The following is a 95,571-nucleotide window of genomic DNA, read 5'->3' as shown; positions in this document are numbered from 1 at the left end:
GCGATGTACCTGCTCGGCCGCCGCGTCTTTCCGCGCTATGCGGTGATCGCCACGCTGCTCGCCGGCATCGCAGTGGCCGCCGGCAACGGCACGCTGCACCTGGAGGCCGCGCAGCTGCGCCTGGCGCAGCCGCAACTGGTGTGGCCGACGCTGTCGTGGCAGGCCGTCTTCGGCATCGCGTTGCCGCTGTTCGTGGTGACGATGACCTCGCAGAACCTGCCCGGCGTGGCGGTGATCCGCGCCTCCGGCTATGCGGTGCCGATCTCGCCGACCATCGGTTGGATCGGCACGATCAACGCGGTGCTGGCGCCGTTCGGCGCCTACAGCCTGAACCTGGCGGCGATCACCGCGGCGATCTGCATGGGCCGCGAAGCACAGGAAGATCCGCAGCGGCGCTACATGGCCTCGGTGTTCGCGGGGATCTTCTATCTCTTGATCGGCGTGTTCGGCGCCACCGTGGCCGCGTTGTTCGCCGCCTTTCCCCGGGAGCTGGTGATGGCGATCGCCGGCATCGCGCTGTTCGGCACCATCGGCAACAGCCTGGCCTCGGCGCTGCGCGAGGAACACGAGCGCGAGCCGGCGCTGATCGCGTTCCTGGTCACCGCCTCGGGCCTGTCGCTGTTCGGCATCGGCGCGGCGTTGTGGGGCCTGCTGGCCGGCGCGGCGACCCTGGCGCTGTGGCGGCGCAGCCGCTGAGGCCGCGCCGCCGCACGGAACTCAGCGCGGGTCGCGCAGCTGCAGCAGCCAGTGGCTGGACACGCCGGTGGGATTGGGCAGCGGCTCGAAGTCGAACTGGCGGTACACCGCGACGGCGCTGTCCACGCGCAGCGGCAGGGTGACGTAGGCCGCGCGCCCCTGCCGCAGCAGGGTGTGGATGCGCTGGGTCTCTGCCAACAGCGCATCGCTGGCGTACAAGTGGTCCAGGTCGCAGCCGATCAACTCGGCGACCTCGCGCTCGTACAGCGCGGCGAACGCTTCGTTGACGAAGGCCAGGCGGCTGGGCCGCTGGCCATCGCCGCGTTCGACGATCGCCACCGGCTCGCGCAGCCGCGACAGCGAGGCCTCCAGCAGCGCGAAGTCCTGCTGGAAGCGCTTGCGCTCCATCAGCTCGATCAGCACCCGCAGGCTGCGCGCCGACTCCAGGCTGATCGGCGACCAGGGCTGCGCGCGGCCGCGCACGGTTTCCTGCCACAGGTCGAAGCTCTTGCGCGGCGACAGCCGCGACCCGGCGATGTCCTGCAGCTTGGCCAGCTGCGGATTGCCCGCCCAGTTGACCGTGCGCACCTGTTCGCGGCGGGTCCACAGCAGCGCGCTGCGCGCCTGCGGCATCAGCGGCACGAAGATGAAGCCGGCCGCCAATGGCGCCAGATCGGCCAGTGCCGGGAAGGTCTGGCCGATCTGGTCCGAGTGCAGCGCGCCGACCGCATCGTGGCGCAGCGCCTCGTGGTGGGTGTCCTCGATCTGCTCGCGGATCCGCGCCAGATCCTCGGTCGACGGCGACATGCCATGGCGGGTGACGTGGTCGCCGTGGAACACCGCCACGCCGTCGGCATCGACCACGTCGAGCAGGTCCGAGGCCATCTCGTCGAGCATCGGTGCAGTCAGCATCTCGGCGTCGTTGAAGTTGGTGATCAGCTTCTCGCGCACGGTCAGCAGCACCGACTCGATGCGCGCGCGCGCCACCGCAGTGAGCGCGCCGATGCGCCCGGCCAGCGCCCGGCTCACCGCGTCGGCGACATCGCGCATCTCGTGGTTGCAGAAGTACGGGCGGTAGTGATGGCAGGCGATCAGCCCCCACAGCACGTCGTTGACCACGATCGAGGTCACCAGGGTGGCGGTGACGCCCATGTTGGCCAGGTATTCCAGATGCACCGGCGAGACGCTGCGCAGGCTCACGTCGCTCAGGTCCACCGGCGCGCGCAGGCGCGGGTGCAGGATGGGCTGGATCGGCGAGGGCACGTAGCCGACGTTGGCGATCTGGCGCACACGGTTGCGCAGGTACAGCGCGCGCGCCTGCGCCGGGATGTCGCTGGCCGGGTAATGCAGGCCGAGATAGGGCTCCAGCTCCGCCGCGCGCGCCTCGGCGACCACGTCGCCGTTCCAGTCGTCGTCGAAGCGGTAGATCATCACCCGGTCGTAGCCGATCAGGCCGCGCAGGCTCTTGGCGGCGCGCTGGCAGGCGTCCTCGATGCTGTGATCGGTCTCCAGCCGGCGCAGCAACGGCAGCGCTTCGCGCAGGGTGGCGTCGGCCAGCGGCGCGTCGCGCGGCTCCAGTTCCAGCAGCCATTGCTCCGGGTACAGATGCCAAGCGCCGACCCAGCGCTGCGCCGCGGTCGCCCCCTTGAGGCCGACTTCGACATAGGCCAGGTCGCTGCGCTCGGCCGCGTCCGGCAGCAGACGCGTGCGTGGGTCCTCCAGCGCCAGCAGGGCGCTGTAGGGCTGTCCGAGCAGTTCGTCCAGCGGCCGGCCGAACAGGTCGGCGGCGCTGGCGCTGGCCTGGACGATGCGCCCGTCGCCCGGCTCGATCACCAGCAGCACGCCGTGCGGCTGCACCGAGCCGGGAATGTGGATCGGTTCGCGCGCGCACGCGTCCATGTCCAAGGGCACGACGGTGTCGCTCATGCGGCGATCTCCAGGGCGAAATGGGTGTGGAAGTGCGCGAACATGGCGCAGGCGCCGTCGACCGCGGCCTGCCGCAGCGGCGCGGTCGGCAAGGCCCGCTCCAGGCGCTGCTGGAAATGCCGCCAGGCGGCCGGGTCGGCATGGCCGAGTTCGAAATAGGACAGCGCCGGTGCGACCGCGGGCAGGGTCTGCCGCAGTTGCCGGGCGATCACCCGCCCGCCCAGGCGCGAGCCCTCGACCACGTACAGCATGCCCCAGCGGTGGGCGTCGGCCGGGGCCGGCGGCACCGGTTGCAGCGCCGGCGGCGACGCCTGCAAGGCCTGCAGGTCCTGCGCTAGCAGCGGGGCGCGTGGCTGGTAGTGCCAGTGCGCATCGCCGCAGTCGCGCAGCCAGGCCGCCTCGCGGCGCTCCCAGCCGGCCAGCGCCGCGTGATGCAGGCGCAGCGCCTGCACGTAGGCGGGCAGCGACAGCGCCGCGCCCATCAGCGCGCGCAGCGCCGGCAGGTCTTCGACCGCCTGGTGCTGGTGCGCGGTGGCCTCGCGCAGCAGGCGCGAAGCGGTCAACGGCAGGGCGGTTCCGTCGGGAGGAGACATCATGCGGGCGACTGGCAACAGCAGCCGGCCGGCCGCGACGAAGTGGGGACACAGCGTAACAATCGCGACCGTGCGGTTCCAGGCGAGCCTGCGCGCACCGCGGCGCCGGTCGCACCGCAAGCTGAGCCGTTCATGCCGGCGGCGGCGCCGGCGCCGCCCTTCAGCCGCCGGCCGCCGCCGCGGCCGGCACCCGCGCGCGGCGCCAGGCCACGATCCAGCCACCGCCCAGCAGCAGCGCCGCCAGCAGCCACGGCACCCCGGGGAAATGCAGCAGCGCGTGCGGGCCGATGAAGGCGGCGAACACCCATGCGTAGAGCAGCGGCCCGATCACCCCGGCCAGGCTGACCAGACTCATCAGCGCGCCCTGGATGCGGCCCTGCGCGTCGGCGCCGACGTGGCGGGTGACGATGGCCTGCGCCGCCGGCCCGGCCACCGCCCACAGCGCACTGATCGGCACGCCGAGCAGGAACAGCGCGCCGCTGCCGGCCACGCTGTAGATGGCGAACCCGATCACACCGCAGCCCAGCCCGAACAACAGCGCGCCGCGCTCGCCGAAGCGGCGCACCACCCGCGCCACCAGCACGGCGTTGACCACGATGCTGCACACGCCGACCAGGGCCAGCACCCAGCTGACCTGCTTCGGCCCCCAGCCGAAGCGGTAGTCGGCGAACAGCACGAAGATGCTCGGGTAGACGTAGTGCGCCAGGTTCGCCAGGAAGATCACCGCGGCCAGCGCGAACACCTGCGGATAGCGCTGCAGCAGGCGCAGCGCGCCGAACGGATTGGCGTGCGCCCAGTCCATCCGCGCGGTGCGCCGTTCCGGCGCCAGCGATTCGGGCAGCACCCACAGGCCATAGAGGAAGTTGAGCAGGGCCAGCCCGGCGGCGAACCAGAACGGCGCGCGCAGGTGCAGGCTGCCGAGCCAGCCGCCCAGCAGCGGGCCGACCACGAAGCCCACGCCGAACGCGGCGCCGATGATGCCGTAGGCCTGGGCGCGCTTGTCGGGCGGGGTGATGTCGGCGATGTAGGCGTTGGCCGAGGTGAAGCTGGCCGAGAACACGCCCGAGACCATGCGCGCCAGCAGCAGTACCGGCAGGCTCTGCGCCAGCGCCATCACCATGAAGTCCACGCCCAGCCCCAGGCACGAGGCCAGGATTACCGGGCGCCGGCCGTAGCGGTCGGACAATGCGCCCTGCAGCGGCGAGCTGACGAACTGCAGCGCGGCGAACAGGAAACCGAACCAGCCGACCCACCTGGCCGCTGCGGCGAAATCGCCGCCGGTGAAGTCGCGCACCAGCGTGGGCAGCACCGGAATGATGACGCCGAAGGACAGCACGTCGATCAGCAGGGTGACGAAGATGAAGGCGACCGCGGCGCGGCGCGCGCGGACGGCGGGAATCGGAGCGTGCACGGCAGGTCTCCTGGCGGACGCGGCAGTGTAATCGGCGCCCTGCGGGTGCGGGAGGTGCTGGGTTGGAACGGGTGTGGTGACTGCGAGACGTGGTGGCTCGATTGGTCGTCGCAGGGGCGGGTTCGGCCGCGATCGGCGGAGGTCGTGGCGTCGGGACTGAAGTCCCTCCCACAACGGGAGCCAGGCTGGGTCGATTGTGCGTCGGGTTGAAGCCCCTTCTGCGCTAGCGCGGCGGCTCAACTGGATGGCGCGGGAGCGGGTTCAATTGCGGCCGGCGGAGGTCATCGCGTCGGGACTGAAGTCCCTCCCACAATGGGGTCCAGGCTGGGTCGATTGTGCGCCGGGTTGGAGCCCCTTCTGCGCTAGCGCGGCGGTTCGACTGGAGGTCGCAAGAGCGGGTTCGGCTGCGGCCGGCGGAGGTCATCGCGTCGGGACTGAAGTCCCTCCCACAATGGGGTCCGGGCTGGGTCGATTGCGCGCCGGGCTGAAGCCCCTCCTACAACAGGGCCGGGCTGAGCCGAAGGCGTCGGCACCAAGTCCGGCGCCACCGTGCGACACCCCTCTCCCCCCGGGAGAGGGGCCGGGAGTGAGGGTGCGGCGGAGGCGATATCGCCAGCCACGCCGGCGCGGTCGGTGCCGAGCCATGGCCGACACCCGCCCATCCAGGGCGGTTCATCCGGTGCGGCCGTCTACTGTCGACTACAACGCCGCGACAGAGATGGTCTGCTGCAGCACGTGCTGGGCGCCCGGTGCCAGTTCGATCACCTCGGGTCCGGCGTTGGCCGCTTCCAGGCACACGAACTGGCGCCAGTGCGGGCCAACATCAGCCATCTTCTGCGCGCCGGCCTCGCCCGGATTCCACGCCACCAGGGTGCGGCTGCCGGTGGTCGCGATCTCGATGCGGCGCTGCAGGCCCGGGTCCAGCAGGGTGTAGCGGCCGCCGGCGCCGGTATAGATGCGGTCGCTGCGGCCGGGATCGCGCGGATCCTGCAGGCTCCAGTCGCCGTGCTGACGATGCGGCGTGGCGTAGCCTTCGAACTTGTCCAGGTAGTCCAGGCCGTCCAGGCCCTGCACCCGCACCTGGGTGGCGTCGGCGACGCGGAAGTAGTTGTGCAGCGCCTGGGTGAAGCGGGCCGGCGCGGTGCCGACGTTGTCGGTGACCAGGCGCTGCTCCAGCGTGGCGCCGATGCGCAGTTGCATGCGCAGGCGCAGCGGCAGGTCGTCGAAGTCGGGCGGCGCCAGGGTCAGGACCAGGCTGCCGTCGGCCTCGCGCCGCGCGTCCTGCAACTGCCACGGCACGGTGCGCACGAAGCCGTGCGCGGGCACGGCCTCGCTCTGGCCCTGGCGGCCGAAGTACGGCCAGCACACCGGGGTGCCGCCGCGGATCGGGGTCGGCGTGGGCTGCGCGCTCGGCGACAGCCACAGCGCGTCGGTGCCGCCCTTGGGCACGAACGACAGCACCTGGCCGCCGAACAGGCTGATCGCGGCGGTGGACTGCGGGGTCTCCACCAGCAGCGAGGGGTAGCCGTGGAAGTCGCCTGTGCTCAGGCCGGGGACGTCGGACATGGGATGGATGCTCCGTGGCGCGGGGGATTGGACGAAGGCCGGGTACGCCGCCGGCAGCTGGAACGCGGTGGGCGGCGCGCCGCCGAACGGCGGCGTTGCGGGCGCGGCCGTGGGTGCCGGGGTCGTTGCGGGTGCGGGTGCGGATGCAGGCGACGATGCCGGTGCAGACGGTTGCTGCGGCGGCGACGGCGTGGCCGGTGGCGAGACGGGCGCCGCGGGTGCGCCACCGGCCTCGCGGCGCAGCGCGTCGAGGATGCGTTGCCCGGCGCGGCCGTCGGCCGGCTGCAGGCCCAGGCGCTGCTGCTCGGCCTGGATCGCGCGGCGGGTGGCGGTGCCGATGGCGCCGTCGGCCTGGCCGATGGCATGGCCGCGGGCCAGCAGCAGGGTCTGCAGTTCGCGCCGTTCCGGCCGGCCCAGGCCGGGGTCGTCGGTGGGCCAGGCGACGACCAGCCCGGGCTTGCCGCGCAACCGGTCGGACAGCAGCGCGATCGCCAGCGCATAGCTCTCGGCAGCGTTGTAGGCGTAGATCGCGTCGTAGTTGCGGAACACCAGGAACGCCGGGCCGTGCACGCCGGCCGGGATCAGCACCGCCGCCGGCGTCTGCGCCGCCAGCGCCGGCAGCGCGCCGCCATCGGCCGCGGTCAGACCGCGCGCGCGCCAGTCGGACAGCGACCGACGCTGGGTGCGCCCGGCCAGCGCCGGGTCGAAGCCGGCCGGCAGCTTCACTTCCAGCCCCCAGGGCTGACCGGTCTGCCAGCCGGCCAGCTTGAGATAGTTGGCGGTGGAGGCCAGCGCATCGGGAATGCTGGCGACCAGGTCGCGGCGGCCATCGCCATCGCCGTCCACGGCGACGCGGGCGTAGGTGCTGGGCATGAACTGGGTATGGCCGAAGGCGCCGGCCCAGGAGCCGGTCAGGCCCTCGGGCCGCAGGTCGCCGGCCTGCAACAGCTTCAGCAGCGCGAACAGTTCGCTGCGGAAGAACGGCTGGCGGCGGCCTTCGCAGGACAGGGTCAGCAGCGACACCAACAGCGGGCGCTTGCCGGAGATGCGGCCGTAGTCGCTCTCCACGCCCCATACCGCGACCACCGTCTCCGGGTCCACACCGTACTGCTGCGCCACTTGGGAGAGCAGGTCGCGGTGCGCGGCCAGCATGGCGCGGCCGTCGTCGATGCGCTGGCTGTCGACCAGGCCGGCCAGGTAGTCCCAGATCGGCGTGGTGAACTCGGGCTGGGCGTCGAGCAGCGGCAGCACGCTCGGGTCCGGCTGCAGGTCGGCGGTGAAGCGGTCGAACGACGGTTCGACCACGCCCGCCTTCGCCGCGGCCGTGCGCAGCCCGGCCACGCAGGTGGCGAAGGCCGGATCCGGCGCGGACGGCGTCGCCGCGGGCGGGGTCTGCGCGAGCGCGCACGGGGCCGCCAGCAGCAGGAGCCAAGCCAAACGCATCATCGCAACTTCCTCGCCTACGGCAGGGCCGACATCATAAACAACCACCGCGTGTGCGCTCTGCTCACGCGCGCTGGCGGCAGACGGCGCGCGACCGGCAGCGCGTCCTGATCATGGCGTGGCTGGCAGATCGTGCGCCGCGGCGCCGGGGCCGGGATACGCACGGCGTTCGGGCATCGGTGGCATGCGGCGCGAAGCGCAAGAAGGACCGACCCCTCGCCACGAACGACGGTGCTGGGGCGTGCGCGCCACCGGCGCCGCACGCGCCGGTTCAGTCCAGCGCGTCGAGGTAGTACCAGCGCCCGTCCTCGCGCACGAAGCGGCTGTGCTCGGTCATGCGCACCGCGCTGCCGCCGCCGATGCGGTAGCGCGCCAGGAAGGCGACCTCGGCGCTGTCGGCGCCGGTCTGCAACACGCGCTGCACGGTGAGGCCGAGCCAGACCGTGCGCGGGTCCACGTCCACCTGCGGCGGGCAGGTCGACGGATGCCAGCTCGCGCGCAGGTAGTCGGCGTCGCAGCGCACGTAGGCGCTGTAGCGCGAACGCATCAGGGATTCGGCATCCGGCGCGGCGGCGCCGGCGTGGTACGGCCCGCAGCACTGCGCGTAGTCGCGCGGACGGCCGCAGGGGCAGGGATCGGCAAGGCGCGGGGCGGACGGCGGCATGTGCCGATTGTGCCGGCTGCGGCACCGATGCGCACGCCGCGCGCGCGCCATGGCCGGCGGCGGCTATGCTTGCGGCCCCTTGCGCGGAGCGCCGGCGTGCTCGAGTCGATCCCCACCGAACTGCCCTGGCTGCTGTGTCTCGCCTTCGTCGCCGGGCTGGTGGACGCGGCGGTGGGCGGCGGCGGCCTGATCCAGTTGCCGGGGCTGTTCGCGACCTTGCCGCAACAGGCGCCGGCGGTGGTGCTGGGCACCAACAAGTTCAGCGCCATGGCCGGTACCGGCACCGCCGCCTGGCGCTACGCGCGCCACGTGCGCCTGCCGTGGCGGCCGGTGCTGTACGCGACCGCGACCGCGTTCGTGTTCGCCTTCCTCGGCGCCACCGCGGTGAGCCTGCTGCCGAAACAGGCGGTGCGGCCGCTGATCCTGGTGCTGCTGATCGCGATGCTGGGCTACACGCTGGTCAAGAAGGACTTCGGCGCGCTGCACCGCCCGCGCCACGTCGGCCGCCGCGAACTGGCGATCGCGCTGGCGATCGGCGCGGCGATCGGGTTCTACGACGGCTTCTTCGGCCCGGGCACCGGCAGCTTCCTGATCTTCCTGTTCATCCGCTTCTTCGGCCTGGATTTCCTGCGCGCCTCGGCCGCGTCGAAGGTGGTGAACCTGGCCACCAACCTGGCGGCGCTGTGCTTCTTCGTGCCCAGCGGCAAGATCCTGCTGGCCGCGGCGGTGCCGATGGCCGTGGCCAACGTGGCCGGCGCGGTGACCGGCACGCGGCTGGCGCTGCGCGGCGGCACGCCGCTGATCCGGCGGTTGTTCCTGGTACTGGTGGTGGTGCTGATCGCCAAGATGGGCTGGGACCTGCTGCACTGAGCGCGGCAGCGGCGCCGCGCAGTTGCCGCATGCCTGCGCGCCCGACGATGCGGCCGCGCGCGCGCCGGTCGGCCCGCGGGCCGCCAGCACCGCTCAGCGGCCGCGGCGTTTGGCGGTCGCGGGAGGCGTCTTGGATGCCGCAGCCTTGGCCGGTTTCGCAGGTTTGCGGCCTGCGGCGGCGTTCGCGGTCTTCGCCGACGCCGACCGCGCGGCCGGCCGCGTTGCCGTGGACGGACGCGCCGCGGCCGCGGCGGACTTGCGTGGCGCCTTCGCCGACGCGGCCTTGGCCGCAGGCGTCGCGACGGCAGTGCGGGCGCGTTTGCCGGGCGTCGCTGGCGACGTCTTGAGCGTGGTCGGTGGCTTCGCGCCGTTGCCGCGACCATCGCGCGCCTTGCCGGACGCGCGCGCCGACGCGGCAGCGGCGTCTGCGACGGTCTCGGCGGTTGCGTCCGCGGCGTCGGCGGCCGACGGCGGCAGCTCGGCAGCTGCCTGCTCCGCTGGCGCGGCCGACTCCGCCACAGGCGTCGCCGCCTCGTTGCGGCTGCGCTCGGGCAGCTTCAGCCGGTGCGCCTGCTCGTCGTATTCGATCAGCAGCACGCCGGAGTTGTGGCGGCCGCTGATCTCGACGAAGCAGGCGCCGCCGATGAACGGCTCCAGGGTCATCACCGACTTCAGCGGCGTGGCCACCACCATCTGGAAACCGAAGTTCTCGAAGATGTTCATCGCCAGCGCGGTGAACTCGTTGTCGGCCTTGTCGAAGGCCTCGTCCAGCACCACCGCGGCGTAGCGCGGCAGCTCGCCGTCCTCGCCGCCGAGCTGGTAGCGCAGCGCCGCGGCCAGGCAGGTGGTGGCCAGCTTCTGCCGCTGGCCGCCGGACTTGCCGGCGCCGCTGCGGTAGATCTCCACCTGCGCGCGGCTGTCCGCGTCCAGTTCCACGCCGACGAACTCCACGTGCTGGCGCACGTCCAGCACCTGCTCGCGCCAGCGCCGCAGCTCCGGCTCCTGTGCGCCGAGCCGCTGCACCAGCCCGCGCAGGGTGGCGAACTGCGCCTCGGCCAGCGCGCGGTCCTCGGTCTGCTGGTGGCCGAGCACGGCGCGCAGCTGCTGCTGGAACTCCTGCACCTCGAGCAGGCGCCGGTCGCTGACCTCGATGGTCAGCAGGGTGCCGCGGTTGAACGGCACCTGCTCGAGGCTGGCGTTGACCTCGTCCATGCGCTGCTTGATCGCCTTGTGCGCTTCGGCGGTGTAGCGCTGCAGGGCCAGCAGGTTGTTCTTGCTCTGGGTCTGCAGCAGGTCGAAGAAGCGGCCTTCGTGGCGCGGCAGGCCGTCGCTCTCCAGGCGCTGCAGGCGCGCCAGGAAGTCGTCGGCGCTGGCCAGGCTGACGGTGAAGTCGCCGCTGTCCTCCGGCCACTGCTGGCAGTAGCGGCGGAAGCAGTCCAGCACCTGCTGGCTCAGCCGCGCGTCCTGCGCCTGGCTCTGCGCCAGTTGTTCGCCGAGGCCGCGTTCGACGCTGCGCAGATGCGCTTCCAGGTTGTCCAGGCTCAGCGGCGGCAGCGCAGCCAGCCGTGCGTCCAGCCCCGCCACCTGCGCCGGGCCGATCACGGTGGTGGCCACGCGCGCGGCGCAGGTCTCGCGCTGCGCCTCCAGGCGGGCGCGCTCGCGGCTCAGCTGGGCGCGCTCCAGGCGCACGTCCTCGTAGGTGCGGCGGGCCTGGTCGCGGCGCGCGCGGGCGGTGGCGATCTGCTCGCCTAGCGCACGCAACGCGGTGTCGCCCTCGCGCAACTGCAGCAGTTGCTCGGCGATGTCGCTCAGGCGCTGCAGCTTGGGCGCCACGTCGATCTCGTCCCACTCGCGCTCGGCCAGGGTGTGCGCGGCCAGTTGCCGGCCTTGGTCCTGCTCGCGCTGCTTGCGCAGGGCGGCGACGTCGGCATCGCAGGCGGCGATGCGCTGCGCCAGGGTCTGGCCCTCGCGCTCGTAGACCTTGAGCTTGTCGCGGTTGTCGTAGCCGAGCAGCCAGCGCTTGCGGTCGCCGACGGCGTGGCGATCGTCCTTCTCGTAGCGGTCGCCCGGGTGCTTGACCTGGCCTTCGCGGGTGATCGCGCGCTCGGCGTCGCGCAGCTGCGCCACGGTGTCCACGCAGGCGTAGTCGAAGCGCCGGGCCAGCTCCTGGCGCAGCCACGGCGCATACGCATGGTCGCGCAGCTCCAGCTTGCGCAGCAGCGACTTGGCATCGGGCTCGCGGTGTTGCAGCGGCGCGTTGTGGCGGACCCGGAAATACACCAGGCGGGTGCCGAGCTGGGTCTTGTTGACCCAGTCGGCGACGCTGGCGTAGTGGCGCTCGTCGACCAGCAGCGATTGCGCGAAGCCGTGCAGCACGCGCTCGATCGCGCCGCGCCAGGCGGCCTGGTCGGCCTCCACCTGCACCAGCTCGCCGACGAACGGCAGCGCGGCTTCGGACAGGCCGGTCTCGGCGCACAGCCGCGCGCGCAGCGCCTGCATCGGCGCAGGAATGCTCGAGGGCGCCTTCAGCAGCGCCTCGATCTCGGTGCGGATGAGCGCGAAGCGGCGTTCGTCCTCGCGGCGCTCGGCCATGCGCTCGGCAATCGCCTCGTCCAGGCTGCTGGCCTCGCCGGCGACACCGTCGCGCAGCGCGCGCGCCTGCGCCACCTGCTCGGCGAAGCCGCTGGCGCTGCCGGCCAGGCCCATGCCGAGCTGGCGGCAGGCCTGCTCGACCTGGCTGCGGCGGCGCATGCGCTCGTCGCGCTCGCGCTCGACACGGGCGTGTTCGCGCTCCAGCGCCTCGACCCGCTCGCCGCCCTGCGCGCGTTGTTCGCTTTCCAGTTCGGCCAGGGTCTGTTCGAGGTTGTCCAGCGCTTCGCGGCGCTGCCCTTCCTCGCCGGCCAGGCCGCGGTCCTGGGTGTCCAGTTCCTGCAGGCGCGCGTCGAGCAGGGCCAGGCGGCGCTGCTCGCGGTAGCCGTCGATGCCCAGCTGCAGTTCGCGCAGCTCGCCGACGCTATGGCGCAACGCCAGCAATTCGGCGTGGTAGTCGCGCGCCGGGGTCAGGGTCTCCACCTGGCGCCGCGCGGTCACCACCGCGTGGTGCGCGCCGTCGAGTTCGGCGAAGTCCTCGACCAGGCGGTCGGCGGCCTCGAAGGTGCGCGGCTCGTCGAGCATGAAGCTGCGCAGGAAGGCATTGAGGTCGCCCAGGTTCTTCGCCGACTGGGTCTTGTGCAGCAGCCGCAGCGCCATCTCGTTGCCGATGCCGAGCAGGTGGCGGAAGCGCTCGGCGTAGCCGGCGAAGCTGTCGAAGTGGTGCACGTCCTCGCCCAGGCGCAGCTTGAGCCGGCGCAGGTCCAGGTCGAAGCCGTCCAGCTCGGCGGCCACGTCGAAGCCGCGCGGCACCACCATGTAGTGCTTGCGCACGTCGGCCGCGGCGGTGCCGCTGCCGGCGATCCAGAACAGCCGCACCAGGCTCACCGCCTGGCCCTGCGCGTTGCGGTACTCCAGCGCCAGCGCCGACCAGGTCGCGCCCTTGCGCAGGTACTGGGTGGCGATCTCGCCGGAGGCGCTGTCCTGCTGGTCGGCCCAGGCGCCGCGCACGTAGGAGACCAGGCTGCGGTCGCGGCCGCTGCGCTCGGCCTCGCGCGCGGCGGCGTTGAAGTCGACGATGCTCGGCGGCGTCAGCAGCGCCGACATCGCATCGAGCAGGGTCGACTTGCCCGAACCGGAGCGGCCGACGAACAGGAAGCCCTTCTCGGCGATCGGCACGTCGGTCAGGCCGTTGAAGGTGCCCCAGTTGTGCACCTGCAGGCGGCGCATACGGTACTGCTGCGCGCGCTGCTCGGCCAGGGTCTCGGCGAACAGGGACGGGGCGACGGGGACGGTGGACGAAGCGGACAGGGACGTCATCGGGAACTCATCGGAAAACGGGAACGGCCGCCATGGCGGCCAGCGCACGCGGCCAGGCCGGCGCTAGACGAACGCCACGCGCGGCCGCAGGCCGCTCATGGCGCCGCCTCGGTCGCGCCCTCGCGCAGGCCGCGGTAGGCCGCCGCCAGCGCCTGCACGTCCTCGGCCGAGAACAGCAGCTTCAGCGCCGGCGACACCTCGTAGCGGTCCTCGCTGCCGCGCAGCTTGGACAGCAGGTGGTTGTCGCGCATCTTGGCGATCGCCGCCAGCACGCGCCGGGCGAAACCGGCGCGGTCGGTAGAGACGTTCTTCTCGTACACCGACAGCACTTCCAGCAGCTGCGCCTCGTCGACCACCGCGCGCTCGCCGCGGGTGTCGGCCTCGGCCAGTTGCTGGCGCAGGAACAGCAGCAACACCGATTCGATGAAGGTCAGCGGCGCGGTGCGCAGCAGCGCCGGGGTCTCCAGCTCGCCGGTGTCGGCCTGGCGCGCGAACGCCACGCCGCCGTCGCGGTCCAGCACCAGTTCCAGGAACAGCTCGCTCAGCACGCGGCGGATCGCCGCCTCGTGGCGCAGCAGCGCCGGCCACAGCGGGCCGTGCCGGTAGGCGTCGACACTGGGACCGGACAGCAGCTGGCACAGCGCGCGCCGCGCCTCCAGCGGCAGGCTGCCGCTGTCGCCGGCGAACAGCGCGGTGCCGGCCGCGGCCGCCGCAGTCGCTGCGGCCGCGGCGGCATCGCCGGCATCGGCCTGATGGCCGTGGAATTCGTCAGACCAGCTCATTGCGTTTTTCCTTGGTGAACCACACCAGCGGGATGCGCGCGCGCCGCACCTGGCCGTCGCCGCCCTCCCATTGCACCGCTTCCCATTCGCCGTCGACGACCACGCCATGGCGGGTGCCCAGCGCCAGGTAGCCGATCACGCTGCCCAGGCCCTGCGCCGCCGGGCGCTGCCGCAACGCCTCGCCGATGCTCAGCTGCGGCTGCCGGCCGAGCAGGTCGTGCAGGTCGTTGCGCAGGCCGCGCAGGTCGATCTCCGACTGCGCGACCAGGTCGCCGACGCTGTCCAGCGAGATCGTCGCCGCCTCGGCCGCCTGCACCCGCCCGTCCACCTGCTGGCTGCGCGGGTCGTGCAGGCGCCACTGCGACAGCGAGCGCAGCCGCGCGCTGCTCAGCGGCAGCACGTAGCCGGTGGCGGCGGTGGCATGCAGGTGGTCGCGCAACTGCAGCGCCTCGCCCTGCGCCTGCTTCAGCAACTGGTTGAGCCGGCGCTGTTCCAGGTAGCCGCGGCTCTGCACGAAACCGCGCAGGCTGCGCGCGAAATGCTGCATCACCTCGTGCACCTGGCCGCCGCGTTCGAGCAGGGTGCCGGTGAGTCCACGCAGGAAGGCGCGCTCGTGGCGGTCCAGGCGGCGGGCGAAGCCGCGCGCCAGCAACGCCTCCAGCGCCGCGTCCAGCTGCACGCTCTGTTCGGCGTCGTTGAGCAGGCTCCAGAACGCCTGGAAACTGCGCCCGGCCTCGCTCTCGCCGATCACGTCGATGCCGGCGAACAGCTTCTCCAGCACGTCGCCGCGCGCGCCCTCGTCGTCGATGATGCGCTCGCGGAACTCGCGGTTGAGCCGTTCGAAATCGTCGCGGACGCGGCGGAAGTCCTCGGTCAGATCGTCGGACAGGCGGATGATGTCGCGGGTGCGCTCCAGCGCGCGCTTGCCGTCCAGCGCGGCCAGCTTGCCGGCGGCCACGCGCTCGATCTCCGCGTCCAGGCGCTCGCGCTCGGCGCGCAGCGCGGCCAGGCGCGCGTCCGGATCGGTCTCGGTCTGCCCGGCCAGTTGCACCAGCTGCTGGATCACCAGCGACAGCCGGCTCTCGGTGGCCACGCTGGCGCTGTCGCGCACCCCGGCGATGAAGCGGATCGCCTGCGCCGCCTGCCGCGACAGTTCGTATTCTTCCTGCGCATCGCCTTCGGGCAGGCGCCGTTCCAGCCAGCCCTGCGCCAGCCAGTGCGCCACGTAGGCCTGCGCGGTGCGCGGCAGTTCGCGCGAGAGCTGGTCGTCCTTCAGCGCATCGAGCTGGCGCTGCAGGCGCTCGTGCAGCACGTCGGCCGGCAGGCGCCGCTGGGCGTCGCCGAGCAGGGTCTGCAGCAGGCCGATCAGCTCCGGGGCATGGTCGGCGGCCAGCAACTTCCACAACGGCTGTTCGCGCAACTGGCGATAGCCGGCGATCCGGACATGCGGCTTCATGCAGGAACCGACCGCCACCGCATCGGCAAGACTCAGCGCGCCCGCTCGATGAAGCGCAGGAACTCGGCGCGGGTGCGCGCATCCTCGCGGAAGGTGCCGAGCATCTTCGAGGTGACCATGCTGACGCCGCGCTTGTGGATGCCGCGGGTGGTCATGCACTCGTGCGCGCCTTCCACCACCACGCCCACGCCCAGCGGCTGCAGCACGTCCTGGATGCACTGGGCGATCTGCGCGGTCATCTTCTCCTGCACCTGGAAGCGCCGCGCATAGGCCTCGACCACGCGCGCCAGCTTGCTGATGCCCACCACCTTGCCGCGCGGCAGGTAGCCGACGTGGACCTTGCCGATGATCGGCGCCATGTGGTGTTCGCAGTGGCTTTCGTATTCGATGTCGCGCAGCACGATCAGTTCGTCGTAGCCGGCCACTTCCTCGAAGGTGCGCAGCAGGTACTCGCGCGGGTCGGCGCGGTAGCCGCTGAACCAGTCGCCATAGGCCTCGGCCACCCGCCGCGGGGTGTCCAGCAGGCCCTCGCGGGTGGGGTCTTCGCCGGCCCAGCGCAACAGGGTGCGCACCGCGTCTTCGGCCTGCGCCTGGGTCACCTGGGAGGAGGGGGTGTTGTCTGAATCGGCCATGGGGGAACGCCCGTAAGGGGGCTGCATGGTACCCGAGTCGCCTGGCAGCCGCCGCATGTGCGGCCCCGCCGCGGCGGGGCGACCCGGCCCACGCGGGGTGCGCCGTTCAGCGTCCCCCAGGTCCGCGCCTGGGCGGCGCGCGCACCGCCGGGGCCGCAATCGCGCCGGTCAGCGCCGGCGCGCGTGCATCTCGCCTTCGTGGTCCAGCCAGTTGCTGCCCTTGTTGGTCAGGAAGAACACGTACACCAGCAGCGACACCGCGATCACCGCCGTGGCGTACCAGACGAAGGTGGTGACGTGGCCGGTCTTCAGCGAGGCCTGGTACAGCAGCGGCGCGGTGCCGCCGAAGGCCGAATTGGCCAGCGCGTAGCCCAGGCCCACGCCCAGCGCGCGGATGTGGGTGGGGAACAGTTCGGCCTTCACCACCGCGTTGATCGAGGTGTAGCAGGTGAGGATGACGAAGCCGCCGGTGAGGATCGCGAACGCGCTCAGCCAGTCGCTCTGCCGCGGCAGCTCCAGCACCAGGAACCAGGTGTAGAGCACGCCGCCGACGCCGAAGATCACCAGCAGGGTCTTGCGCCCGATCAGGTCCGACAGCCAGCCGCCCACCGGTTGCATCAGCATCAGCACGATCAGCGCGGCCAGGTTGATGAGGGTGCCGGCCATGACGTCGTCGCCGGCGAAGGCGGTCTGGATCATCTTCGGCCCGGTCACCGAGTAGGTGTAGAACGCCACGGTGCCGCCGGCGGTGATCAGGAAGCACAGCAGCAGCGGGCGCCACTGGTGCACGAACAGCTCGCGCAGCGAACCGGCGGCCTTGGCCCCGCCCTGCTTGGCGGCGGCGATCGATTCGGCGGTCAGCGATTCGTCCATGGTCCGCCGCAGCCAGAACACCACCAGCGCGCCGATACCGCCCAAGCCGAAGGCCACGCGCCAGCCCCATTCGGAGACCTGGCCCTTGTCGAAGAAGTGCAGCATCACCAGCAGCACCGCCTGCGCCAGCACGTGGCCGCCGACCAGGGTGACGTAGTGGAACGAGGACAGGAAGCCGCGCCGCCCCGGCACCGCCGCCTCGGACATGTACGTGGCGCTGGTGCCGTACTCGCCGCCGGTAGCGAAGCCCTGCAGCAGCCGCGCCAGCACCAGCACCACCGCCGCGGCGGCGCCGATGCTGGCGACCGTCGGCGTCACCGCGATCAGGAACGAGCACGCCGCCATCACCGACACCGACACCGTCAGCGCCAGGCGCCGACCGTAGCGGTCGGCGAAGCGGCCGAAGTACCAGGCGCCGATCGGGCGCATCAGGAAGGTCACCGCGAAGATCGCCCACACGTACAGCGTGGCGTTCTTGTCCTCCTTGGAGAAGAACTGCGATTCGAAGTAGGTGGCGAACACCGAGTAGACGTAGACGTCGTACCACTCCACCAGGTTGCCCGCCGAGCCCTTGAGCGTGTTGGACACCGAGCGGCGCAGGCTGCCCGGTGCGGCGGCGGAGGACGGAGCGGTGGATGCACTCATGCGGTGGGCCTCTTGGATGGACGGCGCGGAGTATAGGCAGGCGCTTGCGAGGATGCTGTCGCGACGGCGGCCACGCCAAGCACAGGCGCACCATCGCGCTCGTTGCGCCGGCGGCGCGGCGTAGGGAGGGCCGGACCTGCCCGCACGACCGAAACGGCAGACCCGTCGCTTGCCTGACGCGGGCATGTCGCAGGTGTCGGCGATGCGCCCGACACGCGGTGCGCGCCTGCTTGCGCGCACCGCGCCAGACGCTCCCGACGCGCCGCGCCACTGCGGTCAGCGGATTCCAGGCCACACGCGGGCAGATGCGCGGGCGGACGCGACAAGGTCGCCTGGAAGCGGATCGGGTCGGCGGCACCGGTCATGCAGGGACCATAGCACCGGGCACCGGCAAGGCCATGCTGCACCTGCACGGGCGCCGCGGCAGCGCCGGTGAGGAAGCGGACAGCGACGGGCGGTGCCGCGGGTCAGGCGTGCGCCGCGCGCGGGCCGGTCGCCGCCGCGCAAGCCACCATTGCCGCCGTAGACCGGTTGCGCGTCACGTTCCGCGCCTTCGGCATCGTGCCGTTCGGCGCCATGCCTTCAGTTCGTCCGCGCGTCGCCGTTATCCCTGCGGGTTCCGGAACGGCAGATGCCGGATCGGTCTGGTGGACACCGGCAACCCGCCGACCCATCCGCCGGCACCCACCGTCGATCCTTCTCCTTCCCCCGCCCCCATTCCTCCATGCACGTCCTCTCGCATCTGCGCATCGGCCAGCGCCTGGCGCTCGGCTTTCTCACCCTCATCGTGCTGATGGTTCTGCTCACCGTCGTCGGCATCCAGCGCGTGCACAGCATCGACCGGCGCCTGACCGCGATCAATCAGGTCAACAGCGTCAAGCAGCGCTACGCGATCAACTTCCGCGGCAGCGTGCACGACCGCGCCATCGCCCTGCGCGACGTGGTGTTGCTGGACGACCCGGCCAGCCGGCAGGCGACCGAGCGGACCATCGACACGCTGGCCGCCGACTACGCGCGTGCCGCGCAGCCGCTCGACGCCCTGCTCGCCGCCTCCAGCGATGCGCAGGAGAAGGCCATCCTGCAGCGCATCCAGGGCATCGAAGCGCGCACCATGCCACTGATCGCGCAGGTGCGGCGCCTGCGCGACGCCGGCGACACCGTGCAGGCGCAGGCGCTGCTGCTGCAGCAGGCGCGCCCGGCCTTCGTCGACTGGCTGGCCAGCATCAACGCCTTCATCGACCTGCAGGAAGCCAAGAACCGCCAGGCCGCCAGGGAGGCGATGGCCACCGCGCGCGGCTTCGCCCTGCTGATGATCGGCTGCACCGTGCTGGCGCTGCTGCTGGGCACGCTGATCGCCCTGCTGCTCACCCGCCGCGTGGTCCGCCCGCTGCGGCAGGCGCTGGGCCTGGCCGAGCGCATCGGCGCCGGCGACCTGAGCAGCCCCGACACCGCCACCACCCATGACGAGGCCGGGCAGTTGCTGCGCGCCATGCAGCAGATGCAGCGGCGCCTGCACGAGGTGATTTCCGCACAGCGCGAGATGGCCGCGCGCCACGACGCCGGCGCCATCAGCTACCGCATGGACGCGCAGCGCTTCCCCGGCGAGTACGGGCGCATGGTCGCCGACACCAATGCCCTGGTGGATGCGCACGTGCAGACCCAGCTGCGCATCACCCAGGTGATGGGCCGCTACGCCATCGGCGACCTCAGCCAGGACATCGCCCACTACCCCGGCGAGAAGGCCGCGATCACCGCGGCGATGCGGCAGGTCAAGCAGAACCTGCATGCGATCAACGTGCAGATCCAGACCCTGGCCGAAGCCGCCTGCGCCGGCGACTTCGCCCACCGCGGCCAGCCGCAGCAGTTCGAGCACGCCTTCCGCACCATGGTCGAGAACCTCGACACCATGATGGCCACCGCCGACGCCAACCTGGCCAAGTTCTCCATGCTGCTGCGCTGCATCGCCGACGGCGACCTCACCGTGCGCATGCACGGCAACTTCCACGGCGTGTTCGCCGCTATGCGCGACGACGCCAACAGCACCGTGCACCGCCTCACCGACATCGTCGCGCACATCCAGCGCACCACCAACAGCATCGGCTTCGCCGCCGAGGACATCGCCAGCGGCAACCAGGAGCTGGCCAAGCGCAGCGAGCAGCAGGCGGCCAGCCTGGAGCAGACCGCGGCCTCGATGGAGGAACTGACCGCCACGGTGAAGCAGAACGCCGAGCACGCCCAGCGCGCCAACCAGTTGGCGCTGGGCGCGGCCGGCGTAGCCGGCGAAGGCCGCGACGCGGTCGGCCAGGTGGTGGAGACCATGGACGGTATCCAGGCCGCCTCCAAGCGCATCGCCGACATCATCGCGGTGATCGACGGCATCGCCTTCCAGACCAACATCCTCGCCCTCAACGCCGCGGTGGAAGCCGCGCGCGCCGGCGAGCAGGGCAAGGGCTTCGCGGTGGTGGCCGCGGAGGTCGGCACGCTGGCGCACCGCTCCGCCGGCGCCGCCAAGGAGATCAAGACCCTGATCGACGACTCGGTGCAGCGCGTGGCCCACGGCGCCACCCTGGTGCACCGGGCCGGCGCCACCATGGAGCAGGTGGTGGCCAGCGTGCAGCACGTCACCGACCTCATGGGCCAGATCTCCGCCGCCTCGCGCGAGCAGGCCAACGGCATCGCGCAGGTCAACCAGACCATCGCGCGCATGGACGAGACCACCCAGCAGAACGTGGCGCTGGTGGAGGAGGCCAGCACCGCGGCGCGTTCGCTGGAGGAGCAGTCGGCGCAGCTGACCCAGGCGGTGGAAGTGTTCAAGGTCGGCGCCTACGTCTGATCGCACGGTGCGGGGGGCGCCGCCTCATCCCCGCCGGGTGCGTGCCGCGGCCGGCCGGCGGTGGCCGCGGGCCGGCCGGCCCACCAGCGCGTGAACGGCAGGTGTCGGCCGATGCCGATCATCGCATCGGCTGCCATGGCTGGCGCCGGCGCAAGCGGTACGATGGCGGCTTCCCACGTTTGCCCCCTCCCCGGAACCGCATGATGGCTGGCCTCCCCGACGCCGCCGCGACGGCATGAGCCGCGCGTCGCACCGCGCGCCCGTCGCCGCCGAAACCCGCAGCGAACGCTGGCAGCGCTGGATCGCCTGGCTGCTCAGCGCGCTGCTGCACGTGCTGATGGCGCTCGCCCTGCTGTACGCGGCCAAGCCCACCATGTCCACGCCGCAGGGCGCGGCCGGCGGCAGCCGGATCCGCGTGGATTTCCTCGGCGAAAGCGACAAACCGGTGCGGCCGGTCCCTCCGAAGCCGACCCCGCCGCCGGCGTCCGCCGCGCCCAAGCGCACCCGCGCCACCACCACCGTGCAATCCACCCTGGTCGCGCAGTCCGACGACCCGGTGCCGCCGCCCGATCGCGCCGACACCCCGAAAGCGGCGGACACGCCCGCACCGGCCCCGGTGCCGCAGCCGCGTCCGGCACCACCGGCGCCCACCCCGCCCGCGGACGCCCCGGCGCCGAGCCCGGCGCAAACCGCCGACAGCAACCCGCCGCCGCCGACCGAGCGGCGCCCGCAGACCTGGACCGGGCGCCCGCCCGGCGCGCTCGACACCGACACCGCCCCGGACAACAGCGGCCTGGCCGCCGGCCCCGGCAGCCGCGGCAACCGCCACGACATGGACGCCTCCCAGCCCAGCCTGGAGGTCGGCGGCTACCTGGTCTATTACGACCTGGGCAGCGAGAGCCAGCTGCGCGCCTGGCAGCAGCAGGGCATGAAGGAGCTTTTCATCCTGCTACCCGGCACCGCGTACCGCATGGTCTGCCCGCTGGAGATCGCCCTGACCCGCGGCTCCGGCAAGTGCCGCGCGCTGCCGCCGGACTCGCCGGAACTGAAGGACATCGGCGACGCCCGCCAGGTCATCACCATGCTGCAGGTCTACCACCAGGGCGAACTGGTCTGGCGCGGGCCGGGGCCGTATCGCTGAGCCAGCGTGCGCTGGCCATCGATGACCAGGAGTGACCGGCGGTCGGCCCTGCCCTCAGCACGTGCACGCGCCCCCACGCGAAGCGCCGACTGTAGGAGCGGTTTCAACCGCGACGAGCGAAGCCGCTGCCGCATCCGGGTTCGGTGCAGTCGGGACTGAAGTCCCTCCCACAAGGGATACTCGCCTGCGGCGCTGCCGCCAGCACTTGCACGAGCGGCAAGGGTTTCGCCCCTGTGGGAGCGGCTTCAGCCGCGACGGGCGAAGCCATCGGCACATCCGGGCTTAGTGCAGTCGGGACTGAAGTCCCTCCCACAACGGATTGCCCGCCTGCGGCGCTGCCGCCAGCACTTGCAAGAGCGGCAAGGGTTTCGCTCCTGGGGGAGCGGCTTCAGCCGCGACGGGCGAAGCCATCGGCACATCCGGGCTTAGTGCAGTCGGGACTGAAGTCCCTCCCACAACGGATTGCCCGCCTGCGGCGCTGCCGCCAGCACTTGCACGAGCGGCAAGGGCTTCGCTCCTGTGGGAGCGGCTTCAGTCGCGACGAGCGAAGTCATCGGCGCATCCGGGTTCGGTGCAGTCGGGGCTGAAGTCCCTCCCACAAGGGATTGCGCGCCTGCGGCGCTGCCGCCAGCACTTGCACGAGCGGCAAGGGCTTCGCTCCTGTGGGAGCGGCTTCAGCCGCGACGAGCGAAGTCATCGGCGCATCCGGGTTCGGTGCAGTCGGGACTGAAGTCCCTCCCACAAGGGATTGCCCGCCTGCGGCGCTGCCGCCAGCACTTGCACGAGCGGCAAGGGTTTCGCTCCTGTGGGAGCGGCTTCAGCCGCGACGAGCGAAGTCATCGGCGCATCCGGGTTCGGTGCAGTCGGGACTGAAGTCCCTCCCACAAGGGATTGCGCGCCTGCGGCGCTGCCGCCAGCGCTTGCACGGGCGGCAAGAGTTTCGCCCCTGTGGGAGCGGCTTCAGCCGCGACGAGCGGAGCCATAGGCGCATCCGGACTCATGCAGTCGAAACTGAAGTCCCTCCCCGAAAGGCGCACCGTGACCCGCACGACATCGATGTGTCCTGCTCCTGTCCTGGCACCGCCCACTTCGCCCACGGCAGCGGACAGCGATCGACATAACACCACACGATTATTTCGTGCCGCGCCCTGATTATCTTAAAACCATGATTATTTACTCCTGAAAATTCCGCTTCAGAAACGTAGACAAATGCCTGTGTCGAGCACCTGGCCCGCCGAAACCACCGAATTCGGCTGAATTCCATCAAATCCATGCAGATTTCTCATTCTTTCCTTTTCACCACTGTGGCCCGCCGCACGTCGCGGCACCGACGCATCGCCGATTTTCCCAGCGCGCCATGGCGCGCAATGCCGTCACGTGCGATGCGAATCAATACCGTGGATAAACATTCTCTCGCTGTGTCGCGAAAATAATGCGGACGACATAGTAGCGTCTGCGCCCTCCCCCACCCCCGGGCGACCGGGAATCACTGCGAGGATGTTTCCATGGCCACACAGCGGAATCGGCTGGCGCTGCGCGCACTTTCCCTCATCGGCGTCGCGGGCGCGTTGTTGCCCCTGGCCGCCACGGCGGCGCCGGCGCGCGGCACCGTGCTCAACAGCAATGTCCTGACCAGCTACACCCGCCAGGCGATCGGCACCCTGCTGGCCAACGACCAATCCCCCGACCAGGCCAAGTGCGACGTGCGCGTGGCCGAGTTCACCTACGCCACCATCGGCGTCGATGGCGAACCCACCACCGCCTCGGCGGCGCTGCTGGTGCCGGGCGGCAGCCAGTGCCCCGGTCCGTTCCCGCTGGTGAGCTACAGCCAGGGCACCGAGTCGCAGCGCCGCGCCGAACAGGCCAAGGAGATCCGCGACGCCAAGGGCGACCAGACCATGGTCACCCACCTCGCCACCCAGGGCTATGTGGTGGTGAGCAGCGACTACCTGGGCATCGGCCGGTCCACCTATGCGTTCCACCCCTACCTGCACGCCGCCTCCGAGGCCAGCGCCACCATCGACGCCCTGCGCGCCGCGCGCCAGGTGCTGCAGCGGCTCAACACCCCGCTGTCGGGCAAGGTCATGCTGACCGGCTACTCGCAGGGCGGGCATGCCGCCATGGCGACCCAGCGCGAGATCGAAGCGCACTTGTCCAACGAGTTCAACCTGGTCGCCAGCGCACCGATCTCCGGCCCCTACGCGCTCAGCCAGACCTTCCGCGACAGCTGGAGCGGCCGCAACGCCGTGGGCGAGAACACCTTCGGCATCGTGCTGGCCAGCTACGCCATCGTCGGCATGCAGCGCACCTACCACAACCTCTACCTCGACCCGGCGCAGGTGTTCCAGGATCCGTGGGCCAAGCAGGTGGAGGCGCTGTTCCCCGGCAAGCAGAGCCTGACCGACCTGGTGCTCGGCGACACCCTGCCGGGCGTGGACAAGATCCGCCAGTACTTCCAGCCCGGCTTCTACAAGGACTTCGCCAGCAACGCCAACGACCCGTTCCTGCGCGACCTGGAGCGCAATGACCTGCTCGACTGGGCGCCGCGCACTCCGACCCTGCTGTGCGGCTCGGACAACGACGCCACCGTGCCGCTGAAGAACGCCACCACCGCCGTCGCCGCGTTCAAGGCCCGTGGCAGCCACCAGGCGACCGTACTCGACCTGGGCACCGGCAAGCCCAGCGACAACAGCGCGCTGGAACACCTGTTCACCGAAGAAGCCTGCACCATCGCCGTGCGCCAGCAACTGTTCGACAAACTTCGCTGAGGTCGCGGCGGACGACCACGCAGGCGCATTCCCCTCCCCCGGCGCCTGCGATCGTCCGTCCCGCTGGCTGCCACGCCTGGGCGCAGGCGTGGCGGCTTTTTTCTGCGCGGTAGGGTCTGCACACCCTGCCGGTGTCCGGCAGCGAAGTTAGCGACGGTGACGACTGCGCGTTATGCGTAGCTAGTCCACTGCGGCTACGCGGAGGCTGGCGACAGCTGGCTCGGGCATCCGGACGACTGCAGAGCGGCGAGGCGAGGCCAGCCCCCGCATGCGCAGGCTGTCGCAGAGTCCCACACGCCAGGCCATCATCCCGCGCCGACGCCGGCTCCACGCGACAAGATCGACGGGTGCTTTCGCCGGCTGCATGGAAGGCGACGACGGGCGGCAGGCAGACGCGTGAGCGAGCGCTGGGTACACACCGCACTACGGATCAGCACGGCCGGCCTGGCCGCCAGTCACGAGACCGACTCCCTGCCCATAGAGCGAACTGTGTCTCGATTTGTAGACGGTGCATTTCGCAGTACAGACATCGGGCACGCACAGGACTATGGTCGGTTCCGTGACGGGGGTCGCATGGGACGCAAACGGGGAAAGACAGGATTCGACACGCTGACGGCGTTGCCGTGGCCGTTCGGGCTCGCGGCCGGCATCGCTGGATTCCTCGCTGTGCGCGACGGCATTCCCTGGTGGTTCTCCCGCCACGACGGTGCGTTGTCGCAAGCCATCGCCCAGCAATCGGAAGGCGCATTCGCTCCCCTGGCGTGGATCCTGCTGCTGCTCTGCTGGATGGCAGCGTTCGCCTCGTTCCTCAAGGCGCGGCACCGCCGCCACTTGCTTGACACCCGCACCACCCTAGAAAGCCTGGCCGCCGGCGGCTGGCGCCAGTTCGAACGCCTGGTCGGCGAAGCCTTCCGCCGCCAGGGCTACGCGGTAGAAGAAACCGGCCTCGGCGGCGCCGACGGCGGTATCGACCTGATCCTGCGCAAGGAAGGCCGCCGCACCCTGGTGCAATGCAAGCAATGGAAGCGGCAGCAGGTCGGCGTCAGCGTCGTGCGCGAGATGTATGGATTGCTGGCGCATCACCAAGCCGATGCGGTGAAGATCGTTTGTGTTGGCAGCTATACGAACGATGCGAAACGGTTTGCGCAGGGCAAGCCGATCGAACTGATTGGTGGTAAGCGGTTGCTGAGGATGATTCAGGCAATGCGGCGAAACAGCGCAGCTAATTCCTCTTTCGTGCGTCATAGCGAGTCGGTTTTACCCCCTGCGATTGCCTCTCAAAATGAAGCAATTGCTACCTGCGGACGATGTGGGAACACGCTTGTACGACGAATTAATAGGCATACAGGCGAAGCTTTCACTGGCTGCAGTCAATTCCCACGCTGCCGCGGAATGTGACCTCATATTCCGTCTTCCGAGAGAGCAAACCTTGCAAATTGTTACTATAACCGTTTTCCTCATCAGGAAAAGCAGTTATCCAGATTTCCTTAAATTTCTTAAGGAACTAGGCAACGGATTCGTCCTGTCCGGCGGCCTTAATGGGTATTTTTATCCTATTGAAGACCACCAAAAGACTCCTGCCTGGGCTAATACTATATCGCCATCACTTGTACCAAGCCATGCAGTTTTCAACTTAAAGTCACAGAGTCCGGCTGGAATCATGTCGTGCAGGATCGGCAAAAAACTTCTCGCTGTAACTTTCGGCCACGCGTGGATGAAGCTAAAAGCCGACTGGATCGAACATGACTTCGGTAGACGCGTCGCCCTTAATATTCTCGAAGAAGATGACCTTAAGCAAATCCGGTCCGAACAAGTTCTTGCGAAAAGGCATCGCTCAACAGAGCGGTCTCCAAACAACGCCAAACTTTACGCGTTTAACTACGAAAGCGACCGCGATCTAGTTTTTTCAATTGAGGGGATTGGACGAAGAAAATTATTTAGCGGAAATATTAGAGGCGGAGCAGCGTTTCGATTTGATGTTGAAATAAGCAACCTTGCCAGTTCATTGCATGAAACCACTAAACTCCTGGGTTATGGCTACCAAAGTAAGTTCCCTGATATTGACAACCTTATTTCCGTGACCTCAAAAGATGAGATTGTAGATTTAGAGAATGAATTGGATATAGAAATAGCCAATGGCAACAAACTAAATAAAATAACGATGGCGCCTCCTTCTTCACTGGAAGTTTTTGACAAAGATATATATTTCTCCTATGGCAGGTGGGCAAAGAAAAATCACACGAGGTCGTGGTCACTAAACTATTCCGAATGGGTGTCCTCCTTAAACGGCATTACGCCAACACTTGAGATGGCGTCCAAAAGCTTCATAAACGTAGTGGATGCATCCACAAGCACGCTGACGACAAAAATTTCCGCTAAAGAATCCTTTTCTTTTGACATAGCTCGTTCAAATGGACATTTTCTAATATTCTCAGGAAAGTGGTACAAGGCGTCCCCAAACTTAGAGGAAAAGATATCTTCATTTTTGAAAGAACTTCGACCGCCATCTTATCCCCCGCCTGCATGGAATCAGAAAGATGACGAAAAAAACTACAACCTCAATGCTTGTGCTGTTGCGCCTCATCTATTGCATATGGATGCAAGGATGATTCATTACGGTGGCAATCAGTCAAAGTTTGAGTTTTGTGATTTCGCAGATCACACTCAAAAGATTCTTTATTTTGTAAAAAATCCGAGTTCCTCAGCTGGAATGAGCCACCTTTATGAACAAGCGCGCAGAACAAGCGAGTTATTTTTTGGAGTCAACAAGAGCTACATAGAAGCTCTAGCTCTAACAATGGCCAATAATTATCCGACAGCTGGTATTGACTGGATTAAAAATCCGCCCCGTAGTAGCGAATGGGAGATATGCTTGGTGTCAATGGGAAAACCTGCCCACCTGCTGCCAATGTTCGCAAAATGCGGATTAATGCGCATGCATCGCGAACTCTCCAAAAGATTCAAGGCAGTAACTTATGCGATGGTTTAATATAAGCCAAATACAACAAGAGAAATTTGCGAATTCGACACCAAGACTTAGTAGAAACCAAGTGCAATAGTTTACCCACACAGACAATAAGCCCTCTGCCTAAAGCCGCTTCCAAAGTCGCGGATGACTCAGACAGGAATACTAAGCTGCTGCTTTCATCCACCATCACACAGCCTAGCGAAATCGAACGAAGGACCGCCGATGTGCGGGAAACGCCGCAGGTTCGGGACCACGGCTGCCAGCAATTCGGGGAACAGGGTCATCGGAGGCCGCAGCGGCATTGGCGTCCAGCAGAAACGCTTCGATCGCGTCGAGGCACGCGAGGAAGCTCTCCGTCAGTTCGACGCGATGCAACGGTCAACCCCGCTTCTTGGCCGCGCGCTTGCCTGGGCTTGCTCCATCAGGTGTCTTGATCGCCGCGCGCCGCTGCTGCAGTTGGCCGATGGCGGCGTCGGCCTCGACCGTGCGGCCGGCGGCCATGTCGGCCAGGCCGCGCTTCGCATCGTCGAGCAACAGCAGGTGGATGCGCTCGCGCTCCAGCCGGTGGTAGTAGTCCAGCCGGTCGACGTCGATCAGCGCGACGTAGCTCCCGCCGTTCTTGGTGATGATCTTCTCGGCGCCGGCCTTCGCCTGGTCGGCCAGCTCAGAAAGATTGGCGCGCGCCAGGGTGAAAGGCACCACGTCGTTGACGGAAAAGCCCATCGCCTGCTCCTTTCACTGTTGATTCCAGGATTCTGTACAGGCTATCGGCTACATGGTGTTGCTGCCAGCGCACATGGAAGCGCATCCAGGCAATGCCCAATGCGTGGCAGGGCGATGGACGAGGCGGCATCACCGCAGGCCGCATGCTCCTCAAATCGCTGCGGACGCTCCAGCCCACCGGCGGCAGTCAGCACGTCCGTTCTTCCCCGTATTCTTGACCTCCCATACATCCAACCCACCGCATCCTCGCCCCAATTCCAACACCGGAGGCGGGGACATGACGAAGTGGATGGGGGCCGCGCTGGCCGCGGCATTGCTGGTGACCGGCTGTGCCCGGGTGAATGGCGAGAAGTTCGTCGGCCACTGGGTCAACGTGGAGTCGAAGGACGACACGATCGACATCGAGCGCAACGGGGAGTCGTTCATGGTGCGCAACACCACCCCCCGCTTCTTCACCCGCAAGCCCAAGACCGAGAGCTACCCGGCCATCTACAAGGACGGCGTGCTGCAGGTGACCAACGACGGCGAGACGGTGAACTTCGCCATCGACGAGGCCGATGGGCACCTCAACACCGGCAGCGACGAGTACCAGCGGGTTCCTGCCAAGTAGTCCTGCGACGTCGGGCCCGACCACCGGGCTCGCCTGGCCTGCCCGCATCGGAAGGTCGCTGCGGGCAGGGCATGGGTACCGGCAGTTCGCCGGTTTCCGGGACGCCGCTTCGCTTACTCGCCAGTGGGCCGCTTGGTCCGCTTGGACCGACGCTTCTCGCTCTCAAGCGCTCTCAGCTTGCGCGTTGCTTTTTCGAAATCCCGCTCCACCGGCGACGGTTCTGCCAGCGTGCGCTGCCTGTAGCGGGCGAACTCGGCTTTGGAAAATTCCAGTGCCTGCTCGCGGCCGATGCGGCCGGCATGGGTCAACACGTCGCGGTCGCTCAGGCGCAGGAAGTCGTCCAGTTTGGCGATCCATGCGGCCATGGTCATCGGCCTGCGGTTCAGCGCCTGCAACTCGGCGAACTCCAGGTAGGCGGTGACGATGCGGTTCAGCGCCTCCAGCTCCTCCATATTCAAATAGCTCTTGGCGACGACCGCATCGGACGCGCGCGGCGCTGCTCCCACCCAGTTGGTCATGCCGCTGTGCGGCTTGCTGGCGTTGGCGCGCTCCATGAGCAGTTCGGCGGCGGTGTGGCCATGAGCCGCCCAGTGCATCTTGTTCTGCACGGTGGTGAAGAAACGCTGGCTGGCCTCGGCCGACGGGTCGTAATCCACGCTGGTGGCGTAGATGTCCAGCACCTTGCGCCAGAACAGCTTCTCCGACGAGCGGATGTCGCGGATGCGGCCCAGCAGTTCTTCGAAATAGCCATCGTCGGGCCCGCGCTTGAGCCGTTCGTCGTCCAGCGCAAAGCCCTTGACCAGGTACTCGGACAGCCGCGCCGTCGCCCACTGGCGGAACTGGGTGCCGCGCGCGGAGCGAACCCGGTAGCCGACGGCGAGGATGGCGTCGAGGTTGTAGTGATCGATGGTGCGGCGCACTTGGCGCTCGCCTTCGGCTTGAACTATCCGGAGTTTCCGGATAGTTCGTTCAGGTTCGACTTCTCCCTCTGCATAGATGTTCTGCAGATGTTCGCTGATGGTCTTGACCGAGACCTGATACAGCTCCGCGATCTGCGCCTGCGTCAACCACACCGACTCGCCTTCCAGCCGCACCTGGATCCGCGTCTGCGCATCCTCGCTGCGATACAGGATCAACTCCGAGGTGGGGGCTTCCTTGTCGTCGCTACGCATGCCGGCTCCTGATGCGGCTCGTCAAAACAGCGCGCCCTGGATCGGCGTGCCGGAAGGTTCGGGAAGAATATCGGTTGCAGGCGGTGGTTGCTGCTCCGCCCCACCCAACCGCCACGCCAACCCCGAGATCCGCGCCGCATGCCGGGCCAGCGCGGCGCGCAGCACCGGTTCGCTGGCGGCGATGTGCAGGGCGCGGCGGGCGCGGGTGATGCCGGTGTAGACCAATTCGCGGCTGAGCACGCGGGCGTCGCGGGCCGGCAGCTGCAGCCAGACTTCGTCGAATTCGCTGCCCTGGGCCTTGTGCACGGTCATGGCGAAGGCGCTCTCGTGCGCGGGCAGCGCGGCCGGGTGGAAGCCGCGGACCTGGCCGTCGCCGGCGCCGTCGAACCAGGCGACCAGGGTGCCCTGCGCGTCGCGCAGGCAGATGCCGACGTCGCCGTTGAACAGGCCATGGCGGTAGCTGTTCTCGGTGATCAGCAGCAGGCGGCCATGGAACCAGGGTGCGGCGGCGCCGAGGCGGCGCGCGCCGCTGGCGGTCTCGGCCAGCAACTGTTCGATGCGTGCGTTGAGCCCGCGCGCGCCCTGCGGGCCGGCGCGCACGGCGGTGAGCAGGCGCAGGCGCGCGGCGGCACGCAGGGCCTGCGCCGGATCGTCGGCGTCGCCGAGGGCGCGCCAGTGCGCGAGCAGGGCGTCGCCGCCGGCGGCGAGCGGGTCGTCGACGCCGTCGTGGAAGCGCACGCCGGCGAGCTGGCCGTCGCGCAGCAGGCGCAGCGCGCCGTCGGCATCGCCGCTGCGCACCGCGTCGGCCAGCGGCGCCAGGGCGAAGTCCTGGGCCTGGCGGTAGCCGCGCAGCAGGTGCACGCGGTGCCCGGCCAGGCCGCCGTGGTCGCGTGCGACCGCGCTGTCGCCGAGCAATGGCTGTAGCGCCTGCGCGTCGTCGGCCTGCAATGCGTCGCCGGGGCCGGCGGCCTGCAGGATCGCGGCGAGCACGTCGCCGGCTTCCACCGAGGGCAACTGGTCGGCGTCGCCGAGCAGGATCAGTTGCGCGCCGTCGGCCACCGCTTCGACCAGCTTGCACATCAGCGGCAGGTCGACCATCGAGGCTTCGTCGATCACGATCAGGTCGAACGGCAGCGGGTTGTCGGCGTCGTGACGGAAGCGCGGCAGGTCGGGGATGACGCCGAGCAGGCGATGCAGGGTGCTGGCGCCGGCCGGCAGCGCCTCGGCCAGGGCCAGGTCGATGCCATCGGCAAGCGCGCGCGCCACTGCGGCGCGCAGGCTCTCGGCCATGCGCTCGGCGGCGCGGCCGGTGGGCGCGGCCAGGGCGATGCGCGGCGGCGGCAGGCCGGCGGCGCGGGCCTGGGCCAAGCGCAGCAGCAGCAGGCGGGCGATGGTGGTGGTCTTGCCGGTGCCGGGGCCGCCGGTGACCAGCAGCAGGGCGCGGCGCAGGGCCAGGGCGGCGGCCTGGGCCTGGCGGTCTGATGGATCGTTGGCGGTCGTCCCCTCACCCGCCCTGCGGGCACCCTCTGCCGGGGGGAGAGGGAAGAGCTGGGCGAACAGGGGGGCGAGCGCGGCGAGGTCGCTGTGCGGCAGCGGCTGCGCGGCCAGGCGGCGCAGGCCCAGGGCCAGGCGGCGTTCGTACTCGCGGTAGCGGCGCAGGTACAGCAGGCCGTGTTCCAGCACCAGCGGGCGGTCGGCGCTGGCGGCGTCCGCGGCGGCGGGCTGCGCGACCCAGCGCGAGGCGGCCAGCGCGCGGGTCCAGTCGTCCGCGGGGGGCAGCGCGGGGGCCGCGCCATCGCGGTTGTCGAGCAGGAGGCTGGCGCGGGCCGGGTCGAGGCCGGCGTGGCCGCTGGCGACGGCCAGCGAGGCCAGGGCGGCGGCGGCCAGGACCAGGTCGGGCGTGTCCGGGTCGAGGCGGGCCAGGCTGTGCGCGAAGGCGTGGTCCAGCGTGCGCAGGGTGCCGGTGCGGTGGAGGGCGGCGAGGAGGGTGGATTGGCTCACGGGACGGCTCCGTGGGCGGACGGACCCTCACCCCAACCCCTCTCCCGGGGGGAGAGGGGCTTGAGCGGAGCACCGGCGGACGGGGCGTGGTCCGGCGTGCGCAGGACGGCGAGGAGGTGGGTGGGTTGGCTCACGGGGCGGCTCCGTAGGCGGGCGGACCCTCACCCCAATCCCTCTCCCGGGGGGAGAGGGGCTTGCGCGGGGCGCCGGCGGACGGGGCGTGGTCCGGCGTGCGCAGGACGGCGAGGAGGTGGGTGGGTTGGCTCACGGGGCGGCTCCGTGGGCGGACGGACCCTCACCCAAACCCCTCTCCTGGGGCGAGAGAGGCTCAGCCTGGGCGCCGGCGAACAGGGCGTCGACGCCTTCGATCAGGTCCGGGTCGAAGCGCCAGGCGTGCACGCCCGGCGACGGGTCGCGGGCGGCGTCCAGGCCGCGGCAGAACAGGTAGCGCACGCCGCCGAAGTCGCGGGCGTAGTCATAGCCCTCGCCCAGGCGGAAGCGCAGCCAGCGGTGCAGGGCCACGGTGTAGATCAGCGCCTGCAGGGTGTATTCGCTGTGCGCCATCGCCCGCGCCAGCGCGTCGGGGTCGTAGGCCGGCAGGCGGTTGGACTTGTAGTCGAGCACGTACCAGCGGCCGTCGTACCGGTAGGTGAGGTCGATCAGGCCGGTCATCAGCCCCTCCAGGCGCTGCCGCGCGCCGAACGCCTGGCGCTCGCCGGCCACGCCGAAGCGATGCAGCAGCGCCAGCAGCGCATCGACGCGGGTCGGGCGCATGGCGAAGTGGAACTCCATTTCGTTGCGCCGCTGCTCCTCCGGCACCGCGGCCAGGCAGGTGCCTTCGGGCAGCGCCACGGTGAGGGTGTTGCCGACCAGGGCGGTGAGCACGGCGGTGCCATCGGCCACTTCGTCTTCTTGGTAGCCGCCGCTGTGCAACGCTTCGATGATGGCCACTTCCTGCCCGGCCGGCGCCGGCTGGCCCGGCCGCCAGTGGCGCCAGGCGGCGAAGTCGCAGCGCTCGAACACGTCGTGCATGGCCACGCCGAAGCGGTTGCCGACGAAGCGGCGGTCGACCATGTCCACCTCCACCGCGGCGCTGACCGGTTCGCTGGCGGCGGGTTCGTCGCTGCCGCCGCTGCTGGGCACGGTGGCGCTGGCCATCGGGTCGCTGCCGGCGTCGGCATTGGCCAGCTGGGTGAAGCTGTACACCCACCACTCCGGCAGCACGCGCCGCTGCGGCACGCGCGCCGGTGGCACCTGCTGCGCCGGCTCCGGCGGCAGCCGCGGCAACTGCGCCGGCGGCGGGGTGCTGTCGATGGCGATGGCGCCGGGACCGGACGCAGCCTGCAAGGCGTCGAGGTCGCGCAGCATCGGCGCCAGCGCGGTGCGCTCGTGCTGCGGGAAGGCGCCGGTGGCGAGCCACAGCGCGTGTTCGGCGCGGGTCAGGCCGACGTAGAGCAGGCGCGCGTCCTCGGCGCGCTGTTCCTGTTTCCACGCGGCTTCGGCAGTCTCCCAGGCCGGATCGGCGTCGCCGCCGCTGCGGCCGGTGTTCCACTGCAGCTGGCGACCGCCCTGCGGCGCCGGCACCACGCAGTGGCGCCCGGGGCTGCGCTCGCTGCGGCCGATGCCGGCGTAGGGCAGGAACACTAGCGGATACTCCAGGCCCTTGCTCTTGTGCAGGGTGACGATCTGCACGCGGCGCGCGTCCGACTCCAGCCGCAGCTGCTGCGCTTCGTCGCTGTCGTCGGCATTGGCGATGCGCCGCGCCAGCCAGTCGACCAGACCATGCGGGCCCAGCGCGCGGGTGTCGGCTTCCTGCAGCAGTTCGGCCAGCTGCAGGTAGTTGGTGAGGCGGCGCTCACCGTCGACCAGGGCCAGCAGGCGTTGCCCGTGCGCGGCGCCGAGGTCGCCGATCAGGGCGAGCGGGCCGCCGCGCTGCCAGCGCTCGCGCCAGTCCAGCGCCTGCTGCTGCCAGCGGCGGTGGCGCTCGCCGTCGTGGTCGAGCGCGGCGATGGCCGCGGCGTCCTCGCCGATCAGCACGGTGGCCAATGCGGCGCGCAGGCGGCCGTCGTCGCCGGGGTCGAGCAGGGCCTGCAGCAGCGCCAGCAGTTCCAGCGCCTCGTCGGTGGCGAACAGGCTGCGGCGGCCGGCGGCGACCGCGGGGATGCCGGCGGCGGCCAGCGCCTGCTGGATGCGCGTGGCCTCGCCGTGGCTGCGCACCAGCACGGCGATGTCGCCGGCCTGCACGGGACGGCCGAGCAAGGTGGCAGTGCCGTCGCGGGCCTCGGCCAGCCAGCCGCGGATCGCCGCCACGCAGGCGGCGGTGCACAGCTCGCGGGCGCGGCCGGCGTTCCACGGCTTGGGCTTGCCCGGCTTGGCGGTGGCCGGCGGCGGTGGAGGTTCCGGTGCGCGCCAGACGGTCAGCGCCGGGGCCGGCTCACCGCCGCGCTGCAGGTCGGCATCGACGCGCTTGCTGCCGGGCTGCACCGGGTGGAAGGCGATGCCGTCGGTGAGGAAGGCATCGGCGTAACCGGCCTGCGCGTACAGCGCGTCGATCGCCGCCAGCAGCGCCGGGCGCGAGCGGAAGTTGTGCGCCAGCGGCGGCGCGCGCTCGGCGTCCGCGGCAGCGGCCAGGTAGGTGCGCACGTCGCCGCCGCGGAAGCCGTAGATGGCCTGCTTGGGATCGCCGATCAGGGCAAGCAGCGGCGGCGTGTCGTCCGCTGTGGACAGGTACGGCGCGATCGCCGCGTCGTCCTGCGCCGCGGCGAGGCCGGCCGTCTCCGCGGCGAACACCTTGCGGAAGATCGTCCACTGGCGGTCGTCGGTGTCCTGGAACTCGTCGACCAGGGCCACCGCGTACTGCGCGCGCAGCCGCTGCGCCAAGGCGGCGCCGCGCGGGCCTTCCAGCGCGCGCGCCACGCCCTCGACCAGGTCGTCGTAGGTCTGCACGCGGCGCTGGCGCTTGAGATAGGCCAGCCGTTCCGCCGCGTCGGCACGCAGCGCGTGCAGCAGGCGGATGCGGCGTTGCGTGCGCCAGTGCGCCAGCTGCGCCAGCGCGGCCAGGTAGCCGTCGATGGCGTGGCCCAGCGGCGCGGCCGGGGTGCGCTCGGCGTGCTTCTTGTTGGTGCCGGCGGCCAGTTCGGCGGCGGTGAGCTTGACCAGCTTCGGGTGCGGCGGCGCGTCCGCCGACGGCGCCGCGGCGAAGGCGTCCAGCCAGTGCCACAACGCGGTCAGCCAGTCGGGCTTGTAGCTGACCTTGCTCAGCACGCCGGCCTCGATCGCCGCGGCGATCGCCTCGAAACAGGCGGTGCCGTGGGTACGGAACGCCTCGGCCAGCGCGACGCCGGCGCGCTGCACGGCCTGCTGCAGCACGGCGCCGTCCTCGGCGGCGAAGACCGGCGCGGCCGGCAGCAGGGTCGGATGCCGCACCAGTTCGCGCAGATCGATGGCCATGCCGTCCGGCCCGCCCGGCCACAGCGCCACCAGGTCCTCGGCCATCGCCGCATCGGCGGCGCGTTGCCGCCACAGGTCGGCGGCGACGTCGCGCAGCAACTCGCGGTCGTCGGCGAGCAGCTGCGGCGCGGCGAAGGCCTGGCCGCTTTCCAGCGCGTGCTCGCGCAGCACGCGCGCGCAGAAGCCGTGGATGGTGAAGATGGCGGCGAGGTCGATGTCCTCGGCGGCCTGCTGCAGGCGGCGGCGCAGGGCGGTCGGGGTTTCGCTCCCGGTGGCCAGGTGCGCGGTCAGGATGGCGCGGGTCAGGGCGACGTCGGGTGGGTCTTGTTGCGGCGTTGGATGCGATGGGTCGGTCGCGGCTGACGCCGCTCCTACGAGGCCTCCATCTGTGTCCGGGACCAGCGTCGCCGCCAGCGCCAGGCGCTCGCGGATGCGCCGGCGCAGTTCCTGGGTGGCGGCCTCGGTGAAGGTGACCGCGAGGAGTTGGCCCAGGCGCAGGCCGCGTTCGACCACCAGGCGAGTGAACAGGGTGGCCAGGGTGAAGGTCTTGCCGGTGCCGGCGCTGGCCTCGATCAGGCGCACGCCGTGCAGCGGCAGCTGCAGGTAGGGGTCGCGGTCGGGCGCGGCGCTCATTCGGCGTCCTCCTGGGTGCCGCGCCAGCGCTGCCAGCTTTCGGCCAGCCGTTCGGGATCGAGCGCGGGGCCGGCGTCGCCCTGTTCGAGCAGGCCGAACACGCGCTGGCTGGTGGCGGCGAAGGCGGCGAAGCGCTGCGCATCGGCGAACGGGTCGCGGCCGCGGCCGACCAGGCGCAGTTCCGGACTGTCCGCCTCGCTCCAGCCGAAACCGGCCTGCCATTGCGCGGCGGCGTCCTTGATCGCCTTGTCGAGATCGCCGGTGCGCGCGGCCTGGTAGTACTTCCAGCTGCTGTACGGCGCGAACGCCAGCGGCGCCTGCCGGCCATGCCGATACAACTGCAGCAGTTCCCCCAGCGCCTGCCGCGCCTGCGCCGCGGGCAGCGGTTCGCGGTCCATCGGATGCGGGCCGAGGCTGTCGTCGTGGTCGAAGAAACGCACGTAGGGCACCTGTTCGCCGGCGGCGCGCAGCAGCAGCCATTCCAGGCCGTGGCGGATCGCGCTGCGCCCGCTCAACGCGCCCACCTGCACGCGCGCCACGCCGGGCGCGTACCAGCCCGGCAGGCGGCCATGCAGCGCGGTGCCGTCGAGCTCGACCTGCAGCCGCGGCGCCAGCGGCGCGGCGTCGCTGCCGCGCCACTGCCGGAACGCCTCGGCATACGGGCGCAACTGGCGCACGCGTTCGTCGAGCTGGCGCCGGCCCAGCGGCCCGGACGGCAGCAGCGCGCGGGCGCGCAGGCGTTCGTACAGGGCGTCGGTGTCCTCGCGCAGCACCGCCTCGAACACCTGCTGCTGCAGGCCGTACTGATCGAGCCCGCGGTTGGGCGCCAGCAACGGTTCCAGGTCGCTGTCGGCCTGCGCCGGATCGGGCAGGCGCAGGCCCAGGCGCTGGCGCAGGAACTGCCCGGCCGGATCGACCAGCAGCCGACGCAGGTCGTCGATGGACAGCTGCGCCGGCAGCGCGTCGTCGGCCGCGGCCGGCAAGGCGTCGATCCACGGCGCCAGCGGCTGGCGCTGGCCGACCAGGCTGTCCACCGCCGGCCGCCATTGCCGGCGGTAGCTGAAACGGCGCGGATCGGCATCCTCGGCACCGGTGGCGCCGAACGCGGCGGCGGCGAACGGCTGCAGCGGATGCCGCACCACCAGCGCCGCGGCCGCGGCCGGGTCGGCGTGATAGTGGGCGGCGCAGGCCAGCAGTTCGCCGACCAGCGGCGAGGGTTCGCGCACGCTGCCGTCGCGCGCGTCGGCGCCCAGGTAGCTCAGGTAGAACACCTCCTGCGCCGAGGCGAACAGTTGCAGGAACAGGAAGCGGTCGTCCTCGCGGGTGGAGCGGTCGCCGTGGCGGCGGCGCGTGGTGCCCAGCTCGGCGGTGAGGCGGTTGAGCCCGGCGGCCGGATCGCGGCGCGGGAAATCGCCGTCGTTCATGCCCAGCAGGCAGATGACCCGGAACGGCAGCAGCCGCATCGGCACCATGCGGCCGAAGCTGATGCCGCCGGTGAGCAGCGGCGCGCGCGTGTCCGATTCGCCCAGCACCGCGGCGAAGTGCGCGCGCACCACCTCGGCCGGCACCGCGGCGGCGTAGTCGGCGCGGGCGGCGTCGCGCGCGAACTGGTCGATCAGCGCGCGCAACCGTTCCAGCGCGCGCTGCTGGCGCGGCGCCGACGGGCTCTGCGGCAACAGCGCCTCGAGCAGGCCCAGCAGCACTTCGCGCCACTGCGCCGGCGGCATCGGCTCGGCCAGCGCGGCCTGGTGGCGGTCGAGCACGCGCAGCAGGCGCAGCAGCGTGTCCAGCGCGGCCAGTGCGCTGCCTTCCAGTTGCGGCCACGGCGCCACGCCGTCGATATCGTCCTCGGCGCCGCTGGCGTGGCCGAGCAGCAGCCGGTCCAGGGCGAAGCGCCAGGTATAGGCGTCGTCGGCCGGCGCCTGGTGGCGCTGCCGGTGCGCCGCGTCCAGGCCCCAGCGCGCGCCGGCGGCGTGCAGCCAGCCGCGCAGGCGGTCCAGCCCGGCTTCGTCCAGGCCGGCGGCCTCGGCGATCGGCGCGCTGGCGATCAGGTCCAGGATCTCGTGCAGGCCGAAGCGCGCGATCGGCAGGCCGAGCAGCGCCAGGAAGACGTCGGCCAGCGGTTCGCTGGCCAGCGGGCTGGCGTCGGCCAGCGCATAGGGCAAGGCGTCGTCGCCGGCGTGGCCGCCGAACACCGCGTCCAGGTACGGCACGTAGGGATCGATGTCCGGCGACAGCACCGCGATCTCGCGCGGCTGCAGCGGCGGCTCGAAACGCGGATCGTCGAGCAGCGCGCGCAGCTGGTCGTGCAGCACCTGCAGTTCGCGCAGGCGGGTGTGGCAGGCGTGCACCTGCAGACTGGGATCGTGCCGGTCCACCGCGGCCAGCGCTGCCGGCCGCGCCGGAGCGCGGCGATGGAACAGGTCGCTCTGCATGCGCCGCAGCAGGCTGTCGCCGAGGCCGCCGTCGGCCAGCGCGCGCCGGCCCGACTCCAGCGGATCGGCGTAGACCGCGATCTCGGCCAGCGGATGCACCACTTCGTAGTCGCCGATCAACGCCATGAAGTCGCGCCCGGCCGCGCCCCAGGCCTGCAGCAGCGGGTTCTCCTGCACCTGCTCGGCGAACAGGTCCACCGCCCCGCCATCGCGGCGGCGCTGCCACAGCGTCTGCAGATCGCCCCAATAGCCCTGCGTCGGCGTCGGCAGATAGAAGTGCAGCGTGCCGGCGCGCGCCTGCGTGGCCAGCACGCGCAGCACGTCCGGGGAAATGTTGAGCACGGCGAAGGCGAACAGGCGCCGCGGCAGGCCCTGCGGCAACGGCCCGTCCGGCCGCGCGTAGCGGTCCAGGTACTGGCCGATGCGCCGCGCGCGGTAGGCGCGGCCGCTGGCGATGCGCCGCCACAGCCGCGCCTGCGGATCGTCCGGGTCGGCGCCGCCTTCCCAGCGCAGCAGCCAGTCGCGGCGCCAGGCCTGGTACTTCTCGAACACGTTGCTCAGCTCGCCGGCCAGGCTCCACGGCTTGAGCGCATCGCCATCGGCCAGGTAGCCGGCCAGCGGCGCCAGCGCCGCGTCGTTGCCCAGGTCGCCCTGCAGCGCCGCGTACAGGCGCCAGTGCATGGTCGCCATGTCCAGGTCGTCGACCGCCGCGCCGAGATTGCGCTCCAGCGCGCGCGCGACGAACTCGCCGGGGGTGAGGAATTCCAGGTTCGCCGCCACCCCGTGCACCGCGGCCAGGGTCGATTGCAGCCAGCGCCGCATCGCCACCTGCGGGATCAGCACCACCTCCGGCGCCAGCAAGGGCTGCTCCGGCGGCGGCCGGCGCAGTTCTTCGGCAAGCAGGGCGACCAGGGTATCCAGCGCGTTGGACGGATACAGCCGGAAATCGGGCGCGGACGGGGCAGGCATGTGCCGGGCATTGTGCCGGATGCGCCCCACCTGCGCCGGCTCACGCACCTGGATCGCCTCGCTCGATGAGGCGGGAGCGCCGCTAAACGCGACACGCTGTTGCGTAGACGGGCATGGGCCACAGGTGCGCACACGGGCGTGAGCAGTGCCACAATACTGGACGGGCCAGTTCGGTTAAGTTCAGCCGAACGCATCAATCCTAAGCATGTTGTATTTTCGTTAAAGGTCGCGATGGCGTCTTCCGAACCCAATCTGGTGCAGTTGTCGGGCGTGCGCATCGATCGCGGCGGCCGGGCGATCCTGCGCGACGTCTCGCTGAGTGTGCCGCGCGGCAGCATCACCGCCGTGCTCGGCCCGTCCGGCAGCGGCAAGTCCACGCTGCTGGCGGCGCTGACCGGCGAACTGGTGCCGGTGGCGGGCACGCTGGACGTCTTCGGCAAGCCGCTGCCGCGCGGCAGCCGCGCGCTGCGCGAAACCCGCAAGAGCATCGGCGTGCTGCTGCAGGGCAATGGCCTGCTCACCGACCTGAGCGTGGCCGAGAACGTGGCGCTGCCGTTGCGCGCCCACACTCGCCTGCCCGAGCCGGTGCTACAGCGGCTGGTGGCGCTGAAGCTGCACGCGGTGGGCCTGCTGGCCGCCGCCGATGCCTGGCCGCGCGAGCTGTCCGGCGGCATGGCGCGGCGCGTGGCGCTGGCGCGGGCGCTGGCCCTGGACCCGCCGCTGATGATCTACGACGAACCGCTGACCGGCCTGGACCCGATCGCCTCCGGCGTGATCATGAGCCTGATCCAGCGGCTCAACCACACCCTGGGCCTGACCAGCATCATCGTCAGCCACCACGTCCACGAGACCCTGCCGATCTGCGACCAGGCCGTGGCCATCGCCAACGGCGGCGTGGTCTTCGCCGGCACCCCGCAGGCGCTGCAGGCCAGCACCGATCCGCTGCTGCAGCAGTTCCTGCACGGCCGTCCCGACGGCCCGATCCCGTTCGATGCGCCGCAGCGCGCGCGGAGCGCCGCCTGATGGCCATCGTTGCCCCGATCCGTTCCCTGGGCCGTGCCGGGCTGTTCTTCCTCACCGTGCTGCGCGGCTCGCTGCCGACCCGCGACCTGCTGGCCGAGTTGATCCGCGAGATCTACAAGGTCGGCGCGCGCTCGCTGCCGATCATTGCGGTGGGCGGCGCCTTCGTCGGCCTGGTGCTGACCCTGCAGGGCTACCGCACGCTGCAGACCTACGGCGCCTCCGATGCGCTGTCGACCCTGCTCGGCCTGTCGCTGTACCGCGAGCTGGCGCCGGTGCTGACCGCGTTGCTGTTCATCGGCCGCGCCGGCAGTTCCATCGCCGCCGAGCTCGGCCTGATGCGCGCCACCGACCAGATCAAGGCGCTGGAGCTGATGGCGATCGACCCGGTGGCCAAGGCGGTGGCGCCACGCTTCTGGGCGGCGGTGCTGACCGTGCCGCTGCTGACCGGCATCTTCTGCTCGCTGGCGATCAGCGCCAGCTATTTCGAGGCGGTCGGCGCGCTCGGCCTGGACCGCGGCACGTTCTGGTCGGCGCTGTCGAGCAGCGTGGATTTCTGGGACGACTTCGGCGTGGCGATGCTGAAGTCGGCGGTGTTCGGCGGCACCGCGGCGCTGGTCGCGGCCTATGTCGGCTTCCATGCCGAGCCGACCATCGAGGGCACCTCGGTGGCCACCACCCGCGCCGTGGTCAACGCCTCGCTGCTGGTGCTGATGTTCAATTTCGTCATGTCGGCGCTGCTGTTCCGCTGAGCGGCGCCAACGCGGGGCCGGCCGGCGACGGCAGGCCCTGCGGCAACATCCCGGTCGCGGCACTGGCGCCGCGGCCACGCTGAATCAACAAGGTAGACACGTTATGGCTCTCCGTGGTCCCCGTCTCGAGTTCGCCGTCGGCGCCTTCCTGCTGCTGGGCCTGGCCTCGCTGCTGGTGCTGGCGCTGGCTTCCACCAACCGCCAGTGGGGCTTCGGCGGCCACCGCTACGAGCTGATCGCGCGCTTCTCGCAGATCGGCCAGCTGCGGACGCAGGCGCCGGTGAAGATCGGCGGCGTCATCATCGGCCAGGTCGCCAAGATCGACCTGGACCCGACCAAGTTCGACTCGGTGGTCACCCTGTCCATCGACGACAAGTACAAGGACCTGCCGGCCGACACCTCGGCGGCGATCCTGACCAGCGGCCTGCTGGGCGAGAGCTACGTCGGCCTGCAGCCCGGCGGCGACCCCGACACGCTCAAGCCCGGCCAGGAAATCGCCTTCACCCAGCCGGCGGTGGACCTGATCCAGCTGGTCGGCAAGTACATGTTCGGCGGCGGCAGCGCCAGCGGCGACAAGAACACAACGCCCGCTGCCGCACCCTCGGCCGACCCCACCACGCCCGCAACGGAACCCAAGCCATGACGATCAAATTGCTTTCCGCCGCTCTCGCCGCCGCGCTGGCCGTGGCCGCGCCCTCCGCCGCCCTGGCCCAGGCCGCCGCGCCGGCCGCCGCCGCCACCCAGGCCGGTTCGGCCAGCAAGGTGGTGCTCGAGAACAGCACCCGCATCCTGACCACGCTGGAACAGCGCCGCAGCGAGTTCAAGAGCAACCCCACCGCGCTGCGCCAGTTCATCGACAGCGAGATGAACAAGTCCTTCGACCGCGACTACGCCGCCCGCCTGGTGCTGGGCGTGCACGGCCGCGGCGCCTCCGACGCCGACATCAAGCTGTTCGGCGACGCGATGGCCGACAACCTGATGCAGCGCTACGGCACCTCGCTGCTGACCTTCGAAGGCAAACCGCAGGTGCGGGTGAAGTCGGAAACCCCGCTGCCGGGCGGCCGCGGCGTCAAGGTCTCCACCGAGCTGCTGCGCAGCGGCGGCGACCCGGTGCCGGTGGACTACCTGCTGCGCAACACCGGCGCCGGCTGGAAGATCTTCGACGTGATGGTCGAGGGCGTGTCCTACGTGCAGACCTTCCGCAACCAGTTCGACACCCCGCTGCGCAACAAGTCGATCGCCGAGGTCGCGGCCGAGCTGCGCAACGGCACGCTGCAGGCGGCCCCGGCGGGCAACAGTGGCAAGTGATGCGCAACTGCGCCGCGATGGCGACACGCTCGCGCTGAGCGGCGTGATCGACCGTGCCGCGGCCACCGCGCTGTGGCCGGCGGCGCTGCGGCTGCTGCCGGGCGCGCGCGCGCTGGACCTGCAGGCGGTGTCGCGGGTGGACAGCGCCGGTCTGGCGCTGCTCGCCGAACTCGCCGCGCGCCTGCGCGCCCAGGGCCAGGCCGAGGTCGCCATCCACGGCGCCCCGGCCGGCCTGACCGACTTGAGCGCCGCCTACCGGCTGGCCTCGACCCTGGACTTCCACTCTCCCCCTGCGGCGAGCTGACACATGAACGTGCTGCGTATCCTCACTTCCCTGACCCTGGCCGCCGCCCTGGGCGCCTGCGCCGGTGCCCCCAAGCGCACGCCGCCTCCGCCGCCGGTGGCGGAAACCGCGCCGGCCACGTCCATCCAGGACCAGGCCGGCAGCGGCGCCGCCACCCCGGCTCCTGCACCTGCACCTGCACCGGTGGACACGGCGGCCGATACCGCGCAGGCGGCTACGACTGCGCCGGCCACGACGACTGCACAGGACCCGACCGATTCCGCCGATGCGGACTACGCCGCGATCTACGGCAGCGACCCGTACAACCCGGTCGCCGATCCGACCCTGCCGGAGGGCGTGCAGGCGCCGCAGAGCTACGATCCGTGGGAGAAGTTCAACCGCAAGGTGCATGCCTTCAACAACGTGGTCGACCGCGCCGTGGCGCGGCCGCTGGCACGCGCCTACGTCAACGTGGTGCCGCGGCCGGTGCGGCTGGGCGTGACCAACTTCTTCGACAACCTCAGTTCGCCGCTGACCATGGTCAACCAGTTGCTGCAGGGCCGTCCGCTGCAGGCGGGGCAGACCCTGAGCCGGTTCCTGATCAACAGCACGCTGGGCATCGGCGGCATCTTCGACCCGGCCACCGACGCCAACCTGCCGCGGCGCAGCGAGGACTTCGGCCAGACGCTGGGCGTGTGGGGCTGGCGCCGCTCGCGCTACCTGGAACTGCCGCTGTTCGGCCCGCGCACGGTACGCGATACGTTCGGCCTGGTCGGCGACGCGCCGCTGTCGCCGCTGCAGCAGATCGAGGAGGACCAGGTCCGCATCGGCCTGCAGGGCCTGCAGTTGGTCGACACGCGTGCGCAGTTGCTGTCGCTGGACAGTCTGCGCGACCAGGCGCCGGACGAGTATCAGCTGACCCGCGATGCCTGGCTGCAGCGGCGCAACTACCAGATCGAGAGCGACATGCGCGGGCACAAGCGCCAGGACGACGATCTGCCGGCCTATCTGCGCGAGGAAGAGACCAACCCGACGGTGCCGGTGGACGCGATGCCGGTGCCGGAGTGGCGCGGCGGGCGCTGAGTCCAGCGCACGATCCACCTACGAAAAGCCCGGCCTCGGCCGGGTTTTTTGTGTCTGAAGCTTTTGCTGGTATCGCCTGTGGGCGCAGCGCGATGTACGGGAACGACCGCTCGGTTTGCAGTGGGTGAGCGAGTGTCGCGGCCGACGTCATTGTGCAGCCGGCTTCGCTGTTGCTCCTGCTGTTGCTTCTGCTGCTGTTGCTCCTGCTGCTGTTGCTCCTGCTCCTGCTCCTGCTCCTGCTCCTGCTGTTGCTGTTGCTGTTGTTCCTGATGTTGCTGTTGCTGTTGATTTACTGGGGTCCCCTCGGCGCGGCAGCCACGGCGGGGAAAAACCCGAAGGGCGGCGCACATGGATGTGCGCCGTTCGCGGCAGGGGCAGGATGCCCCTTCCGCGAATCCCCGTCGTGGCTGCGCACCCGGAGCGCGCAGCGCGGAGGGCGCGCTGCGGGGTGTGCTTTCTTTTGGTTACTTTTCTTTGCACAAGCAAAGAAAAGTAACTCGCCGTCAGGCGAAAGCTTTGCTCTTGCTCTTGCTCTTGCTCCTGCTCTTGCTCCTGCTCTTGCTCCTGCTCTTGCTGCTGCCGCTGCTGGATGTAGGAGCGACTTGAGCGGCGACAGGCACTACCGATTACGTCGGTCGCGGCTAAAGCCGCTCCTACAGAACTTCTCGTCTGACACGCAAAATTCAAGCAACAGCAAAGGCTTTCGCCCTTGCGGGCGAGTTACTTTTCTTTGCTCGCGCAAAGAAAAGGTAACCAAAAGAAAGCGCGCCCTGCCTTCGCGCCCTCCGCGCTGCGCGCTCCGGGTCCGCGTCCATCACGGGGATCCGCGGAAGGGGCATCCTGCCCCTGCCGCGGACGGCGCACATCCTTGTGCGCCGCCCCTTCGGGGTTTTTCCCCGCGCTGGCCGCCGCTTCGTAAGGGAACCCGGTAAGTCAAAAGCCGAAACAACAGCCACAGCCACAGCCAAAGCCAAAGCCAAAGCCAAAGCACAGAAGCACAGAAGCACAGCAACAGCCAAGGCAACGGCAACGGCAACGGCAACGGCAACGGCAACGGCAACGGCAACGGCAACCGGTATGGTGCTGCAAACCTTGCGCAGGAGCGGCTTCAGCCGCGACAGGCGACGCCGGACACTACAACCCGCCGGCAACCTGTTCCGCCTTAGACGCCCACAACAGCACCTTCAACTCGTCCAAGCACCGCCTCACGGCATCAAACGCCGCGAACCGTTACCCCAGCGCGGCGTCGATCGCCGCACGCAGGCGCGGATCCTCGGCGGTGACGTCCGGGGCGAAACGCGCATGCACCTTACCGTCGCGGCCAATCAGGAACTTCTCGAAGTTCCACAGCACGCCCGGCGCCGGGTTCGGTTCGATGCCGTAGCCGGCCAGCTTCTCGCGCATCGGGCCCTCGCCCTCGGTCTGCGGCTGCGCGGCAATCAGCGCGCGATACAGCGGATGGGTCGCTTCGCCGGTGACCGCGATCTTGGCGAACATCGGGAAGGTGACATCGTAGGTGAGCTGGCAGAACTGCTGGATCTCCGCCTCGCTGCCCGGCTCCTGGCCCTTGAAATCGTTGGCCGGGAAACCGAGCACCTCCAACCCCGCCGCCTGCTTCTCGCGGTACAGCGCTTCCAGGCCCGCGTACTGCGCGGTGAGCCCGCACTTGGAAGCCACGTTGACGATCAGCAGTACCTTGCCGTCGAACTCGGCGAGGGTGGCCGGCTGGCCGTCGATGCGGGTCAGCGGAATGGCGGTCAGCGACGCGGACATGGGGCATTACCTCGATCGAAAGGGAATGCCAGCATAGTCGCTGCCGACGCGACGTGCGGAGCGCGGCGACCGCGTGACTCAGCGCACCGACAGCTCGCCTTCGCGCCGACGCAACCGCCATGCCCCTCATCCCGACTGACGACGCCCCGCCGCGCACCGCACGGCGCTCACTCCCGGTCGTCGCCCGCCACCTCGTCCGCCTCGGCCTCGTCCAGCGGCAGCGACAGGTCCAGCAGCGGCGCGGCCTGCGCATCGGCCAGGGTCTCGACCCCGCGCAGGCGGCGCTCGATGGTGCGGGTCTTGCGGCTGGCCTCGCCCAGGCTCTTGCCGACGGTGCTGATCTGCTTCTCGGCCTTTTCCAGGATGCCGGCGAACTTGCCGAACTCGCTCTTGACCGCCGCCAGCACGCCCCACACCTCGCTGGAACGTTTCTCGATGGCGAGGGTGCGAAAGCCCATCTGCAGGCTGTTGAGCAGGGCGGTGATGGTGGTCGGCCCGGCGACGACGATGCGGTGCTCGCGCTGCAGCAGGTCGGCCAGGCCGGGACGGCGCAGGGTCTCGGCGTACAGGCCCTCGGTGGGCAGGAACATCACCGCGAAGTCGGTGGTGTGCGGCGGGGCGATGTACTTGTCGCCGATCGACTTGGCCTGCACCCGGATCGCGCGTTCCAGTTGCGCGCCCGTCGCCTGCACCAGTTCCGGATCGCCCTGCTCCTGCGCATCGAGCAGGCGCTCGTAGTCCTCGCGCGGGAACTTGGCGTCGATCGGCAGCCACACCGGCGTGTCCTCGTGGCCACGGCCGGGCAGGCGCACGGCGAAATCGACCATTTCGTTGCGCTCCGGGCGCACCCGCACGCCGCGTGCGTACTGCTCCTGGGTCAGGGTCTGCTCGAGGATGTTCTCCAGCTGCACTTCGCCCCAGCCGCCGCGGTTCTTGACATTGCTCAGCACGCGCTTGAGGTCGCCGACGCCGGTGGCCAGCTGCTGCATCTCGCCCAGGCCGCGCTGGACCTGCTCGAGCCGTTCGGAGACCAGCTTGAACGAGGCGTCCAGGCGCGTGTTGAGGGTGGTCTGCAGCTTCTCGTCGACGGTGCCGCGCATCTGCTCGAGCTTGGCCGCGTTGTCGGCCTGCAGTTCCTTCAGCCGCTCCTCCAGGGTGGCGCGCATCTCGCCCAGGCGCTGCTCGTTGCGCTGGACCAGCTCGCCCAGGCGCTGGCCGAGCGTGTCGGCGAAGCGCTGCTGCGCGTCCGCACCTTCCTGGCGGCCCTTGCGCGCATCCTCGAGCAGGGCCTCGCGCAGCGCGCCCAGTTGCGCGTCGATGCGCGCGATCAGCTCGGCCTGCTGCTGGCCGAACTGGGCCATGCGCGCATCCTGCTGCTGGCCGAAGGCATCGAGCTGGCCGCGGATCTCGACCAGGCGCTGGCTCAGCAGCTCGGCCATGCGCTGCTGCGCTTCACCGGCTTCGACCCGGCCGCGTCGCGCGTCCTCGGTCAGCGCTTCGCGCAGCAGGTCCAGGCGCTGGTCGGTGCGGGTGGACAGATCGGCCAGATGGCGGGCGAAGCCTTCGCTGCGCGCGTCCTGCTGGCGCGCCAGGCTGTCGAGCTGCTCGCGCAGTTCGCCGCGGCCGCCGCGCTGCTCCTCGCGCAGGGCCGCCTCCAGCGCGGCATGGTTGCCCCGCCGCAGCAACACGGCCAGCAACAGGGCGATGACGGCGCACAACAGGCCGGCGAGGATCAGGAAATGGACATCGTTCTGCATGCGGCCAGTGTAGCCGGCCACGTCTCAATCGCTGCGCCACGCGCCAGCGGGCGGACAGCGCCGGATATACCTTGGTATCGCCGCCATGGCCTCATGCAGGCTGGCGCGGGCAGGGGCCGCGTGCCAAGCTTTGCGCCACCCGCTCCTGGCCCGGCCAGTGGGCGCTGCCGCGGCATCAGGCCGCACCAGGCCATCGCGCCCCGCGCGATCCGTTCCCCTGACACCGGAGGCGCGCATGGACCCCGATCCGCATCGACGCGGCGTCAGCGCCGCAGTCGCAGTCCCCCGCCATTCTCCCCGCCTGGTCGCTGCCCGGCGCTGAGCCGGAAGACGCCCGCCGCCCGCACGCTGCGACGTCCTTGCCGGCCACGCGCCGCAAGGAGGTCGTCATGTTCGCGTTCTCACTGTTCTCCCGCCGTTTCCGTCTGCAGCGCGGCCTGCAGCGCGCGCTGCGCGCCGCCGTCGCCATGCGCCGTCCCGAGGCGCTGCGCCATCTGCTCGCCGCCCACGGCGCCCGCGCCTTCGCCCTGGCGCTGGCCGCGCAGTCGCCGCGGGTGATGGCCGACGCGCTGTCGCTGCTGTCCGTCGCCGACCGCATCCGGGTCCGCGCACGCTTGCCGCACGCGGCGCAGCGGCGCCTGCACGCCGCCGGGGAAAACACCCCGTCGGCGCATTGGCGGCATGCCGCACTGGCCTGGTGGCCCGGGGTGCGCTGAAACCCGCACACCCACGCCCGTGGTGTCGAATGCCATCTCGCCCCGGCATCATGCGCACCCCACCTCCGCTCATTCCCTTTCCCGGAGCCGCCATGACCGCGCCCTTCGCCCACCGGAACGCCCCCTGATGGAAGCCCTGCGCCTGTTCAATCTCGGCTCGCTGCTCGACACCCTGGTGAGCCTGACCGCCGCCTTCGTGCTCGGCGCGATCATCGGTTTCGAGCGCCAGGTGCGCCAGCGCACCGCCGGGCTGCGTACCAACACCCTGGTCGCGGTCGGCGCGGCGATCTTCGTCTCGCTCGGCGACCGCCTGTTCGAGATCCACGGCGGCACCCAGGGCGCGGTGCAGGTGGTGGCCTACGTGGTCTCCGGCATCGGCTTTCTCGGCGCCGGCGCGATCATGAAGGAGGGCGCCAACGTCACCGGGCTCAACACCGCGGCCACGCTGTGGGGGTCGGGCGCGGTCGGCGCCTGCGCCGGCGCCGGGCTGGTCGCCGAGGCGGTGCTGGCGGCGATGTTCGTGCTGCTCAGCAACACCCTGCTGCGGCCGATGGTGAACCGCATCAACCGGCATCCGCTGAAGGAATCCTCGCTCGAAGCCACCTACATGTTCTATGCGATCTGCGCGCGCGAGGTGCACGGCGACGTGCGCGAGCGGCTGATCGAACTGCTGGAGGAGGCGCACTACCCGGCGCGCGAGGTCGAGCAGCATCCGTTCGGGCACCAGGACGTGGAGATCGCCGCCACCCTGTACGCCACCGCGGTGCGCGCCGAGGAACTGGATGCGGTGGTGCAGCGCCTGGAAGGCGAACCGGGTGTACAACAGGCGTTCTGGAACGCCGGCGCCGAAGCCTGAGCCGGCCATGCCCCGCCCCCTCGCTCCCACCCCGCGCTGCCGATGATCGCCTGGTTCAAGCCGCTGCCGCCGCACCGCCGCCTGCTCGGCCTGGCCGCGCTGGGCCTGGCGCTGGGCGCGATCTTCGTCGCCGACACGGTCACCGACTACGCGGTGGCGGCGGCGTTGTTCTACACGGTGGCGATCCTCGGCGCCGTGCGCTTGCTGGCCCCGGCCGGGCTGGGCGTGCTGGCCGGCATCTGCGTGGCGCTGGTCGTGCTCAGCTTCCATCTGACCCATGCCGGTGCCTACCACGTGGGCGTGATCAACTCGGCGATCAGCATCGTGGTGGTGGCGGTCACCGCCTCGATCGCGGTGCGCATGGAGCGCGCCAAGGCCGCCGCGCACGCGGCGCAGGCACAGTTGCTGCGGCTGGCGCGGGTGCGCAGCCTGGGCAGCCTGACCGCGTCGATCGCGCACGAGGTCAACCAGCCGCTGGCGGCCATCGTCACCAGCGGCAACGCCTGCCAGCGCTGGCTCGACCAGCAGCCGCCGAACCTGGACAAGGCGCGCGCGGCGCTGGCGCGCATCCTCGCCGACGCCGAGCGCGCCGGCGAGGTGATCGCGCGGGTGCGCAGCCTGACCCGGGGCGAGGCGCCGCAGCAGCGCGCCTTCGACCTCAATGCCGCGGTGGCCGAGGTGCTGGCGTTGTCGCAGGGCGAACTGGAGCGCAGCGCGGTCAGCGTGCACACCGAACTGTCGGCGCTGCTGCCGCCGGTGTCGGCCGACCCGGTGCAGATCCAGCAGGTGATCGGCAACCTGCTGCTCAATGCGATCGAGGCGATGGCCGCCACGCCGCCGGCGCAGCGCACGCTGCGCATCGTCACCGCGCGCGAGGACGCGCGTTCGGTGCGGCTGAGCCTGGCCGACAGCGGCGAAGGCTTGTCCGCGCAGGCGCAGGCGCATCTGTTCGATGCGTTCTGGACCACCAAGCAGGGCGGCATCGGCATCGGCCTGAGCATCAGCCGCAGCATCGTCGAGGCCGGCGGCGGCCGCATCTGGGCCGAACCCGGGCGGCCGCGCGGTGCGGTGTTCCACGTCTGCCTGCCCACCGCCAGCGGGGCCCGGCCATGAACGCCGAGGCGACCGCGCGCCCGGTGGTGTACCTGATCGACGACGACGCCTCGATCCGCGCCGCGCTGGAAGACCTGTTCGCCTCGGTGGACCTGCAGGTGCACGCCTTCGCCTCGACCCGCGAGTTCCTCGCGCATCCGCGCGCCGATGCGCCGAGCTGCCTGGTGTTGGACATCCGCATGCCCGGGCAGAGCGGCATGGATTTCCACCGCAACATGCACGAGGCCGGGCTGGCGCTGCCGACCATCTTCATCACCGGCCACGGCGACATCCCGATGAGCGTGGAGGCGATGAAGAACGGCGCGATCGAGTTCCTGACCAAGCCGTTCCGCGACCAGGACCTGCTCGATGCGATCGGCCAAGGCATCGCCCGCGACCGCGCGCGCCGCGCCGCCGCTGCGGCCCAGGCCGACCTGCAGGCGCGCTGGGCGCGGCTCAGTGCCGGCGAACGCGAGGTGGTGGAGCTGGTGGTGCAGGGCCTGCTGAACAAGCAGGTGGCGGCACGGCTGCAGCTCAGCGAGATCACGGTGAAGGTGCGCCGCGGCAATGCGATGCGCAAGCTGGAGGTCGGCTCGCTGGCCGAACTGGTGCGGCTGGCCGAACGGCTGGGGCTGTAGGATCGTTGCGAGCGCGCGCGGCGGAGCGCCTCCTGACGCACCTGTATTCCGTTGCATTCCGTAGGAGCGGCTTCAGCCGCGACGGGCGTCATCGGGAAAGCCCGTCGCGGCTGAAGCTGACGTCATCAACGCTTGCTCGCGGCCGGCCCCCATGCCCGGCAGGCGTAGCTTTGCTGCACCGCATTCGGCGACACTGCCCGGCTTGTCACTTCCGCACCCGAGGCCCGCATGTCGTTCCTGTTCCGGCGCAAGTCGCTCGACCTGGTCACCGTCCACGAGGCCGGCCGCCGGCTGGTGCCTTCGCTGAGCTGGCCGCACCTGGTGGCGCTGGGCATCGGCGCGATCGTCGGCACCGGCATCTACACCCTGATCGGGGTCGGCGCGCAGCTGGCCGGGCCGGCGGTGCTGGTGTCGTTCGCGGTGGCCGGGGCGATCTGCGCCTGCGCGGCGCTGGCCTATGCGGAGATGGCGACGATGATGCCGGCCGCGGGCAGCGCCTACACCTACAGCTACGTCGCGCTGGGCGAGGCGATCGCCTGGGTGGTGGGCTGGAGCCTGATCCTGGAGTACTCGCTGGTGGTCAGCACGGTGGCGGTCGGCTGGTCCGGGTACTTCGTCGGCTTCCTGCACTGGGCCAGCGCGCAGACCGGCATGGACCTGAACCTGCCGGCGGCGCTGACCGCCGGACCGCACGCCGGCGGCATCGTCAACCTGCCGGCGGTGCTGATCACCTTCGCCGTGGCCGGCCTGCTGATGGCCGGCACCAAGGAGAGCGCCACGCTCAACGCGGTGCTGGTGGTGCTGAAGCTGATCGCCCTGGGCATCTTCGTGGCGGTGGCGCTGCCGGCGTTCCAGAGCGCCAACCTGCACCCGTTCATGCCCTACGGCTTCCCCAAGACGGTCGGCGCCGACGGCGTCGCGCACGGGGTGATGGCGGCGGCGGCGATCATCTTCTTCGCCTTCTACGGCTTCGACGCGATCTCCACCGCCGCCGAGGAGACCAAGAATCCCAAGCGCGACCTGGCGATCGGCATCGTCGGCTCGATGATCGGCTGCACCCTGATCTACATCCTGGTGGCGCTGGCCGCGGTCGGGGCGATGCGCTACGACGTGTTCGGCGCCAGCACCGAGCCGCTGGCGCTGATCCTGCGCGAACTCGGCCACGGCAAGGCGGCGGCGGCGATCGGCGTGGTCGCGGTGATCGCGCTGCCGACCGTGCTGTTGGCGTTCCTGTACGGGCAGAGCCGGATCTTCTTCGTGATGTCGCGCGACGGCCTGCTGCCGCGCGGGCTGTCCAAGGTCAACGCGCGCACCGGCACGCCGGTGGCCACCACCCTGTTCACCGCGGTGCTGGTGGCGGCGCTGGCCGGCGTGGCGCGGCTGGACGAGATCGCCGCACTGGCCAATGCCGGCACCCTGGCCGCCTTCATCGCCGTGGCCGCGTGCATGCTGGTCCTGCGCCGCCGCGAGCCGGGCCGCGCCCGTACCTTCCGCACCCCGCTGGCGTGGGTGGTCGGGCCGCTGGCGATCGGCGGCTGCCTGTACCTGTTCTGGAGCCTGCCGCACACCACCCAGATCTGGTTCGGACTGTGGAACCTGCTGGGCGTGATCGCCTACCTGCTGTACGGGCGCCGCAACAGCCTGCTGCAGCGCGCGCAGCCCGCGCGATGAGTCCGGCATTCCAGGCGGCGCTGGCGCGCCACATCGGCAGCGCCTACGCCCGGCAGCTGGCGCTGGCCGACGTGCTGGCCGAGCGTCGCTGGCAAGTGGACCTGGGCGAAGGCCGGGTGTCCTTCGGCGAGGATCTGTCGTTTCCGATACAGCTGCTGGGCACCGCCGCCGAGGCCAGCGCCAGTTGGCGATGGGCCTGGGCCAACACCGCCAGCAAGCTGCCGCCGGCGCTGCTGACCGAAGCGAGCGCGCTGCGCGCGCACGGCGAACGCGAGGGCATCGAGGAACTGGTCGCGCCGTCCTCGGCGCTGGGCGAGGACGGCGGCCACCAGTTCGCGCTGCTCGCTGGCGCCCTGCGCGGGCGCTGCTACTACCGCGCGCCGTACGATGGCGGCGCGCTGTTCTTCCTGCTCGATGACGTGCCGGCCGCGGTGTTCGCGCCGTGCGACGACGCCCGCGTGCTGCGCCTGCTCGGGGAACTGCCGATGCAGTTCGCGCTCGACAACCGCGTCATGAGCGAAGGCTTTCTGGCCGACCAGGGCTTTGCGCTGCAGCGCGAACCCGCGCAGACGGTGGCGACCCGCGGCAACACCCGCATCGTCCTGGCGTTCGATGCTCAGGAACGGTTGACCGGCGTGCAGGGCCAGCTGGCCCCGGCGCAGGCCGCCGCCGCGGTCATGCCGACGCCGGTCCCGGCCTGGCAATTCTGGAAACGCAAGCGCTGAACACGGCGGCGGCGCGTCGCACCTGCACGCCGCCGTGCCCGGCCATTACCACCAACGCAGGCCTTCGAACGGGTTCCAGCTGACGCTGCCCTTGCGCTGGTCCAGGTAGTAGGCGTAGTTGGCGGTCATGCCGACCAGCAGCGAGTAGGCGATGCCCAGGCCGCGGCCGACCGCGTCGGGCAGGAACGCCGCGATCACGCCCAGCGCCAGCGAGATGCCGATCAGCGCCAGCGCCTTGCGCCACAGGCCGAGGATGAAGAAGTAGATGAAGCCGAAGAACAGGGCGAAGAAGTTCATGTTGATCTTCAACCGATCCATGAACGGCAGCGCCTTGAACGCCGCCTTGTACTCGGGCGTGGACGGTGCACCGTAACGGTCGAAGAAATCGAAGCGGAACTGCCACTTCGGGCTGAGCGGGGCATGTTGCGGGAGGTTTGGCGTTTCCATGAGGGCGAGCTTCCGTGTTGTAAACGTTTTCAGTTTAACTGAATGGACACTGCGCGCCAAATGGGGGCTTGTCGATGCACCAGCCTGGTGCGGGTTCGATCGCCGGGGATTGGGGATTGGGGATTGGGGATTGGGGATTGGGGATTGGGGATTGGTAACAGCGTGCGCCGCGCCTGGTCTCGGAACAGGCGCCCCTCCCCGCATTGCGACAGTCGCCGGTCATCGCGTCGGGACTGAAGTCCCTCCCACAAGGTTTGCCTGCGCGGGGCGCATCCGCTGGCGAGTACCCACTTGTGGGAGCGGCTTCAGCCGCGACGCGCGGGGCAACGGCCTCGCGGGGTTCTGCGGCGACCATCGGTCAGCGCGTCGGGACTGAAGTCCTTCCCACAGGAGGCTTACCGACGCCGCGGAGCCGACGGCGCAGGCCGCTATTGCGCCCGGGCGCCGCCCAGCCGCTGGCCGAGCGCGAGCGTGGCGGCCACGTTGCGCGCCGCCTGGCGCAGGGCCTCCGTGGCGTCGGCCAGCGCGGCCTCGCGGGTGGAGATCCGCTGCACCGCGCCGAACAGCGCGTCGATCCCCTGCGCATGCAGGTCCGCCGCCCCCTCACCCAGGCCGCCGGCGATGGCCAGCACCGGCACGCCATGGCGCCGGGCGATACGGGCCAGGCCGACCGGCACCTTGCCCTGCGCGCTCTGCCCGTCCAGGCGTCCCTCGCCGGTGACCAGCAGGTCGGCGCCGGCCAGGTGCGCTTCCAGCCGCAGCGCCTGCGCGACGATCTCCACGCCCGGACGCAGGCGCGCGCCGAGGAAGGCGACCAGGGCCGCGCCGATGCCGCCGCCGGCACCGGCGCCGGGCAGCTGCGCCACCGCCACGCCCAGGGTGCGTTCGATCGCCTCGGCGTAGTGCTGCAAGCCGGCGTCGAGCTGCGCCACCACCGCCGGCGTGGCGCCCTTCTGCGGCCCGAACACCGCCGAGGCGCCGGCCGGGCCGGTCAGCGGATTGTCGACATCGCAGGCGACCTCGATGGTGCAGCCACGCAGGCGCGGGTCCAATCCATCCGTCTCGATGCGTGCCAGCGCGCCCAGCGCCGCGCCGCCGGCGGCCAGGTCGCGGCCGTGCGCATCCAGCAGGCGCACGCCCAGCGCCTGCACCATGCCGGCGCCGCCGTCGTTGCTGGCGCTGCCGCCGATGCCGATCAGCAAGCGGCGCGCGCCGGCGGCCAGGGCCGCCAGGATCAGTTCGCCGACGCCGCGGGTGCCGGTCAGGCGCGGGTCGCGCTGTGCCGGCGGCACCAGCATCAGCCCGCTGGCCGCGGCCATCTCGATCAGCGCAGTGCCGCCGTCCTCGCTCAGGCCGAAGTGCGCGGCCACCGGCGCGCCCAGCGGCCCGGTCACGGTGCAGGCGACCCGGCGTCCACCGCCGCCGGCGACCAGCGCCTCGACGGTGCCCTCGCCGCCGTCGGCGAACGGCAGCAGCACGTACTGCGCGTGCGGGAAGACGTCGCGGAAGCCGGCCGCGATCTGCGCGGCCGCCTGCGCCGCGGACAGGCTTTCCTTGAACGCGTCCGGGGCGATGACGATCTTCATGCAGCGTGCGCGGCGATCGCCCGCTGCCTCGCACCGGGCGAGGCGGGCCGCTTCATGCGCGCGTTCGAGGAGACCATCGGTCGATCATAGTCGCGGCCGGCGTCACCGCGCACGCCGCGCTTCAGGCCGGCACCAGGTGCCGCATCACCTGCAACTCGGCGATGGCCGCGGCATAGGGCGCAAAGCGCGCATCGCCGCTGGCGAAGGCGTCGGCCGCCGCCTGCGCGCTGGCCAGGTCGAGCCAGTGCGCGAGGTCGACGAACTGCTCGTCGCCGTCCAGCGGCGCATACGCGCGGTAATCGAGCAGGCCGGGAAAATCGGCGAGCGCCGCACGCAGCTGCTGGCGCAGCGCCGGCATGCGCTGGCGGGCGTCGGGCTTGACGGTGAAGACGGCGAGTTCGAGAACGTAGGTGGCAGCGGTGGACATGCAGGTACTCCGTCGTGAAGGAGCCGGCAGTCTGCGAAGGTCCTGCTGACACCGGGGTGTCAGTGCCCGCGCTGCGCCCAGGCCGCGCGTTGGTGTTGCAGATAGGGTTCCAGCGCCACGTGTGCGGGCACCGGCAACGGCGTCGCGCAGGCGTGTACCGCCTCGATCCGATCCAGACGGAAATCGCGATAGGCGGCGCGCAGCCCGCACCAGCTGCCCAGCGTCCAGTGCTGCCCCCAGTGGAACAGCCCCAGCGGCAGCACCGTGCGCTCGCTGGCCTCGCCCTGCGGGCGGCGATAGCGCAGCCGCACGCTGCGGCGCTGCGCGGTGGCGGCATGCAGCACCTGCCAGCACGGCAGCGCCACCGGCACGGCGCGCAGCGCGCGCGCCACCCGCGGCACCGCCGCCGGCATCGGCAAGGCCGCCTGCAGCTTGTGCAGCACGCTCCGCGCGGCCGGCTGCAACTGGCCGCCGCCGCTGCAGGCGAGCATCTCCACCGCCAGTTGCAAGGCCTCGACTTCCTCGCCCGACAGCGCCAGCGGCGGCAGGGCGAACGCCGGGTCCAGGCGATAGCCGATGCCGGCCTCGCCGTAGACCGGAATGCCGCCGAGCGAAAGATCGTCGAGGTAGCGGTAGATGCTGCGGACCGACAGGCCCAGTTCGGCGGCGAGCACGGCGGCCGTCACCGGCTGGCGCACCCGGATCAGGTTGACCAGCTGGAACAGCCGCTCGGCCTTGCGCATGCGCGGCCGGTCAGTCCAGCACGCGGCAGAACACCGCCTTGAGGTAGCGCGATTCCTGCACGTGGGCCATGAACGGGTGGTCGGCGCCGGCGCCGGCCACCTTCAGGATCTGGATGGTGCGGCCGGAGAAGTAGGCGGCGCGGCGCAGCATGTCCAGGAACTCGTGCTCGGCGACCAGGCCGGTGCAGGAGAAGGTGGCGAACAGGCCGCCCGGGGCGACCACGCCCAGCGCCAGCTTGTTCATGTCCAGGTACTTCTTCAGCGCCGGGATCACCTGGTCGCGGTCGCGGGTCATCTTGGCCGGGTCCAGGATCACCACGTCGTACTGGTCGCCGCGCGCGGCGGCATCGCGCAGGTACGGGAAGATGTCGGCCTGCACGAACTTGGGCCGCACCTCGTTGAGGCGGGCGTTGCCCTTGGCGATCTCGATCACGTCCTCGTCGATGTCCACCCCGACCACCTCGGTGGCGCCGCGGACCTTGGCGTAGACCGCGAAGCCGCCGGTGTTGCAGCACAGGTCGAGCACGCGCTTGCCCTCCACCTGCTGGCTCAGCCACTGCCGGTTCTCGCGCTGGTCGGCGAAGAAGCCGGTCTTGTGCGCGCCGGCCGGATCGGCACGGAAGCGCACGCCGTATTCGCTGATGATCGCCGGCTCCGGGCGCTCGCCGCTGCTGGACACCGGCCGGTAGTCGAAGCTCTCCTGCTTCTGCACGTGCTCCTCGGCGAAGCTGTAGAAGCGCGCGCCGGGGAACTGCGCGCGCAGCGCGGCGTAGATCCACTCGCGGTGGCGGAACATGCCGGCGCTGAAGAACTCCACCACCAGCAGGTCGCCGTAGCGGTCCACCACCAGGCCGGACAGGCCGTCGCCCTCGGCATGCACCACGCGCCAGGCGTCGCTGACCGCGTCGAGCTTGAGCACGTCACGGCGCAGCGACACCGCCTCGGCGATCTTGCGCGCGAACCAGTGCTCGTCGACGGCGATGTCGGGGTTGGTTTCGAGGATGCGCACGGCGATGCGCGAGTGGCCGTTGTAGAAGCCGCGGCCGATCCACTCGCCGTCCACCCCGACCACGTCCACCAGCGCGCCCGGCTTGGGCTTGGCGGCGGGTTTTTCGACCAGTTTCTGGAAGATCCAAGGATGGCTGGAGCGCCAGGCGTTCTTGAGACGGACAACGGGCAGGGGACTATTCATGAACGCCATTGTAGCCGCCCCGATTGACGGCACCGCCTGCAGCCGCAAGAATGGGCGCAGAAGGGGAGTAGCTCCCGACGTTGTCGCCGTCAATTCGAGCCCGCGGGCTCCGGTGCAACGGCAGCCGGTTCATCGGCTGCGAGCGAGACCTTCGCCGCAGTGGCGAAGGCACCCTCTGGACGACATCCGTCGTCTCCGTCCGGAACGCCTCCGCCGCCGCGGCCCCGAGGTTCCCTGTTCACTGACGGAAGATTCCCAATGGAAACGATAGGCAACGTGTGGTTGTGGGGCGGTTTCGCGATCGTGGTGGTCGTGGCGCTGCTGGCGGACCTGGTGCTGATGCGCCACGGCGGTCCGCACAAGGTCACCTTCAAGGAAGCGCTGTGGTGGAGCATCGGCTGGATCGCGCTGGCGCTAGCGTTCAACGCGGGCCTGTGGTGGTACCTGCGCGAGACCATCGACGTGGCCGCCGGCAACCGCCTGGGCCTTGAGTTCCTGACCGGCTACCTGGTCGAGAAGTCGCTGGCGGTCGACAACATCTTCGTGTTCCTGATGATCATGAGCTACTTCGCGGTGCCGGAGGAGCAGCGCCAGCGCGTGCTGGTGATCGGCGTGCTCGGCGCGATCGTGCTGCGCGCGGTGATGATCTTCGCCGGCTCGGTGCTGCTGACCAAGTTCCACTGGCTGCTGTACGTGTTCGGCGCGTTCCTGCTGCTGACCGGCATCAAGATGTGGTTCTCGGCGGGCAAGGAGCCGGACCTGGAGGCCAACCCGGTGCTGCGCTTCATGCGCAAGCACCTGCGCCTGACCCCGCAGTACCACGGCAACGCGCTGAGCGTGACCCAGGAAGGCAAGCGCTGGTTCACCCCGCTGTTCGCGGTGCTGATGCTGATCGCGATCACCGACGTGATCTTCGCGGTGGACAGCATCCCGGCGATCTTCGCGATCACCACCGACCCGTTCATCGTGCTGACCTCCAACGTGTTCGCGGTGCTGGGCCTGCGCGCGATGTTCTTCCTGCTGGCGGGCATGGCCGACCGCTTCCACCTGCTGCCCTACGGCCTGGCGATCGTGCTGGTGTTCATTGGCACCAAGATGCTGATCATCGACCTGTACAAGATCCCGGTGCTGGTGTCGCTGCTGGCGGTGGCGGTGGTGATCGGCGCCACCGTGGTGCTGAGCCTGCTGCGCCCGGCCAAGCCGGCGCACTGACCCGGCACCTGCGCCGCGGCCGCGGATTGTCCCGCGGCCGCGGCCAGTCCCTCCCATCGGCGGCGCCTTGCCTTGGCGGCCGGGCGCCGCCATCCAGGGACCATGGACACCTCTTCGCTCCCCTCGCCCCCGCCCGTGCACGAGGCGCAGGGCCGCTTCGACCGCGCGCGCATCCTGCGTGCGTTCAACGCCAGCCTGGCGCTGGTGGCGCTGCTGGTGGCGGTGTTCGCCAGCCAGGGCCTGTTCGACTGGCGGCCCTGGGCGGTCGCCCCGCACACGGCGGCCGGCCTGCTCGGCGTGCTGACCGCGCCGCTGCTGCACGGATCGCTCGAACACCTGGGGGCCAACGCCGGCGCGCTGCTGATCCTGGGCACCCTGGCCGGCAGCGTGTATCCGCGCGCCACCCTGGCCGGGCTGCCGTTGCTGTGGCTGGGCTCGGGCCTGGGCGCGTGGCTGCTGGGCGACCCCGGCAGCCATCACCTGGGCGCCAGCGGCGTCGCCCACGGCCTGCTGTTCCTGGTGTTCGTGCTGGCCTTGCTGCGCCGCGACCGCGCCGCGATCGCCGCCAGCATGATCGCCTTCCTGTTCTACGGCGGCATGCTGGTGACGGTGCTGCCGCACGAGGACGGGGTGTCCTGGCAGTCGCACCTGGGCGGCGCGGTGGGCGGAGTGGTCGCGGCGCTGCTGCTGCGCCATCGCGATCCGCTGCCGCCGCGGCAGCGCTACAGCTGGGAGGACGAGGACGACGTCGACGACATCCGCGTCGCCGACGACGAACTGGAACCGCCGCCGCCGGCCCAGGTGCCGGTGCTGTGGCAGCCGCCGCAGGCCCCACGCGGCGTGGTGCTGCGCTTCCCGCCGCGCGACGAGCAGGACCGGGGCTGAGACGGGCAGAGCAATGCCGGGAATACGCCGATCGGCATCTGTAGGAGCGGCTTCAGCCGCGACGGGCCTGCGCGGGAACGCCCGTCGCGGCTGAAGCCGCTCCTACGGCAATCGGGCACCGTGGCAGGCCGCCATGGGCGACCTGCCCCTGCGCCGCGCCGTACACTGACCGGTCCACCCTCGCTGTCCGAGTTCGCATGTCCGTGCTGTCCGCCCGTCATTCCCGCTCCGCCGCCGCCGCCGCGCTGGCGCTCGCCCTGGCCGCCTGCAGCGGTCCCGCGCTGCGTGCGCCGGCGCCGGCGCCGACCAAGGCGGTGGGCTATCTGCCGGCCGCGGCGCTGCCGGACAGCCTGCAGCTGCTGCCGGCGCCGCCGGCGGCCGGCTCGCCGGGCGAGGCGCTGGATCTGGCGGTCAACCGCGAGGCGCTGGCCCTGCGCGGCAGCGCGCGCTGGCAGCAGGCCGCGCGCGATGCCGACCTGAGCTTCCCGAGCGGCGCCGGCCAGTTCGCCTGCGCGCTGGGCGTGGCGATCGACGCGCAACACACCCCGCACCTGTACACCTTGCTGGAGCGCAGCCGCATCGACGCCAGCGCCGCGACCAAGGCGGCCAAGCGCCAGTACCAGCGCCCGCGGCCGTTCCTGCGCAACCAGCAGGCGGTCTGCACCCCGGGCGACCTCGACGACCTGCGCCGGAGCGGCTCCTATCCGTCGGGACACAGCACCATCGGCTGGGCCTGGGCGCTGACCCTGAGCGAGATCGCGCCCGAGCGCGCCGATGCGCTGATCGCGCGCGGCCGCAACTACGGCGAGAGCCGGCTGGTGTGCAACGTGCACTGGCAGAGCGACGTGCTCGCCGGCCGCTTCATCGGTGCGGCCACGGTGGCGCGGCTGCACGACGACCCGGCCTTCCGCGCCGACCTGGCCGCGGCACGCGATGAGATCGCCGCCGCGCGCGCCGCCGGGCGGATCCCGGGTCGCGACTGCGCCGCGGAAGCCGACGTGCTGCAGGTCCGTCCGGCCAGCGCGCTGTAGGGCCAGCGCGGCCCGCGGCCGCGCCAGCGGCCACGGGCACGGGCACGGTTCCGGCGGCTCACGCGTCGAGCGCGTCCTCCACGGCGGCGGCCGGCGACGCCGCCGCGGTCTCTTCCGCCACCGGCACCGCGTGCGCCAGCTGCGCCGGTGTCGGTGCCTGTACCGATCCCGGCGCGCCCAGGCGGAACAGCGCGACCAACTGGCTCAGCTGGCCTGCTTCCTCTTCCATCGCCCGCGCCGAGGCCGTGGCCTCTTCGACCAGCGCCGCGTTCTGCTGGGTGGCCTGATCCATCTGCGCCACCGTGGTGTTGACCTGCTCGATGCCCGCCGACTGCTCGCGCGAGGCGGCCGAGATCTCGCCCATGATGTCGGTGACGCGCTGCACCGAGGCCACGATCTCCTGCATGGTGGTGCCGGCCTGGCCAACCAGGGCCGAGCCATCGGCCACGCGGTCGACCGACTCCTCGATCAGGCCCTTGATCTCCTTGGCCGCATTGGCCGAGCGCTGCGCCAGCGTGCGCACCTCGCCGGCGACCACCGCGAAGCCGCGGCCCTGCTCGCCGGCACGCGCGGCTTCCACCGCGGCATTGAGCGCCAGGATGTTGGTCTGGAAGGCGATGCCGTCGATCACGCCGATGATGTCGCCGATGCGCCGGGACGAGGAGGCGATGCCCTCCATCGTGCTCACCACCTGGCCGACCACGTTGCCGCCCTGCATGGCGACCGCGGCGGCGCCGGCGGCCAGGCGGTTGGCCTGCTGCGCGTACTCGGCGTTCTGCTTGACCGTGGAGGTCAGCTCTTCCATCGACGCGGCGGTCTCCTCCAGGCTCGCCGCCTGCTGCTCGGTGCGGCGCGACAGGTCGTCGTTGCCGGCGGCGATCTCGGCGGCAGCCGCGTCGATCGCGGCGGAGGAGTGCTGGATGCGGCCGACGATCTCGGTCAGGCGGGCGACGGTGGCGTTGGCGTCGTCGCGCATCCGCGCGAACACGCCCTCGAACTCGCCATGCATGCGCCCGGTCAGGTCGCCGCTGGCCACCGCCTGCAGCAGCGAGGACAGCGCGTTGAGGTTGCGGTCGGCCGTGCTCATCAGCTGGTTGAGATCGACCAGGATCTGCCGGAAGTCGAAGTCGAAGGCGGCCTCGTCGCTGCGCGCGGTGAAGTCGCCGGCCGCCGCGGCCGCGGCCATCCGCTGGATCTCGCCGTTGATGCGCAGCAGGTTGCGGCGCACGTCGTTGAGCGACTGGGTGATCACCGCGCGTTCGCCCGGCAAGGTTTCCAGTTCCTGCGACAGGTCGCCGCGCGCATAGCGCTTGATCAGCTCGACCACGCGCAGGGTCACCGCGATGTGCCCCTCGACCAGGGCGTTGCTGGCCTGGACCATGCTGCCGAACTCGCCGGGGAAGTCACCGGCGGCGATGCGGTGGCTGGTGACGCCGGCCTCGTGCTGCGCCCCCATCTCGGTCTGCGCCTGGATCACCCGGCGCAGCTGGCGCTGCATGCTGTCCATGGCCTGCAGCAGCTGCCCGACCTCGTCGGCGCTGTCGATCGCGATCGGGTTGTCCAGCTTGCCCTGCGACACCGCATGCGCGGTGCGGATGGCGCGGCGCAGCGGACGGGTGATGGCGCGCGCGACGATCCAGCCGAAGGCGATGCAGGCCAACGCGCCGAGCACGCCCACCACAAGACCGCCGACGCTGGCGGCGATCGAGCTGTCCACCGCGTTCTGCACCGTGGCGCGGAAGCGCGCGTCGGCGCTGTGGTGCATGGCGTTGAGGTGGGTGCGGTAGCGCTCCAGCGACGGCGCCATCGCCTCCAGTTCCGCCGCGTCGGGTTCGCGCTGCTGCGCGAACGCCGCGGCCACGGCCGAGGCATGCGCGTAGTACGCGTCGAACTCCTTGCCCAGGCGCGCCAGCTCCGGGGCATTGCCCGGGTCGGTCTTCTGCAGCTTCAGGTAGGACGCGTGGATCTGCTCGGCGATCGGATGGGTCGCGTTGAGCATGTCCATGTCGCCGGCGGCCGCCGCGCCGTTCAGTCCGTTGATGATCTTGTCCAGCGCGGCGACATTGCGCGTCATGGTGTCCAGCACCGGGAAGTGCACGTCGCGGATCGCCTCCAGATGTCCGTTGTTGCGCTGGAACACCACGGTGCTGAAGCCGATGTAGCCCAGCAGGCACAGGATCGACACCGCCGCCGGCAGCAGGATCTTCCAGAACAACGGCAGAGAAAGCAGACGTCTCATCATGGAGGCTCTCCGGTGGCGGTCAGGGCTTGAAGACGACCTTGACGCTCGCGTCCTGCGTGCCGGCATCGATGTAGCCGATCGCGCCAGGCGAGGCCGCGACCGCCTTCTTGACCGCATCGTCGCCGGCCACGTGCTTGGGACGCTGCGCCTTGCCGGTGAACATCAGCTGCGACCAGTACGACTTGAGCTGCGCCGCGTCGCGGCCGGTGACCTTCTTGTAGAACTCCTCGCGCGCCTTGGCGCCCTCTTCCTGGTCGATCGGCGTGGCCTGCGCGCCGCCCGGCAAGGCGTTGGACTTGGCCAGGAAGATCTGCGCCACCTGATCCTTGCTCAGGCTGTCGACCGGGCTCTTGGACGACATCACCACCACCACCTCGGCCTGCGCGGCGGTGGAGAACAGCAGGGCCAGCGCCGCAGCACCAGCAATCTTGTAAGCATTCATGGCGTCGTCCTCAGAACACGAAATCGAAGGAGGCCGACAGCAGGTTGTAGCTGCCGCCAGGACGGAAACCCGGCTGGATATTGCCGAGGCTGCCGTACGAGCCGGCGTTGTTGACGATGTGGCTGGCCTGGAACTTGAAGGCCACGTTCTCGTACACGTCCCAGCGCAGCGAGGCGGTGTAGCTGTGGCGGCCGTTCTCGGCGAGCGCGACGGCGCGGGTCATCAACCCCAGCGGATCGGCGCCCGGCGCGATCACCGGCGCCTTCTTGTCGACGTTGGCGTAGGTCAGCGACGGGGTCAGCGCGCCGAAGCGGGCGCCGGCGCTCACGTAGCCGGCGGTGTTCTTGCCGTTGAGCGAGGGCGAGTAGTCGGCGCGGATGACTTCGGCGCGCGCGAACCACGGACCCGGATCGTAGCTGTAGCCGGCGCTGGCGAAGCTGCCGGCGACGCCGACCGTGTCCAGGCGCTCGGCCAGGGCCGGGTTGATCCGGCGGTAGAGGCCGAACAGCCGGTCCAGGTCGGCGGTGCGGTAGTCGGCATTGCCCTTGATGTAGGCCACGCGGTAGGTGGAGGCGCCCTGGTCCAGCACCAGCGACAGGCCGCGCATCGCGTGCACTTCGGCCTTCTTGGAATCGATGCGGCCGTAGAAGCCCTGCACGCTGAGCACGCTCTGGCCGACGTTGCGCGTGTACACGCCTTCCACGCCGTCCATCGCCATCAGGTAGTTGTAGACCTCGTAGGGCGGACGCACCCACGGCGTGGCGTAGCCGACGCGCTGGTACTCCGAGAGCATGTACAGCGGCGCGGTGATGCGGCCGAGGCGGACCGCGAAGTCCGGGGCGAACTGGTACTTGACGTGGGCCAGGGTGACCTTGGGCGTGTACGAGGCGCGCTCGGCGTACTCGCTGGTGACCTGCAGCACGCCGCTGAACTTGTCGGTAAAGGTGGCGTTGACCTGGCCGGCGATGCGCGAGTCCGGGCGCGGCGAGGTGCGCTGGCTGGCGCCGGCGCCTTCGGTGGTCTGCAGGTCCGGCGTGAAGTCGGCGCGGTCCTCGGTGGAGTGCACCAGTCCCAGGGTGCCGAAGCCGCTGAAGGACAGCTCGGGGCCGTCCTGGGCTTGCACGCGGCCGGAACACGCGAGCGCGAGCGCGCCGCTCAACAGTAAAACATTGAATTTCATTGAATTTCCCCAAATCTATTGCGGGCTGGCGATGATGACTGCCCGGCCCCGCATCCCTTCCCGAAGGACACGGCCGTGGCGGCAGTGAGCTGAGTAGCGGCGATGCGCCTGCATTCTTGAGCGCCGTCATGTTTTTTACGACGAACGGTTTGCAGAACGCCGTCCCGCGCCCCGGCCTCGACGGCAATGGCCGCGCCGGCCGCCCCCTGCCGATGGGCAGGTGTCTGCCGTTGCGGCGGACCGTTAGACTCGCCGCGACTTCCCGCCAAGGACCCGCACCCATGAGCCAGTGGTATTTCCTGACCGGCAGCGAACAGACCCGCTCCGGCCCGTTCGACGATGCCGACGCGGTCGCCTTCGCCCGCAACAACCCCACCGCGCTGGCCTGGTGCCAGGGCCAGAGCGGCTGGCTCCCGGTGGCGCAGATCGCCGCCCTGCAGGGCGGCGCGTCCTTCCTGCCGCCGGGCCTGCCGCCGCCGCCCGCTGCCGGCGGCCGCGCCGACGAGATCGACTACCGCATCGTCGGCCACGAGATGCAGTTCGTGGAGATCGAACTGGACCCGGGCGAGAGCGCGGTGGCCGAGGCCGGCGCGCTGATGTTCAAGGACGCGGCGGTGCAGATGGACACCGTGTTCGGCGACGGCTCCGGCGGCAACCAGAGCGGCCTGATGGGCAAGCTGCTGTCGGCCGGCAAGCGCCTGGTCACCGGCGAGAGCCTGTTCACCACCGTGTTCACCCACCAGGGCCAGGGCAAGGCCAAGGTCGCCTTCGCCGCGCCCTACCCCGGCACCGTGCTGGCGATGAAGCTGGACCAGCACGGCGGCCGCCTGATCTGCCAGAAGGACAGCTTCCTGGCCGGCGCGCGCGGGGTGTCGCTGGGCATCCACTTCCAGCGCAAGATCATGACCGGCCTGTTCGGCGGCGAAGGCTTCATCATGCAGAAGCTCGAGGGCGACGGCTGGGTGTTCGTGCACGCCGGCGGCTGCGTGGTCGAGCGCGAACTGGCCGCCGGCGAGCGGCTGGACGTGGACACCGGCTGCGTGGTCGCGTTCCACGCCTCGGTGGACATGGACGTGCGCCCGGTCAGCGGCATCAAGAGCATGTTCTTCGGCGGCGAGGGCATGTTCCTGGCCACCCTCACCGGCCCGGGCAAGGTGTGGCTGCAGTCGCTGCCGTTCTCGCGTCTGGCCGGGCGCATGTTCGCCGCCGCGCCGCAGGGCGGCGGGCAGAACCGCGGCGAAGGCTCGGTGCTCGGCGGCTTCGGCCGGATCCTGGACGGCGACAACAACTTCTGAGGCCGCGTGCTTTCGCCCCTCTCCCATCGGGAGAGGGGTTGGGGTGAGGGTACGGCGCGCAGCGCCTCACAGAAGCAGGCGCCCAAGCGGGGCCTCCGCTGAAGCGCCCGGACCACCCATGGCATGACCTCCGGTCGTGGGCGGTGCAGGAGGATGCGGCTATGCTCGCGCCGGCTCCTTCCACCTTTCCGCGACGCTGCCATGACCGTGTTCCGCTCCCCGCGCCTGCTGCTGTCCCTGTCCCTGTTCGGCCTGCTTGCCGCCTGCGGCGGCGAACCCAAGCCGGCGCCGCCGGCCCCGGTGGTGAACGGACCGGCCCCGGCGCCGGCGGCCAAGCCGCTGCGCATCGGCATCGCCCTGGGCGGCGGCGCGGCCAAGGGCTTCGCCCACATCGGCGTGATCAAGATGCTGCAGGCCAACGGCCTGGAGCCGACGGTGGTGTCCGGCACCAGCGCCGGCAGCGTGGTCGGCGCGCTGTACGCCAGCGGCATGGACGCGTTCCAGATGCAGCAGGCGGCGGTGGCGCTGGACGAGAGCAGCATCCGCGACATGCGCCTGTTCTCCGGCGGCCTGGTGCAGGGCCAGGCGCTGCAGGACTACGTCAACGCCCAGCTCAAGGGCAAGCCGATCGAGAAGCTGGCCAAGCCGTTCGCCGCGGTCGCCACGCGGCTGGAGGACGGCGAGCGCACCGTGTTCGTGCGCGGCAACGCCGGCCAGGCGGTGCGCGCGTCCAGCAGCATCCCCGGCGTGTTCGAGCCGGTCGCCATCGGCAAGTTCCACTACGTCGACGGCGGCGTGGTCAGCCCGGTGCCGGTGGACGCCGCGCGCCAGCTCGGCGCCGACTTCGTCATCGCCGTGGACATCTCCAGCAAGGCCAGCGGCAAGAACCCGGGCAGCATGCTCGGCACCGTCAACCAGTCGATCGCGATCATGGGCCAGCGCCTGGGCCAGCAGGAACTGGGCCGGGCCGACATCGTGATCCGGCCCAAGGTCAACGATATCGGCGCGGCCGACTTCGCCCAGCGCAACGCCGCGATCCTGGAAGGCGAAAAGGCCGCGCTGGCGGCGATGCCGCAGATCAAGGCCAAGCTGGCGCAACTGCAGCAGCAGCGCGCCGCGGCCGCGGCGGCCGCCGCGAAGGCGGCGCAACCGGCGCCGCCGCCGTGCGAACCGCCATCGCGGCTGAGCCGCCTGCTGCGCCGCGACGATCCCTGCAAGCCGAAGGACTGAGGGCTCCCTCCCCTCAGGGGCCGGGGGTGAGGGTCCGACCGCGAGCGCGCATTCCTGCTAGGCGCAATCCCACCGGCACCACACCGCAACTCAGTACCGCCAGCGCAGGGTGAAGCTGACGAAGCGCGGTTCGCCGTAGTTCTGGTAATCCAGGTTCGCCCAGTATTTCTTGTTCAGCGCATTGGTCACCGCCAGCGTCGCGGTCCATTGCGTGCTGAGCTGGTAGTTGGCGTTGAAGTGCACCAGCGCGTACGGGTCCTGCACCACGGTGACCGGGCGCGTGGCGGCGCTGCCGTCGCCGAGCGGGCGCTGGATGTTGTAGCCGCGCACCGCGCTCTGCCAGCTCACGCCGCCGCCCAGGCTCAGCCGCTGCCAGGCGCCGGGCAGGCGCACCTGGGTGGACAGCTGCAGATAGTCCTCCGGCAGGTTGGCGTAGATCGCATCGGTCGGCGCGCGGGTGACCTTGGCGCGGGTGTAGCCGGCGTTGAGCGTCCAGCCCGGGCGCAGTTCGCCGTTGTACTCCAGTTCCCAGCCGCGGCTCTTGGTGCCGTTGACGCCGATGTAGGCCGAGCTGCCGTCGGGCAGCGAGGCTTCGGGCTGGGTCATGTCGCGCACCGCGTAGTTGTCCTGCTTGGCCTCGAATACCGCGGCGCTGAGCAGCCCGCGGCCGTCGGCCAGCTGCGCCTTGACGCCCGCTTCCAGGTTGGAGCCCTGCACCGGCGCCAGCAGGTTGTTGTCCTTGTCCTTGTAGTTCTGCGGATTGAAGATCTCGGTGTAGCTGGCGTAGGTGGAGATGTCCGGGGTGATGGCGTAGACCAGGCCGACGTAGGGCGTGACCTCGTCGCTGACCCGGTAGCGGCCGCTGGTGCCGGTGTAGGCGCCGTTGGCGGCGAAGGCCTGCGTGCGGGTCTGCCAGGAACTCAGCCGCGCACCGGCGATCAGCGACAGCGGCTCGGCCAGGCGCAGCCGGGTGGAGGCGTACACGCCGCGCTGGGTGGTGCGCGCCTCGCGCCGCGCACCGGTGCGGGCGGCGCTGATCTGCGACACGTCGCCGTGCCAGTCGTAGACGTTGGGGATGTAGTAGCAGCGCTCGCGGCCGCAGCTGGCCCAGTCGCCCGGATAGCGCAGCGCCAGGGTCTGCGTGGTCGACTGCAGGTCCTGCCAGCTGCCGCCCAGCACCAGGTCGTGGTCGCGGCCGAACAGCGGGAACGAACCGGACAGGTATACGTCCAGGCCGTCGCGGGTGTCGCTGGTCTGCCCGGCGGCGGCGCGCAGGTAGAGGCCGCTGCCGTCGCGCTTGGGATAGCCGCTGCCATAGACGCGCAGGTTGTCGACCGCGCCTTCGGTGCGCGCCAGGTTGACCTTCAGCAGCCAGTTCTCGCCGAAGCGCTGTTCCAGGTTGGCGAAGGTGGTGTGGGTGTTGCGCTGCCAGCGCGTCCACTTCGGCGCCAGGTTGGTCGACGTGGGCAGGTCGGCGAACGCGCCGTCGGCGAAGAAGTACGGCACCGTGCCCCAGGTCGCGCCGACCGGGTCGTTGTCCTGGCGCTGGTAGCCGACGGTGACCGTGGTGGCGTCGGTCAGGTCGCCTTCCAGCACCGCCATGCCGGACATCTTCTGGTCGCTGTAGTGGTCGTAGTAGTAGCCGCGGTCCTGCCAGGCGGCGACGAAGCGGCTGCGGAAGCGGCCGTCGGCGCTCAGCGGCGCGGTGACGTCGGCCTGGGTACGGCGGAAGTCCCACGTGCCGAGCGAGGCCGCGAACGACGCATCGAAGGTCTTGCCGGGACGCTTGCGCAGCAGGTTGACCGTGGCCGACGGGATGCCGGCACCGCTGAGCAGGCCGTTGGCGCCACGGATCACCTCGACGCGGTCGTAGAAGACCATGTCGTATTCCTGATTGGTGGAGCCGCTGTAGGTGGGCAGGCCGTCGACCTGGAAGTCGGTGATCTGGAAGCCGCGCGCGAAGTACAGCGGCCGCTGGGTGTCGTAGAAGGACACGTTGACGCCGGTGACGTTGCGCATCACGTCGTTGATGCTGAACAGCGATTCCTCTTCCAGGCGCTGCTGGCCCAGCACGCTCACCGATTGCGGCGTTTCCTGCAGCGTCAGCGGCAGGCGGGTGGTGGTGGACGGCTGCGCGCGGCTCGGGCTGCCGCTGACCTCCACCTTGTCCAGCGTGGTCGGTTGATCGGCCGCGTCGGCCACCTCGGCGGCCAGCAACGGCGCCGGCGCGCCGGAGAGCGCGGACAGCAGGGCGAGGTAGAGCAGACGGTGGGAAACGGAAGGACGCATGGAGTGATCTCGCGGGGGTGGCGCGGCGGCGGCGACGCGGTGGAAGAAAGCGACAGGCGCAGCCAGCCCCCACGGCCGGGATCCGGCGCGGCTCGCCCATCGGGCTGGCGGAGGGGTTGTGGCCGTGGATGGCCGTCGCAGAATGCAAATGTAAATCGTTAGCAACAACTTAACAAGGGTCGCCACACACCGACACGCGGCGGCACATCCGCGTCGGGCCGCTAGCCGCGCGGCAGCGGCAGGCCGGCGAAGTCCTTGACGGTGCGCAGCACGAAGCTGGAATTGACGTCGGCGACGCCGGCGGCGTTGAGCAGCTTGTCCAGCAGGAACGCGGAGAAGTGCGCCAGATCGCGGACGTAGACGTGCAGCAGGTAGTCCATGTCGCCGGTCAGCGCATGGCAGGCGACCACCTCGTCCCAGCCCTGCACGCTGTCGGCGAAATGGGCGATGCCGCTCTGGCCGTGCTTCTCCAACTGCACGCGGACGAAGGCCTGCAGGCCCAGGCCCAGCGCCGCCGGCACCAGCCGCGCGGCGTAGCCGGCGACCACGCCCTCGGCTTCCAGCCGCTGCACCCGGCGCAGGCAGGCCGAGGGCGACAGGTTCACCTGCGCCGCCAGTTCGGCGTTGCTGGCCCGGCCCTGCCGCTGCAGTAGGGCGAGCAGGCGCAGGTCGGTGCGGTCGAAGGTCGGCGACCCGGTCATTTATTGCTCTGCAACATGCGTTGGACGCAACAATATTGCGCACAGCGCGCGGATCCGCGCAACTTCGCAAGCCCATTGCGCGCTGGCACGCCTACCATCGTGGCATCCCTTCCCGGAGCGTCGACCATGGACACCGCACCGCGCCGCGTCGAACACCAGCAGACCGACAAGGGCTACGTGCCGGTCTACACCACCGCCGTGGTGGCCCAGCCGTGGGACAGCTACAGCGCCGACGACCATGCCACCTGGGGCACGCTGTACAAGCGCCAGCGCGACCTGCTGGTCGGCCGGGCGTGCGAGGAGTTCCTGCAGGCGCAGGACGCGATGGGCATGAGTCCGCAGGCGATCCCGCGCTTCGACCAGCTCAACGCGGTGCTGCAGGCGGCCACCGGCTGGACCCTGGTCGGTGTCGAGGGACTGCTGCCGGAACTGGACTTCTTCGATCACCTGGCCAACCGCCGCTTCCCGGTGACCTGGTGGATCCGCCGGCCCGAGCAGATCGACTACATCGCCGAGCCGGACCTGTTCCACGACCTGTTCGGCCACGTGCCGCTGCTGATGAACCCGCTGTTCGCCGACTACATGCAGGCCTACGGCCGCGGCGGAGTGAAGGCGCACGCGATCGGCCCGGAGGCGCTGCAGAACCTGACCCGGCTGTACTGGTACACGGTGGAGTTCGGCCTGATCGACACCGCCGACGGCCTGCGCATCTACGGCGCCGGCATCGTCTCCTCCAAGGGCGAGTCGCTGTATTCGCTGGAGTCGGACGCGCCCAACCGCATCGGCTTCGACCTGCAGCGGATCATGCGCACCCGCTACCGCATCGACACCTACCAGAAGACCTACTTCGTCATCGACAGCTTCGAACAGCTGATGCAGGCGACCTCGCCGGACTTCACTCCGCTCTACGCGGCGCTGGCCGACCAAGCGCACCTGCCGGCCGGCCAGGTACAGGCGCAGGACCGCGTGTTCCATGCCGGCAGCGGCGAAGGCTGGGCGGACGGCGGGGACGTGTGAGGTCACCACGACGGCCGCGGCGGGCGTGCCCGCACGCGACCGTCGCCTGGCCGCACCGCGCGCTCAGTCGTCGCCCATGAGTGCGATGCCGGTCACGCTGGCCGGTTTCAGGTTGCAGCCGTTCAAGTAGTTGTAGAGGGCGCTGTCGCCGACCTCGCTCCCGCGAATCTGCGGCGTGGTCAGCTTGAACGGCCCCTGCGGACCCGCGGGCAGCCGGGTGCCGACAACGCTGCGCGCCGGCACGCAGCCGAGGATGTGGTTGCGCATGTTCGCGACGGTGGGCCGACCGCCGGCGTTCTGGACCTCGAATTCGAGGTCCCAGATGTGCGACCGGACGATCTGGGCGGCTGGGCCTTTTGCATTTCGGACCGAAGCCGCTGCAGCGCGACGCCACAGGAGCGGCGCGCGCGGAAGCGTGATGCGCTCTGGTCGCTTCCTTCGGCGCTCGCCCTACCCCCTCTCCGCGGGAGAGGGGCTCGAGCGGAGCACTATGCGATCAGGCCGCAGCCGCCTCGGCCTTGCCCAGCACCCCGGCGACGAAGGCGCGCAGCTCGGCGTCCTGGGCGTTGTCGAAGAAGCACTGCTGGAAGCGCGGGCCGCCCACGGCCTGCTTGACCAGTTCCGGATCCAGCGCGCGCAGGCCGTCCAGGTAGGACTTGGCCAGGGCCTGCTTGACCTGGGTCAGGATGCCGGCGTTGGCCTGCTGCGATTCTCGGCGCTCGGCCGGGTAGCCCATGCCGCGCTCGCCGCCGAAGGCCTTCTCGAAGATGTAGCGCACGTTGATCTCCGCGCCCCAGCCGTAGCCCTTGGCGAAGGCCAGCGCCAGCGCGTTGCCGTTGTTGACCTGGGCGAACAGGTAGGCGTCGGTCGGCTCGATGCAGTAGCCGCAGAACACGCCCGGGTGCGCGTTGAGCGACATCATCGCGCCCTGGCCGGTGCCGCAGCCGGCGACCACGAAGTCCACCGCCCCGGCATTGAGCAGCAGGCCGGCGCAGATGCCCAGGTGGATGTAGGTCAGGCGGTGGTCGGCGTCGCCGTCCATGCCGACGTTGAACACGCTGTGGCCCTGGGCGGCGGCGACGTCGTTGAGCTGCTGCAGGATCACCGGGTTCTTGGCGGCCTGGCTGAACTCGTTCATTAGGGCGATTTTCATGGGGGGTCCTTTGGTGGGGGATTGGGTGATGGAAGGGTTTGGCTGGGATGGGTCGGCGGTGGGCGTACCCTCATCCGCCCTGCGGGCACCTTCTCCCGGGGGGAGAAGGGACGGCCGTTAGCGCGCGAGCCAGCCGCCGTCGACCGGGATCACGGTGCCGTTGACGTAGTCCGAGGCGCTGCTGGCCAGGAACACCGCGGTGCCGCCCAGGTCCTCCAGCACGCCCCAGCGGCCGGCCGGGATGCGCTCCAGGATCGCCTGGTTGCGCGCGGGGTCGGCGCGCAGCTGCGCGGTGTTGTCGGTGGCCATGTAGCCCGGGGCGATGGCGTTGATGTTGACGCCCTTGGCGCCCCACTCGTTGGCGAGCAGGCGGGTGATGCCGGCGATGCCGGACTTGCTGGCGGTGTACGAGGGCACGCGGATGCCGCCCTGGAACGACAGCATCGAGGCGATGTTGATGATCTTGCCGCTGCCCTGGGCGATGAAGTGGCGGCCGGCGGCCTGGCACATGAAGAACGCGGACTTGATGTTGACGTTCATGACGTCGTCCCAGTCCTGCTCGCTGAAGTCCACCGCGTCGGCGCGGCGGATCAGCCCGGCGTTGTTGACCAGGATGTCCAGGCGGCCGAGGCCGGCCAGGGTCTGGTCGAGGATGCGCTGCACCGGCTCGATGCTGATCAGGTTGGCCTCGATGGCGATGAAGCGCCGGCCCAGCGCGGTGACCTTGGCTTCGGTCTCGGTCGGCGCCTGGATGCCGGCGGCGGCGATGTCGGCGCCGGCCTGCGCCAGCGCCACGGCGATGCCTTGGCCGAGGCCGGTGTTGGCGCCGGTGACCAGGGCGACCTTGCCTTCGAGACTGAACGGATGGGGCATTGCGAGGGCTCCTAGAAGGGATGCGGACGGCGGGGACGGGGCACGGCGCGGACGGCGCGCCTACTTGAGCTGGCAGATGTCCAGCACGTGCATGTCGGTGTAGTCGAGGTTCTCGCCGCCCATCGCCCAGATGAAGGCGTAGTTGGCGGTGCCGGCGCCCATGTGGATCGACCACGGCGGCGACACCACCGCCTCGTTGTTGGCGACCACGATGTGGCGCTGCGCGTCCGGCTCGCCCATGAAGTGGTAGACGCGGTCGTTGGCGCCGAGGTCGAAGTAGAAGTAGACCTCGCTGCGGCGGTCGTGCAGGTGCGGCGGCATGGTGTTCCAGACGCTGCCCGGCTTGAGCACGGTCAGGCCCAGCAGCAACTGCGAAGACTGGCAGGTGGCCGGCACGATGTACTGGTAGATGGTGCGTTCATTGCTGGTCTCCAGCGCGCCGCGGTCCAGCGCCACCGCCTCGGCGATCGACAGGCGCTTGGTGGCAAAGCGCGCATGCGCCGGGGTGGAGGCCAGGTAGAACTGCGCCGGCGTGGCCGCATCGTCGGAGGCGAACAGCACCTCGGCGCTGCCCATCGCCACGTACAGGCCGTCCTTGGGACCGAGCGGATACGCGGTGCCGTCGACGGTGACGGTGCCGCTGCCGGCGCCGACGTTGATCACGCCCAGCTCGCGCCGCTCCAGGAACGGGTGGCCGGCGGCGGAGGCCGGCTCGGTCTGCGCCGGCAGCCGCACCGGCCCGGTCAGCGGCGCGGCGCCGCCGAGCACGAAGCGCTCGTAGTGGGTGTACTTCAGGGTCACCGCGTCGTCCACGAACAGGCCGTCGAGCAGGTACAGATCGCGCAGCTGGTCGTTGCTGGCGCCCTTGATCGCGTCGGGATGGGTGGCGTAGTGGGTCTTGCAGTACAGGGACATGGGTCTCTCCAGTGCAGGCGACGGCATGCGGCAGCCCGCCACGGAGGACAGTCTAGCGGGTCTGGTAAACCGGTGTCATTCCGCAGTGCACGAACGGCGGGGATTGGGGATTCGGGATTGGGGATGAAAGGCGCTGCGCCGCGGGGGGGGCGGCGCAGCGGCTCAGCGCGGCAACGGCTGGCCGACGTCGATGCGGTTGCCGTCGGGGTCGGCGAAGACGAAGCAGCGCAGGCCGAAGTCGGCGTCGCGGATCGCCTTGACGATGCGCACGCCCTGCGCCTGCAGGCCGTCGTGCAGCGCCGCCGCGTCGTCGACCAGCAGGTGGGCGACGTTGCTGGTGCTGCCGCGGTGGCCCGGGCGCAGGGTCAGGTGCAGTTCGGCGGCGTCCTTCTTCAGGATCACGAAGCCGACCGGGCTGCCGTTCTGGAACACGCTGCGGAAGCCCAGGCGTTCGGTGTAGAAGGCGACGGCGCGGGGGATCTCGGCGACGGGCACGGTCGGCGCCAGGCGGCCGAAACGGACCGCGGTGGCGGCAGGGACAGGGGACGACATGGCGAAGGCTCCTCGCGGGAAGGCCGCGTGGGTCCGCCCGGGCGGTGCCGGAACGGAGCGGGCCTTCGATGGGCGGAGCGGTGTCCGCACGGTCGGACGCAGTGTAGAGGGTTTGCGGCGGGCCGGGAGGGGTGCGGTGGCAGGACACGTGCCGTGCGGGCGCAATGCATGGATGGCATCGGAACGGGCAGGTCCCACGGCCAAGCGGGCGCCGCGTTGCGGCGCGGAGCGTTCCCGGTCCCTGGAGGATCCGCCGCCACGGCAGTTCCGTTCGTGCGCGTCGGGGCCGAAGCCCCTCCCACAAATGCGCCCCACACCTGGATTGGAGATGCCCTGAAGCCGCTTCGGCAGCGGCGAATCTCGACCGACGGATCGCGCCGTTGCTTCGCAAGCGCATGGCAGGCCGCAAGCGCCGCTCGCCCCGACACGTCGCGCGCGCGCCGGTCGCCGGCCGCGCCGCCGCGCTCAGTCTTCCGGCGGCTGGCAGGAGTCGCGCACGATCAGGTGCGGGCGCACGCTGGCCACGGCCAGCGACGGCGTGCCCTCGGGCTGGATCAGCATCGCCGCGGCGGTGCGGCCGGTGTCGCGGGTATGCCGGCGCACCGAGGTCAGCGACGGCCACAGCCGCGAGGCCAGCGGGCTGTCGTCGTAGCCGATGATCGAGAGCTGGCGCGGGATGTTGATGTTGGCGCGCAGCGCGACCTTGTACACGCCGGCGGCCATTTCGTCGTTGCCGGTGAAGATCGCGCTGGGCCGCTGCTTGCCCAGCAGCAGCTTTTCCGCCGCGGCCACGCCCGATTCGAAGGTGTAGCCGGCCTCGACGATGCGCGCCGGCGGCAGTTCGATGCCGCGCCGGGTCAGCGCGTCGATGAAGCCGGCGGTGCGCTCGTGCGCGGAGCGGTAGGCGCTGGGGCCGGTGATCAGGGCGATGTCGCGGTGGCCCAGCGACAGCAGGTAGTCGGCGGCCTCGGCGGCGCCGTCGCGGTCGTGGGTGACCACCATCTGCGAGGTGCTGTCCAGCGGCAGCGAGGCGATGCGGGTGTAGCGCACGCCGATGCCGGCGAGCATGTCCGCCAGCGCCTGGTCCTCGGAGGCGCGTGGCACCAGGATCACCCCGTGCAGCTTCTGCTGCTGCACGAAACGGCGCACGCCCTCGATGTAGCCGGGGCTGCGGCTGTCGCACGGGTGCACCACCAGTTCGAAGCTGGAGCCGCGCAGCGCGTCCAGCGCGCCGTACTGCATGTCCACGATGTACTGCGCGGTGGGGTTGTCGTAGACCATGCCGATCAGGAACGAGCGGCGGAACGCCAGCCCGCGCGCCAGCGGGTCCGGCGCGTAGCCGACCTCGCGCATCAGCGCCTCGACCTTCTCGCGGGTGTCTTTGCGCACCAGCGGCGAGTTGTTGATGATCCGCGACACGGTCTTCTTCGACACCCCGGACAGGCGCGCGATGTCGTTGATCGTCGCGGCCTTGCCGTGGGCGGAGGCGGGAGCATCGGCGGGACGGGGCTTGTTCGGCGCCATGGATGGAAAACCGGGCGAAAGAGAGGAGATTCTACTGGGTGTCATGTTGGCTCCCGCGCACGGTCACGCAAGCGGTGTAGACGCACCGCCCCGGCGCGGGCCGCTGGGCCACCGACGCCGGCAGCGGCGACTGCGTGGACGGCCCGCGGTTGCGGCCTGTCGCACGCCGCCGGGCCGGCTCACGCGCGCAGCGCGCGCGGCAGCCACAGCGACAGTTCCGGGAAGAACGCCACGATCAGCAGCACGCACAGCGCCGCCAGCCAGAACGGCCAGATGGTGCGCATGCTCTGGGCGACGGTGATCTGCCCGATCGAGGTACCGATGAACAGCACCGAGCCCACCGGCGGAGTGATCAGGCCGATGCCGCCGGCCAGCACCATCACCAGGCCGAAATGGATCGGGTCGATGCCGTAGGCCTTGGCCACCGGCAGGAAGATCGGCGTGCAGATCAGGATCTTCGGCGCCAGGTCCATGAACATGCCCAGCAACAGCAGCATCACCACGATCATCAGCAGCACCGTGTGCTGGCTGTGGGCGATGGACTGCAGGAAATGCACCGCCGCCGCCGGCACCTGCAGGTAGGCCAGCAGCCAGCCGAACACCGCCGCGGTGGCGATCACGAACAGGATCACCCCGGTGGTGCGCGCGGCATGCGTCACCGCGGCGAAGAACTCGGCCCAGCGCAACTGCCGGTACAGCAGCGCGGTGACCAGCAACGCGTACACCACCGCGATCGCCGCGCTCTCCACCGCGGTGAAGATGCCGGCGCGGATGCCGACGAAGATCAGCGCGACCAGGCCCAGGCCCGGCAACGCCCCGACCAGCCGCAGCGCCACCGCGCGCCAGCCCGGGAACGCTTCGGTGCCGTAGCCGCGCGAGCGCGCCACCGCGTAGCCGGTGAGCATCATTGCCGCGGTCATCAGCAGCGCCGGGACGATGCCGGCGGCGAACAGGTCGGCGATCGACAGGCCGCCGCCGGCCGCGGCCGAGAACAGGATCAGGTTGTGCGAGGGCGGCACCAGCAGCGCCACCAGCGCCGCGGTCATGCTGACGTTGACCGCGTAGTCGCGGTCGTAGCCGCGGTTGATCATCTGCGGAATCATGGTGCCGCCGACCGCCGAGACGTCGGCGATGGCCGAGCCGGACACGCCGCCGAAGAACAGCGAGGACAGCACGCTGACCTGACCCAGGCCGCCGCGCATGCGCCCGACCAGCGACGACGCCAGCGCGATCAGGCGGTCGGAGATGCCGCCGCGCAGCATCAGTTCGCCGGCGAAGATGAACAACGGGATCGCGATCAACGATGCCGAACCACTGCCGGCGGAGATCTGCTGCACCAGCACCACCGCCGGCAGGTCCAGGTACAGCAGCGTGGCCAGCGCCGCCGCGCCCAGCGCGTACGCCACCGGCACGCCGATCAGCAGCAGCACGACGAACAATCCCAACAGGATGGCGATGGCCATGCTCAGTTCCTCCCCACGGTGGTGCCCGGGCGCAGCACCCGCCAGGCCTGGTACAGCGCGAACACGCTCATCAGCGCGCCGCCGATCGACAGCGGCAGGTAGTTGATGCTCTGCGGCATCCGCGCGCCGGCCATCTTGATGTCCAGCCCGTCCAGCAGCAGCACCGCGCCCCACCACGCGATCACCGCGCCGATCGCGGCCACCAGCAGCGGGCGCAGCAGGTCGATGACCCGGCGCAGGGTGGCGTGCAGCGTCTCGGCCAGCAGGAAGAAGCCGAAGTGGCGGCGGGTGTGCACGCCGGCGGCGGCGCCCAGGCTCATCGCCGTGCTCAGCAGCAGCAGCGTCACCGGCTCGGTCCAGCTCGGCGAGTCGTTGAGCACGTAGCGGGTGAACACCTGCCAGCCCTGCACCACCACCAGCCCGAGCAGGGCCGCGGCGGCGATGCCGATGGCGAGGTGGGCGATGCGGTCCAGCAGCCGCTGCAGCGGCGACACCGGGAGGGCGAGGTCGTGGTCGGTCATCGGCATGGGCTCAGGCGAAGTCGCGGATGCGGCGGTAGAGGGCTTCGATCTCCGGCTGCTGCCGGTACTCGGCCAGCAGCGGCGCGGCGGCCTTGCGGAAGGCCGGCATGTCGACCTCGTTGACGGCCACGCCGTAGTCGATCACCTGCTGCCGCGCCTGCGCCTCGGAGGCGTCCCACAGCCGGCGCATCACCGTCACCGATTGCCGTGCGGTCTCCAGCACCAGCGCGCGCTCGTCCGGCGCCAGCGTCTCGAAGCTGCGCCTGGACATCACCAGCACGTCCGGCGCGTAGGAGTGCTCGCTCTGCGACCAGTAGTGCGCGGCTTCGAAGTGGCGGCTGGACTGGAAGCTGCGCATGTTGTTCTCGGCGCCGTCGATCATGTGCGTCTCCATCGCCGAGAAGGTCTCGCCCAGCGACATCGGCGTGGGGTTGGCGCCGAGCATGCGCATCAGCTTGAGGAAGATGTCCGAGGACGCCACGCGCAGCTTGAGCCCGTGCAGGTCCTTGGGCTGCCGCAGCGGATGCTTGGTGTTGTAGAAGCAGCGCGCGCCGGAGTCGTAGATCGCCAGCCCGACCAGGTCGCGCTGTTCGAAGCTGCGCAGGATGCTGTCGCCGACGTGGCCGTCGATCGCCCGGCGCAGGTGCGCCACCGAGTCGAACACGTACGGCAGGCACAGCGCCTGGGTCAGCGGGAAGGTGTTGTTCAGCGCGCCGGAGTACACCCGGGTGATGTCGATGGCGCCGAAGCGCGCCATGTCGATCGCCTCCGCCTCGCGGCCGAGCTGGCCGGAATGGTACTGGCGCAGGCGCAGGCGGCCGCCGGTCTGCTGCTCCAGGGTCTGCCCGAACCAGCGCACCGCCTCCACGGTGGGATAGTCGGCCACGTGCACGTCGGTGGCGGTGAGCAGCCGGGTATCGCCGCGCTGCGCCAACGCGCCCAGCGGCACGCTGGCCGCCGCCGCGGCGGTGATGCCTGCACCGAGAAATCGTCTACGAGTGATCATGCTGCGCCCTCCCGCGCGTCGTGGTCAGCGCGCAGCCTAGGCCGCGACCGCCCTGCAATGAAGTTCGCCGTAGCCGTCGAAGCGGATCGTCGCCTGCTGGCCGATGGCGATGTCGTGGATGCCGGTGGCGTTGCCGGTGGCGATCAGCTCGCCGCGGCGCAGCGGCCGCCCGCGCCGGGCCGAGCGCGCCAGCGCGAACGCGAACGCCGCACGCAAGCCGCCCGGCAGCAGCGTGGCGCCGCCCGTGCCCACGCACTGGCCCTCGATCCAGGTCTCGGCGCGCAGCGCGGCCTCGTCCAGCGCGGTCCAGTCCGGCACCTGCGGCCCCAGCAGCAGGCCGTTGTTGTTGCCGAAATCGGAGATCACCACGCGCGGCCCGAGCTGGTTGATCGTGGCCAGCGGGCTGCTCGCCACCTCGACCCCGACGAACAGCGTCGCCGGCAGCTGCGCGGCCTGCTGCGCGGTCCAGTGCAGCTGGTCGGCGGGCGCGTCCGCATCCAGGCGCAGCACGTACTCGGCCTCGACCGCGCCGAAGCCGCCGTCGAACACCGGGATGTCCGCTGTTCCACCGGTGGCATTCCACAGCGCAGCGGCGAAGATCGGGCCCAGCAGGCGCTCGTCCCCGGAATGGTCGCGGCGCTCGGGGGCGATGTAGCCGACCTTCCAGCCGACCACGCGGTCCGGCCATTGCGCGATCGCCAGGTCCTGCACGCGATAGGCGGTCTCCAGGTCGTCCGGGATGACGCCGGGGAAATCGGGCAGTGCGCGCCCCTGGCGGCGGGCCTGGACGAAGCGGGCCGCGATGTCGGCCAACGCGGGCGGTGGCGTCTGCGACGGGCCGGAAGGAAGGCTCAAGGGCATCTCCGCAAGGAATGTGGGGGACCGGGGATTGCTGCGCCGCGCATCGACAGCGCGCTGCGCCGTTGTATATGGTAAACCGGTGTCATTGGCAATGTGCGGTGCGGCATTGGGGCTGGGAATCGGGAATCGGGAATCGGGAATCGGGAATCGGGAATCGGGAATCGGGAATCGGGAGGCGGGAGGCGGGAGGCGGGAGGCGGGAGGCGGGAGGCGGGAATCGGGAGGCGGCAACAGCAACAGCAACAGCAATACAGCGTCATGCGTTGGCGCAGGCCGCGCGCACACTGGAGGCCAGCGCCCGCGGCGGCCATGCGCGCCGCGCGGGCTTCTTCCACCCACCACGAGATCTCGACGATGTCGGCCCAACACCATCTCCTCCGCCTACGCCCCACCGGCCTCCTGCCGACGCCCTGCGGCAGGCGCCGGTCCCGGCCTGGCATCGCCTTGTTGGCGGCGCTGGGGCTGTTGCTGGGTGCCCTCGGCCCGACCGCGGCGGCCGAGCGCCCGGCCAGCGAGAGCGCCGCCGAGCTGGCGGCGCGGCTGCCGCTGTGGTCCGGTCCGGCGCCGGGGTCGGCGGCCGGCCCCGAGCAACCGCACCTGGTCGAACGCAGCGACGACCCGGCCCTGCCCGATCGCGCGCTCAGCGGCCGCTACCAGCCCTACCTGGTGGTGTACCGGCCGAAGCACCCGAACGGCAGCGCGCTGCTGGTGGCGCCCGGCGGCGGCTATGCACGCCTGGTACTGGACAAGGAAGGCACGGCGCTGGAACCGATCTTCGCCGAACAGGCGGGCATTACCCTGTTCCTGCTGCGCTACCGGCTACCGGACGCCGCTGCCGACGGCAACGCCGCGGCGCGCGACCAGCCGCTGGCCGACGCACAGCGCGCGCTGCGCCTGATCCGCGCGCATGCCGCGGACTATGGCGTGGACCCGCACCGCATCGGCGCGATCGGCTTCTCCGCCGGCGGCCACGTCGCCGCCAGCCTCGGCACCCGCTACGACGACCCGGTGTATCCGGCCCGCGATGCGGTCGACCGGGTCAGCGCGCGCCCGGACTTCCTGTTGCTGCTGTACCCGGTCATCGACATGGGCAGCGGCACCGCGGCGCACACCGGCTCGCGGCTGCGGCTGCTCGGCCGCCACCCGGATGCGGCGACCATGGCCGCCTACTCGCTGCAGAACCGCGTGCACGCCGGCATGCCGCCGACCTTCCTGGTTCAGGCGCAGGACGACCCGGTGGTGTCGGTGGAGAACAGCCTGCTGTTCTACCAGGCGCTGCGCCAGGCGGGGATACCGGCCGAGCTGCACCTGTTCGCGCACGGCGGCCATGGCTTCGGCGTCCGCGGCATCGCCGGCCTACCGTTGGCGGCCTGGCCGCAGCTGGCGCTGAGCTGGATGCGCAACGTGCAGGACGATCCGCGCGCCCGCGCGCCGATCCCGCCGCCAGCGGAGGGGAAGTGAGCCACGTGGCCTGCGCGCCGCTGCGTGCCCCGCCACGCGATCGCATCGCCGGTAGCCGCCGCGTCGCCACGCCGCACACGCGTCCCCGATCGCCTCGTCAGGAGTCCGTCCACGCATGACCGCCCGTCCCCGCCTGCCCGGCTCGCACACCGCCGTATCCGCCGCGGCCGCTCCCGACGACCAGGGCCGGCGCCGCTTCCTGCGCGACGGCGCGCTCGGCGCGCTGGCGGTGAGCGGCGCGCTACCCGGGTTCGCGACCGCGGCGGCGCCGACGCCAGCGGCGCCGCTGGCGCGCACCCGCAGCGGCCGCATCCACGGCGTGCGCGAGCAGGGCGTGCTGGCGTTCAAGGGCATTCCCTACGGCGCCGACACCGCACCACGCCGCTTCCAGCCGGCGCTGCAGGAGCGGCCCTGGCATGGCGTGCGCGACTGCAGCGCCTACGCCGCGTCGGCGCCGCAGCGGGGGGCCGAGCCGGTCAGCGAGGACTGCCTGTTTCTCAACGTCTGGACCCCGGGCCTGCGCGATGGCGCGCGCCGTCCGATCCTGGTCTATATCCACGGCGGCGCCTACAACAACGGCTCCGGCAGCGACCCGCTGTACGACGGCGTGCGCCTGTGCCAGCGCGGCGACGTGGTGGTGGTCAGCGTCAATCATCGCCTCAACGCCTTCGGCTACCTGTACCTGGCGCCGTTCGGCGGGCCGGCCTATGCCGCCTCCGGCAACGTCGGCCAGCTCGACCTGGTGCAGGCGCTGCACTGGGTGCGCGCGCACGCGGCCGAGTTCGGCGGCGATGCCGGCAACGTCACCGTGTTCGGCCAATCCGGCGGCGGCGCCAAGATCGCCACGCTGATGGCGATGCCGGCCGCGCAGGGCCTGTTCCACCGCGCCTGGACCATGAGCGGGCAGCAGGTCACCGCCGCCGGGCCGCGTGCGGCCAGCCAGCGTGCGCAGCTGCTGCTGCAGGCCCTGCAGCTGGAACCAACGCAACTGGACGCGCTGCGCACGCTGCCGATGCAGCGCGTGCTCGAGGCCACGCGCACGCCCGACCCCTCGCGCGCCGAGACCGCCGCGCTGTACCTGGGCCCGGTGCTGGATGCGCAGGTGCTGCACCGGCATCCGTTCTGGCCGGACGCGCCGCCGCAGTCGGCGCGCATCCCGATGGTGATCGGCAACACCCGCGACGAGACCCGCGCCTTCCTCGGCCACGATCCGGCCAACTTCGCGCTGAGCTGGGACGCCCTGCCGGACAAGCTGGCGCAGGAACAGTACGTGGACCTGTCGCCGCAGATGGTGATCGCCGAGTACCGGCGGCTGTATCCGCACTACACGCCGAGCGAGGTGTTCTTCGCCGCCACCACCGCCGGCCGTTCCTGGCGCGGCGCGGTGGAGGAAGCCGAGGCGCGGGCGCGGCAGGGCGCGCCGACCTGGGTCTACCAGCTCGACTGGGGCTCGCCGCTGGACGGCGGCAAGTTCGGCGCCTTCCACACCCTGGACATCCCGCTGGTGTTCGACAACATCCGCCAACCCGGTTCGCGCACCGGCGACGGCGCCGACGCGCAGCGCATGGCCGATGCGATGAGCGCGGCGCTGCTCGCCTTCGCCCGCCACGGCGACCCCAACCACGCCGGCCTGCCGCGCTGGGACCCGTATTCGCTGGCCCAACGCGAGACCCTGCTGTTCGACACCGACAGCCGCCTGGCGCACGACCCGCGCGGCGGCGAACGCCGGCTCTATGCGCAGGTGCCGTTCGTGCAGCGCGGGACGTTCTGAGCGCCTGCGCCGCGTGGCCGCGCCGTCACCGGCGTGGCGCAGGCACAGACCAGGGCCGGGGTCACGTCCGCGAACGTGCGCATCCGCGACAATGCGGGCTCCCGCAGGCTGCCAGAGCGCGACCATGCCGCCTTCCGCACCGCAGACGACCCTGCTCGCGCGCATCGACGACTGCTACCGCGCGCTCAGCGGTCACGGCCTGTATTGCCCCGACGCCGTCGCCGACCGCTACCACTGGCTGCATGCGCAGGCGCCGTACGCCATCCTGGCGCATGACGCCAGCGCCGACCCGGTGTTCCTCTACGCCAATCGCTGCGCCTTGCGCTGCTTCAAGTACAGCGAGGACGAGATGCTCGCACTGCCGTCGCGGCTAAGTGCAACCCCGGCCAATCGCGCCGAACGGCAGCGGCTGCTCGATGCGGTCGCCCAGCGCGGCATTGCCGATGGCTACAGCGGGCAGCGGGTGGACAAGCAGGGCAACCGCTTCGTGATCCACGATGGCGAAGTCTGGCAGTTGGGCTTCGGCAGCAGCGCCGGGTGGGGCCAGGCCGCGCTGTTCTGGCCCAGCCCTCGGCATACGATGGTGCTGGCGTAGCGGCAGGCAACGTGCCTCGTGGAACGGGTTCAGCGGCGACGCGCATTGCCGGTAACCCCTGTCGCGGCTGAAGCCGCTCCTACAACCGTGGAGCACGCATCGAGGCGTCGGCCGGGCCGTGGTGAGAGGGACTTGCACTGCGGCGCGCTGCGCACGACGCACACGGATCCGTCACTACCTGGCGCGGCGGAACGCACGGCGTTGCGCGCGGCGTAACGAGCCTGCGCCGCACCAAATGGCCAAGCACATCCGCCCCTGCCCGCAACGTGCGCAGGGCATCGTCGCCGCCCGCCATGGCCGTACCGGTACATGGCGGTCGCCGCCTGCCTACCAGCCGGTGTCCTCGGCCAGCACCACCCGGTTGCCGACGGCACGCGCGGCGTCCAGCAGCGCCTCGGCGCGCTGCATCAGCGTGGCCGGGGTGTCCTCCGGCGCGGCCAGCAGCGCACCGACGCTGACCGTCAGCGCCGCCGCGTCCTGCGCGATCGCCATCACCTCGACCATGTCGCGCAGCGCCGGCGCCACCTGCCGCAGGTGCGCGCCGCTGGCGTCGTACAGCACCAGCGCGAAACGGTCGGCCCCGATGCGCATGGCCACGTCCAGCGGCCGCAGCAGGCATTGCATGGCCTCGGCCACCTCCAGCACCGCGCGGTCGGCGGCAGCGGCGCCGTTGCGCTGCACCAGCGCGGCGAAGCCGTCCAGTTCGACCAGGATCAGCGCCAGGCCGCGCTGCAGGCGCCGGCGCTCGGCCAGCGCCACCGCCAGGTGTTCGTCGAAGCGGCGGCGGTCGCCCAGCCCGGTGAGCGCATCGCGCAAGGCCTCGTCGTCGCGCACCCGGCGCTGCAGGAAGCCTTCGCGGCGCGAGTGCTCGCGCAGGTAGCCGCCGACCGCGCCGACCGGTACCGCCGTCCACAGCAGCCACTGCAGGCGCAGGTAGGCGTCCCGCGCCGCGCCGTCCAGCAACAGGTGGCCGGCGGCGGCGCTGATCGCGCACAGCAGCAGCGCCACCGCCACGCTCTGCCACAGCGCCAGGCCCAGCGGAAAGAAGCCGGCCACCAGCACCAGGGTCATCACCGCGGCCGCGTAGCGCAGTTCCTGCGGCGGATAGCCGATGCTCGACAGCACCAGCCCGGTGCCGCCGACCAGCAGCAGCAGCGCGGCACGGCCGGGGCCGTGCGTGTCGGCGCGGTGGATCGCGGCCGCCACCCACAGCAGCGCCAGCAGGGTCGCCGCGCGCACCGCCACCGCATAGCCGAGCAGGCCACCACCGCCGCGCCAGCCGAAATGCACCGCGTCCCAGCCCAACAGCAGCAGCGCGATCAATACGCCCAGCGAGGCCGCCACGCGCTGCGCGAAGCCCAGTGTGGCGGCGGTGTAGTGGCGGTACGCCCGTTCCAGCGGAGGGTCGAACCGCAGCGCGGCGAACCCCTTGCGCAGTTGCGCCGCGTAAGCCTCGCCCGGCGGCGCGTCGTGTGGCTCCTGGTAACGCTCGTGCATGCAGTCCCCTGTCGACGGCAGCGCAGTGCGAAACGCGTAACAGGTCACATCACATCCTGTCACTCGAGCCCGTTTCGCGCGAACGCTGCGGTGCCTACGTCGAGACCATGAAAAAGCACCGGCGCGCGATTGTCCACTTTCGGGACGACCGGTTGCGTGACAGCGGTGCCATACGCGCCACCGGCCTGGCCTCGCCTCCCGCGCGTCAGCGCGGCGGCGGGAACGCCCACACGCTGTGCGGATCGCCACCCTGGCCGCGGCGATAGGCGGCGCGCGCCATCTGCCAGTAGGCCCAGGCCAGCGCCAGCGCACAGGCATCGATCGCCAGCAGCGTGCCGCTGCTCCACGGCGCCACCCAGCCGGCGGCGCCACGCAATCCAGCCAGCGGCACCAGCGCGGTCAGCGCCGCGCAGGCCAGCAGCAACTCGTAGGCGCCGCGGGCGGTGGGACGCAGCAGTGCCCAGGCCACGCCGAGCGCGAACACGGCGTAGTACGCGCCGCGTTCCATGCCCGGCGGCAGCAGCCGCGCGGCCACGAACAGCGCCGACACCCCGGCCACGCAGCCCAGGCACACGCCGGTGGTCAGCCGCGCCATGACGTGGGTGCGCCGCGGCTGCGCGTGCTGGCGGCGCTTGCGCCGCGCTTCCACCCACAGCAGGTTGCCGCTGTAGAACAGGAAGGCGCCGCCGAGCCCGAGCAGGAAGTACAGCCACTGCAGCGGCCAGCGCCCGTAGTTGCCGAAGTGCAGGGTCTGCAGGCCGCGCAGCGCGGCCACGCCCGGCGACATGCTCTGCGGCGACAGCACCCGCAGCACCTTGCCGTCGGCCGCCCGCAGGGCGACGCCGGCGAGGGTGTTGAGCCGGCGCTGGTCCTGGTGGCCGTACAGCTCCACCTGCGCGTTGGCGTCGCCGGCATCGTGGAAGGACAGGCTCTCCGGCACGAAGCCGGGGTTGGCCGCGCGCGCCCGCGCCACCAGTTCGGCCACCGGCAGCATCGGCGCAGGCACGTGCGCGGGCTGCACGTGCGGGGCCAGTTCGAAGTCCGGCTGCAGCACCTGCATCAGCTTGCCGTCGAACACCAGGTACTGGAACGGCGCCAGCAGCAGCACGCCCAGGGTCAGCACCGCGCCGGACCAGGCGAAGATCACGTGGAACGGCAGCGACAGCATGCCGATGGCGTTGTGCGCGTCCTGCCACAGGCGCTTGACGTTGCGGCCGCGGCGCAGCGCGAACAGGTCCTTGAGCAGCACCGGCACGTACAGCACCACGCCGCTGACCAGCGCCAGCCCGTACAGCAGGCAGACCACGCCGAACAGGTAGGTGCCGAAGGTACGCGGCAGGCCGGCAGTGAAATGCAGGTCGTACAGGAAATCGACGAAGCCGCTGCGCTGCGGCAGTTGCAGCGGTTGCCCATCGGCCCCCGGCTGGAACTGCACGATGCCGCCGAAGGCCTGCTGCGCGGTCGGCCCGAACGCATAGAACTGCGGCAGCGTGCGGCCCTCGCCCGGCAGCATCAGCGTGTAGGACTCGGCCAGCGCCGGATGCCGCGCCAGCACCGCGTCGGCCAGCGCCTGCGCGGCCTGTTCCGGCGGCAGCGTCGGGGCCAGCGCGTGCGCCGCCGGCGGCCGCGGCCACTGCTCCAGGTCGTGGGTGAACACGTTGATCGCCCCGACGTAGAAGGCGATGAACAAGGCCATGCCGGCGAGCAGGCCCATCCAGCTGTGCGCCGACAGGAACTGGCGCAGCGTGGCGGCCTTCATGGCGTCACCTGCACGAGATGGGCGGCCTTGAGCAGGAACAGCGCGGCGTAGCACAGTGCGGTCGCCGCGCCCAGCCACAGCCAAGCGCGCGCGCCGCTGCGGAACACGAAGGCCAGCGACATCGTGCCGACCCATGCCGGGAACACCAGCAACAGCCACGGCAGCGTATGCACCTGCAGATCGCCCGGCCACAGCAGCACGCACAGGCCGATCGCGCCCACCGCCAGCGGCAGGCCGAGCACGATCGCCGCCAGCCACCTAGCCCACATCGGCGTCGCCTCCGCGCAGTTGCCGCCAGGCATCCAGGTAGGGCAAGGCCACCGCCGCCAGCATCGTCGCGCTCAGCGCGGCGAAGACGCCGGCCCACATGCCCAGCGCGGCGATCGCCGCGCCCAGCGCCGCCACGCACAGCAGCGTGCCGGCCACGCGCAGCGCGCGCGCATGCCGGCGCCAGGCCGGGCGCAGCCGCTGGTGCGCGGTGGCCAGGTAGAACGCCAGCGCCGCCAGCGCGGCGGCCAGCAGATAGCCGGCGGTGGCGAGGGCGGTCATCACCAGCGCGCCTCGAAGCCGATGCCGACCACGCGCGGCGCGCCCAGGATGGCGACCGGATCGGTGGCCCAGCGGTACTGCACGTAGTTCCGGTCGAGCAGGTTGTTGGCGAAGATCCACGCGCTCCAGTCCAGGTTTTCGTAGCCGAACTTGGCGTTGACCACGGTGCGCGAGGCCAGTTGCACGGCGCCGGCACCGATGTCGGTGTACACGCGGTCGCGGAAACTCGCGTTGAGGTTGGCCAGCCAGCCCTCGGCGAAGCGCCAGTTGGCGCCCAGCGCCGCGGTCCAGTGCGGCGCGTAGGCGAACTCGCGGCCGGCGTAGTCGATGACCGAGGCGCCGGCGATGGTGGCGAAGCTGTCGTAGCGGGTGCGGGCATAGCCCAGCGAGCCGTACCAGTCGAACGCTTCGTTGGGGCGGTGGCTGGCCTCCAGCTCGGCCCCGTACAGATGCGCGCGGCCGGCGTTGACGGTGTTGTAGTCGAAGCTGTTGAGGCCGAAGTAGGCGGTGGTCTGCTTGTCCTTCCAGTCGATGTAGTAGGCGTTGGCGTTGAGGGTCAGGCGCCGGTCCAGCCACTGCGAGCGCAGCGAGGCCTCGTAGTTCCAGGTGTATTCCGGGTCGTAGGGGAAGGCCTGGCTGCGCGCCGAGTTGAAGCTGGAGCCGCCGGAGCGGTAGCCGCGCTGCACCACCAGGCTGCTCGACAGGTCCGGGCTCCAGTCGTAGCGCACGCCGAGCTTGGGCAGCAGCGCATCGAAGTCGCGCGTGTTCCACGCCACCTCGCCGTTGGCCGAGCGCACGATGCCGGCCACGCCCTGGTTGATCGCGACGATCGCCCGGTACAGCGCGGTGCCGCTGGCGGCGAAGGCGGCCGGGTCGGGATAGCGGCCGGCGAAGGCGGCGGTGGTGTCGGAGGCCATCGCGTAGCGCTGGCGGTCGTAGCGCAGCCCGCCCAGCAGCGAGAACCCGCGGCCGACCTGCCACTGGCCGTCGGCGAACAGCGCGCGGTTGCTGGAGCGGGTCGGGCTGGCGCTGACGTAGTCGACCGGAATCACCGGCAGGGCCTGCGCGTAGCGGGTGGCGATCGCGGTGGCGGTGGCGGCCGGGAAGCCGGCGCTTCGCAGCAGGCCGGCAATGGTCGTGGTCGGCGTGGCGACGTTGTTCAGCAGTTGCGCGTCGTTGTCTTCCACGTGCCGCGCCCAGTACGCGCCGAGCAGGCCCTGCACCGCGGCGCCGGCGTAGTGCAGGCGCAGCTCCTGCGAGGCGGTGGTGTCGTCGAGCTGGCGCTGCGCGTAGCCGGCGTTGTCCGGGCCATGGTCCATGTCCCACATGCTCGACGAGGTGACCTTGTTCCAGGCGCTGACCGAGGACAGCGACCAGGCATCGGAGAGCGCGTAATCGGCCTGCAGGGTGACGATGTCGCTGTCGCTGCGGGTGCGGTCCGGGGTGTTGTTGGTGGCGTAGCGGTGTTCGAAGTAATCGGGCAGGTCGGTGCGCACGTAGGTGTACATGTACGGGCCGGTGCGGTGCGAGCGGGTGTAGCCCAGTTGCACCTTCAGCCCGGCGATCGCCGACGGCGTCCACAGCAGCTTGCCGCGGTAGATCGCCGAGACCTGCGCATCGTCGGCGGCCTGGCGGGTGAGGTTCCAGGTGTAGCCATCGAAGCTGCGCTGCTCCACCGAGGCGCGGAACGCCAGTTCGTCGGCGACGATCGGGCCGCCGATCGCGCCGGCCAGGCTGCGGTCGGACGGATCGGAGGCCAGCACCCGCAGCTTGCCCTGCCAGTCCATGGTCGGCTCGGCGGTGCGCAGGACGATGGCACCGGCCAGGGCGTTCTCGCCCTGCAGGGTGGACTGCGGGCCGCGCAGGACCTCCACCTGCTGCAGGTCCCACAGGCTCAGCGGCGCCCAGCTGATCGCCTTCCACGGCAGGGCGGCGCCGTCCAGGTAGATGGTGGCCAGCGGCGCATCGCTGCCGCCGTCGATGTTGCGGATACCGCGGATGCTGAAGCCGGCGTCGCCGTAGGTCTGCGCCATGTTGGCGGTGCGGTTGAACACCTCGTAGGCGTTCTGCAGGTTCTCCTGCTCGATGCGCGCCTCGGTGGTGACGGCGACCGAGCTGGTCGTGTCCTGCACGCTGCGGCCGCTCTTCTCGCCGGTGACGACGATCTGGTCGAGGGTGGTGGGATCGGGGGGAGGCGCGGCCTCGCCGTCGGCTGCGCGTGTTGGCGACGCCCAGCCCAGCACCACGGACATCACAGACAAGGACAACATCGATCGCGCGACGCGCATGCACCATTCCCCCGAAAGACTCACGGATGAAGGCATGGCGGCGGCTGTGCCCGGCTGCCGGACCCGGCAGCGCTGGGCGCGGACTTTAGCAGAGCGGGGGCGGGGCCGCCATGGGATTTGGGATGGGCGGCAGGTTTGCGCGGGGATCCGGAACCCATAGGGGCGGCTTCAGCCACGATGGGCATTCCCGGTAGAGCCCGTCGCGGCTGAAGCCGCTTCTACGAGTGGGCATCGCGCCAGCGTATGCGTCACGCGCAGACACGTGTTGTGGGAGGGACTTCAGTCCCGACGCAGTGACCGGCGGCTGCCGCAATGCAGGGGGCCATCGTCCCAGGGGCATAGCGAGGCTGGCGCGTCGCGGTCGCGGCTGAAGCCGCTTCTACAGTTCTTCTTGTCCGGCACTCATGCTTGAAGCAACAGCAAAGGCTTTCGCCCTTGCGGGCGAGTTACTTTTCTTTGCTTGTGCAAAGAAAAGTAACCAAAAGAAAGCACACCCTGCCTACGCGCCCTCCGCGCTGCGCGCTCCGGGTCCGCGTCCATCACGGGGATCCGCGGAAGGGGCATCCTGCCCCTGCCGCGGACGGCGTACATCCATGTACGCCGCCCCTTCGGGGTTTTTCCCCGCGCTGGCCGCCGCTTCGTAAGGGAACCCGGTAAGTCAAAAGCCGAAACAACAGCCCAAACCAAAGCACAGCAACAACCAAGGCAACAGCCACAGCAACAACGGCAACGGCAACGGCAACGGCTATGGTCACAGCGACGGCAACGTGCTCCTACCAAACGCAAACGGGCGGGAGGACCATCGCCCTCCCGCCCGCTGGCGCCGGCCTGCGCTGCCGGCGCGGTGTGCTGCGATGCCTGCGGTCAGTGCCAGTGCAGGTTGAACGAGACGCCGACGATGCGCGGTTCGTTGTACACGGCCGCCATGTAGTTCTCGATCACGCCCTTGAGGTTCTTCTCGTTGGTGATGTTGCGGGCGAACGCGGCCACTTCCCATGCGCCGTAGTCGCCGGTGTAGCCCAGCTTCAGGCCGCCTTCGAAGTTGCCGTTGGAGGTGAACTCGGTGGAGTCGTACAGCACGAAGCTGGTGTAGCCCTGCTTGTTCCAGTCGGTGGCGACGAAGAACGCGCCACCATCGTTGACCGGGATGTCGTAGCGCGCGGCCAGGTTGACGTTGTACTTGGGCGCGTTCGGCAGCGGGTTGCCGTCGATCTGGGCGAAGGTGTTGTTGCCGATGCGGATGGTCGGGTCCTTCACCGTGCACACCACCACGCCGTTCAGGCCGCACACCTGTGCATAGACGCGCTTGTCCTGGATCTCGCTGTGCAGCAGGCTCAGGCCGGCGGTCAGCGACAGGTTGGGGATCGGGCGCCAGTCCAGGTCCGCCTCCATGCCGTAGGCCTTGGCCTTGTCGGCGTTGAACAGCACGCCGTTGCCGTTGGCGTCGTTGCCGTTGAGCTGGATGTCGTCGACGGTGTAGGTGAAGCCGGTGACGTTCAGGCGCAGGCGGTTGTCGAACAGGTTGCTCTTGATGCCGGCTTCCCACGACAGGATGGTTTCCGAGTCGGCGGTGGTGAAGTCGGAGTTGAACACCGCCGAACGGCCCTGGATGGTCGGGCCGCGGAAGCCGCGGGCGACCTTCGCGTAGACGTTGACGTTCGGGTTGATCGCATACATCGCGCTCAGGTCCCAGCTCGGCTGGGTGTCGGCCAGGCGTACGTCGCGGCGGCCCTTGTAGGTGACCACGCCGGCGGCGGTGTCGGCGGTCTTGAGCAGCCTGGTCTCCTTGCTGTCGCGGGTCTGGCGTACGCCGGCGGTCAGGGTCAGCGCGTCGGTGACCGCGTAGGTCAGCTGGCCGAAGCCGGCCCAGGAAGTGTTGCTGTTGTGCAGGCGCACCCAGTTGTTGGGATTGTGCGCGGCGGTCTGCAGGAAGTAGGCGCGCTGGTAGAAATCGGTGGTGTCCTTGCCGTCGAAGTAGAACGCGCCGGCCTGCCACTGCAGCGGGGCGTCGCCTTCGCTGGCCAGGCGCAGTTCCTGGGTGTACTGGTCCAGGTCGCGCACCTGGCCCATCGACTGGCCGTAGCCGTTGGGCACGCCGTTGACCGGGAAGTTGGCCGCGGCGCCGCCGTCGGTGTCGCCACGGCTGTAGCCAGAGGTGGTCTCGTAGGCGCTGATCGAGGTCAGCGATACGCCGCCGAAGTCGTAGATCGCCTTCAGCGAGGCGCCGTGGGTCCTGTACGCCTGCGGGTTGTCGTGGGCCTCGTCGTAGGCCACCTGGTCGCGCGGCACGTCGACCTTGTTGGAACCCTTGGTCAGCGCGCCGCGCAGGAACAGGGTGGAGGTGCCGTCGTAGTCGCGGGTGTGGAACGCGCCCAGCAGCGAGAAGTGCTCGCTCGGCTTCAGCAGCAGCTGCAGGCGCGCGTTGCGGTCGTCGTAGCCACCCATCGCGTCCTTCTTCGGGGTGACCGTGCCGTCGTCGCTGGGACCCGGGAACGTGTTGTCCACCCAGTTGTCGCGGTGCTGGTACAGCGTGGACACGCGGAACGACAGCACGTCGTTGATCGGGCCGCCGATCCCGCCGTCGACCGAAACGGTGTTGTCGCTGCCGTAACTGGCGGTGACCCGGCCGGTGTAGTCGTCGCTGGGCTTGATGCTGTCGAACTTGACGATGCCGGCGGTGGTGTTGCGGCCGAACAGCGAACCCTGCGGGCCGCGCAGCACTTCCACCTGGTCCAGGTCATAGACCGGATTGGACTTCAGCACCACGTGTTCCAGCACCACGTCGTCCTGGATGATCGACACCGGCTGCGAGGCGCCAAGGTAGAAGTCGATGTTGCCCAGGCCGCGGATGTAGAAGCGCGGGAAGATGCGGCCGGTGGTGGTTTCGGCATAGAAACTGGGCACGCGGCCGGACAGCGCCAGCAGCGTGTCGTCGCCGCCGGCGGTGAAGTCGCGCATCGCCTCGCCCTGCACCACGCCCACCGACACCGGCACCTCCTGCAGGTTCTGCTCGCGGTGCTCGGCGGTGACGATGATGGTGTCCAGCGAGGTCGCCGCGTCGCCGGTGCCCGCGGCGTTGGCCGGGCGGGACGCGCTGCCGGCCAGCGACGGCGCGTTGTCCTGCGCGGCGGCAGTGGCGGCAACCGAGACCAGCAGCAGGGCGGCGCAGGCCTGCGCCAGGCGGGTACGGGCCGGCGCGGCGCGCGCAGTCAGCGGCCGCGGGGAGAGATGGGGATGCAGCATGTCGTGTCCTTGTGAGCGCGCGAAATCGAGTCCGTTCGGCTTGCGCAGCAGCACGCGACGGCATGCGCCAGACTGTGGCGCAGCGCGGCACGATATGTCGTTCGTGTTGCATCGCCATTGCAACGACGGCGCGACGGCTGTTCCTACAGGTAGGCCATCCGTTCTCTCGTACGCGCCGGCGACCTCACGGCGTGCAGCGCTGCGCCGCGAATGCGGCCAGGCGCTGGGTCAGTGTGCCTTCCTGCCAGGCGATGTCGAGGATCACCCAGCGATCGTCCTGGCGGCCCAGCACCACCGTGTCCGTCCACTGCAGGCCATCGACGGCCAGGCGGGCGCGCACCCGCGCGGTGTCGCCCTCGACCTGTGCGGTCGTCGAGACCAACGCGGTGGGCTGGTCCGGCCACAGGAAGAAGGGGCTCTGGTCCAGCATGTGCGGCTTGACGTCGGCCGGGACCAGCCTGGCGCAGGCCGCCTCGTAGGCGCGCTGCGCCTCCAGCGCCGCGAACAATTCCCGCCCCAGCAGATGCCGCACCTGCGCAACGTCGCCGTTGCCCTGCTCCGGCGCGATCGCCCACGCATAGAACGCCTGGACGGTGCGTGCCGGCGGCTCGCCCGCGGCGGCGGCGAACGCACCCAGCCACAGGCCCACCGCGCACAGAAAGCGCATTCCCCTCATGGATCGCTGCCACCTTGGGCCGCCAGGCGCGGCATGGCGATCCTCGGTTAGCCGCTGCGCGCCGTCAATGCGAGCGCTTCCCCGAGCGCGCCAGCGGCCAGCGTGGGCACAGAACCAGCTGGGCCTGGGCAACAGAAACATCCGGTCTCACCGAGCCTCCACCTCACGGCAAGAGGCCCCCACGTAGGAGCGGCTTCAGCCGCGACATGCTTTACCGGGAACACCCATCGCGGCTGAAGCCGTTCCTACGCAGCGACGACACATGCCATTGAGTCGCAGCAAATGCCCCTGTCCGTCCGGCTCTTCAATCGCTGTCCACACCGAGCACGGTCAGGCGCAGCGGCGGTGCATCCGGGCCGGTCGGCGCATGCGCCAGTGTTCCGGTGACCCGCACCACCTGGCCGGCGCCTTCCTCGCGCAGATGCGCCGCCTGGTCCTCGGTGACCGCCAACCGCAGTCGGCGCACTTGCTCATGCCGCGGCTGTTGCCCGTCTGCCGACGCCGCCACGCAGAGCGGCTGCGGCAGGATCAGCACCTCTTCCTGGGTCGCTGCCGCGCCGGCATCGGCGTGCGTGTGCGAGTGCGGCGCAGTAGGCGAGGCGGTGTCAGTGGAAGACGGCGCCAGGGTACCGGACAAGGTGACCTGGGTCGGCCCATACGGCAGGCAGTGCCTGGGCGCCGCCATCAGCTCGGGCGCAGTGCCGATCAGCAGCAACGGGAACAGCGACAGGGAGCGGATCGGCATCGTGGCAACGCGGACGGAGAGGGGCCGCCGAGCATACCCAAGTGCGATGACGCGTGTGCTGCAGTCGGCGACAGCACGCCACTCAGCGTTGCCACGAGACCGCAGCGGCCCTCAGCGTTCGCGGTCCACCACCAGGTCGGTGAACCGCGGTTCGGCGGCGATCAGCGCATGCAACCGGACAAAGCACGGATCGTCGTCGCGCATCGCATGCCGGCCGAGCAGGCGCTCCCAGAACGAACGCTGCTTCTCGATCTGCAGCATCCAGGTATGGTTGCCGTCGACCTCTTCCTCGGCATAGGCGCCGACCAGGTAGGTGCGCCCCTGGCATTCCGCCTCGGAGGCCCAGCCCCAATCCTCTGGGTCCGGTTCGGACAGCACCATGGCGTCGCCGACGCGCACGCGCAGCCAGTCCAGCAGCGAGCTGCCGTGGATCGGATTGATCGGATTCTCCGGCTCGGCGCTCACCTCGAGCAGGCGGGAGCGGAAGTGGATGACAGGATGCATGCGGTAGCTTGGCTCTCTAACGATCGGATGGCGGACGCGCGCATCGGCACGGCATACGTGACGGCGTGCAGGCGCGGATGCGCAGTCCCGGAGGGTAAACGCACGCACGTCGGTCCAGGTGGACAGCGGTGCCGAGCGTCTGCGGCCCGGTGCGTCCGGCGCAGTCGCCTGCGGCACGCGGACGCGGCGCGTGCGTCGCTCGCAGCGCCAGCCTGCCGGAACCGGATACAGCCGCGCCGCAACGGGCCAGATCGATTGCAGCACGCGTGCATGACAACTCGTCGGCTCCGGCGTAGACAGGCACGCGTGCCGAGAACGCCCAGAGGCTGACCGCGACGGCGAGCCACACGCTGGCGACCTTGAAGCAGGCCGAAGCGAAGGCCAGGTAGGGGAAGGAGTCGCCGGGAAGACCATGCTGCAGCGGAGCCACGCCCTGGTGTTGCCAGAACGTCAGCCACGTTTCCACGCCGCACCACAGCGGCAGCACCCAGCCGGCGGGGAGCGGCGTGACCGCGAGGGCGAGCACACGGTGCTTCATCACGCGTCGCCATGCGCCGGCAAGCAGGGCGGCTGTTCGACGGATCAGGCAGGCCGGTGAGGATATGCAGGACGGTCGACCGTCGCTGCAGCACTGAAGCAGTCATCGCGACGCGGCGGCGGCACAGCCTCATGGTGTTTGCTCCGGCTCCAGATTCGGCTCGAACGGATGACCGGGCGGCGCTGCTCGCATCACGGATAGAACCGCACGCAGATCGTGTCGTTGAGATGCCAAGTGGGGTCCTTTCCACGGAACGGCCCGAGTACGACCTGCATCGTTTTCTCCGGCTTGGTCACTGCCTCGAACATGCAGAAA

Annotated in this window: 76 protein-coding genes (1 of these 76 running past the window's edge); 29 read left to right on the top strand and 47 right to left on the bottom strand. The window is 70.6% G+C overall.

Annotation, left to right across the window (positions count from 1 at the left end):
* Nucleotides 1–696, top strand: partial view of a benzoate/H(+) symporter BenE family transporter gene (locus AC1PME_RS00630; RefSeq protein WP_481096991.1) — the 3' portion only. 486 nt of this gene lie to the left of the window's left edge; 696 of the gene's 1,182 nt are visible here — the last part of the coding sequence; its start codon lies off the left edge, out of view; it ends in the stop codon at nucleotides 694–696.
* Nucleotides 697–717: 21 nt separating this feature from the next.
* Here the strand turns inward: AC1PME_RS00630 and bphP are convergent, their stop codons facing one another.
* The 5 genes from bphP to AC1PME_RS00605 all read right to left on the bottom strand — a co-directional run bounded on the left by bphP (nucleotide 718) and on the right by AC1PME_RS00605 (nucleotide 8,299).
* Entirely contained in the window at nucleotides 718–2,622 is a 1,905-nt protein-coding gene (bphP, locus tag AC1PME_RS00625; protein ID WP_254459813.1) for a bacteriophytochrome BphP, read from the bottom strand.
* On the bottom strand, nucleotides 2,619–3,185 hold the full coding sequence (locus tag AC1PME_RS00620; protein ID WP_481096990.1) for a biliverdin-producing heme oxygenase: 567 nt from the start codon (nucleotides 3,183–3,185) through the stop codon (nucleotides 2,619–2,621). Before AC1PME_RS00620 ends, bphP begins: the two co-directional genes overlap by 4 nt.
* A 190-nt stretch (nucleotides 3,186–3,375) precedes the next feature.
* Nucleotides 3,376–4,626, bottom strand: a complete 1,251-nt coding sequence (locus AC1PME_RS00615) for a TCR/Tet family MFS transporter (RefSeq protein ID WP_481096989.1) — start codon at nucleotides 4,624–4,626, stop codon at nucleotides 3,376–3,378.
* Between the two features lie 699 nt (nucleotides 4,627–5,325).
* A complete protein-coding gene (locus tag AC1PME_RS00610; protein ID WP_481098170.1) occupies nucleotides 5,326–7,635 on the bottom strand; it encodes a lytic murein transglycosylase in 2,310 nt (769 codons plus the stop codon).
* 271 nt (nucleotides 7,636–7,906) lie between these two features.
* A complete protein-coding gene (locus AC1PME_RS00605) occupies nucleotides 7,907–8,299 on the bottom strand; it encodes a YchJ family metal-binding protein (RefSeq protein WP_254459809.1) in 393 nt (130 codons plus the stop codon).
* 96 nt (nucleotides 8,300–8,395) lie between these two features.
* On the opposite strand from AC1PME_RS00605, the gene AC1PME_RS00600 reads away from it, so the two are divergent.
* A complete protein-coding gene (locus AC1PME_RS00600; protein WP_481096988.1) occupies nucleotides 8,396–9,169 on the top strand; it encodes a sulfite exporter TauE/SafE family protein in 774 nt (257 codons plus the stop codon).
* A 93-nt stretch (nucleotides 9,170–9,262) separates the two neighbouring features.
* Here AC1PME_RS00600 and AC1PME_RS00595 read toward each other — a convergent pair whose 3' ends face one another.
* The 5 genes from AC1PME_RS00595 to AC1PME_RS00575 form a co-directional block, all read right to left on the bottom strand.
* Complete coding sequence (locus tag AC1PME_RS00595; RefSeq protein ID WP_481096987.1) at nucleotides 9,263–13,078, bottom strand: ATP-binding protein; 3,816 nt, start codon at nucleotides 13,076–13,078, stop codon at nucleotides 9,263–9,265.
* Nucleotides 13,079–13,173: 95 nt separating this feature from the next.
* Complete coding sequence (locus AC1PME_RS00590) at nucleotides 13,174–13,860, bottom strand: DUF4194 domain-containing protein (protein ID WP_481096986.1); 687 nt, start codon at nucleotides 13,858–13,860, stop codon at nucleotides 13,174–13,176.
* Entirely contained in the window at nucleotides 13,847–15,316 is a 1,470-nt protein-coding gene (locus AC1PME_RS00585) for a DUF3375 domain-containing protein (protein ID WP_209248007.1), read from the bottom strand. The genes AC1PME_RS00590 and AC1PME_RS00585 overlap by 14 nt, the downstream gene beginning before the upstream one ends.
* A gap of 32 nt (nucleotides 15,317–15,348) precedes the next feature.
* Complete coding sequence (gene folE, locus AC1PME_RS00580; RefSeq protein ID WP_481096985.1) at nucleotides 15,349–15,948, bottom strand: GTP cyclohydrolase I FolE; 600 nt, start codon at nucleotides 15,946–15,948, stop codon at nucleotides 15,349–15,351.
* A 168-nt stretch (nucleotides 15,949–16,116) separates the two neighbouring features.
* Entirely contained in the window at nucleotides 16,117–17,466 is a 1,350-nt protein-coding gene (locus tag AC1PME_RS00575; protein ID WP_481096984.1) for an MFS transporter, read from the bottom strand.
* Nucleotides 17,467–18,190: 724 nt separating this feature from the next.
* On the opposite strand from AC1PME_RS00575, the gene AC1PME_RS00570 reads away from it, so the two are divergent.
* The 5 genes from AC1PME_RS00570 (at nucleotide 18,191) to AC1PME_RS00550 (ending at nucleotide 27,197) form a co-directional block, all read left to right on the top strand.
* Nucleotides 18,191–20,299, top strand: a complete 2,109-nt coding sequence (locus AC1PME_RS00570) for a methyl-accepting chemotaxis protein (protein WP_481096983.1) — start codon at nucleotides 18,191–18,193, stop codon at nucleotides 20,297–20,299.
* 235 nt (nucleotides 20,300–20,534) lie between these two features.
* On the top strand, nucleotides 20,535–21,440 hold the full coding sequence (locus AC1PME_RS00565; protein WP_254459801.1) for a type II toxin-antitoxin system RelE/ParE family toxin: 906 nt from the start codon (nucleotides 20,535–20,537) through the stop codon (nucleotides 21,438–21,440).
* Nucleotides 21,441–22,945: 1,505 nt separating this feature from the next.
* Nucleotides 22,946–24,208 carry a lipase family protein gene (locus tag AC1PME_RS00560; RefSeq protein ID WP_481096982.1) on the top strand — a complete coding sequence of 421 codons (1,263 nt, stop codon included), beginning with the start codon at nucleotides 22,946–22,948 and terminating at the stop codon, nucleotides 24,206–24,208.
* Between the two features lie 573 nt (nucleotides 24,209–24,781).
* On the top strand, nucleotides 24,782–25,606 hold the full coding sequence (locus AC1PME_RS00555; RefSeq protein WP_481098169.1) for a restriction endonuclease: 825 nt from the start codon (nucleotides 24,782–24,784) through the stop codon (nucleotides 25,604–25,606).
* Nucleotides 25,491–27,197, top strand: a complete 1,707-nt coding sequence (locus AC1PME_RS00550; protein WP_481096981.1) for a TIGR04141 family sporadically distributed protein — start codon at nucleotides 25,491–25,493, stop codon at nucleotides 27,195–27,197. The genes AC1PME_RS00555 and AC1PME_RS00550 overlap by 116 nt, the downstream gene beginning before the upstream one ends.
* A 357-nt stretch (nucleotides 27,198–27,554) precedes the next feature.
* On the opposite strand, the gene AC1PME_RS00545 is transcribed toward AC1PME_RS00550, so the two are convergent.
* Nucleotides 27,555–27,899 (bottom strand): type II toxin-antitoxin system Phd/YefM family antitoxin, encoded by a 345-nt coding sequence (locus tag AC1PME_RS00545; protein ID WP_481096980.1) that lies wholly within the window; start codon nucleotides 27,897–27,899, stop codon nucleotides 27,555–27,557.
* 277 nt (nucleotides 27,900–28,176) lie between these two features.
* Between AC1PME_RS00545 and AC1PME_RS00540 the strand changes: the two genes are divergently transcribed.
* The gene (locus AC1PME_RS00540; protein WP_481096979.1) at nucleotides 28,177–28,509 is read left to right on the top strand and encodes a hypothetical protein; all 333 of its coding nucleotides are present in this window, start codon (nucleotides 28,177–28,179) and stop codon (nucleotides 28,507–28,509) included.
* A 113-nt stretch (nucleotides 28,510–28,622) separates the two neighbouring features.
* Here AC1PME_RS00540 and AC1PME_RS00535 read toward each other — a convergent pair whose 3' ends face one another.
* The 4 genes from AC1PME_RS00535 to recC form a co-directional block, all read right to left on the bottom strand.
* Nucleotides 28,623–29,681 (bottom strand): virulence RhuM family protein, encoded by a 1,059-nt coding sequence (locus AC1PME_RS00535; protein WP_481096978.1) that lies wholly within the window; start codon nucleotides 29,679–29,681, stop codon nucleotides 28,623–28,625.
* 21 nt (nucleotides 29,682–29,702) lie between these two features.
* Complete coding sequence (gene recD / locus AC1PME_RS00530; protein ID WP_481096977.1) at nucleotides 29,703–31,682, bottom strand: exodeoxyribonuclease V subunit alpha; 1,980 nt, start codon at nucleotides 31,680–31,682, stop codon at nucleotides 29,703–29,705.
* Nucleotides 31,683–31,946: 264 nt separating this feature from the next.
* Nucleotides 31,947–35,765, bottom strand: a complete 3,819-nt coding sequence (gene recB / locus AC1PME_RS00525; protein WP_481096976.1) for an exodeoxyribonuclease V subunit beta — start codon at nucleotides 35,763–35,765, stop codon at nucleotides 31,947–31,949.
* Nucleotides 35,762–39,169 (bottom strand): exodeoxyribonuclease V subunit gamma, encoded by a 3,408-nt coding sequence (gene recC / locus AC1PME_RS00520; RefSeq protein WP_481096975.1) that lies wholly within the window; start codon nucleotides 39,167–39,169, stop codon nucleotides 35,762–35,764. The genes recB and recC overlap by 4 nt, the downstream gene beginning before the upstream one ends.
* A gap of 231 nt (nucleotides 39,170–39,400) precedes the next feature.
* Here recC and AC1PME_RS00515 point away from each other — a divergent pair, with 231 nt between their 5' ends.
* The 6 genes from AC1PME_RS00515 (at nucleotide 39,401) to AC1PME_RS00490 (ending at nucleotide 43,615) form a co-directional block, all read left to right on the top strand.
* The gene (locus tag AC1PME_RS00515) at nucleotides 39,401–40,192 is read left to right on the top strand and encodes an ABC transporter ATP-binding protein (RefSeq protein WP_254459791.1); all 792 of its coding nucleotides are present in this window, start codon (nucleotides 39,401–39,403) and stop codon (nucleotides 40,190–40,192) included.
* Nucleotides 40,192–40,941, top strand: coding sequence for an MlaE family lipid ABC transporter permease subunit (locus AC1PME_RS00510; protein WP_010341089.1), 750 nt, complete (start codon nucleotides 40,192–40,194; stop codon nucleotides 40,939–40,941). Before AC1PME_RS00515 ends, AC1PME_RS00510 begins: the two co-directional genes overlap by 1 nt.
* A 103-nt stretch (nucleotides 40,942–41,044) precedes the next feature.
* Nucleotides 41,045–41,584, top strand: coding sequence for an outer membrane lipid asymmetry maintenance protein MlaD (gene mlaD, locus AC1PME_RS00505; protein ID WP_307547614.1), 540 nt, complete (start codon nucleotides 41,045–41,047; stop codon nucleotides 41,582–41,584).
* Nucleotides 41,581–42,249, top strand: a complete 669-nt coding sequence (locus AC1PME_RS00500) for an MlaC/ttg2D family ABC transporter substrate-binding protein (RefSeq protein WP_481096974.1) — start codon at nucleotides 41,581–41,583, stop codon at nucleotides 42,247–42,249. Before mlaD ends, AC1PME_RS00500 begins: the two co-directional genes overlap by 4 nt.
* Nucleotides 42,239–42,553, top strand: a complete 315-nt coding sequence (locus AC1PME_RS00495) for an STAS domain-containing protein (protein WP_481096973.1) — start codon at nucleotides 42,239–42,241, stop codon at nucleotides 42,551–42,553. The genes AC1PME_RS00500 and AC1PME_RS00495 overlap by 11 nt, the downstream gene beginning before the upstream one ends.
* Nucleotides 42,554–42,556: 3 nt before the next feature.
* The gene (locus tag AC1PME_RS00490; protein ID WP_481096972.1) at nucleotides 42,557–43,615 is read left to right on the top strand and encodes an MlaA family lipoprotein; all 1,059 of its coding nucleotides are present in this window, start codon (nucleotides 42,557–42,559) and stop codon (nucleotides 43,613–43,615) included.
* Between the two features lie 1,230 nt (nucleotides 43,616–44,845).
* On the opposite strand, the gene AC1PME_RS00485 is transcribed toward AC1PME_RS00490, so the two are convergent.
* Both AC1PME_RS00485 and AC1PME_RS00480 read right to left on the bottom strand, forming a co-directional pair.
* A complete protein-coding gene (locus tag AC1PME_RS00485) occupies nucleotides 44,846–45,388 on the bottom strand; it encodes a glutathione peroxidase (protein WP_254459786.1) in 543 nt (180 codons plus the stop codon).
* Nucleotides 45,389–45,555: 167 nt separating this feature from the next.
* Complete coding sequence (locus AC1PME_RS00480) at nucleotides 45,556–47,145, bottom strand: DNA recombination protein RmuC (RefSeq protein ID WP_481098168.1); 1,590 nt, start codon at nucleotides 47,143–47,145, stop codon at nucleotides 45,556–45,558.
* A gap of 389 nt (nucleotides 47,146–47,534) precedes the next feature.
* Here AC1PME_RS00480 and AC1PME_RS00475 point away from each other — a divergent pair, with 389 nt between their 5' ends.
* The 6 genes from AC1PME_RS00475 (at nucleotide 47,535) to AC1PME_RS00450 (ending at nucleotide 52,843) form a co-directional block, all read left to right on the top strand.
* A complete protein-coding gene (locus AC1PME_RS00475) occupies nucleotides 47,535–47,861 on the top strand; it encodes a hypothetical protein (protein ID WP_481096971.1) in 327 nt (108 codons plus the stop codon).
* A gap of 127 nt (nucleotides 47,862–47,988) precedes the next feature.
* Nucleotides 47,989–48,717 carry an MgtC/SapB family protein gene (locus AC1PME_RS00470; protein ID WP_254459784.1) on the top strand — a complete coding sequence of 243 codons (729 nt, stop codon included), beginning with the start codon at nucleotides 47,989–47,991 and terminating at the stop codon, nucleotides 48,715–48,717.
* A 42-nt stretch (nucleotides 48,718–48,759) separates the two neighbouring features.
* On the top strand, nucleotides 48,760–49,830 hold the full coding sequence (locus AC1PME_RS00465; protein WP_481096970.1) for a sensor histidine kinase: 1,071 nt from the start codon (nucleotides 48,760–48,762) through the stop codon (nucleotides 49,828–49,830).
* Entirely contained in the window at nucleotides 49,827–50,447 is a 621-nt protein-coding gene (locus AC1PME_RS00460) for a response regulator transcription factor (RefSeq protein ID WP_481096969.1), read from the top strand. The genes AC1PME_RS00465 and AC1PME_RS00460 overlap by 4 nt, the downstream gene beginning before the upstream one ends.
* Nucleotides 50,448–50,675: 228 nt before the next feature.
* Nucleotides 50,676–52,118 (top strand): amino acid permease, encoded by a 1,443-nt coding sequence (locus tag AC1PME_RS00455; RefSeq protein WP_307547598.1) that lies wholly within the window; start codon nucleotides 50,676–50,678, stop codon nucleotides 52,116–52,118.
* A complete protein-coding gene (locus AC1PME_RS00450) occupies nucleotides 52,115–52,843 on the top strand; it encodes a DUF6882 domain-containing protein (protein WP_481096968.1) in 729 nt (242 codons plus the stop codon). Before AC1PME_RS00455 ends, AC1PME_RS00450 begins: the two co-directional genes overlap by 4 nt.
* Nucleotides 52,844–52,888: 45 nt before the next feature.
* Here the strand turns inward: AC1PME_RS00450 and AC1PME_RS00445 are convergent, their stop codons facing one another.
* From AC1PME_RS00445 to AC1PME_RS00425, 5 genes are all read right to left on the bottom strand, one after another.
* Entirely contained in the window at nucleotides 52,889–53,290 is a 402-nt protein-coding gene (locus AC1PME_RS00445; RefSeq protein ID WP_254459780.1) for a DUF2628 domain-containing protein, read from the bottom strand.
* Between the two features lie 428 nt (nucleotides 53,291–53,718).
* A complete protein-coding gene (locus AC1PME_RS00440) occupies nucleotides 53,719–54,876 on the bottom strand; it encodes a glycerate kinase (protein WP_481096967.1) in 1,158 nt (385 codons plus the stop codon).
* 121 nt (nucleotides 54,877–54,997) lie between these two features.
* Complete coding sequence (locus AC1PME_RS00435; protein ID WP_481096966.1) at nucleotides 54,998–55,303, bottom strand: antibiotic biosynthesis monooxygenase family protein; 306 nt, start codon at nucleotides 55,301–55,303, stop codon at nucleotides 54,998–55,000.
* A gap of 59 nt (nucleotides 55,304–55,362) precedes the next feature.
* Entirely contained in the window at nucleotides 55,363–56,046 is a 684-nt protein-coding gene (locus tag AC1PME_RS00430) for a helix-turn-helix transcriptional regulator (protein WP_481096965.1), read from the bottom strand.
* Nucleotides 56,047–56,056: 10 nt separating this feature from the next.
* On the bottom strand, nucleotides 56,057–57,238 hold the full coding sequence (locus AC1PME_RS00425; protein WP_307547589.1) for a class I SAM-dependent rRNA methyltransferase: 1,182 nt from the start codon (nucleotides 57,236–57,238) through the stop codon (nucleotides 56,057–56,059).
* Between the two features lie 258 nt (nucleotides 57,239–57,496).
* Here AC1PME_RS00425 and AC1PME_RS00420 point away from each other — a divergent pair, with 258 nt between their 5' ends.
* The 3 genes from AC1PME_RS00420 (at nucleotide 57,497) to AC1PME_RS00410 (ending at nucleotide 60,366) form a co-directional block, all read left to right on the top strand.
* Nucleotides 57,497–58,450 carry a TerC family protein gene (locus AC1PME_RS00420; protein WP_254459775.1) on the top strand — a complete coding sequence of 318 codons (954 nt, stop codon included), beginning with the start codon at nucleotides 57,497–57,499 and terminating at the stop codon, nucleotides 58,448–58,450.
* 102 nt (nucleotides 58,451–58,552) lie between these two features.
* Nucleotides 58,553–59,335 (top strand): rhomboid family intramembrane serine protease, encoded by a 783-nt coding sequence (locus AC1PME_RS00415; RefSeq protein WP_481096964.1) that lies wholly within the window; start codon nucleotides 58,553–58,555, stop codon nucleotides 59,333–59,335.
* Between the two features lie 197 nt (nucleotides 59,336–59,532).
* Complete coding sequence (locus AC1PME_RS00410; RefSeq protein ID WP_481096963.1) at nucleotides 59,533–60,366, top strand: acid phosphatase; 834 nt, start codon at nucleotides 59,533–59,535, stop codon at nucleotides 60,364–60,366.
* A 58-nt stretch (nucleotides 60,367–60,424) separates the two neighbouring features.
* Here the strand turns inward: AC1PME_RS00410 and AC1PME_RS00405 are convergent, their stop codons facing one another.
* The 3 genes from AC1PME_RS00405 to AC1PME_RS00395 are packed head-to-tail and all read right to left on the bottom strand — an operon-like array spanning nucleotide 60,425 to nucleotide 64,230.
* Nucleotides 60,425–62,608 (bottom strand): methyl-accepting chemotaxis protein, encoded by a 2,184-nt coding sequence (locus AC1PME_RS00405; protein ID WP_481096962.1) that lies wholly within the window; start codon nucleotides 62,606–62,608, stop codon nucleotides 60,425–60,427.
* A 19-nt stretch (nucleotides 62,609–62,627) separates the two neighbouring features.
* Nucleotides 62,628–63,050, bottom strand: a complete 423-nt coding sequence (locus AC1PME_RS00400) for a type 2 periplasmic-binding domain-containing protein (RefSeq protein ID WP_254459771.1) — start codon at nucleotides 63,048–63,050, stop codon at nucleotides 62,628–62,630.
* Between the two features lie 10 nt (nucleotides 63,051–63,060).
* Nucleotides 63,061–64,230 carry a hypothetical protein gene (locus AC1PME_RS00395; RefSeq protein WP_481096961.1) on the bottom strand — a complete coding sequence of 390 codons (1,170 nt, stop codon included), beginning with the start codon at nucleotides 64,228–64,230 and terminating at the stop codon, nucleotides 63,061–63,063.
* Nucleotides 64,231–64,511: 281 nt separating this feature from the next.
* Between AC1PME_RS00395 and AC1PME_RS00390 the strand changes: the two genes are divergently transcribed.
* On the top strand, nucleotides 64,512–65,525 hold the full coding sequence (locus tag AC1PME_RS00390) for a TIGR00266 family protein (protein ID WP_254459769.1): 1,014 nt from the start codon (nucleotides 64,512–64,514) through the stop codon (nucleotides 65,523–65,525).
* 201 nt (nucleotides 65,526–65,726) lie between these two features.
* Nucleotides 65,727–66,755, top strand: coding sequence for a patatin-like phospholipase family protein (locus AC1PME_RS00385; RefSeq protein WP_481096960.1), 1,029 nt, complete (start codon nucleotides 65,727–65,729; stop codon nucleotides 66,753–66,755).
* Between the two features lie 90 nt (nucleotides 66,756–66,845).
* Here AC1PME_RS00385 and AC1PME_RS00380 read toward each other — a convergent pair whose 3' ends face one another.
* Nucleotides 66,846–69,044 (bottom strand): TonB-dependent siderophore receptor, encoded by a 2,199-nt coding sequence (locus AC1PME_RS00380; protein WP_481096959.1) that lies wholly within the window; start codon nucleotides 69,042–69,044, stop codon nucleotides 66,846–66,848.
* A 221-nt stretch (nucleotides 69,045–69,265) separates the two neighbouring features.
* Nucleotides 69,266–69,745 carry an Lrp/AsnC family transcriptional regulator gene (locus AC1PME_RS00375; protein WP_481096958.1) on the bottom strand — a complete coding sequence of 160 codons (480 nt, stop codon included), beginning with the start codon at nucleotides 69,743–69,745 and terminating at the stop codon, nucleotides 69,266–69,268.
* Between the two features lie 126 nt (nucleotides 69,746–69,871).
* Between AC1PME_RS00375 and phhA the strand changes: the two genes are divergently transcribed.
* Complete coding sequence (gene phhA / locus AC1PME_RS00370; RefSeq protein WP_481096957.1) at nucleotides 69,872–70,762, top strand: phenylalanine 4-monooxygenase; 891 nt, start codon at nucleotides 69,872–69,874, stop codon at nucleotides 70,760–70,762.
* Nucleotides 70,763–70,825: 63 nt separating this feature from the next.
* On the opposite strand, the gene AC1PME_RS00365 is transcribed toward phhA, so the two are convergent.
* The 10 genes from AC1PME_RS00365 to AC1PME_RS00320 all read right to left on the bottom strand — a co-directional run bounded on the left by AC1PME_RS00365 (nucleotide 70,826) and on the right by AC1PME_RS00320 (nucleotide 79,630).
* On the bottom strand, nucleotides 70,826–71,029 hold the full coding sequence (locus tag AC1PME_RS00365; RefSeq protein WP_481096956.1) for a hypothetical protein: 204 nt from the start codon (nucleotides 71,027–71,029) through the stop codon (nucleotides 70,826–70,828).
* A 229-nt stretch (nucleotides 71,030–71,258) separates the two neighbouring features.
* Nucleotides 71,259–71,915: an RpiB/LacA/LacB family sugar-phosphate isomerase gene (locus tag AC1PME_RS00360; protein WP_254459763.1), complete on the bottom strand. Its 657-nt coding sequence runs from the start codon at nucleotides 71,913–71,915 to the stop codon at nucleotides 71,259–71,261.
* A gap of 117 nt (nucleotides 71,916–72,032) precedes the next feature.
* Nucleotides 72,033–72,788 carry a 2-dehydro-3-deoxy-D-gluconate 5-dehydrogenase KduD gene (gene kduD, locus AC1PME_RS00355; protein ID WP_481096955.1) on the bottom strand — a complete coding sequence of 252 codons (756 nt, stop codon included), beginning with the start codon at nucleotides 72,786–72,788 and terminating at the stop codon, nucleotides 72,033–72,035.
* Nucleotides 72,789–72,848: 60 nt separating this feature from the next.
* Nucleotides 72,849–73,703 carry a 5-dehydro-4-deoxy-D-glucuronate isomerase gene (gene kduI / locus AC1PME_RS00350; protein WP_481096954.1) on the bottom strand — a complete coding sequence of 285 codons (855 nt, stop codon included), beginning with the start codon at nucleotides 73,701–73,703 and terminating at the stop codon, nucleotides 72,849–72,851.
* Nucleotides 73,704–73,865: 162 nt separating this feature from the next.
* Nucleotides 73,866–74,255 carry a VOC family protein gene (locus tag AC1PME_RS00345; RefSeq protein WP_307547567.1) on the bottom strand — a complete coding sequence of 130 codons (390 nt, stop codon included), beginning with the start codon at nucleotides 74,253–74,255 and terminating at the stop codon, nucleotides 73,866–73,868.
* Between the two features lie 465 nt (nucleotides 74,256–74,720).
* The gene (locus tag AC1PME_RS00340) at nucleotides 74,721–75,779 is read right to left on the bottom strand and encodes a LacI family DNA-binding transcriptional regulator (RefSeq protein ID WP_254459759.1); all 1,059 of its coding nucleotides are present in this window, start codon (nucleotides 75,777–75,779) and stop codon (nucleotides 74,721–74,723) included.
* Between the two features lie 179 nt (nucleotides 75,780–75,958).
* A complete protein-coding gene (locus AC1PME_RS00335) occupies nucleotides 75,959–77,242 on the bottom strand; it encodes a TRAP transporter large permease (RefSeq protein WP_242158236.1) in 1,284 nt (427 codons plus the stop codon).
* A gap of 2 nt (nucleotides 77,243–77,244) precedes the next feature.
* A complete protein-coding gene (locus tag AC1PME_RS00330) occupies nucleotides 77,245–77,763 on the bottom strand; it encodes a TRAP transporter small permease (protein WP_481096953.1) in 519 nt (172 codons plus the stop codon).
* A 10-nt stretch (nucleotides 77,764–77,773) separates the two neighbouring features.
* Nucleotides 77,774–78,769 (bottom strand): TRAP transporter substrate-binding protein, encoded by a 996-nt coding sequence (locus AC1PME_RS00325; protein ID WP_481096952.1) that lies wholly within the window; start codon nucleotides 78,767–78,769, stop codon nucleotides 77,774–77,776.
* Nucleotides 78,770–78,805: 36 nt separating this feature from the next.
* Nucleotides 78,806–79,630 carry a 2-keto-4-pentenoate hydratase gene (locus tag AC1PME_RS00320; RefSeq protein WP_481096951.1) on the bottom strand — a complete coding sequence of 275 codons (825 nt, stop codon included), beginning with the start codon at nucleotides 79,628–79,630 and terminating at the stop codon, nucleotides 78,806–78,808.
* Nucleotides 79,631–80,074: 444 nt separating this feature from the next.
* Between AC1PME_RS00320 and AC1PME_RS00315 the strand changes: the two genes are divergently transcribed.
* From AC1PME_RS00315 to AC1PME_RS00305, 3 genes are all read left to right on the top strand, one after another.
* Entirely contained in the window at nucleotides 80,075–81,091 is a 1,017-nt protein-coding gene (locus AC1PME_RS00315; RefSeq protein WP_481096950.1) for an alpha/beta hydrolase, read from the top strand.
* A gap of 115 nt (nucleotides 81,092–81,206) precedes the next feature.
* Nucleotides 81,207–82,862, top strand: coding sequence for a carboxylesterase/lipase family protein (locus AC1PME_RS00310; RefSeq protein ID WP_307547556.1), 1,656 nt, complete (start codon nucleotides 81,207–81,209; stop codon nucleotides 82,860–82,862).
* Nucleotides 82,863–82,986: 124 nt separating this feature from the next.
* Entirely contained in the window at nucleotides 82,987–83,457 is a 471-nt protein-coding gene (locus tag AC1PME_RS00305; protein WP_307547554.1) for an MEKHLA domain-containing protein, read from the top strand.
* A 327-nt stretch (nucleotides 83,458–83,784) separates the two neighbouring features.
* Here the strand turns inward: AC1PME_RS00305 and AC1PME_RS00300 are convergent, their stop codons facing one another.
* The 10 genes from AC1PME_RS00300 to AC1PME_RS00255 all read right to left on the bottom strand — a co-directional run bounded on the left by AC1PME_RS00300 (nucleotide 83,785) and on the right by AC1PME_RS00255 (nucleotide 95,256).
* Nucleotides 83,785–84,954, bottom strand: a complete 1,170-nt coding sequence (locus AC1PME_RS00300) for a GGDEF domain-containing protein (protein WP_307547552.1) — start codon at nucleotides 84,952–84,954, stop codon at nucleotides 83,785–83,787.
* Between the two features lie 205 nt (nucleotides 84,955–85,159).
* Nucleotides 85,160–86,713, bottom strand: coding sequence for a PepSY-associated TM helix domain-containing protein (locus tag AC1PME_RS00295; protein ID WP_307547550.1), 1,554 nt, complete (start codon nucleotides 86,711–86,713; stop codon nucleotides 85,160–85,162).
* Nucleotides 86,710–86,982 carry a hypothetical protein gene (locus tag AC1PME_RS00290; RefSeq protein WP_254459749.1) on the bottom strand — a complete coding sequence of 91 codons (273 nt, stop codon included), beginning with the start codon at nucleotides 86,980–86,982 and terminating at the stop codon, nucleotides 86,710–86,712. Before AC1PME_RS00290 ends, AC1PME_RS00295 begins: the two co-directional genes overlap by 4 nt.
* Nucleotides 86,972–87,262, bottom strand: coding sequence for a hypothetical protein (locus AC1PME_RS00285; protein ID WP_307547547.1), 291 nt, complete (start codon nucleotides 87,260–87,262; stop codon nucleotides 86,972–86,974). The genes AC1PME_RS00290 and AC1PME_RS00285 overlap by 11 nt, the downstream gene beginning before the upstream one ends.
* Nucleotides 87,262–89,514 (bottom strand): TonB-dependent receptor, encoded by a 2,253-nt coding sequence (locus AC1PME_RS00280; protein ID WP_307552784.1) that lies wholly within the window; start codon nucleotides 89,512–89,514, stop codon nucleotides 87,262–87,264. Before AC1PME_RS00280 ends, AC1PME_RS00285 begins: the two co-directional genes overlap by 1 nt.
* A gap of 900 nt (nucleotides 89,515–90,414) precedes the next feature.
* On the bottom strand, nucleotides 90,415–92,793 hold the full coding sequence (locus AC1PME_RS00275; RefSeq protein ID WP_481096949.1) for a TonB-dependent receptor: 2,379 nt from the start codon (nucleotides 92,791–92,793) through the stop codon (nucleotides 90,415–90,417).
* Between the two features lie 184 nt (nucleotides 92,794–92,977).
* Nucleotides 92,978–93,460 (bottom strand): nuclear transport factor 2 family protein, encoded by a 483-nt coding sequence (locus tag AC1PME_RS00270; RefSeq protein ID WP_481096948.1) that lies wholly within the window; start codon nucleotides 93,458–93,460, stop codon nucleotides 92,978–92,980.
* Between the two features lie 313 nt (nucleotides 93,461–93,773).
* Nucleotides 93,774–94,214, bottom strand: a complete 441-nt coding sequence (locus tag AC1PME_RS00265) for a hypothetical protein (protein ID WP_481096947.1) — start codon at nucleotides 94,212–94,214, stop codon at nucleotides 93,774–93,776.
* Between the two features lie 111 nt (nucleotides 94,215–94,325).
* Nucleotides 94,326–94,718, bottom strand: a complete 393-nt coding sequence (locus tag AC1PME_RS00260) for a hypothetical protein (RefSeq protein WP_307547539.1) — start codon at nucleotides 94,716–94,718, stop codon at nucleotides 94,326–94,328.
* Between the two features lie 16 nt (nucleotides 94,719–94,734).
* Nucleotides 94,735–95,256 (bottom strand): hypothetical protein, encoded by a 522-nt coding sequence (locus tag AC1PME_RS00255; RefSeq protein ID WP_481096946.1) that lies wholly within the window; start codon nucleotides 95,254–95,256, stop codon nucleotides 94,735–94,737.
* Nucleotides 95,257–95,571: the final 315 nt, after the last annotated feature.

The sequence above is a fragment of the Xanthomonas sp. NCPPB 901 genome, from assembly GCF_056725085.1.
This window is presented reverse-complemented; position numbering and strand designations above follow the sequence as displayed.

Bases quoted from the DNA above. Each gene is read 5' to 3' on its own strand.
- AC1PME_RS00560 (WP_481096982.1), top strand. From the start codon at position 22,946: ATGGCCACACAGCGGAATCGGCTGGCGCTGCGCGCACTTTCCCTCATC.
- AC1PME_RS00420 (WP_254459775.1), top strand. From the start codon at position 57,497: ATGGAAACGATAGGCAACGTGTGGTTGTGGGGCGGTTTCGCGATCGTG.
- AC1PME_RS00470 (WP_254459784.1), top strand. From the start codon at position 47,989: ATGGAAGCCCTGCGCCTGTTCAATCTCGGCTCGCTGCTCGACACCCTG.
- phhA (WP_481096957.1), top strand. From the start codon at position 69,872: ATGGACACCGCACCGCGCCGCGTCGAACACCAGCAGACCGACAAGGGC.
- AC1PME_RS00585 (WP_209248007.1), bottom strand. From the start codon at position 15,316: ATGAAGCCGCATGTCCGGATCGCCGGCTATCGCCAGTTGCGCGAACAG.
- AC1PME_RS00375 (WP_481096958.1), bottom strand. From the start codon at position 69,745: ATGACCGGGTCGCCGACCTTCGACCGCACCGACCTGCGCCTGCTCGCC.
- kduD (WP_481096955.1), bottom strand. From the start codon at position 72,788: ATGCCCCATCCGTTCAGTCTCGAAGGCAAGGTCGCCCTGGTCACCGGC.
- AC1PME_RS00490 (WP_481096972.1), top strand. From the start codon at position 42,557: ATGAACGTGCTGCGTATCCTCACTTCCCTGACCCTGGCCGCCGCCCTG.
- AC1PME_RS00270 (WP_481096948.1), bottom strand. From the start codon at position 93,460: ATGCGCTTTCTGTGCGCGGTGGGCCTGTGGCTGGGTGCGTTCGCCGCC.
- bphP (WP_254459813.1), bottom strand. From the start codon at position 2,622: ATGAGCGACACCGTCGTGCCCTTGGACATGGACGCGTGCGCGCGCGAA.
- AC1PME_RS00610 (WP_481098170.1), bottom strand. From the start codon at position 7,635: ATGCGTTTGGCTTGGCTCCTGCTGCTGGCGGCCCCGTGCGCGCTCGCG.
- AC1PME_RS00290 (WP_254459749.1), bottom strand. From the start codon at position 86,982: ATGTGGGCTAGGTGGCTGGCGGCGATCGTGCTCGGCCTGCCGCTGGCG.
- AC1PME_RS00265 (WP_481096947.1), bottom strand. From the start codon at position 94,214: ATGCCGATCCGCTCCCTGTCGCTGTTCCCGTTGCTGCTGATCGGCACT.
- AC1PME_RS00360 (WP_254459763.1), bottom strand. From the start codon at position 71,915: ATGAAAATCGCCCTAATGAACGAGTTCAGCCAGGCCGCCAAGAACCCG.
- AC1PME_RS00295 (WP_307547550.1), bottom strand. From the start codon at position 86,713: ATGAAGGCCGCCACGCTGCGCCAGTTCCTGTCGGCGCACAGCTGGATG.
- AC1PME_RS00450 (WP_481096968.1), top strand. From the start codon at position 52,115: ATGAGTCCGGCATTCCAGGCGGCGCTGGCGCGCCACATCGGCAGCGCC.
- AC1PME_RS00310 (WP_307547556.1), top strand. From the start codon at position 81,207: ATGACCGCCCGTCCCCGCCTGCCCGGCTCGCACACCGCCGTATCCGCC.
- AC1PME_RS00325 (WP_481096952.1), bottom strand. From the start codon at position 78,769: ATGATCACTCGTAGACGATTTCTCGGTGCAGGCATCACCGCCGCGGCG.
- AC1PME_RS00465 (WP_481096970.1), top strand. From the start codon at position 48,760: ATGATCGCCTGGTTCAAGCCGCTGCCGCCGCACCGCCGCCTGCTCGGC.
- AC1PME_RS00550 (WP_481096981.1), top strand. From the start codon at position 25,491: ATGAAGCAATTGCTACCTGCGGACGATGTGGGAACACGCTTGTACGAC.
- AC1PME_RS00510 (WP_010341089.1), top strand. From the start codon at position 40,192: ATGGCCATCGTTGCCCCGATCCGTTCCCTGGGCCGTGCCGGGCTGTTC.
- AC1PME_RS00605 (WP_254459809.1), bottom strand. From the start codon at position 8,299: ATGCCGCCGTCCGCCCCGCGCCTTGCCGATCCCTGCCCCTGCGGCCGT.
- recC (WP_481096975.1), bottom strand. From the start codon at position 39,169: ATGCCTGCCCCGTCCGCGCCCGATTTCCGGCTGTATCCGTCCAACGCG.
- AC1PME_RS00390 (WP_254459769.1), top strand. From the start codon at position 64,512: ATGAGCCAGTGGTATTTCCTGACCGGCAGCGAACAGACCCGCTCCGGC.
- AC1PME_RS00485 (WP_254459786.1), bottom strand. From the start codon at position 45,388: ATGTCCGCGTCGCTGACCGCCATTCCGCTGACCCGCATCGACGGCCAG.
- AC1PME_RS00565 (WP_254459801.1), top strand. From the start codon at position 20,535: ATGAGCCGCGCGTCGCACCGCGCGCCCGTCGCCGCCGAAACCCGCAGC.
- AC1PME_RS00590 (WP_481096986.1), bottom strand. From the start codon at position 13,860: ATGAGCTGGTCTGACGAATTCCACGGCCATCAGGCCGATGCCGGCGAT.
- AC1PME_RS00300 (WP_307547552.1), bottom strand. From the start codon at position 84,954: ATGCACGAGCGTTACCAGGAGCCACACGACGCGCCGCCGGGCGAGGCT.
- AC1PME_RS00460 (WP_481096969.1), top strand. From the start codon at position 49,827: ATGAACGCCGAGGCGACCGCGCGCCCGGTGGTGTACCTGATCGACGAC.
- AC1PME_RS00575 (WP_481096984.1), bottom strand. From the start codon at position 17,466: ATGAGTGCATCCACCGCTCCGTCCTCCGCCGCCGCACCGGGCAGCCTG.
- AC1PME_RS00365 (WP_481096956.1), bottom strand. From the start codon at position 71,029: ATGCGCAACCACATCCTCGGCTGCGTGCCGGCGCGCAGCGTTGTCGGC.
- AC1PME_RS00385 (WP_481096960.1), top strand. From the start codon at position 65,727: ATGACCGTGTTCCGCTCCCCGCGCCTGCTGCTGTCCCTGTCCCTGTTC.
- AC1PME_RS00395 (WP_481096961.1), bottom strand. From the start codon at position 64,230: ATGAAATTCAATGTTTTACTGTTGAGCGGCGCGCTCGCGCTCGCGTGT.
- AC1PME_RS00380 (WP_481096959.1), bottom strand. From the start codon at position 69,044: ATGCGTCCTTCCGTTTCCCACCGTCTGCTCTACCTCGCCCTGCTGTCC.
- AC1PME_RS00540 (WP_481096979.1), top strand. From the start codon at position 28,177: ATGACGAAGTGGATGGGGGCCGCGCTGGCCGCGGCATTGCTGGTGACC.
- AC1PME_RS00285 (WP_307547547.1), bottom strand. From the start codon at position 87,262: ATGACCGCCCTCGCCACCGCCGGCTATCTGCTGGCCGCCGCGCTGGCG.
- AC1PME_RS00260 (WP_307547539.1), bottom strand. From the start codon at position 94,718: ATGCATCCTGTCATCCACTTCCGCTCCCGCCTGCTCGAGGTGAGCGCC.
- AC1PME_RS00455 (WP_307547598.1), top strand. From the start codon at position 50,676: ATGTCGTTCCTGTTCCGGCGCAAGTCGCTCGACCTGGTCACCGTCCAC.
- AC1PME_RS00435 (WP_481096966.1), bottom strand. From the start codon at position 55,303: ATGTCCACCGCTGCCACCTACGTTCTCGAACTCGCCGTCTTCACCGTC.
- kduI (WP_481096954.1), bottom strand. From the start codon at position 73,703: ATGTCCCTGTACTGCAAGACCCACTACGCCACCCATCCCGACGCGATC.
- mlaD (WP_307547614.1), top strand. From the start codon at position 41,045: ATGGCTCTCCGTGGTCCCCGTCTCGAGTTCGCCGTCGGCGCCTTCCTG.
- AC1PME_RS00400 (WP_254459771.1), bottom strand. From the start codon at position 63,050: ATGAATGCTTACAAGATTGCTGGTGCTGCGGCGCTGGCCCTGCTGTTC.
- AC1PME_RS00320 (WP_481096951.1), bottom strand. From the start codon at position 79,630: ATGCCCTTGAGCCTTCCTTCCGGCCCGTCGCAGACGCCACCGCCCGCG.
- AC1PME_RS00305 (WP_307547554.1), top strand. From the start codon at position 82,987: ATGCCGCCTTCCGCACCGCAGACGACCCTGCTCGCGCGCATCGACGAC.
- AC1PME_RS00340 (WP_254459759.1), bottom strand. From the start codon at position 75,779: ATGGCGCCGAACAAGCCCCGTCCCGCCGATGCTCCCGCCTCCGCCCAC.
- AC1PME_RS00475 (WP_481096971.1), top strand. From the start codon at position 47,535: ATGTTCGCGTTCTCACTGTTCTCCCGCCGTTTCCGTCTGCAGCGCGGC.
- AC1PME_RS00430 (WP_481096965.1), bottom strand. From the start codon at position 56,046: ATGCGCAAGGCCGAGCGGCTGTTCCAGCTGGTCAACCTGATCCGGGTG.
- AC1PME_RS00500 (WP_481096974.1), top strand. From the start codon at position 41,581: ATGACGATCAAATTGCTTTCCGCCGCTCTCGCCGCCGCGCTGGCCGTG.
- AC1PME_RS00535 (WP_481096978.1), bottom strand. From the start codon at position 29,681: ATGCGTAGCGACGACAAGGAAGCCCCCACCTCGGAGTTGATCCTGTAT.
- AC1PME_RS00405 (WP_481096962.1), bottom strand. From the start codon at position 62,608: ATGATGAGACGTCTGCTTTCTCTGCCGTTGTTCTGGAAGATCCTGCTG.
- AC1PME_RS00280 (WP_307552784.1), bottom strand. From the start codon at position 89,514: ATGTCCGTGGTGCTGGGCTGGGCGTCGCCAACACGCGCAGCCGACGGC.
- AC1PME_RS00410 (WP_481096963.1), top strand. From the start codon at position 59,533: ATGTCCGTGCTGTCCGCCCGTCATTCCCGCTCCGCCGCCGCCGCCGCG.
- AC1PME_RS00330 (WP_481096953.1), bottom strand. From the start codon at position 77,763: ATGACCGACCACGACCTCGCCCTCCCGGTGTCGCCGCTGCAGCGGCTG.
- AC1PME_RS00275 (WP_481096949.1), bottom strand. From the start codon at position 92,793: ATGCTGCATCCCCATCTCTCCCCGCGGCCGCTGACTGCGCGCGCCGCG.
- AC1PME_RS00345 (WP_307547567.1), bottom strand. From the start codon at position 74,255: ATGTCGTCCCCTGTCCCTGCCGCCACCGCGGTCCGTTTCGGCCGCCTG.
- AC1PME_RS00555 (WP_481098169.1), top strand. From the start codon at position 24,782: ATGGGACGCAAACGGGGAAAGACAGGATTCGACACGCTGACGGCGTTG.
- recB (WP_481096976.1), bottom strand. From the start codon at position 35,765: ATGAGCGCCGCGCCCGACCGCGACCCCTACCTGCAGCTGCCGCTGCAC.
- AC1PME_RS00445 (WP_254459780.1), bottom strand. From the start codon at position 53,290: ATGGAAACGCCAAACCTCCCGCAACATGCCCCGCTCAGCCCGAAGTGG.
- AC1PME_RS00515 (WP_254459791.1), top strand. From the start codon at position 39,401: ATGGCGTCTTCCGAACCCAATCTGGTGCAGTTGTCGGGCGTGCGCATC.
- AC1PME_RS00440 (WP_481096967.1), bottom strand. From the start codon at position 54,876: ATGAAGATCGTCATCGCCCCGGACGCGTTCAAGGAAAGCCTGTCCGCG.
- folE (WP_481096985.1), bottom strand. From the start codon at position 15,948: ATGGCCGATTCAGACAACACCCCCTCCTCCCAGGTGACCCAGGCGCAG.
- AC1PME_RS00595 (WP_481096987.1), bottom strand. From the start codon at position 13,078: ATGACGTCCCTGTCCGCTTCGTCCACCGTCCCCGTCGCCCCGTCCCTG.
- AC1PME_RS00425 (WP_307547589.1), bottom strand. From the start codon at position 57,238: ATGAATAGTCCCCTGCCCGTTGTCCGTCTCAAGAACGCCTGGCGCTCC.
- AC1PME_RS00545 (WP_481096980.1), bottom strand. From the start codon at position 27,899: ATGGGCTTTTCCGTCAACGACGTGGTGCCTTTCACCCTGGCGCGCGCC.
- AC1PME_RS00255 (WP_481096946.1), bottom strand. From the start codon at position 95,256: ATGAAGCACCGTGTGCTCGCCCTCGCGGTCACGCCGCTCCCCGCCGGC.
- AC1PME_RS00570 (WP_481096983.1), top strand. From the start codon at position 18,191: ATGCACGTCCTCTCGCATCTGCGCATCGGCCAGCGCCTGGCGCTCGGC.
- AC1PME_RS00480 (WP_481098168.1), bottom strand. From the start codon at position 47,145: ATGCAGAACGATGTCCATTTCCTGATCCTCGCCGGCCTGTTGTGCGCC.
- AC1PME_RS00415 (WP_481096964.1), top strand. From the start codon at position 58,553: ATGGACACCTCTTCGCTCCCCTCGCCCCCGCCCGTGCACGAGGCGCAG.
- AC1PME_RS00335 (WP_242158236.1), bottom strand. From the start codon at position 77,242: ATGGCCATCGCCATCCTGTTGGGATTGTTCGTCGTGCTGCTGCTGATC.